97 protein-coding genes (1 of these 97 only partly in view) are annotated in these 115,343 nt (G+C 66.0%); 68 read left to right on the forward strand and 29 right to left on the reverse strand.

The window, feature by feature from the left end; translation table 11 throughout:
* Window positions 1-81: 81 nt before the first annotated feature.
* Window positions 82-780, reverse strand: coding sequence for a TetR/AcrR family transcriptional regulator (locus LTV02_RS03775; RefSeq protein WP_233038478.1), 699 nt, complete (start codon window positions 778-780; stop codon window positions 82-84).
* Window positions 781-941: 161 nt separating this feature from the next.
* On the opposite strand from LTV02_RS03775, the gene LTV02_RS03780 reads away from it, so the two are divergent.
* The 4 genes from LTV02_RS03780 (at window position 942) to LTV02_RS03795 (ending at window position 4,808) form a co-directional block, all read left to right on the forward strand.
* On the forward strand, window positions 942-1,727 hold the full coding sequence (locus tag LTV02_RS03780; RefSeq protein WP_233038479.1) for an alpha/beta fold hydrolase: 786 nt from the start codon (window positions 942-944) through the stop codon (window positions 1,725-1,727).
* A complete protein-coding gene (locus LTV02_RS03785) occupies window positions 1,727-2,629 on the forward strand; it encodes an alpha/beta fold hydrolase (protein WP_233038488.1) in 903 nt (300 codons plus the stop codon). Before LTV02_RS03780 ends, LTV02_RS03785 begins: the two co-directional genes overlap by 1 nt.
* Window positions 2,626-4,182 (forward strand): FAD-dependent oxidoreductase, encoded by a 1,557-nt coding sequence (locus tag LTV02_RS03790; RefSeq protein ID WP_233038490.1) that lies wholly within the window; start codon window positions 2,626-2,628, stop codon window positions 4,180-4,182. Before LTV02_RS03785 ends, LTV02_RS03790 begins: the two co-directional genes overlap by 4 nt.
* Before the next feature lie 128 nt (window positions 4,183-4,310).
* Window positions 4,311-4,808, forward strand: coding sequence for a TetR/AcrR family transcriptional regulator (locus tag LTV02_RS03795; RefSeq protein ID WP_233038493.1), 498 nt, complete (start codon window positions 4,311-4,313; stop codon window positions 4,806-4,808).
* 11 nt (window positions 4,809-4,819) lie between these two features.
* Here the strand turns inward: LTV02_RS03795 and LTV02_RS03800 are convergent, their stop codons facing one another.
* From LTV02_RS03800 to LTV02_RS03810, 3 genes are read right to left on the reverse strand one after another with little or no spacing between them, the layout of a single operon-like run.
* Entirely contained in the window at window positions 4,820-5,725 is a 906-nt protein-coding gene (locus LTV02_RS03800) for a LysR family transcriptional regulator (protein WP_233038495.1), read from the reverse strand.
* A gap of 33 nt (window positions 5,726-5,758) precedes the next feature.
* Entirely contained in the window at window positions 5,759-6,691 is a 933-nt protein-coding gene (locus LTV02_RS03805; protein ID WP_233038497.1) for a dihydrodipicolinate synthase family protein, read from the reverse strand.
* Between the two features lie 36 nt (window positions 6,692-6,727).
* Window positions 6,728-7,513, reverse strand: coding sequence for an SDR family oxidoreductase (locus LTV02_RS03810; protein ID WP_233038507.1), 786 nt, complete (start codon window positions 7,511-7,513; stop codon window positions 6,728-6,730).
* A gap of 395 nt (window positions 7,514-7,908) precedes the next feature.
* Here LTV02_RS03810 and LTV02_RS03815 point away from each other — a divergent pair, with 395 nt between their 5' ends.
* From LTV02_RS03815 to LTV02_RS03830, 4 genes are all read left to right on the forward strand, one after another.
* Window positions 7,909-8,850 carry a zinc-dependent alcohol dehydrogenase gene (locus LTV02_RS03815; RefSeq protein ID WP_233038509.1) on the forward strand — a complete coding sequence of 314 codons (942 nt, stop codon included), beginning with the start codon at window positions 7,909-7,911 and terminating at the stop codon, window positions 8,848-8,850.
* A complete protein-coding gene (locus LTV02_RS03820) occupies window positions 8,837-9,979 on the forward strand; it encodes a DUF3500 domain-containing protein (RefSeq protein ID WP_233038511.1) in 1,143 nt (380 codons plus the stop codon). Before LTV02_RS03815 ends, LTV02_RS03820 begins: the two co-directional genes overlap by 14 nt.
* Window positions 9,980-10,157: 178 nt before the next feature.
* Window positions 10,158-11,258 carry an MCE family protein gene (locus LTV02_RS03825; protein ID WP_233038513.1) on the forward strand — a complete coding sequence of 367 codons (1,101 nt, stop codon included), beginning with the start codon at window positions 10,158-10,160 and terminating at the stop codon, window positions 11,256-11,258.
* A 95-nt stretch (window positions 11,259-11,353) separates the two neighbouring features.
* Complete coding sequence (locus LTV02_RS03830) at window positions 11,354-12,661, forward strand: YhgE/Pip domain-containing protein (protein ID WP_233038515.1); 1,308 nt, start codon at window positions 11,354-11,356, stop codon at window positions 12,659-12,661.
* A gap of 899 nt (window positions 12,662-13,560) precedes the next feature.
* Here LTV02_RS03830 and LTV02_RS03835 read toward each other — a convergent pair.
* Window positions 13,561-14,472: a DUF5995 family protein gene (locus LTV02_RS03835; protein ID WP_233038517.1), complete on the reverse strand. Its 912-nt coding sequence runs from the start codon at window positions 14,470-14,472 to the stop codon at window positions 13,561-13,563.
* 219 nt (window positions 14,473-14,691) lie between these two features.
* On the opposite strand from LTV02_RS03835, the gene LTV02_RS03840 reads away from it, so the two are divergent.
* Genes LTV02_RS03840 through LTV02_RS03915 form a run of 16 tightly spaced genes read left to right on the forward strand, consistent with a single transcriptional unit; the run spans window position 14,692 to window position 38,812 of the window.
* A complete protein-coding gene (locus tag LTV02_RS03840) occupies window positions 14,692-16,434 on the forward strand; it encodes a fatty acyl-AMP ligase (RefSeq protein WP_233038525.1) in 1,743 nt (580 codons plus the stop codon).
* A gap of 10 nt (window positions 16,435-16,444) precedes the next feature.
* Complete coding sequence (locus LTV02_RS03845) at window positions 16,445-16,747, forward strand: acyl carrier protein (RefSeq protein ID WP_233038527.1); 303 nt, start codon at window positions 16,445-16,447, stop codon at window positions 16,745-16,747.
* A 10-nt stretch (window positions 16,748-16,757) separates the two neighbouring features.
* Entirely contained in the window at window positions 16,758-22,235 is a 5,478-nt protein-coding gene (locus tag LTV02_RS03850; RefSeq protein WP_233038528.1) for a type I polyketide synthase, read from the forward strand.
* Window positions 22,235-25,282, forward strand: coding sequence for a type I polyketide synthase (locus LTV02_RS03855; RefSeq protein ID WP_233038530.1), 3,048 nt, complete (start codon window positions 22,235-22,237; stop codon window positions 25,280-25,282). The genes LTV02_RS03850 and LTV02_RS03855 overlap by 1 nt, the downstream gene beginning before the upstream one ends.
* A complete protein-coding gene (locus LTV02_RS03860; protein WP_233038532.1) occupies window positions 25,279-26,070 on the forward strand; it encodes a thioesterase II family protein in 792 nt (263 codons plus the stop codon). Before LTV02_RS03855 ends, LTV02_RS03860 begins: the two co-directional genes overlap by 4 nt.
* Window positions 26,054-27,433, forward strand: coding sequence for an NAD(P)/FAD-dependent oxidoreductase (locus LTV02_RS03865; RefSeq protein ID WP_233041466.1), 1,380 nt, complete (start codon window positions 26,054-26,056; stop codon window positions 27,431-27,433). The genes LTV02_RS03860 and LTV02_RS03865 overlap by 17 nt, the downstream gene beginning before the upstream one ends.
* On the forward strand, window positions 27,430-28,413 hold the full coding sequence (locus LTV02_RS03870; protein ID WP_233038534.1) for an AfsA-related hotdog domain-containing protein: 984 nt from the start codon (window positions 27,430-27,432) through the stop codon (window positions 28,411-28,413). The genes LTV02_RS03865 and LTV02_RS03870 overlap by 4 nt, the downstream gene beginning before the upstream one ends.
* A 10-nt stretch (window positions 28,414-28,423) precedes the next feature.
* Window positions 28,424-29,755 (forward strand): FAD-dependent oxidoreductase, encoded by a 1,332-nt coding sequence (locus LTV02_RS03875; RefSeq protein WP_269821604.1) that lies wholly within the window; start codon window positions 28,424-28,426, stop codon window positions 29,753-29,755.
* Window positions 29,752-30,627, forward strand: a complete 876-nt coding sequence (locus LTV02_RS03880) for an SDR family NAD(P)-dependent oxidoreductase (protein WP_233038536.1) — start codon at window positions 29,752-29,754, stop codon at window positions 30,625-30,627. The genes LTV02_RS03875 and LTV02_RS03880 overlap by 4 nt, the downstream gene beginning before the upstream one ends.
* Complete coding sequence (locus tag LTV02_RS03885; protein WP_233038538.1) at window positions 30,620-31,153, forward strand: SRPBCC family protein; 534 nt, start codon at window positions 30,620-30,622, stop codon at window positions 31,151-31,153. Before LTV02_RS03880 ends, LTV02_RS03885 begins: the two co-directional genes overlap by 8 nt.
* Complete coding sequence (locus LTV02_RS03890; protein ID WP_233038548.1) at window positions 31,150-32,565, forward strand: flavin monoamine oxidase family protein; 1,416 nt, start codon at window positions 31,150-31,152, stop codon at window positions 32,563-32,565. The genes LTV02_RS03885 and LTV02_RS03890 overlap by 4 nt, the downstream gene beginning before the upstream one ends.
* A complete protein-coding gene (locus LTV02_RS03895) occupies window positions 32,562-33,065 on the forward strand; it encodes an SRPBCC family protein (RefSeq protein WP_233038549.1) in 504 nt (167 codons plus the stop codon). The genes LTV02_RS03890 and LTV02_RS03895 overlap by 4 nt, the downstream gene beginning before the upstream one ends.
* Window positions 33,062-35,347, forward strand: coding sequence for an MMPL family transporter (locus tag LTV02_RS03900; RefSeq protein WP_233038551.1), 2,286 nt, complete (start codon window positions 33,062-33,064; stop codon window positions 35,345-35,347). The genes LTV02_RS03895 and LTV02_RS03900 overlap by 4 nt, the downstream gene beginning before the upstream one ends.
* A 43-nt stretch (window positions 35,348-35,390) precedes the next feature.
* Window positions 35,391-36,968 (forward strand): flavin-containing monooxygenase, encoded by a 1,578-nt coding sequence (locus LTV02_RS03905; RefSeq protein ID WP_233038553.1) that lies wholly within the window; start codon window positions 35,391-35,393, stop codon window positions 36,966-36,968.
* Window positions 36,969-38,270, forward strand: a complete 1,302-nt coding sequence (locus tag LTV02_RS03910) for a hypothetical protein (protein WP_233038555.1) — start codon at window positions 36,969-36,971, stop codon at window positions 38,268-38,270. It abuts the gene before it with no gap.
* Window positions 38,271-38,308: 38 nt separating this feature from the next.
* A complete protein-coding gene (locus tag LTV02_RS03915) occupies window positions 38,309-38,812 on the forward strand; it encodes a pyridoxamine 5'-phosphate oxidase family protein (protein ID WP_233038557.1) in 504 nt (167 codons plus the stop codon).
* A gap of 927 nt (window positions 38,813-39,739) precedes the next feature.
* On the opposite strand, the gene LTV02_RS03920 is transcribed toward LTV02_RS03915, so the two are convergent.
* Window positions 39,740-42,742: a hypothetical protein gene (locus LTV02_RS03920; RefSeq protein ID WP_233038558.1), complete on the reverse strand. Its 3,003-nt coding sequence runs from the start codon at window positions 42,740-42,742 to the stop codon at window positions 39,740-39,742.
* Window positions 42,743-42,885: 143 nt separating this feature from the next.
* On the reverse strand, window positions 42,886-43,014 hold the full coding sequence (locus tag LTV02_RS39185) for a hypothetical protein (RefSeq protein ID WP_269821605.1): 129 nt from the start codon (window positions 43,012-43,014) through the stop codon (window positions 42,886-42,888).
* A gap of 232 nt (window positions 43,015-43,246) precedes the next feature.
* Here LTV02_RS39185 and LTV02_RS03925 point away from each other — a divergent pair, with 232 nt between their 5' ends.
* Window positions 43,247-43,729, forward strand: a complete 483-nt coding sequence (locus LTV02_RS03925; protein WP_233038560.1) for a hypothetical protein — start codon at window positions 43,247-43,249, stop codon at window positions 43,727-43,729.
* A 33-nt stretch (window positions 43,730-43,762) separates the two neighbouring features.
* On the opposite strand, the gene LTV02_RS03930 is transcribed toward LTV02_RS03925, so the two are convergent.
* Window positions 43,763-44,341, reverse strand: coding sequence for an isochorismatase family protein (locus tag LTV02_RS03930; RefSeq protein WP_233038562.1), 579 nt, complete (start codon window positions 44,339-44,341; stop codon window positions 43,763-43,765).
* Window positions 44,342-44,524: 183 nt separating this feature from the next.
* Between LTV02_RS03930 and LTV02_RS03935 the strand changes: the two genes are divergently transcribed.
* Window positions 44,525-45,136, forward strand: a complete 612-nt coding sequence (locus LTV02_RS03935) for a TetR/AcrR family transcriptional regulator (RefSeq protein ID WP_233038564.1) — start codon at window positions 44,525-44,527, stop codon at window positions 45,134-45,136.
* A gap of 68 nt (window positions 45,137-45,204) precedes the next feature.
* Here the strand turns inward: LTV02_RS03935 and LTV02_RS03940 are convergent, their stop codons facing one another.
* Entirely contained in the window at window positions 45,205-46,221 is a 1,017-nt protein-coding gene (locus LTV02_RS03940; protein WP_233038566.1) for an alkaline phosphatase family protein, read from the reverse strand.
* Window positions 46,222-46,510: 289 nt separating this feature from the next.
* Between LTV02_RS03940 and LTV02_RS03945 the strand changes: the two genes are divergently transcribed.
* Window positions 46,511-47,458: an extracellular catalytic domain type 1 short-chain-length polyhydroxyalkanoate depolymerase gene (locus tag LTV02_RS03945; protein WP_233038568.1), complete on the forward strand. Its 948-nt coding sequence runs from the start codon at window positions 46,511-46,513 to the stop codon at window positions 47,456-47,458.
* A 9-nt stretch (window positions 47,459-47,467) separates the two neighbouring features.
* Here the strand turns inward: LTV02_RS03945 and LTV02_RS03950 are convergent, their stop codons facing one another.
* Window positions 47,468-48,070: a TetR/AcrR family transcriptional regulator gene (locus LTV02_RS03950; protein WP_233038569.1), complete on the reverse strand. Its 603-nt coding sequence runs from the start codon at window positions 48,068-48,070 to the stop codon at window positions 47,468-47,470.
* Window positions 48,071-48,241: 171 nt separating this feature from the next.
* Between LTV02_RS03950 and LTV02_RS03955 the strand changes: the two genes are divergently transcribed.
* Together LTV02_RS03955 and LTV02_RS03960 are read left to right on the forward strand one after the other, a co-directional pair.
* Entirely contained in the window at window positions 48,242-48,385 is a 144-nt protein-coding gene (locus LTV02_RS03955; protein WP_233038570.1) for a hypothetical protein, read from the forward strand.
* Between the two features lie 97 nt (window positions 48,386-48,482).
* Window positions 48,483-49,121, forward strand: a complete 639-nt coding sequence (locus LTV02_RS03960; protein WP_233038571.1) for a TerD family protein — start codon at window positions 48,483-48,485, stop codon at window positions 49,119-49,121.
* On the opposite strand, the gene LTV02_RS03965 is transcribed toward LTV02_RS03960, so the two are convergent.
* On the reverse strand, window positions 49,109-49,831 hold the full coding sequence (locus LTV02_RS03965; protein ID WP_233038572.1) for a PAS and ANTAR domain-containing protein: 723 nt from the start codon (window positions 49,829-49,831) through the stop codon (window positions 49,109-49,111). The two genes, LTV02_RS03960 and LTV02_RS03965, sit on opposite strands and share 13 nt — an antisense overlap.
* 153 nt (window positions 49,832-49,984) lie before the next feature.
* On the opposite strand from LTV02_RS03965, the gene LTV02_RS03970 reads away from it, so the two are divergent.
* The 3 genes from LTV02_RS03970 (at window position 49,985) to LTV02_RS03980 (ending at window position 52,431) form a co-directional block, all read left to right on the forward strand.
* Window positions 49,985-50,383, forward strand: a complete 399-nt coding sequence (locus LTV02_RS03970; RefSeq protein ID WP_067707864.1) for a MerR family transcriptional regulator — start codon at window positions 49,985-49,987, stop codon at window positions 50,381-50,383.
* A gap of 49 nt (window positions 50,384-50,432) precedes the next feature.
* A complete protein-coding gene (locus tag LTV02_RS03975; RefSeq protein WP_233038573.1) occupies window positions 50,433-50,819 on the forward strand; it encodes a hypothetical protein in 387 nt (128 codons plus the stop codon).
* Between the two features lie 88 nt (window positions 50,820-50,907).
* Entirely contained in the window at window positions 50,908-52,431 is a 1,524-nt protein-coding gene (locus LTV02_RS03980; protein ID WP_067707225.1) for a catalase, read from the forward strand.
* A gap of 62 nt (window positions 52,432-52,493) precedes the next feature.
* Here LTV02_RS03980 and LTV02_RS03985 read toward each other — a convergent pair whose 3' ends face one another.
* Window positions 52,494-52,901, reverse strand: coding sequence for a hypothetical protein (locus LTV02_RS03985; protein ID WP_233038574.1), 408 nt, complete (start codon window positions 52,899-52,901; stop codon window positions 52,494-52,496).
* 27 nt (window positions 52,902-52,928) lie between these two features.
* Window positions 52,929-53,489, reverse strand: a complete 561-nt coding sequence (locus tag LTV02_RS03990) for a type 1 glutamine amidotransferase domain-containing protein (protein ID WP_233038575.1) — start codon at window positions 53,487-53,489, stop codon at window positions 52,929-52,931.
* 173 nt (window positions 53,490-53,662) lie between these two features.
* On the opposite strand from LTV02_RS03990, the gene LTV02_RS03995 reads away from it, so the two are divergent.
* The 7 genes from LTV02_RS03995 to LTV02_RS04030 all read left to right on the forward strand — a co-directional run bounded on the left by LTV02_RS03995 (window position 53,663) and on the right by LTV02_RS04030 (window position 65,511).
* The gene (locus LTV02_RS03995; protein WP_233038576.1) at window positions 53,663-54,076 is read left to right on the forward strand and encodes a hypothetical protein; all 414 of its coding nucleotides are present in this window, start codon (window positions 53,663-53,665) and stop codon (window positions 54,074-54,076) included.
* A gap of 32 nt (window positions 54,077-54,108) precedes the next feature.
* Window positions 54,109-54,456: an STAS domain-containing protein gene (locus tag LTV02_RS04000; protein WP_084534601.1), complete on the forward strand. Its 348-nt coding sequence runs from the start codon at window positions 54,109-54,111 to the stop codon at window positions 54,454-54,456.
* Between the two features lie 252 nt (window positions 54,457-54,708).
* A complete protein-coding gene (locus tag LTV02_RS04005) occupies window positions 54,709-58,959 on the forward strand; it encodes a HAMP domain-containing protein (RefSeq protein WP_233038577.1) in 4,251 nt (1,416 codons plus the stop codon).
* Entirely contained in the window at window positions 58,959-61,547 is a 2,589-nt protein-coding gene (locus tag LTV02_RS04010; protein WP_233038578.1) for a SpoIIE family protein phosphatase, read from the forward strand. Before LTV02_RS04005 ends, LTV02_RS04010 begins: the two co-directional genes overlap by 1 nt.
* Window positions 61,548-61,928: 381 nt before the next feature.
* On the forward strand, window positions 61,929-62,315 hold the full coding sequence (locus LTV02_RS04015) for a cupredoxin domain-containing protein (protein WP_233038579.1): 387 nt from the start codon (window positions 61,929-61,931) through the stop codon (window positions 62,313-62,315).
* A gap of 65 nt (window positions 62,316-62,380) precedes the next feature.
* Window positions 62,381-63,430, forward strand: coding sequence for an ion transporter (locus LTV02_RS04020; RefSeq protein WP_233038580.1), 1,050 nt, complete (start codon window positions 62,381-62,383; stop codon window positions 63,428-63,430).
* Window positions 63,431-63,579: 149 nt separating this feature from the next.
* Window positions 63,580-65,511, forward strand: coding sequence for a YhgE/Pip domain-containing protein (locus tag LTV02_RS04030; RefSeq protein ID WP_269821606.1), 1,932 nt, complete (start codon window positions 63,580-63,582; stop codon window positions 65,509-65,511).
* Here LTV02_RS04030 and LTV02_RS04035 read toward each other — a convergent pair.
* The gene (locus tag LTV02_RS04035; RefSeq protein WP_233038581.1) at window positions 65,494-66,123 is read right to left on the reverse strand and encodes a TetR/AcrR family transcriptional regulator; all 630 of its coding nucleotides are present in this window, start codon (window positions 66,121-66,123) and stop codon (window positions 65,494-65,496) included. The genes LTV02_RS04030 and LTV02_RS04035 overlap by 18 nt on opposite strands.
* Window positions 66,124-66,321: 198 nt before the next feature.
* On the opposite strand from LTV02_RS04035, the gene LTV02_RS04040 reads away from it, so the two are divergent.
* The 4 genes from LTV02_RS04040 to LTV02_RS04055 all read left to right on the forward strand — a co-directional run bounded on the left by LTV02_RS04040 (window position 66,322) and on the right by LTV02_RS04055 (window position 71,403).
* Window positions 66,322-67,899 (forward strand): flavin-containing monooxygenase, encoded by a 1,578-nt coding sequence (locus LTV02_RS04040; RefSeq protein ID WP_233038582.1) that lies wholly within the window; start codon window positions 66,322-66,324, stop codon window positions 67,897-67,899.
* Between the two features lie 32 nt (window positions 67,900-67,931).
* Window positions 67,932-69,479 carry a flavin-containing monooxygenase gene (locus LTV02_RS04045; protein WP_233038583.1) on the forward strand — a complete coding sequence of 516 codons (1,548 nt, stop codon included), beginning with the start codon at window positions 67,932-67,934 and terminating at the stop codon, window positions 69,477-69,479.
* Between the two features lie 63 nt (window positions 69,480-69,542).
* A complete protein-coding gene (locus tag LTV02_RS04050) occupies window positions 69,543-70,469 on the forward strand; it encodes an SDR family NAD(P)-dependent oxidoreductase (protein WP_233038584.1) in 927 nt (308 codons plus the stop codon).
* A 28-nt stretch (window positions 70,470-70,497) separates the two neighbouring features.
* Window positions 70,498-71,403, forward strand: coding sequence for an SDR family NAD(P)-dependent oxidoreductase (locus LTV02_RS04055; protein ID WP_233038585.1), 906 nt, complete (start codon window positions 70,498-70,500; stop codon window positions 71,401-71,403).
* A gap of 89 nt (window positions 71,404-71,492) precedes the next feature.
* Here LTV02_RS04055 and LTV02_RS04060 read toward each other — a convergent pair whose 3' ends face one another.
* The 4 genes from LTV02_RS04060 to LTV02_RS04075 form a co-directional block, all read right to left on the reverse strand.
* On the reverse strand, window positions 71,493-73,226 hold the full coding sequence (locus tag LTV02_RS04060; RefSeq protein ID WP_233038586.1) for a hypothetical protein: 1,734 nt from the start codon (window positions 73,224-73,226) through the stop codon (window positions 71,493-71,495).
* Window positions 73,227-73,404: 178 nt separating this feature from the next.
* A complete protein-coding gene (locus LTV02_RS04065) occupies window positions 73,405-73,914 on the reverse strand; it encodes a hypothetical protein (protein WP_067707277.1) in 510 nt (169 codons plus the stop codon).
* An 11-nt stretch (window positions 73,915-73,925) separates the two neighbouring features.
* Window positions 73,926-74,375 (reverse strand): hypothetical protein, encoded by a 450-nt coding sequence (locus tag LTV02_RS04070; protein ID WP_067707285.1) that lies wholly within the window; start codon window positions 74,373-74,375, stop codon window positions 73,926-73,928.
* Between the two features lie 3 nt (window positions 74,376-74,378).
* Window positions 74,379-75,596 carry an FG-GAP repeat domain-containing protein gene (locus tag LTV02_RS04075; RefSeq protein ID WP_233038587.1) on the reverse strand — a complete coding sequence of 406 codons (1,218 nt, stop codon included), beginning with the start codon at window positions 75,594-75,596 and terminating at the stop codon, window positions 74,379-74,381.
* Between the two features lie 150 nt (window positions 75,597-75,746).
* Between LTV02_RS04075 and LTV02_RS04080 the strand changes: the two genes are divergently transcribed.
* Window positions 75,747-77,093, forward strand: coding sequence for an FG-GAP repeat domain-containing protein (locus tag LTV02_RS04080; RefSeq protein WP_233038588.1), 1,347 nt, complete (start codon window positions 75,747-75,749; stop codon window positions 77,091-77,093).
* A gap of 58 nt (window positions 77,094-77,151) precedes the next feature.
* Here LTV02_RS04080 and LTV02_RS04085 read toward each other — a convergent pair whose 3' ends face one another.
* Together LTV02_RS04085 and LTV02_RS04090 are read right to left on the reverse strand one after the other, a co-directional pair.
* Complete coding sequence (locus tag LTV02_RS04085) at window positions 77,152-78,630, reverse strand: flavin-containing monooxygenase (RefSeq protein WP_233038589.1); 1,479 nt, start codon at window positions 78,628-78,630, stop codon at window positions 77,152-77,154.
* 124 nt (window positions 78,631-78,754) lie between these two features.
* A complete protein-coding gene (locus LTV02_RS04090) occupies window positions 78,755-80,383 on the reverse strand; it encodes an FAD-dependent oxidoreductase (RefSeq protein WP_233041469.1) in 1,629 nt (542 codons plus the stop codon).
* Between the two features lie 153 nt (window positions 80,384-80,536).
* Between LTV02_RS04090 and LTV02_RS04095 the strand changes: the two genes are divergently transcribed.
* Together LTV02_RS04095 and LTV02_RS04100 are read left to right on the forward strand one after the other, a co-directional pair.
* Window positions 80,537-81,004, forward strand: coding sequence for a lipocalin-like domain-containing protein (locus tag LTV02_RS04095; RefSeq protein ID WP_233038590.1), 468 nt, complete (start codon window positions 80,537-80,539; stop codon window positions 81,002-81,004).
* Window positions 81,005-82,387, forward strand: a complete 1,383-nt coding sequence (locus tag LTV02_RS04100) for a D-arabinono-1,4-lactone oxidase (RefSeq protein WP_233038591.1) — start codon at window positions 81,005-81,007, stop codon at window positions 82,385-82,387.
* On the opposite strand, the gene LTV02_RS04105 is transcribed toward LTV02_RS04100, so the two are convergent.
* Entirely contained in the window at window positions 82,362-83,267 is a 906-nt protein-coding gene (locus LTV02_RS04105) for an EamA family transporter (protein WP_233038592.1), read from the reverse strand. The genes LTV02_RS04100 and LTV02_RS04105 overlap by 26 nt on opposite strands.
* 63 nt (window positions 83,268-83,330) lie before the next feature.
* Window positions 83,331-85,913, reverse strand: coding sequence for an ATP-binding protein (locus LTV02_RS39190; RefSeq protein WP_269821643.1), 2,583 nt, complete (start codon window positions 85,911-85,913; stop codon window positions 83,331-83,333).
* A 172-nt stretch (window positions 85,914-86,085) separates the two neighbouring features.
* Between LTV02_RS39190 and LTV02_RS04120 the strand changes: the two genes are divergently transcribed.
* The 5 genes from LTV02_RS04120 to LTV02_RS04140 all read left to right on the forward strand — a co-directional run bounded on the left by LTV02_RS04120 (window position 86,086) and on the right by LTV02_RS04140 (window position 91,831).
* A complete protein-coding gene (locus LTV02_RS04120) occupies window positions 86,086-86,364 on the forward strand; it encodes a DUF4242 domain-containing protein (RefSeq protein ID WP_067707308.1) in 279 nt (92 codons plus the stop codon).
* 114 nt (window positions 86,365-86,478) lie between these two features.
* Window positions 86,479-88,080, forward strand: coding sequence for a DUF4331 domain-containing protein (locus LTV02_RS04125; protein ID WP_233038593.1), 1,602 nt, complete (start codon window positions 86,479-86,481; stop codon window positions 88,078-88,080).
* Between the two features lie 7 nt (window positions 88,081-88,087).
* Window positions 88,088-89,395: a tetratricopeptide repeat protein gene (locus LTV02_RS04130; RefSeq protein WP_233038594.1), complete on the forward strand. Its 1,308-nt coding sequence runs from the start codon at window positions 88,088-88,090 to the stop codon at window positions 89,393-89,395.
* Window positions 89,396-89,539: 144 nt separating this feature from the next.
* Window positions 89,540-90,664 (forward strand): FG-GAP repeat domain-containing protein, encoded by a 1,125-nt coding sequence (locus LTV02_RS04135; protein ID WP_233038595.1) that lies wholly within the window; start codon window positions 89,540-89,542, stop codon window positions 90,662-90,664.
* Window positions 90,665-90,814: 150 nt separating this feature from the next.
* The gene (locus tag LTV02_RS04140) at window positions 90,815-91,831 is read left to right on the forward strand and encodes a nitroreductase family deazaflavin-dependent oxidoreductase (protein WP_233038596.1); all 1,017 of its coding nucleotides are present in this window, start codon (window positions 90,815-90,817) and stop codon (window positions 91,829-91,831) included.
* A gap of 48 nt (window positions 91,832-91,879) precedes the next feature.
* Here the strand turns inward: LTV02_RS04140 and LTV02_RS04145 are convergent, their stop codons facing one another.
* Both LTV02_RS04145 and LTV02_RS04150 read right to left on the reverse strand, forming a co-directional pair.
* Window positions 91,880-93,481, reverse strand: coding sequence for a GMC oxidoreductase (locus LTV02_RS04145; RefSeq protein WP_233038597.1), 1,602 nt, complete (start codon window positions 93,479-93,481; stop codon window positions 91,880-91,882).
* A 174-nt stretch (window positions 93,482-93,655) separates the two neighbouring features.
* On the reverse strand, window positions 93,656-94,657 hold the full coding sequence (locus LTV02_RS04150; RefSeq protein ID WP_233038598.1) for an AraC family transcriptional regulator: 1,002 nt from the start codon (window positions 94,655-94,657) through the stop codon (window positions 93,656-93,658).
* 310 nt (window positions 94,658-94,967) lie between these two features.
* On the opposite strand from LTV02_RS04150, the gene LTV02_RS04155 reads away from it, so the two are divergent.
* From LTV02_RS04155 to LTV02_RS04200, 10 genes are all read left to right on the forward strand, one after another.
* Complete coding sequence (locus tag LTV02_RS04155) at window positions 94,968-96,632, forward strand: alpha/beta fold hydrolase (RefSeq protein ID WP_233038599.1); 1,665 nt, start codon at window positions 94,968-94,970, stop codon at window positions 96,630-96,632.
* A gap of 146 nt (window positions 96,633-96,778) precedes the next feature.
* The gene (locus tag LTV02_RS04160) at window positions 96,779-97,633 is read left to right on the forward strand and encodes an MlaE family ABC transporter permease (protein ID WP_233038600.1); all 855 of its coding nucleotides are present in this window, start codon (window positions 96,779-96,781) and stop codon (window positions 97,631-97,633) included.
* A complete protein-coding gene (locus tag LTV02_RS04165; protein WP_067707331.1) occupies window positions 97,633-98,499 on the forward strand; it encodes an ABC transporter permease in 867 nt (288 codons plus the stop codon). The genes LTV02_RS04160 and LTV02_RS04165 overlap by 1 nt, the downstream gene beginning before the upstream one ends.
* A 4-nt stretch (window positions 98,500-98,503) precedes the next feature.
* Entirely contained in the window at window positions 98,504-99,538 is a 1,035-nt protein-coding gene (locus tag LTV02_RS04170) for an MlaD family protein (RefSeq protein WP_233038601.1), read from the forward strand.
* Window positions 99,535-100,554, forward strand: a complete 1,020-nt coding sequence (locus LTV02_RS04175; protein ID WP_233038602.1) for an MlaD family protein — start codon at window positions 99,535-99,537, stop codon at window positions 100,552-100,554. The genes LTV02_RS04170 and LTV02_RS04175 overlap by 4 nt, the downstream gene beginning before the upstream one ends.
* 41 nt (window positions 100,555-100,595) lie before the next feature.
* Window positions 100,596-101,606, forward strand: a complete 1,011-nt coding sequence (locus LTV02_RS04180) for an MlaD family protein (protein ID WP_233038603.1) — start codon at window positions 100,596-100,598, stop codon at window positions 101,604-101,606.
* Between the two features lies 1 nt (window position 101,607).
* Window positions 101,608-102,708: an MlaD family protein gene (locus LTV02_RS04185; protein WP_233038604.1), complete on the forward strand. Its 1,101-nt coding sequence runs from the start codon at window positions 101,608-101,610 to the stop codon at window positions 102,706-102,708.
* Window positions 102,705-103,769 carry an MlaD family protein gene (locus tag LTV02_RS04190; RefSeq protein WP_233038605.1) on the forward strand — a complete coding sequence of 355 codons (1,065 nt, stop codon included), beginning with the start codon at window positions 102,705-102,707 and terminating at the stop codon, window positions 103,767-103,769. The genes LTV02_RS04185 and LTV02_RS04190 overlap by 4 nt, the downstream gene beginning before the upstream one ends.
* 2 nt (window positions 103,770-103,771) lie before the next feature.
* The gene (locus LTV02_RS04195; protein WP_233038606.1) at window positions 103,772-104,737 is read left to right on the forward strand and encodes an MlaD family protein; all 966 of its coding nucleotides are present in this window, start codon (window positions 103,772-103,774) and stop codon (window positions 104,735-104,737) included.
* 15 nt (window positions 104,738-104,752) lie between these two features.
* Window positions 104,753-105,355, forward strand: coding sequence for a hypothetical protein (locus tag LTV02_RS04200; RefSeq protein WP_233038607.1), 603 nt, complete (start codon window positions 104,753-104,755; stop codon window positions 105,353-105,355).
* Between the two features lie 6 nt (window positions 105,356-105,361).
* Here the strand turns inward: LTV02_RS04200 and LTV02_RS04205 are convergent, their stop codons facing one another.
* A complete protein-coding gene (locus LTV02_RS04205; RefSeq protein ID WP_067707345.1) occupies window positions 105,362-105,568 on the reverse strand; it encodes a hypothetical protein in 207 nt (68 codons plus the stop codon).
* Between the two features lie 189 nt (window positions 105,569-105,757).
* Between LTV02_RS04205 and LTV02_RS04210 the strand changes: the two genes are divergently transcribed.
* The 3 genes from LTV02_RS04210 to LTV02_RS04220 all read left to right on the forward strand — a co-directional run bounded on the left by LTV02_RS04210 (window position 105,758) and on the right by LTV02_RS04220 (window position 109,600).
* Window positions 105,758-108,046, forward strand: coding sequence for a molybdopterin guanine dinucleotide-containing S/N-oxide reductase (locus LTV02_RS04210; RefSeq protein WP_233038608.1), 2,289 nt, complete (start codon window positions 105,758-105,760; stop codon window positions 108,044-108,046).
* 177 nt (window positions 108,047-108,223) lie between these two features.
* Entirely contained in the window at window positions 108,224-109,162 is a 939-nt protein-coding gene (locus LTV02_RS04215) for an amidohydrolase family protein (RefSeq protein WP_233038609.1), read from the forward strand.
* Window positions 109,163-109,198: 36 nt separating this feature from the next.
* The gene (locus LTV02_RS04220) at window positions 109,199-109,600 is read left to right on the forward strand and encodes a tautomerase family protein (protein WP_233038610.1); all 402 of its coding nucleotides are present in this window, start codon (window positions 109,199-109,201) and stop codon (window positions 109,598-109,600) included.
* Window positions 109,601-109,620: 20 nt separating this feature from the next.
* Here the strand turns inward: LTV02_RS04220 and LTV02_RS04225 are convergent, their stop codons facing one another.
* From LTV02_RS04225 to LTV02_RS04235, 3 genes are all read right to left on the reverse strand, one after another.
* Window positions 109,621-110,214: a hypothetical protein gene (locus LTV02_RS04225; RefSeq protein ID WP_233038611.1), complete on the reverse strand. Its 594-nt coding sequence runs from the start codon at window positions 110,212-110,214 to the stop codon at window positions 109,621-109,623.
* A gap of 124 nt (window positions 110,215-110,338) precedes the next feature.
* Entirely contained in the window at window positions 110,339-111,142 is an 804-nt protein-coding gene (locus LTV02_RS04230; protein WP_233038612.1) for an inositol monophosphatase family protein, read from the reverse strand.
* On the reverse strand, window positions 111,139-111,831 hold the full coding sequence (locus LTV02_RS04235) for a DUF5919 domain-containing protein (RefSeq protein ID WP_233038613.1): 693 nt from the start codon (window positions 111,829-111,831) through the stop codon (window positions 111,139-111,141). The genes LTV02_RS04230 and LTV02_RS04235 overlap by 4 nt, the downstream gene beginning before the upstream one ends.
* Window positions 111,832-112,041: 210 nt before the next feature.
* On the opposite strand from LTV02_RS04235, the gene LTV02_RS04240 reads away from it, so the two are divergent.
* Window positions 112,042-112,386 (forward strand): hypothetical protein, encoded by a 345-nt coding sequence (locus tag LTV02_RS04240; protein ID WP_233038614.1) that lies wholly within the window; start codon window positions 112,042-112,044, stop codon window positions 112,384-112,386.
* 7 nt (window positions 112,387-112,393) lie between these two features.
* Here the strand turns inward: LTV02_RS04240 and LTV02_RS04245 are convergent, their stop codons facing one another.
* Window positions 112,394-113,146 carry an HD domain-containing protein gene (locus tag LTV02_RS04245; RefSeq protein ID WP_233038615.1) on the reverse strand — a complete coding sequence of 251 codons (753 nt, stop codon included), beginning with the start codon at window positions 113,144-113,146 and terminating at the stop codon, window positions 112,394-112,396.
* Window positions 113,147-113,294: 148 nt separating this feature from the next.
* Here LTV02_RS04245 and LTV02_RS04250 point away from each other — a divergent pair, with 148 nt between their 5' ends.
* From LTV02_RS04250 to LTV02_RS04260, 3 genes are all read left to right on the forward strand, one after another.
* Window positions 113,295-114,206, forward strand: a complete 912-nt coding sequence (locus tag LTV02_RS04250) for a GlxA family transcriptional regulator (protein ID WP_332909591.1) — start codon at window positions 113,295-113,297, stop codon at window positions 114,204-114,206.
* 155 nt (window positions 114,207-114,361) lie between these two features.
* Window positions 114,362-115,006 (forward strand): 3,4-dihydroxy-2-butanone-4-phosphate synthase, encoded by a 645-nt coding sequence (gene ribB / locus LTV02_RS04255; RefSeq protein ID WP_233038617.1) that lies wholly within the window; start codon window positions 114,362-114,364, stop codon window positions 115,004-115,006.
* Window positions 115,003-115,343: the 5' portion of an HAD family hydrolase gene (locus tag LTV02_RS04260; protein ID WP_233038618.1), read on the forward strand. 334 nt of this gene lie beyond the right edge of the window; 341 of the gene's 675 nt are visible here — the first part of the coding sequence; its start codon is at window positions 115,003-115,005; its stop codon lies off the right edge, out of view. Before ribB ends, LTV02_RS04260 begins: the two co-directional genes overlap by 4 nt.

Genomic DNA, 115,343 nt, shown 5'->3' on the forward strand with positions numbered 1-115,343 from the left:
CGTACCTGGACTTTTGATTTCGGTAACAGTGTAGCCGAAATCATATGGGTTGGAGAGTGTGAAGTTGGGCGGTCTGGTTGGTCAGATGGTCGGGCCCGCTTCGCGCAGCGGTGCCAATCCGGCGACGAGAAGCCGGAGTCCATGGCGGAATTCCTCCGCCAGCGTCTGCGAGGGCAGGGTATCGGCGACGGCGACCGTCGCCGGGAATCGCACCGGGTCGAGGTGGTGATACAACGCCGAAAGCGATGCGGCCTCGGCCTCTTCGGTCGGATCCTCGGTGCGCAACTGCGCCGCGAAGCCGAGGGTGTATCGCGCGAGTATGGCGTATGAGCGCGCGGCGGCGGCCGACGGGAAGCCGTTGCCGAGTAGCACGGACAGGAAATGTTCGCGCAGGTCGAGGGCGTTGGGCCCCACCGGGATCTGCTCGATCAGCAGCGGCGCGATGCCGCGGTGGCGGCTCATCGCGTCGAACATCGCCTCCGCGGCGTCGATGCACGCGCTCTGCCAGTCGTCATCGGAGATGGACTCGTCGAGGATGATCTCTCCAAAGACCCGGTCGACGACATGGGCGACGAGCTCGGCGCGGTCGGCGACGGCTCGGTAGAGCACGGCGGTGCTGGTATCGAGCCGCTGCGCGAGGGACCGCATGGTCAATGCGCTGGGACCCTCTTCATCGGCGATGGCCAGGGCTGTGGCGATGATTCGGTCGAAGGGCACTCGGGGCCGACCGGGTGAGCGACGAGTCGTCGACTTGCCGGTCTCACGTTCCACGGTACTCATGGCATCAGTGTTCAGGATCGGTGGGCTGAGCACCCGATCAGGGTATATCGGTAACAATGTAGCCGAAACTATTGACGCGTCCGAGCTATAACGGCAACAATGTAGCCATTATGGAGAAGCGTGCCGAGCTCGATAACGGAAGCGATCCGGATTCCCGGTTCGTGACTACCGATGGTCTACAGATCCACTACCGGCGGACCGGGACCGGCCCGCCGATACTGCTGCTGCACGGCAGCGGTTCTTCGCTGCAGAGCTGGGACCGCGTCACCTCGGCCCTATCGGGCGCCTACGACGTGATCACGCTGGATCTTCCGGGGTTCGGGCTGACCGGACCCCGTCCGGATCGGGACTACCGCGTGCAGACCTATGCGAAAACCGTTGCGATGCTGCTCGACACCTTGGGCGTCGGCGCCGTCACGGTGGTGGGCAACTCGCTCGGGGGCAACATCGGGTGGAACCTTGCACTCGACCACCCAGACAAGGTCGATCGCCTGGTGCTGATCAACGCCACCGGGTATCCGGGCAAATCGCTACCACTGGCAGTCCGATTGGCTCGTTCGATGGTCGGCCGAGTCATATTGCGGCGCTTGAGTTCCCGTTCAGCCACCGCGCGGAACCTGCGTTCGCTGGTCGGCGCGAACCAAGCCGTTGTCGATGACGCGATGGTCGACCGGGTCTACGCGATGATGAATCGGCCGGGCAACCAGCAAGCCTTCATCGACCTCGCCAATGTCGACCAGCTCGACCGTACCGGCGAATTGCCCGAGATCGCGGTTCCGACGCTCGTACTACGCAGCGCATCGATCGACGGCCAGCATTTCGCCCGGGACATCCCGGGTAGCAGCGAACTGGTGCACTCCGACGGGGGTCATCTACTGCCCGAGGAAGACCCGCAATGGGTGGCGGATGCCGTGCGCCGCTTCATCTTCGAAGGTCAGGAGCAGTAGTGAGATATTTCGTCGCGGCCCGAGAAGACCGCACGCTCGACACCAGCGCCCGCGCCGCACTGCGCGGCGAATTCCTGCACTGCCGAGACGGCGTCACGCACTACGAGTTGACCGGACCTGCGGGCGGTGAACTGGTCGTCTTGGTCGGCGGGCTGACCATTCCGCTGTTCTACTGGGATCGGTTCGCGGCCCAGCTGCACGCGCGTGGCTTCCGCACCCTGTCCTACAGCGGATACGGCCGCGGCTACTCCGACCGGGTCGAAGCGACCTACGATGAAGCCTTGTTCCTGCGCCAGCTCACCGATCTGATCGAGGGGCTCGGACTGCGCGACGAACCACATCACCTGCTGGGCACCTCGATGGGCGCGTTGCTCGCCATGGCGCACGCCGAGCAGCGCCCGCACCACATCATCAGCCTGACCTTGGTCGGCCCGGCGGGTCTGGCGCCGAAGCCCCCGGCGGGCACGGCGCTACTGCGCCGGGAACGCCTGGGGCCCCTGGTCGCCAAGCGTGTCGGTAGCCGGCTGCTCGAGGGCCACCTGTCACACAACGTCCTCGACCCCGAGCAAGGCAGGGAACTGACCACGATGGTCGGTGAGTGCTATCGATACGAGGGATCGCTCTACTCGTTCTTCGCCACGATCGCCGACTTCCCGCTCACCGCACGCCACGACCTGTACCGCCGGACGAGCCATTCGCCTGTCCCCGTGATGCTGGTGTGGGGCGACCAGGACAAGGTCACTCCGATAAAGGATTTCGACGAGGTCTGCACCTTGCTCGCCCCGGCCGAAGCGCACGTCATCACCCACTGCGGACACATGGCCAGCTACGAACAACCCGAGCTCGTCGCTCGACACTTCGCCTCGTTCGTGGAGAAGACCGAACGAAAGGTAATACGGTGAGTGCCGAATCGATCGACGTGCTGATCGTCGGGGCAGGCCCGACCGGCACGGCCCTCGCCATCGATCTGGTGCGCCGCGGACTGGCGGTGCGGATCATCGACAAGGGCGTAACGGGATTCGACGGTTCCCGGGCGAAAGGCGTTCAGCCCCGGACCTTGGAGGTGCTCGAGGACCTCGGGGCGCTATCGGATATCCTGACCGGGGGCGAGACCTACCCTCCGCTGGGGATACACGCGGGACCGCTGACAATCCGGTGGGCGATGAATCCGTTGCGTCGAGCCACCTCCGATGTGCCCTACCCCAATACGTGGCTGATACCCCAGCACCGCACCGACGGTGCATTGCGCGCACGACTGCGCGCACTCGGGGGTGCAGTCGAATTCGACTGCGCACTCACAAGTTTCGAGCAGACCCCGGATGAAGTCACCGCGACGGTATCCACTCCCGATGGCGTGCGCCGGATCGGATGCCGATATCTGGTCGGCGCCGATGGCGGGTCGAGCGCGGTGCGCAAGGCGGCGGAAATCGGATTCGAGGGCAAGACAGACGAATCCGATCGAATGATCATCGTCGACGCGACTGTCCAGGGCTTGTCGCGTGATCGCTGGCATGTCTGGCCGCGCTTGGGCGGCCGGTTCGTCGGAGCCTGCCCGTTGCCGAATTCCGATCAGTTTCAATGGATGATCCGACTGGACCACGACGAGGTACCGTCGCTCGAACTCGACGACCTCAATGCCCGTATTCGCGCGCACACCGGTGACAAACGTATACGCCTGACGCAGATTTCCTGGAAGTCGGTGTTCCGCCCCAATATTCGCCTCGCCGACCGCTATCGCACAGGGCGGGTGTTCCTCGCTGGGGACGCGGCGCACGTCCACACACCCGCCGGGGCGCAAGGACTCAACACCGGTATCCAGGACGCCTACAACCTCGGCTGGAAACTCGCGCAGGTGCTCGCGGGCGCCCCCGACGCGCTGCTGGACACGTACGAAGCCGAACGGCGTCCGATCGCGGCGCGCGTTCTGGGGCTGTCGACGAAGAAGTACGAAGGTTTGTCGCGACTGGATCCCTCCAGCATCAAACGCGGAGACGACGAGCGCCAGCTCGGTGTGAACTATCGCGGCGGTCCACTGGCCGAGAACGCGGCCGGACGGACACGCACACTGCGGGTAGGCGATCGAGTACCGGACGCCATCCTCACCGACCATGCCGGACACCGGCGGCGCCTGTTCGAACATACTGCGGGACCGCACTTCACGGCGATCGCCTACGGCTCCGAAGCCGTCGCCGACCTGGCCGCCCTATCCTGGCCGGACACCGGCGCGCCCCTACTGCGTCTGCTCGTGGATGCTCGAGCCGCCACCGAGCGCGATATCGTTCTCGACGACACCGACGGCGGGTTCGCCAAGACCTTCGGTCTCAGTTCTCCCACACTGCTGTTGATCCGTCCGGACGGATATCTCGCCGCTGTCGCGACCGAGAATCGAGTCGGGGCCATCGAAGCGATTGCCGCAGGCATGATCCCGGCGAGCAAGCCCACCACCCTCGTATGACGAACTCCCGCAACGTTTTCGGACTGGGCAGTACCGGCGGATCGTGTGCTGCCCAGGTCGTCAGGACCGCCCGCGCCCGGCAAACCGATAACACGCGGCGGGCACTGATACGTGCCGGACGACGCGCATTGGCCACGGGGCAGGTCGAGCGGGTCGGCATCGCGAACCTGGTCCGAGACGCCGGTCTGGGCACCGGCACGTTCTACAACTACTTCGACAGCAAGCCGCAATTCTTCGAGGCGGTCGTGCACACGGTCATCGACGAGGTCGCGCAGATCCTCGACACCGCCGCTGCCGCGGAACCCGCCAACGCCTCGGCGGCGCACCTGCGCGCCATTGTCGGCCTCGGGTTTTCCGACCCCGATCTCGCCCGGATCGTGCTCAACGAAGGGTTCGAGCTGTTCGAGAATCCTGCGATTCTCGAACGGCTCACCGCACCGTTCGCCGCCGGAATCGGGGTCGGCGCAGGAGCGGATCGGCACTCCGAGATAGCGGTCGCTCTGCTGTGGGCAGCGGCATTGGCGGCGTTGCAGGTATGGCAACGCGATCCGGCGGCATCCACCGGGTCGCTGGATTCCTTTGCACGCCAATTGCTTACGATCCTCGATCCCGCGCCCGAGTCGTAGTTCGCCGGAGCTCAGCAGCGCAGGGAACCCACGGGCAGCTCGTCGCCGGCGGTCAAGGGCAGCTCGATCGACCCCAGCAGGTCTCTGTACCGAGTGACCAGGTCCATCGGTTCGCGACGGCTGTAGGCGACGATCTCCCGGAAGACACCGGGGCCGATGCGCCTGCTGTGATGAGCCCATCCACCTGGCACGGCATTGGCCGGTGCCACCGCGACCCCCGCGCCTTCGACCGCGAACGACAGCGCCGCCGCGACCTGTCCGGTGCGAGCGACCGCGCGAGGGGTGAAATCCAGTACCGTGGACAGCCAATCGACGATCTCGCTCATCCCTTGTTCCGGCTCGTAGAGCACCCAGTCGGCTGCTTCCAACTCGCGGGGGTCCACGGCGGCGTGCTGACGGTAATCGCCGGGACCCACCAGCACCATTTCCTCGTAGCCGAGCGACATCACGGGACCGTCCCATTCGGACGGTCGAGGACCGATGGACAGATCTCCTTGCCCGCCGCGAGTCGCGGCTTCGAGCTCACGGCGATGGGAAAAGTCGTGCAGCCTCAGCATGATCGTGGGGTACAGGGTGTGCCAGCGGGCAGCGCTGGGCGGCAGCACCCCTGAGGCCACGGACCTGACCGTGAGCACATGAACATCGCCGAGCCGGTTCTCGGAGACTTGCCGGACGGCATCGACGGCGTCGCGCGCCGCCTCGAGCACCCGGCGTGCGTGCGGGAGCAACGCGCGACCGGCGGGGGTGAGGGACAGACCGTGTCGCCCCCGTTCGAGTAGTTCGACGCCGAGTTCTCGCTCCAGGGCACGCATCTGCTGAGACAACGAAGGCTGTGACAGGTACAGCTGTGCCGCTGCCGCGCTGAAGGATCCGGCATCCCAGATCGCAACCAGGTATTCGAGCTGACGCAGCTGCACCGTCGCAGATTCCTCACGGCCGGGGTGGTCGATTCACTTGACGAGTTCGACCCGGGGGTCGTGGCGGGACAGTCGCGCGAGCAGATAATCGATCTCCGCGCGGCTGGTGTCGGTCAGGACCGGACGGGGGCTGCGCTGCGCGTCCGTGGTGAGCAGGCCACGGCGTTTCATGATGTATTTCCGTACCGCCAAGCCGATCACCGGCTGTTGCTCGTAGCGTAGCAGCGGTAGATGCGCGTCGAACAGGTCATGTGCGGAGTCGCGATTCGCGGCCATGGCCTCGACCATGTCGACGAGCAGTTCCGGGAAGCAGTAGCCGGTCATGGCGCCGTCGGCTCCGCGCTCGATCTCGAAATCCAGGAAGAGCCCGCCGTTGCCACACAGGATCGACAACCGCGGCAGCAGGCCGTCGCCTTCGAGCCGGCGCAGGGTGCTGATCTTCTCCAGGCCCGGCCAGTCCTCGTGCTTGAGCATCACGCAGTTCGGCGCCGCGACAGCGATTCTCGCGATGACCGACGGGGGCATCACCACCGAGAAGGACAGCGGGTAGTCCTGGATGACGAACGGGACCGAATCGCCGATCATGTGGACGGCGCCCTCGTAGTACTGCACGATCTGGTCGTCGGTGCGCAGCGTGTTCGGCGGGGCGATCATGACTCCGGCGGCTCCGGCGTCCATGACCTCGGTGGTGAGTGCCGCCATGGCCGCGTAGCCACTGGCCGAGACTCCGACGACGGTCGGCAGCGAGGTGCGTTCCAGCACATGCCGGACGATGCGAGTCGACTCCTCGTGCGCGAGTTTCGGCGCTTCCCCGAGCTGACCCAGCAAGGTCAGTCCGGCGACGCCGACCGATTCGTAGAAGTCCACCAGACGGCTGAGCGAATCGAAGTCGACGGCGCCGTCCTCGTCGAAGGGGGTCGGTGCGATGGCGAATACGCCGGCGGTCTCGCGGGTTATGAGCGTCACGAGTCTGTAACTCCTTCTTGCGCCTGGGTTTTCGATTCACACGCTGGTGATGAGGCCGCCGTCGACCCGCATTGCCGTGCCGGTGATGTACGCGGCGGGCACGCTGGCCAGGAACGCGATCGCGGCGGCGTACTCCGTCGGCTCCCCGTAGCGGCCGAGCGGTATCGCCGCCGTGCTGGCGGCGCGCACCTGGTCGATGTCGATCCCGTCGCGTTCGGCCTTGGCCTGGTCGAGGTATTCGGTTCGCGCGGTGCCGATTCGGCCGGGGATGACCACGTTCGCGGTGATGCCGTCCGCGGCTACCTCCCGTGCCAAGGTCTTGGACCAGCCCAGCAGGCTGCTACGCAGAGTGTTCGACACACCGAGGTTGGGGATCGGTGCGATGACACCCGAGCTGGTGCTGGTGATCACTCGACCCCAGCCGCGGGCGCGCATTCCCGGAATCACGGCGTCGGTGATGGCGATGACCGACAGCACCATCGACATGAACTGCTCGGCCCAGGTACCGGTCGGCTGGTGGGTGACCGGCGAGGGCGCGGGACCGCCGGTGTTGTTGATCAGGATGTCCACCGGTCCGAGGCTGCGCTCGATGGCGGTGACTCTGTCACCGATGAGGTGCAGCTCGGCGATGTTCCATTGGAATGCCTTGGCGCGGCCGCCTCGATCGGCTATCGCCTCGGCCCGCGTCTGCGCGGCTCGCTTGTCGATGTCGGCCACCGCGACCGCCGCTCCCTCCGCCGCAAGGGTTTCCGCGATGGCACCACCCAGCCCGCCGCCGCCACCCAATACCAAGGCGGTACGACCAGAAATACCTAAATCCACTGATTCTCCTGACCGATACTCAGGTTTGTGCGCAGGAATTGCGCACTCTAATTGAGCGCGACGCTAACACGCAGGAAGCTTGACCGGTCATACCAATTTCCGTGGAGGCGTATAGGAATCACTTATACATGCAGGTGAGGTGTGCTGGCGCAAGGGAGGCGCAGCTAATCGGTGCTCGAATCATGTTTGGGTGGAGCCGATTTAATGAATACAGTCGGAAACAATTGCCTCCTTGCGTTCGAAAGGGCTGTGCGCGGATGAATGTTCCGGAAACAATGTTGGCGGCGGTGCTGGGGGAGCCCGGGGTGATCGAGACGGCGAGAAAGCCGGTGCCCGAGATCGGCCCCGACGACGTACTCGTCCGCGTTCATCGAGCCTCGCTGTGCGGAACGGACGTGAAGATCTTGAGTCACAAGTTCTTCGGCGGCGTCGGTCCGGAACCGGGCACGTTCACCCCGGGGCACGAGTACAGCGGCGTCGTCGCCGCCATCGGCTCCAGCGTCGACGAGTTCGCGGTGGGGGACCGTGTCGTGACCGAGGCGCATAGGGGGTGTATGCGGTGCGCGAACTGCCTATCCGGGGGCTATACCAACTGCCTCAACTACGGAGTGCCCGCGAAAGGCCATCGCGTACAAGGGATGACAGTCCAGGGTGGATTCGCGGAGTATGTGTCCAACCACGTCTCCACGCTGACGCTGCTGCCCGAGACCGTCGACTTCGACAGCGCGGTGGTGCTCACGACCGCGGGGACCGTCATGCACGCCTTCCAGCGGCTGGGTGTCCTCGCCGTCGGAACCGATATCGCCGTGATCGGTCCCGGCCCGATCGGATTGCTGGCAGTTCAAGTCGCTCGGGAACTCGGGGCCGCCCATGTTTCGCTGATCGGCACTCGCGAAAACCGGCTGACGCTGGGCAAGCAGTATGGTGCCGACCTGGTCGTGAACTCTCGCGAATGCGATCCGGTCGCGGCGGTGCGCGCGGCCACCGGAGGTCGCGGAGCCGACATCGTTCTGGAGTGCTCCGGAGCCGGGCCGGCGGTCGATGCGGCCCTGCACATGGCCACCCGCGGCGGGAATGTGGTGCTGGTCGGCTTCTTCGATCAGCCGGTCATCGCTGACCTCAATCACGCGGTCATGAACGGCATCACCCTCGCGACGGTGCGCGGGGAGGGCGCGGGTTCGGTCGCGCGTGCGGTGTCGTTGGCCGGCTCGGGACGCCTGAACACCGATTCCCTTGTTACCCACCGTTTCCCGCTGGCCGATATCGCGGCGGCCTTCGATGCCTACACGCGGCGTGTGGACGATGCGATCAAGGTGATGCTCGATGTCACCGACTGACGAGGCCGCCGTCGCGGCGGCGATGGCGAAAGCGGCCGAATCGTGGCTGAACTCGCTGACTGCCCATCAAAGGTCAGCTGCCCAGTACGCCTCGCCCTTGGTCCCCGAATCCGATCGGGAACGGCTGCGCTGGTTCTACACGCCCACCGACCATGGCGGTCTGGCATTGCGCGAGCAAACCCCGAGCCAGCAGAGTCTCGCCATGCAATTGGTGGCGACGGGACTGTCGGAAGGCGGCTACGCCACCGTCGCCACCGTCATGGGCTTGGAACACATCCTCGACAGGGTGGAGGGGTGGCAGGCCACGTGGGGCCGCGAACGCGGGCGCGATCCGGAACTGTACTGGCTCAGAGTATTCGGTCACCCGGGCGAGACCGTCTGGGCCTGGCGGCTCGGCGGGCATCATGTGTCGCTGAACAACCTCGTCGTCGAGGGCAGGCTCGTCGCCACCACGCCCTGCTTCATCGGCGCCGATCCCGCGACGACGACCCTGCTGGGCAGTTCGCTGCGGCCTCTGGCGGGCCTCGAGGAGGTGGCGCGTCGGCTGGTGCGATCTCTGGGCTCCGACCAGCTCGGCCAGGCGTTGCTACACCCTTCGGCGATTTCGGACATCGTGTCGGGCAACCGGCCGCACCTCGCTGACGGCGATGCCATGATGCATATGCAGGACCTCTGGCGCGGGCAGTTCGCCGATCCCGCATTGACCGACCTGGTCGACCAGATCGACCACCGGGCCGAGCAGGGCAGCGGCTACGTCGAAGCCGATCACGCCCGCCTCGCCTACTCCACCATTCCCAAGGGGCTCTGCGCACGGGCCCTCGCCGGTGAGCAGCGTGATTGGTTGCGCGACTTGATCGGCTTGTACACAGGTCGCGCGCCGCAACCGCTCGCCGACCGGGAAACCGGCCACTACGCCGACGACGCGGTCCTCGACCAGGTCCATTTCGCGTGGGCCGGCAGTCTCGAGCACGGCGACCCGCACTACTACCGGCTACAAGGCCCGAGGCTGCTCATCGAATACGACAACACCCAGCGCAATGCCAACCATGCGCACTCGGTGTGGCGAGATCCCCTGGGGGACTTCGGGTTCGATGTCCTCACGGCGCATCTAAGGCACTCTGTGCACTAACCGCGCCGCTGATCGGCGGAGTGGCCGTCGATCAGCGGTGAAGCTGTGGCGGCCCGACCTGGGCGCGATTACCGGCAACAATGTAGCCGATACCTCTTGACGGTAAATGAGGTAAAGGCAACACTGTATCCGATTTAAACATGCGCCCGACCGAGGAGCAGCTTCCAGTCACTGCTCGATGCGCTGCACATCCGGAGACCCCATGCCCCTTGTTTGTCGAGCGAGCCTTGGCGCCTGCCTCGTGACCGCGACAATGCTCACCGCTGGATGCACCTCACCGCCCGACCTGTCGCCGAAGACCCACATCACTGCTGATTTCCGCAGCATCGCGGGTGTGTTCGAGGGTAATTCGGTGACGGTGCTCGGACTCGAGGTGGGGAAGGTGGACAAGGTCATTCCACGCGGCACCTTCGTCGAGGTCCATCTGACCGTCGACCGTAGTGTGCAGGTTCCCAAAGACGTTACCGCGGTGTTGATTTCGCCGTCGGTCATCACAGATCGGCACATCGAGTTGACGCCGCGCTACGTCGGTGGGGAGACGCTGTCCGATCGCGGGCACCTCACCGTGGACTCGACCCGCACCCCGGTCGAGTTGGACACGATGCTCGAGACCATCGACGACTTCGCGGCGGCACTGAAACCCGCGCCGGGCGATTCGGTGGGCCCGCTGTCGGGCCGCGTGCTCTATCCCCTGCTGAACGGGCAGGGCGAGAAGCTTCGTGACACGCTCGCGGCCTTGGCAGGCGCGTTGAACACCGGCACAGCCGACAAAGACGCCGTCGCCTCGATCATCGTCAAGCTCAACGAACTCACCACCATGCTCGCCGACAACGACCAATCGGTGCGCGACTTCAGTGACAGCGTCACCCAGATGAGCACGCTGCTCGTCGAGCAGGCCCCCGGCCTGCAGGCCACCCTGGACCAGCTCAACGGGTTTCTGTCCAACACCAGCAGCGCCCTGGGGACCTACCAGAATCAGTTGGCGGGCAGCCTGTCCGGGCTCACAGCGGTCACCGCGCAGCTACGCGCCAACGCGGCGGGCATCACCGAAGTCGTCGACACGGCCCCGCTGCTGTTCCAGAATCTCGACCGCTCGGTGAACCGATCCGACCAGTTCCTTCGCACTCACGCCGTGCTGGGCGCGTCCTTCTCCGGGGAAGTGGTCAGCCTCTTCTGCGAGCGGATTCAAATGCGTTCGGACGGATGCCGCACCGGGCGAATCGAAGACTTCGGGCCGGACTTCGGCCTGATGGCCGCGGTACTGGGCCTCACCAAATGAGAGAACCGGGGCCCGACATCGCATTCGTGCAACGGCACCGGCCGACACAACCGCAGGCGCCCTCGACCGATCCAGGAAAGGAATACGGTGCTGCCATGACGAAACCTGACGAGGGCTCGAAACCGCATGTCAGGCCATCGGGTCTACGGGTGTGGCTGACACCGGCCGTGGTGGTGTCGCTGCTGATGGCGTTGCTGGCCACCATGTATCTCTCCTACGTGGTCGAGCCGTCCAAGCACCTGCACGGCTTCCCCATCGCGCTGGTCGACCAGGACACCGGGGACGTGCTCGGCGGGCAGCCGACCAACCTCGGCAAACAGATCAGCGACGCACTCGTGCAACAGATCCCGAGCGACAAGGTCGATCTGCGGCAGCTCGGGATCAGCGAGGCACATGAGCAACTGACCTCTGGGAAGGTCTACGGGGCCATCATCATCCCCAGCGATTTCACCAAACGGCTCGGCATCTTCGCCACCGCGAGTGTGGTGCCGGGTGACGTCACCCAGCCCATGATCACCGTCTACACCAATCCACGCGCCGGGTCGTTCTCCGCGCAGGTCGTCGAGTCGATCGCCACCACCGCGCTCACCCAGGCCAACGAGAAGGTCGGCAAGCAACTCTCGCAAGCCGTCCAGGCCCAGCTCCAACCCGCAGCCGGCGCACCCGCGCCCGAGCTCGCCGGGCTGAGCAAACTGATGCTCGCCAAACCCATCGATGTGGTCGTCACACCATTCCGGCCGCTGCCGGAAGGCACCGGCGGCGGACTGACCGCCTTCTTCTACACCCTGATGTTGCTGCTGGCCGGATTCACCGGCGCCATGGTCATCAACGCGATGGTGGACTCCTCACTGGGATTCGCGCCCACCGAATTCGGTCCCTGGTACGTGCACTTCCCGGCCACACCCATCTCCCGCCTGCGCACACTGCTGCTGAAGTGGGGCATCATCACTGGCGTCGCACCCGTCGTGTCGGTGTTGTTCATGGCGATCGGCCACTGGCTCGGCATGCCGATCGACCGCCCCTTCACGTTGTTCCTGTACGGCACCTTCGCCATCATCGCCGTCGGCGTCACCGCCCTGTCGATCGTCTCCGCCCTCGGCGCCGCCGGCCTGCTGGTCAACCTGGTCCTGTTCATCGTCCTGGGCCTGCCCTCCTCCGGCGGTACCATCCCCATCGAGGCAATCCCGAAACCTGTTGCCTGGCTTGCGCAATTCGAACCGATGCACCAGGTCTACCTCGGCGTCCGCGCCATCCTGTACTTCAACGCCGACGGCTCGGCCGGATTGGCTCACGCAGTCTGGATGACTCTGCTCGGCCTGGCCATCGGCCTGTCTCTCGGCGCCCTCGTCACCCGCTACTACGACCGCAAAGAACTCCACCGCGCACCCGCCAATGCCCGATGAAGCACCATGGTTGCGCTGTATTTCACTCGGAAGCCCTGCATCGCGGCCTCGGTGCCCAATGCGGTGAGCAGCTGGCTCTTGCCGGTGTCGGAGTCGCCGATCAGGCAGAGCCGGAGGTCTTTTCGCCTATTCGGCCTCGCGCCCGAAGAAACCCGCGAGGTCTGATGTCCGGAGTGTGGTCTATGGCGGAACGGCCCCCCATGTGCCGCTACGGCCGAATTCACCGATGTCGTGGCTGCGGAAGACATCTCGATCGTCGGTTGTGGCGGACGGTCAGCGACAGCGCGCGACGAAATCGCTGGTCCTGGCGGGAAATTTGGCATCAAATTTGGCATCACGACAGGATGCAACCACCCGATACACGTGGGACCACACGGACGCTGCGGACGGCTGGGATTTCCCTGACCAGCACCAAAAGGACGCGGTGGCACATGATGAAACGTCCAGGGCTGTTTCCCGTTGGCTCATAACCCAGAGGTCGCAGGTTCAAATCCTGTCCCCGCTACTGCGAAAGGCGTTCCTGGCCAATAGGTTTCAGGAACGCCTTTCAACCTTTGTGGAGGTTGGTGACATCGCCGTTGGCATCACGCCGAAACGGTCATCTCGGCCAGCCTTGGAAACACGGCGAAACATATGTCTACCAGGTGCTTTCCGTTGGACAACCTGGGACGAATGGGACTGTGATCGTTGGGTCGTTAGCCCACTGGTCCTAGATAGTTGTACGGGTATGGGTGCGATGGCCCTGCCGCAGAGGTCAGTGCCCAGATCTGGCTGCGTCTATTGTCTCAACAGTCGAAGCGCTCCGCGATCGCTCCGGCCTCAAGTCTGCGGCCCGAGCGATCGTGGAGCACCGCTACCGACGGTTGCCTGGTGCGATGTATCCGGCCACCTGGCTTTGGCTATCTGACCAGCTGGGCAAGCACGCCGAAGGCGGTATCGGCCGTGCTCCAGATGGCGTTGATCGCCGTCTCTGCCGCCGGCGCGGTCTGCGGGTTCTCGAGGGCGAACCCGTTGGCCAGTGATACGGTGTCGTACCCGTCATTCGCTGTGCGCCACAGCAATCCGCTGGCTACGCCAGCACCCGCGAGTTGGTCGAGCCCTTCGCCGACAAAGTAGAACCGCCACAGTGGGCCGAGGTCCGCGTCATATGCCTGCCTGGTTACATCGATAACCGCAGTGTTGCAGCTTGCGTTTGCTCGAAGGATCTTGTAGTAATCCGCCACGTTCTCGGGAGTGGCATGGGTTGCAGCGATCGAATACGCAAGGTCAACAGTTAGATGCGCGTTGTATCCGGCCATAGCGATGCGCGCCGGGGATGCGTCGCACTGTTTGGCCAGGCTGTAATATCGATCCCACTGTGGGTCTTTGGGTGCTCCGACGAACTCCTCGTGAATACTATCCAAGTAGTGGTGGAGCGTGCTCTCAGCGAGCGCTGCGACCCAGGGTTGATTCTGAAACACGCCAGGCTGATCGAGCATCGGTTTGACGGCTTGCGTCTCGATCGTAAGCAGACCAATGCCAAATAGTCCGCGCCAGTCGCCGTGGTCGGTCAGGATCTGGGTGATCTCCATATTTCGCGCCGCTTCGACTGCGAGATTTTGTCTAGCGGTTGCCTCGTTGACCGTTGACAGATCGGACAGGCTTACAAGCTTGTCGACCTCTGCGTCGGTTAATGGCGTCCCGCATGCTGCACGGACCACTGGATCCGCTGCCATAGCGCTGCCCGTACCTGCAACGATTCCAACAGTGGACAGTGCGGTCATAACCACAGCACCCACCCCAACGGACTTCATCCGTTTACTGCGTTTCACGGGCGGCACAGTAACGTGTGTCATAACAGCCTGTCGATGTGATCTAGATCTCTTGCACCGCGAGTGTTCGACTGTCAGACTTCACCCGCTGTTTACATCAGCACCATCATGGTGTGAGTGTCGCAGACTGACTGGGAGCAAGGTCGCGACGATCGCAACATGATTTGAAAGAAGATTGAACTACGAGCATAAGGCTCGTAAAGGAGGGGGTACTGGCAGATGCTGCCAGCAATGGGGACATTCCGGTCGTTACTCGAAATGCGTCGCGTGCACGATGGGGATCGGATAGCATACCGATTTCTCGCCGATGGACTGCATGAAGCTCATACGCTGACCTTCGCGGAATTAGATTTGCACGGTCGGGCCATAGCGGCGGCCTTGCAACAGTGCGCGGCGGCGGGTGAGCGGGCCCTGATTCTTGCCGCAGATGGCTACGACTTCGTACGGGCCTTCATTGCCTGTCAATATGCGAATGTAATCGCTGTCCCGGCGTATCCACCTTTCCCGGCCCGTTCAGGCCATCGGGTCAACACGCTCAGGTCGATCGTGCAGAACTGCCGTCCGTCAGTCGTACTCGCCGCGGGCGCCCCAGCCGACAAGGTTGTGGTCCAGGAGTCCGTACCGGAACTTCAAGGCGCGCAGTGGATCTTCGTTGATCAGGTGTCGACGTCCGGCGCATCCGACTACACCGAGGTACCGGTACGGCCCGAAGATATTTCGTTCCTGCAGTACACGTCCGGCTCCACCTCGGCGCCGAAGGGTGTCGTGATCACTCATGAGGCGCTTCTGCACAATGAGCGGCTTATCGCGTCGCCCTTAACTGGCCTGGAATCTCAGGGGATCGGTGTCTCCTGGCTACCGCTGTATCACGACATGGGCTTGATCGGTAACTTGCTCGGCGTTGTATACACGGCTGTACCAGGTGTTTTCATGTCACCGCTGTCGTTCCTGCATCGTCCGGCCCGATGGCTTCAGACTATCTCGAAATATGGTGCAACCATCTCGGGTGGACCCAATTTTGCCTACGACCTGTGTCTGCGCCGTATCACTCCGCAGGAGTGTGAGGGGCTGGACCTGTCCAGCTGGCAGTTCGCGTTCAATGGCGCCGAGCCGGCCCGGGCATCAACCCTAGATGCTTTCGCAGAGCGTTTCGGGCCCTATGGATTCGACAAGCGCGCCTGGTACGTGTGTTACGGCCTCGCCGAAGCCACGGTCATGGTCAGTGGTGCGGCTGGACCGCTGCAAGGGGCGATTCGTCACAAGGCCAGCGCGAACGCGCTCGCTGAGGGGCGATTCGAGCCTGCCGCAACAGATTCCGACGCGATCGAGTTGGTCGGCTGTGGTACGGCCAGGCTGCATCGTCGGATCGAGATTGTCGCTCCAGACACTGGTGTTCGGTGTCCGGACGGAACAGTGGGTGAGATCTGGGCGTCGGGGCCGGACATGGGGTCCGGTTACTGGCAAAACCCAGAGCAATCCGCGCACACGTTCGCGGCGCGGCTCGCGGAGACTAACGAGGGCCCTTTCATGCGCACTGGCGACCTCGGTTTGATGCTCGATGGCGAGCTTTTCGTAACCGGTCGTATCAAAGACCTGATCATCATCGGCGGCCGCAACCACTATCCGACGGATCTCGAGGAAACCGTGGAATCGGTGGATCCGACAATCAGGGCGGGCTGCAGCATCGCTTTCACGGTCGGAGCCGGTGGTGCGGACCGCCTGATAATCGTTGCCGAGACAACAAAGCGGAATCCAGACGACCACTTGCTCCTCGAGCGGCTGATTCGTGGAGCGATCAGCAAGAACCACGGCGTGCAGGTCAATGAGATCGTGTTGGTCAAGCCGAATTCAGTACCCCGAACATCGAGCGGGAAGCCACGCCGCAATGCCTGCAGGGTAGCATTCGAGAGTGGGGAATTGAAACGCTTGAATGGGCAGGAATTCGTTTCGATTTCGAAGTAGGGGGTGCGAAATGTCGCTGGAATCGAGCGAGCGCGGGAGGGCAATGAGTGACGCGCCCGCAATACATGTGAGTTCCGATGAGATTATCGATTGGATGGTCGATCGTATAGCGGAATTTCTCGAGGTTCCCGCAAGCTCGATCGATATTGAGTTGCCTTTTATTGAATTGGGGCTGTCTTCGGTTCAAGCAATCGAGATTTCTGGGAATTTGGAGCAGTGGCTCGGCCTCGAATTACCCCCCACACTGGCGTACGACTACCCGACTATCGAGGACGCGGCCGGGTATATTGCCGACCAATTGAACCGAGGATAGTGATAATTCTATGAGCGATCCGGTTGCGATCGTCGGTATCGGCTGCCGCTTTCCGGGGGCCACCAGTTCGGAACACTACTGGGATCTCCTGATTAATTCTCGAGATGCGATCAGTGAAGTTCCGAAAAATCGATGGAATCTCGACGATTTCTATGACGAAAGCCCGGGAACTCCGGGAAAGATGAACACCCGCTGGGGTGGTTTTCTCGACAGTATCGACAGGTTCGACGCAGACTTCTTCGGAATCTCGCACCGCGAAGCCGAGCGAATGGATCCGCAACAGCGGCTCGCGATTGAGGTCGCCCACGAGGCGCTGGACGACGCCGGAATTACCGCGGCGAGCCTCTCCGGCACGACAGCCGGTGTGTACATGGGTGTTTCGGCATTCGATCACGGTGCCGCGCTCCACACGACAGGTCACACACCCGGTGTGTACGACGGCACCGGGGCGGCGTTGAGCATTGTTGCCAATCGCATCTCATACTGCTTGAACCTGCGTGGACCCAGCATGACCGTGGATACCGCCTGTTCGTCCTCCCTGGTCGCGGTACATCTGGCCTGCGAGTCGGTACGGCGAGGTGAGTCCGAGGTGGCGCTCGCCGGCGGTGTCAATGTGATCAGCAGCCCGGGCGTCGCGATCATCTTCAGCCAGGCCGGGCTGATGGCGCCGGATGGCCGCTGCAAAACCTTTGACCATCGCGCGAACGGGTATGTGCGCAGCGAAGGTGTCGGCGTCGTGGTCCTCAAGTCCCTAGCAAAGGCTCAAGCAGACGGTGACCGCATCTACGGCGTCGTGCTTGGTGGCGCAATCAACCACGATGGCAAGACGAACGGCCTGACCGCACCCAGTCGGATCGCGCAAATCGCTCTACTCAAGAGTGCCTACCGCGCCGTCGATATCGATCCCACCACAGTCGATTTCGTGGAGGCACATGGCACCGGCACTGCGGTGGGCGACCCCATCGAAGTCGCTGCGTTAGCCGAGGTGCTCGGCGGAGACCGGCTTGCGGGGCACGAATTGAGGATTGGTTCCGCCAAGACCAATGTCGGACACCTCGAGGCCGCTGCTGGCATCGCAGGACTCATCAAAGTGGCGCTCTCGCTGCACAATCGGATGCTGCCGCCTACCGCGCATTTCGAAGCGCCGAATCCGCTGCTCGGGCTCGACCACATTCCTCTGGTCGTCCAGCGCGCGCTCGATCCCTGGCCGCAGAGCGGTGGTCGTCCGCTGGCCGGCGTGAGTTCGTTCGGTTTTGGCGGAACGAACGCACACCTGATCGTGGCGGGTGCGCCGGTCGGTGCCAGTACAGAACCTTTGTCGGCGAATATCGCCCCGGCGCTGATACCGATTTCCGCGCCGTCGGCAGCGCAGTTGCGCCACCAGACGAAAGCGTGGGCGGCACTTGCTCAGCGGCATACGACGGAGCCGGGCTGGCTTGCGTCCGTCGCTGCAGCAGCGGCTGTACGGTCGACCCACCACCGCCATCGGCTCGCAATCATCGCTGATAGTGCGGCCGAATTGGCCTCTTACGCAGAGGCGTTCGGCAACGGCGAGAACTGCAAGTGGGTAGCCGGCCCGGCCGAGAAGGCACGCCGTACGCCTCGTATCGCCTTCATGTTCCCCGGCCAGGGTTCGCAGTGGCTGGGAATGGGGCGTGCACTTGCCCAGACGGTGCCAGCATTCCGTGAGGCGATCCGCCGCTGTGATGCCGCGATCTCGGCGGTGATCGGCCGCTCGCTGTGGTCAGACGAGGAGGGCCTGCTCGCCACCGAGACCGCGGACATCCAACCGGCCCTGTTCGCGATTCAGGTGGCGCTGGCCCAGACCTGGATGGCCTGGGGTATCCGGCCCGCGGCAGTCATCGGGCACAGCATGGGCGAGGTCGCCGCGGCGTACGTGTCCGGAGCCTTGTCGCTGCAGGACGCGGCCCGGATCGTCTGCATGCGTAGTGCCCTAGCAGATGAGATTGCTGGGAGTGGCGGGCTCGCACTACTCGAACTCGAGTCGGATCGGGCACAGGCCCTGTTGCAAGGCCGAGAGAACGCGCTGTCCATCGCAGCGATCAATGGCCCTCGGTCCACGGTTGTTTCGGGCACGGTCGATGCCATCGAAGATCTTCTGGCGGAAGCGCAACGCCGTCAGATCTTCGCTCGCCGCATCGCTGTCGAGTTTGCGGCACATAGTCCCCAAATTGAGCCACTGTTACCGCGGCTGCGCGGGATGCTTGACGACATCATGCCGCGGGATGCCGCCATCCCCTTCTACTCGACGGTCTCGGGCGAGCCGGTCCTCGGCACCGATCTCGGGCCAGATTACTGGGCGCGCAATTTCCGAGAGACGGTGCTGTTCGGCCCAACCTCACAGCGGCTGTTCGCGGACGGGCACACGGTATTCGTTGAGCTTTCGCCGCACCCAGTTCTCACGCATTCGTTGTCAGAGGTCTTCCACGGCAGTGGGCGGTCCGCGACAGTGCTCTCCTCATTGAGCCGCGATGAGAACGAGGTCACCGCTCTGCTGCGCAGCCTGGGCACGCTCTACACCCTGGGCGCTCCGATCGACTGGTCAGTATTGCATCCGGGCGAGGTCCGGCATCGATCGCTGCCCAAGCACGAATGGAACCACCAGGAATTCCCCGCGATCCGCATTGCGCACCACGCGCAGTCCGGACCGCCCGATGCTGCGCCGCGGCAGCGCGGCAGCCTACTGGGGCATCGCATTCCGATCGGCATCGACCAGACCCTGAAGGTGTGGCCGTTGCCGTTCGACGTCACTACCAGACCGGAATTAGCCGGACACCAAGTGGACGAGTTGGCCGTGGTACCCGCAGCCTACTGGCTTGCTGCGGCGGTCGAAGCCGCGACCGAGTCCGCGATTCGGTCGGTCACTCTGCACGATATCGACCTGTCCGTACCTTTTTGTCCCGGCAACCGTTCTGACGGTCAGCTGCAACTGTCGGTGACGGGCGGTCCGGCCAGTGAGCGCCGGTTCGCGGTGGTGTCCGCCGCCGCATCGCCTTCGCCAATCATGCACGCGACGGGCACGATGACGCTGGACCAACCAGGCACAGGCGGGGCCGACTCGCTGGCCAACGTGCGACAGCGCTGCAGCCAGGACTTGGCGGTGGAGCAGCTCTACTCGGGGCTCGAATCTGTCGGGTTGCACTACGGCTCTGCCTTCCGCGGGCTGACGGACCTCCGGATCGGCGACAACGAGGCGCTGGCGCGCTTCGAGCGGCCCCGGGAACTGACCGATACCGGTGCACTGCTGCACCCGGCTCTACTTGACGCCTGCCTGCATACGGTGGGCGCCACTATGGCCAGGTCCGAGGCTCAAGGCAGGTCGCTTCCGCTGCCGATCGCGATCGATCAGCTGTGGGCTGCGATCGACCGGCCGCACGTCACGGAGGGCTGGTGTCATGCCCGGCTGCATCGAATCGGGAGCCGGGAACTAACTGCCGATGTGACTGTTTGGGACGAGACCGGTGCCGTGGTGTGCCGGATCAACGGACTGACCGTGCGGCTGACCGTGCCGCAACGCACGGTGACCGACGGCAGCCTCTACCAACTTGACTGGGAACCGCTGACGCTAGCCGACGAACCGGCGGACACGGGTACATGGGTCGTCATCGGTACCGATAACGCTGTGCGGTTGGTTCGTCGAGGGCTCGCCGCGCGGGGTGACCGCTGCATCGAGGTGGTGGTCGACCGCGAGAATGTCTGTCGCGCTGCACGACTCGACCTGTCGATGCCGAGAGCGGTGGACACGGTGCTCGCGTCCGCCCTGCAGGAGACAGATGAGCTGCGCGGTGTCATCGACCTGCGAGCGCTGATCCCGGCACCGGTGGCACCGACCGGGGGAACGCTGCAGGCGATTCCGTTGCATGCTTTGCGAGTTGCCCAATCGATGGTGCGGATGGGGCTCGCCAGCTCATCCAGGCTTTGGCTGGTCACTTCTGGGACACAGTCGTGCACAGCTATACCCCAGGACACACTGCCCGCCGGAGCAACCCTATGGGGCCTCGGCCGCGTCGTCGCGACGGAGTTACCTGCCCTCGGTTGCTCTCTCGTCGACGCCGGTTCGGTCAGCCTAGGTCCAGATTGGCGGCTCGACGAGCCCGACCTCGATCGGTTGATCGAGCTGTTCCGTGCGCCGAATGGGCCAAGCCAGGCGGTTATTCGGGACGGTGCGGTGTTGGAACCCCGACTGACCCGTAGCCTCGGTGTGGGAGCGTCCGCTCCGCTGGTCATGCGGCCCGACGCGACGTATCTCGTTACCGGGGGGCTCGGCGCGCTCGGCTTACTCGTCGCTGACTGGCTGATCAACTGTGGTGCAAGGCACCTGGTGCTGGCAGGCCGCGGCGGTGCGACGCCCGAGGCGACGGCGGCGGTTGCCACGCTGCAACGGGCTGGAGTACAGGTTCGGATCGCTCGGCTCGACGTGGGCGATGCGGACCAGGTCGACGCCCTGATCGCGGCGATCGAGGCTACCCCGCAGCCGCTCGCCGGAGTGTTCCACGCTGCCGGAGTCTTGGCGGATGCTGTTGTAACGGCCGTCGGCGAATCCGAGCTCGATGTCACCCTCAGCGGAAAGGCCTGGGGGGCATGGCATCTGCACCGCGCAACCCTGACGTTGCCGCTCGACATGTTCGTGCTGTTTTCGTCGCTGGCCGGGCTGGTGGGTTCGCCTGGACAGGCCGCTTATGCTGCGGCGAACACCTTCCTCGACGCGCTCGCCGAGCAACGAATGACCCTCGGGTTGCCGGCGACGAGCGTGGCGTGGGGAACCTGGGCCGGAGACAATCTGGCCGGCGCCGGTATCGAGCGACTCGCAGCACGGGGATTTCCGCCCCTGCGACCGCACATCGGCGTCGAGTTGCTTGAGCAGGCGGTGGCGAGCCGCCGCTCCGCTGTGGTCGCGGCGGCTTTCGAACCAGAGACGTTGCGCCAGACCATGTCCGGGTTGCCCGACACGACTCGGCGGATGCTCGAGGTTGTGGTCGGCGGGGCGGGCCAGGGCGATCGGTGGGTGCGCGGCAGCGCCCGCGAAGCGGTGCTCGCGCACGCGTCCGTCGACCTACGACGCGAAGAAGCCCGGCGTCAAATCATCAATCAGGTAGCTGAGGTTCTCGGCACCACTCCGAATCGAATCGACCCGCAGATCCCGTTCCAGGAGAGCGGTCTCGACTCATTGACGGCGATCGAGTTACGGAACCGGCTCGAAACCGTCTTCGACGCACAGCTGTCGGCTGCGCTGTTCTTTGCCTGCCCCACGGTCGAAACATTCGCAGACGAGTTGTGCGACCGCATTACGGCTGACTCGACCACGTCACCGGGTCAAGTCCGTTCTGCCCTAACCGATCACGTCCCAGCCGTGCCTCCGAAGGTCTCGGAATCGGAAGTGCCGGAGGATCTTTCGGGACTTACCGAGGACGAACTGGCCGAAATGGTCGCCCGCGAACTGCAGTTGATTCGTGAGATGGAGGCGTGATGACCGCATCACTACAACAGCCGTCGACCGGCCAGCGTGAACTGCTTGAGCAAGCCCTTCGTGAACTGCGGGAGGCTCGACGGCGACTCGATATCGCCGAACAGGCCCGACACCGGCCGGTGGCGGTGCTTGGCATGGGTGTCCGGATGCCCGGCGACGCCAATTCACCCGACCAGCTATGGGATCTGTTCTCGTCGGGAACCGACACTGTCTCGACGCTGCGGATCTCTGAAGACGGCCGCCGTGGCCGCACCGCGACGGCCGTCGACGGCAAATGGGCCAGCTTGCTGTCGGAGATCGACAAGTTCGATGCCGGCTTCTTCGGAATCTCATCCGACGAGGCCGACCACATGGATCCACAGCAGCGACTTTTCCTAGAAGTGGCATGGGAGGCGATCGAGGACGCTGGAATCACGCTGCGGGAACTACAGAGTCGGCGAGTCGGTGTCTTTCTGGGGCTGTACGGCACCGACTATGTCGGCCTGCAGTTTCAGGATCCCTCGCGGCTGACCGCGTATACCGCACCAGGCGGAGCGCACAGCATGGCGGCCAACAGGGTTTCGTATCTGCTCGATCTGCGTGGACCGAGTATTGCGGTCGATACGGCGTGCTCCTCGTCTTTGGTAGCGGTGCACTTGGCCACCAAGGCCGTACGGAATGGAGACTGCGATCTAGCAATTGTCGGCGGCGTCAACGTCATCCTCTCCCCGTTGTCCACATTGGTGACAGAAAAGGTGCTGCCTCTTGCTCCGAGCGGACGGTGTCGAACGTTCGACGCCGCTGCAGACGGCATCGTTCGCGCTGAGGGATGCGGCGTCGTCCTACTGGGCACGGCGGATGAGGCCGGAGCGCCTGGTCGCCGGGCGCGTGCCCTGATCCGCGGCACTGCGACCGGTCACAATGGCCGCGCGAACGGGCTGACCGCCCCCAATCCAAAGGCCCAGGCAGACCTGCTTCGCGCCGCGCTGGCGGACGGCAAGGTGGATGCGGCACAGGTCCGTTACATCGAGGCACACGGAACCGGCACCATTCTCGGCGACCCGATCGAGGTCGAGGCCCTTCGTGAGGTCTACGGCAGGGAGGGTGCGCGATGCGCGATGGGATCGGCGAAGACGAACTTCGGACATCAGGAAGCGGCCGCTGGCATCACGGGACTGATCAAATCGATCCTCGTGCTCGAACACCGAGAAGTCCCACCCCACTTGCATTTCAGATCGCTTAACCCGGAGATCGAGCTCGAAGGAACCCGGCTGTTCATCCCGACGGAGTCGGCGGCCATCGAGACTGAAGGGGAGCCACTCTGCGCCGCAGTCAGCTCGTTCGGCTTCGGTGGCGCCAATGCGCATGTGGTACTGCAGGAACCACCTGTCGCGACACAGGAGTTGCAGGGCAAGCCTGCCGCTACACGGCCGCTAGTCCTGCCGCTGTCGGCGCGCAGTATTGGCGCCCTGCGCGTCCTGGCATCCCGATACGCCGATTTGATTGAGCGTGGTCCCGAACATGCCGCGGATATCTGTGCGGCAGCGGCATTGTCGCGGGACCACCATCGCATCCGCCGCTGTGTCGATGCGGAGTCCGCCGCCGAGCTGGTGCGTGCCCTCCGCAGACCGTTCCTGGCCGCCGAATCGCTCGGACCAGGAACTCCGCGAGTCGCATTCGTCTTCAGCGGGCAGGGCAATCAGTGGGCGGAGATGGGCCGTGAGCTGATGGCTGCCGAACCTGTTGTGAAGCAGGTCATTGAGAATTGCGATGAAATCGTGGGTAGGCGGGCAGGTTGGTCGATCATCGAGCAGCTGCATGCCCCGCAAGCCTCCACCGGGCTCGACCGGACCGAAACTGCGCAGATCTGCGTTGCGGCAGTTCAGCTCGGCCTCGACGCGCTGTGGCGTTCCTGGGGTGTGCGTCCCACGGCGGTTGTCGGGCACAGCATGGGAGAGATCATCGCGCTCTGTGCTGCTGGAGCGCTCGACCTGGAGCAGGCATTCGAACTGCTGCTTCGCCGTGCGGCGGTCTGTGAGGCTGCGGCGCGCGGTGGTGCGATGGCGTCCGTGGAGCTGCCTGAGTCCGAGGTGTTGGAGCTGGTCAAGCCAATGTCGGACCGGGTTGGGATCGCCGCTGTGAACGGCCCCCATGCCACGGTGATTGCCGGTGAATCCGAGGCGGTGGCGGCTATCCTCGCCGCCGCGGCGGCGCGCGGTATTCGCGGCAAGCGCCTACCTGGCAACTACGGCTTCCACAGCCCGCTGTTGAACGATTCTGCTGCCCTCTTGGGCATGAACCTACCGGTTCCGCGAGGGGCATCGGGGTCCATCTCGATCTATTCGACGGTGACCGGCCAGCGGTTGGATCCGACGCAGCTGGACCCCGCCCACTGGCATGAGAATCTGCGCAACCCGGTGCGATTCGCTCAGGCGATCACCGCTGCCGCTCGAGACGGTGCCACAGTATTCGTCGAGATCGGACCTCATCCAGTGTTGTTGCGGCACATCGGCGAAACGCTCGAGGATCTTGGTTTCGAGCACCGTGAGGTGGGCAGCCTGCACCGCAATCGAACCGGGTTCCGGTACGAATCCCTGGCACGGATGTACGAGGTCGGCCTCACCGTCGATTGGCGAGCCTTCGCCGATCATCCGGCTGTGCCGATCACCCTGCCAACCTACCCGTGGCAGTACAGTCGGCACTGGCTGCAGTGGCTCGACACCGACGATTCTGCGAGGGCGGACGAGGCTGTGCCCGACCCGACGCCGACCATCGTGCTGCCCCCAACCACTGGCGAACGCGTCGATGTGGTGGTCGGATACATCAGGGAGCGGCTCGCCCAGGTGCTTGAGGTGGACGACGTGGACGTCGTCCCTATGGACGTGCGAGTGGAGGACCTCGATCTCGATTCGCTGGTCATCGTCGAGTTGAAGAACCGGGCCGAACAGGACCTCGGTGTTCGGGTACCGCTGGCGCCATTGCTCGAGGGCGGTACCCCTATCGAACTGGCCACAGCGATCGTCGCGTCGCTCGAGGCGGCGACAGGCGAAATCGATGGTGCAGCATGAATTTCCGGCCGCGATATGACACACGTCGATTGTCAGCCGGGCTCACCTGTGTGCGACCGCGACCTGACGCCGTGCTACGCCTCGTATGTTTCGCCCATGCGGGCGGCGGGCCGCAGGTGTTCCGGCATTGGGCCGATTTCCTCGGTCTCGAGATGGAGGTCTGGACCGTTGCTCTGCCGGGGCGCGGCCGTTGGCTACGTGATCAACCGATAACAGCGTGGAAACCGTTGGTAGAGGGGACCTCTCAGGTAATTGCCAGGGAAATACCCGGTTCGATAGCTCTTTTCGGTCACAGCTTCGGGGCGCTGCTCGCCTTCGAGGTGGCCCGTAGCATGACCACGGCGGGAATCGAGCCTGCACAGTTGGTGGTATCCGGCAGGCCCGCCCCTTCGGCACCGTTCGCGGTCGCTCTGCTGGCCGACGATCTGACGCTGATGAGCCTGATGGACGCACGATACGGCGGTGTGCCCGAGCAGATTCGGGGTGTCCCTGAACTCGTCGAGCATTTTGGGCCGCTCCTTCGGTCCGATCTCGAACTCGTTGTCAACTACGACTATCGCCGAGACCCAGTGCTGTCGTGCTCCATCGCCGCCTTTGCAGGGACCGAGGATCCGGATACAACGGCGGACAATCTGGCCGACTGGGGGCGCGAAACCATCGGTGACTTTGTGTCACGGCGCTTTCCAGGGGGACATTTCTATCTCACCGAGCACACGCCGGAAGTCCTCGAAACGCTTCGCGAGCTGCTGATGGCGAAGGTGGGTGACTGCGATGCGCGAGCACTGTGACGTGGTCATTGTGGGCGGTCGGTGCGCTGGATCGGCGCTCGCTGTCCTGCTGGCCAGGCAGGGGCTGCAGGTGATCGTGTTGGAGCAGGTCCATCACCCGAAAGCCACGCTCTCTTCCCACGCATTGCAAACCGATGCTGTGTCGTTCCTCGAACGGCTGAAGGTCATCGACAAAGTTGTGCAGACCGGCGCACCGTTCATGACTCGAGTCGACACTCGGATGGAGGATTTCCGTACGATCACCGACTACCCGCTCCAACCTGGCGATGTGGGTGGTGCCCTGTCGATTCGTCGTGAGGTACTCGACCCGATCCTTGCCGAAGCCGCGGTCGATGCCGGCGCCGATTTTCGGATGGGCGCCAGAGTCGTCAATCTGCTGACCGACGAGCATGGCCGCGTCGAAGGGGTGCGAGCCGTTCGGGCCGGCAAGAAAATGGAGATCTACGGAAAGCTGGTGATCGGTGCGGACGGCCGTGATTCGACGGTCGCCCGGCTGGTGGGAGCGCGCAAGTACAACGTCACCCACAACGAACGGTGGTACTACTGGACGTACTTCACCGGTGCACAGTGGTCGGAGCCGACTTTCATCTTTCACCGATGGGGCGACCGACACGTTTTCGCGGGGCCTTGCGATGATGGTCTCTACATCGTCGGTGTCTCGCCGGAAGTCCACGAGAGGGAGGCGTTCCGCCGCAATCTGCGTGAGTCGGTGATGCAGCACGCGCGCAGTTGCGAACCTGTCGCCGCCGCCATCGACCAGGCGCAGCAGACTGGGAAGATCTTCGGAATCACCAAGTTCAGCGGCTACTTCCGCGAACCGTCAGGACCGGGTTGGGTACTGGTCGGTGATTCCGGACATTTCAAGGATCCTGCGGTGGGGCGCGGAATCGCTGACGCGTTCAGACAGGCCGATACTTTGGCCGCGGTCTTGAGGCAGCGGATCCACGGCAACGCAAAGGATCTCGACCGCGCGATAGCGCGGTGGGGGCGCCAGCGGGATCGCAAGTACGCCGACTACTACTGGATGGCCACGGATGTCGGCTGTGCCGGACCGGTTCCGGGGCTTTTCGCCAAGGTGCTCGAGGAGTTGGCCCGGAACGGCGAAATCAACCGCTATCTAGAGCTTTTCAGCCATCGGCGATCGCCAACACAGTTGATGAGTCCGCGATACCTCGGCCCGGCGATGGGACGGATGCTCTGGCGAGCTGACAGCTCACGGATCGATGTTGTTCGGAATTTCGCAATATTGCTCAGACAGGAAGCTGGTCGCCGCTGGGCCAGCTGGCAGCCGAAATGGGCGCCGTCGGCCGCCGCGTCCGTGAACGCGAAGGGATCGCCACAGGTGAAGGTAGGAGCTCGATGACAGTGCAGGCTGACACCACCACCCTCAGTTTCGAACAAACAGTGCCGCGTCAGCTCGCACATCGGAGGAATCTGGGCGAGGTACTGATCGCGGATTCGGTCCGTAGCGGTGACGGCGAATTTCTGGTGGCCTTTCAGGTGCCCCGGGCACATCTGGTGTGGGCGGATCGACCGGCCGAGCGTCACGATACGTTCGCGGTGGCGGAGGCTGCCCGCCAAGCTGCCTTCGTCGTGCTCCACCGCCACCTTGAGATTCCGATCGGTTTGCCGTTCACCATGCACGGGTTCGACTTCGAGGTCGACCGGCCCGAGTTGTTCGCCGACGACCACCGAAACGCCCTGGAGGGCGTTCTGCATTATCGGATCATCAACTGGGACAAGCGGAGCGCGAGTCAGGGCGGCTTGAAGTTCGCGGGCGTGGCGGCCATCGGAGGACAAGCCGCACTGACCTTCTCCGGTGACGTGGTGTTCTTACCGGCCGACGATTACCAGGCACTGCGCGACTTTCAGCGTCGCCGTCGACCGGCCGCCTCGGCGGTGGTCCCGATTCCACTGTCGCCGACTCTGGTTGGCCGTTCGGATCGGCGCAATGTGGTGCTCGGGGAACCCCACGACCTGACTGCCACCGGTGGCAGGTTCCCGATCGTGATCGATCGGTCGCATCCCTCGTTCTTCGACCACGAGTACGACCACGTGCCAGGCCCTCTCTGCATAGAGGCCTTCCGCCAAGCGGTGATCGCCACCGGCCATCGGCTCGGGCTGCTGTCCGAGCAGTCGGTCACTACGGTCGTCGCGGCCACCGCCAAATTCGAGGACTTCGGCGAACTCGACGCATCGTTGGAATGCGAGGTCGAATTCGAAGCGAGCTCGGCCGACCGGATCCGAGCCGTCGTTGGCCTACATCAGTTCGGAAAATCCATCGCGGCCGGCGGACTCGTCCTCCTGCACAGCGATGAAAAGGCTCACAACATTCGGCTTTGAGGGGACGATCATGATCAACGAGCGAAACACACTGCGGGTCGCGGTAGTCGGGAGCGGAATCTCGGGAATCACTAGTGCACTTCGACTTCATGAGGCCGGATTTGACGTGGAGGTGCTCGAGTCGGAGGAACGGATCGGCGGCCGATTCGGGATCGATGTGCTCGGCGAACGGCCGGTAATGACCGGTGGCAAGAACATCGGACATAAGTATTCCGAATTCCGGAGTGTGGTGGGCGCACTCGGCGGTAAGTCGTGGGAGCCGTTCGGCATCAACTCATCCCGGGTCATCGATGGCGAGATCCGTACGTTGGACACCTCCCATCTGTTTCGGAGCCTGCGCCACACTTTCGAGGTCGGGTCCCCCGCAGACCTCGCCCGGCTGGCCGTTCACGCAGTACGGATTCGGGCTAATCGTTCCAACGCCTTCCTCGATTCACCATATTTCACGGGTCTCGGACGTAGCGGTGACCGCCTACCGCTGAGTGCACACTTTGGTCCACGGATCGTGCAGAACATCCTGCGGCCCATGACGATCCGTATGAACGGAGCCGAACCGGACGAGGTCTACCTGGGCACCTTCGGCACCAATCTATCCCTGATGCTGGACACCTACGAGCAGCTCACCGAAGGTATCCAGCCGGTGCTCGACGAGTTCCGTCGGCGTCTACCCGTCACCACAGGTGCGACGGTGCGGAGGCTGATCTCCGAGGACGGGCGCATTTCAGGACTCTGCGTCGACCTCGACGGCACGGTGAGCGAACGGTACTACGACGGCATCGTGCTCGCGGTTCCCGCCCACGCCGCGGCTGCGATTGTGACAGCGACTCATCCGGAATTGGGAGAAACCTTGCGGCGGGTGCGGTATTTCCCGTCGACGGTCGCGCTTGTCGAGTACGACCGGCCGTTCTTCGAACCCGGTGTACGCGCGCTTGCAATGGACGGCGGGCCGTGCAGCAACGCGGGGGCCTATGGGATCGAGGACCGACACATCGTGCGGTACACCTTCAGCGGCCGTGACGCTCGGAATGAGCCCAGCCCCGACACCCTCGGCCGCTGGCTCGACGATGCCGAGCGGAAAGTATCAGGGCTGCTTGGGATTACTCCGGGTACTCGACTCACTACCCTTACCCACCACTGGCCAGCGGCATACTGCGCTTACGGTCCCTTCTACGGTGAGTTGCTCGCCGATCTTCACGGTCAGCTCGCCAGTATCGACGGATTGGAACTGAGTGGCGACTACCTGCTCGGCGTGAACCTGGAAGCCTGCAGCCAATCTGGTGCCGCCGCCGCAGCGCAGTTGACGGCTCGGCTCGATGCCAACGCCGCGGCGGCCTTGGCATGACCCTCACAGCTGACGCGGGCTCCTGGTCAGTGGTCACCGGAGCGTCGTCGGGTATCGGTTCCGCCCTGGCGGAGCAGCTCGCCGACCGCGGACATGACCTGGTGTTGGTGGCCCGCCGGACCGACCGGCTCCGGGAGATCGCCGACCGACTCACTGGGAAGTACGGGGTCACCGTCGAGGTCGTCGGTTGCGATCTCTCCGATCGTGCGGCGCGAGCCGAGTTCGTCGAAAACCTTCGCACCCGAACGATTTCCGTGCTCTGTAACAACGCGGGGTTTCCTGTGTGTGGCACCGTGGCTGACGCCGATTCGGCTGCGCAGATACGTGAGGTCGAGGTGAACGTCGTCGCGATGCACGAACTCACCCAAGCGGTACTGCCCGGCATGCTGGCTCGGCGCCGAGGCGCGATTCTGATCACCGGTTCCAATGCTGGCGAACAGCCGGTACCCACCGCCGCGGTGTATGCCGCGAGCAAGGCCTTCACCAATAGTTTCGCGGAGGCGCTGCACCAAGAACTCCGTGGAACAGGGGTCACCTGTACCGTGCTGGCGCCTGGTCCGGTCCTGACCGAGTTCAGCCGGGTCGGCGGTGTCGCCGCCATCGAACGGCATCGAATCTTCGTGTGGCTCAGTGCGGAAAGGGTGGCCCGCGAGGCATTGGAAGGGCTTTCACGGGGGCACCGGATGGTGATCCCCGGTCTCATGGCGAAGACCCAGGCCTACACCGGTCGGTACATCCCGCGTTCGCTGCTCTTCCCGATACTCAGGATCTTCATCCTGCCCCGACTGCGATCCGCGTTGCGGCAGCAGTTACCGGAATCGGAGTGTGCGCGGACGGCGAGTGCAAGCGCAGCCGGGGGACAGCGTGACTAGATACGAGATCGATACCGAGTGTCGTGTCGCGGTCTCACCGGACGAGGCGCTGCAAGCTCTGATGGATATCGAGCGCATGCCAGAGTGGTCGGCCCTGCATCAGAGCGTGGTCGTGGAGTCAGCGGACGGTCGAGGGCGTCCCCTGAGGGCGCGCGCCGAAGTCGCGATGTTCGGCTACCGCGAATATCAGGAGTACAGCTATGTCTGGCACGACACCGGATTTTCTTGGGAAACCACGAATTCACGGAATCTAAGGCACCAAGGCGGTTCCTACGTCGTGCAGCCGGTCGACGGCACAAGCCGCATCGCGGTCCATTTCGTACTGGAGCCCAAGATTCCGGTGCCCGGGTTCGTGGTCCGCAAAGCACAGCTATATGCAGCCGAGACCATGGTCGCGAGTCTGGCCGGATTCGTGGCGCGGTATTCGGCTGCGGCACAGGCCGATCCGGCCACCGATCGTCAACCACCCGCGCCCACGACTTTGCAACGTTGCTTCCCCGATGAGCCCGAGGTACATCCGAAATGAGCCATACAGACAACCTGGATCCTGTCCTGCAGCCCGCGAGATCACCCGACGGGCGTCGGCCCGACGTCGTTGTGGTCGGTGCTGGCCTGGCAGGGCTATATGCTGCGCGCACCTTGTTGCGCGCCGGTCTTGAGCCAATGGTGCTCGAAGCGAGCGACCGGGTAGGCGGTCGCGTCCTGAACGCGACAATTGGTGACGGCAAGGTGGTGGAAATGGGTGGCCAGTGGGTCGCCACCCAGGACCGCCTGTTGATCAGTCTGGTGGCCGAATTCGGCTCTGATCTCTTCCCGACCTTTGATCGCGGTACCCACGTGCTCGAGGTCGGCTCGAAACTGCGCCGACACCGTGGCAAGATACCGCCGCTTCGGCCGCATGCCTTGCTCGAATTGGGGCTGGTCCGAACACTTCTGAACGTACTTGCGCGCACTGTGCCGCGAGACCGGCCCTGGGATGCGCCACTGGCATCCCGATGGGACAACGAGACCCTTGGTCTCTGGTTCGACCGCTTGGTGCACACCGAGGAATGTCGATCGCTGTTGTCCGCAGCGGTATCGACGATATGGGGTGAGACGCCGGATCGCATGAACCTGCTGCAGGCTCTCCAATATGTTGCTATCGCAGGCAGTTTCGACGCACTCGGCGATACCGAGGGCGGCATTCTGCAGGACCGGATCGTCGGTGGGTCGGGAGTGATTGTTGACGGTCTAGCTGCCGAACTCGGCGACCGCATCGTCACCGGCGCACCGGTCACTGCTATCCGGACCGTGGACGGTGGCGTCGAGGTGACCGTCGGTGGCGCTACCGTGGCTGCAGACCGGGTGATCGTTGCGGTGCCACCAGAATTGGCCTCGGAGATCCACTTCGAACCGGCGCTTCCCGTGGAACGTGCGGCGGCCCTGCGGAGCCTTCCGATGGCGGATGTGATCAAGTGCACCGCAGTGTATGACCGGCCCTTCTGGCGGGAGCGGGGACTGAGCGGCCGCACGCTTAGCCTGGTCGGCCCGGTCACATCGACATTCGACAATTCACCGCCCGACGGCTCGCCCGGCGTGTTGGTCGGCTTTGTCCCAGGAGCCGCGAGCCGCGAAATATCCGCGATGACGGAACGAGAGCGTCGACAGGCGGTGCTGGAAGCCTTCGCGCGCGTGGTCGGCTCGGAAGCCGCGCACCCGGTCGAGTATTTGGAGAGGGACTGGTCGTCGGATCCTTGGATCCGTGGCTGCTACTTCGGTCTCGCGACTCCGGGATCCCTGACTGGTCCGCTCCGAGTACTCGGCAAACCGGTCGGAAGGGTCCATTGGGCGGGCTCGGAGACCTGCTTCGAAAACTTCGGCGGCATGGAGGGCGCACTCCTCTCCGGCGAACGTGCGGCGAGTGAAATTGTCTTGGCGGCTAAGGAAGTCGTTCGGTGAGTGGGCTCGGCGACCTGGAGGAGAGCCTGTTCATCGCCTCGCCGCCGCGGGACGTCTGGCGTGCTGTATCCAGGTTGAACACGATGCCGCAGTGGAGCCCGCAATGTCGCCGGACGATCGTGTTCGGAAAAGTCCGCCCGGGGACCTGGATTGCCAATGTCAACAACGACGGAAGAATCTGGTGGTTGACCACGGCCAGGGTGGTCGCATGCGATGAGAATCGTATGGTCGCTTGGCGTATCAACGAGAACCGAATGCGGTGGTCCTACACAGTAACTCCGGTCGTACACGGTACGCAGCTCACCGTGCGTCGCAGTGCAGTCGAGGGGCAATCGCAGCTGTCCCGCTTCCTGGGCGACCACGTCTTCGGTGGCAACACGAAATTTGATCAGCGAGTGCTTCACGGCATGCGAAAAACGTTGTCCAACATTAAGAAATCGCTAGAACGGTCCCCATTGCCGGAGCTCGCGGACCACTCCAACCCGAGGAATATGCAGTGATTTTTGCAAGACTCATCAGACTCGTCCTCCGCCGTCCGCGTTCAGTCCTTGCAGGTGCGTTCCTCTTCCTGGTCGTTGGTGGCATCATCGGTGCCCCCGTAATGATTTCGCTGCCCGCCGGCGGTTATCAGGATCCGGCCTCGGAATCGTCTCGCGCGCAGCGGATCATCGAGGAACAGTTCCACGAGGGCGGAATGTCTCTAATCCTTGAGATCAGCAGTCCCGCGGGTGTGGACGACCCCGCGACCCGCGCGCGAGCCGACCAGGTCACGGCCACGCTGAAGGCTTCGCCCTACGCTGGCAAGATCATCTCGTACTGGGCCGCGCCAAACGGCTTCAGCAACGCACTCGCCACCACGGACCATAAGACCGGCTTGGTGGCGACACAGGTTGCCGGGTCCGACAGCGTCGCCCCGAACCGCGCACGCGACATCGTGAAGAGCATCGTGGGCGAGAAGGACGGCGTCACCGTCACGGCCGGTGGACAATCGATTCTCTACAACGATCTGACCGACGAATCGCGGAACGACCTCATACGCGTGGAGATCATCGCCGTTCCGTTGACCTTCCTGGTCATGGTCTGGATCTTCGGCAGTGCAATCGCCTCCGCGTTGCCGATGGCCGTGTCCGTCGTCTCGATCGCGGTGACTCTGGCGGTGCTGCGGATCCTGTCGAGCTTCACCGATGTGTCGGTGTTCGCGCTGAACCTGACTACCGCGGTCTCGCTTGCGTTGGCGATCGACTACACGCTCCTGATCGTCAACCGCTTCCGCGAAAACGTCTCGCAAGGCATTCCACGTGACCAGGCGCTGGTCCGAACAATGACTACTACCGGTCGCGCAGTCACATACTCGGCGTTGACCGTAGCGGCCATCGCGGCCACCATGATGGTGTTCCCGACCTACCTGATGCGGTCGTTCGCCTATGCGGGCGTCACGTCGGCGGCGGTATCACTCGCAGGTGCCTTGATCATCGCTCCAGCGATGATAGTGCTGTTGGGTGATCGTCTCGATGCCTTCGATATCCGAAAGCCTCTGCGTCGCTGGCTCGGTCGGCCCACTGTCACCGAGGCCCAGGCGCCCGAACAGAGCTTCTTCTACCGAAACGCTGTGTTCGCCATGCGATTCGCTGTGCCGGTGGTTCTCGCTATCACGCTGATGTTCGTGGCGCTGGGCCTGCCTTTCCTGAATATCAAGATCGGTTTGCCCGACGACCGAATGCTGCCGCTCTCTGCTCCGTCAGCGCACGTGGGCGACTCCATGCGCAGCGATTACTCACAGAACTTCGCCGGCACCGATCGCGTACTCCTTGTTGATGGTCAGTACACCGACCAGGCGCTGACCCAATACGCACAGCAGCTTTCGAAGGTTTCCCATGTGACGAGCGTGTCGGCGCCCAATGGCACCTTTGTCAATGGTGCGCAAATGCTCGCGGCTCCGGTCGGTCCGGCCGCACGCTCCGGCGATGCCGCGTATCTGACGATCTCGACGACCCTGGATCCTTACTCGCACGCCGGCAAGGACCAGCTGCAGGCGCTCAAGGATGTACCCGCGCCGGCCACGACTCTCTTCGACGGCCTCGCGCAGGTCAACAACGACTACGTGGACAGCACGCTGAAATCCTTCCCGTGGGTGCTCGTCCTCATCGGGTTGATCACATTCGTACTGATGTTCCTGCTGACCGGCAGTGTCGTATTGCCGATCAAGGGGCTCGTCATGAATGTCATGTCATTGGGCGCCGCCTTCGGTGCCGTGGTTTGGCTCTTCCAAGAAGGCCATCTCGGCGGTCTGGGCACGACCACGACCGGTTTGATCGCGGGCCCATTCGTGCCGCTGATCCTGTGCTTGGCTTACGCATTGTCGATGGACTACGAAGTCTTCGTCATGTCCCGGATCCGGGAAGAATGGCTGAAGTCGGACCGAACTGCCAAGGGGAACGAACGCGCGATCGCAATCGGACTGGGCCGTGCCGGCAAGGTGGTGACGGCGGCAGCCCTCGTCATGGCGATCGTCTTCGCCGCAATGATTGCATCGCACGTCGCGACCATGCGCATGCTGGGCGTCGCCCTGACGGTGGCGATCGTGTTCGATGCCTTCCTCATCCGCATCCTGCTCATCCCGGCGTTCATGAAACTGATGGGTCGGGCGAACTGGTGGGGTCCGAAGGCTCTCTCTCGCTTGCACGAGAAGTGGGCTGTCAACGAGGACAATGACCTTCCCGAACCAGACCCTTCGGGCGATCACCTCAATGCCGAGGAAGCGGACCCGTCCGTTGTCGGCTGACCCTGTCCACAGCGTCCTGACTAGGCAACAGAAGGAGTTCGGGATGGACGATCCGGTATCGGATCGGCGCGTCACCCATGCTCGGTTCGTGATCGTCGGCACCGGCTTCTCCGGGCTCGGCATGGCAATAGCGCTGCGTAAGGCGGGCTATGACGACTTCGTCATCCTCGAAAAGGCAGACGATATCGGCGGTACATGGCGCGAGAACACCTACCCTGGGTGCGCTTGCGATGTCCCTACACACCTGTACTCGTACTCGTCCGAGCCGAGTAGCGAATGGACACGCGTATGGTCCGGGCAGCCGGAGATCCTCGGCTATATGAAGGATCTGGTGGAGCGGTACGACCTGCGCAAGCAGATTCATTTCGGCACCAGGGCCGACGGCGGCCACTGGGATGCGGAGGCGAACAGGTGGTTCATTACCACCGGTACCGGTGTTGAATACGTATGCCAGTACTACATCATCGGGATTGGTCAGTTGCACATTCCCCGATTCCCTGCGCTCCCTGGCATCGAATCCTTCACGCAGATCAGTTTCCATTCAGCGGAGTGGAACCACGAGGTGGATCTCACCGGTAAGCGAGTGGCGGTGGTCGGGACCGGAGCCAGTGCCGTACAACTAATCCCGGAGATCGTCGACCGCGTTCGGGAACTACACGTATACCAGCGTTCTGCGCCCTGGGTGCTGCCGCGCCCAGAGTTCGGGATCAGTCCGAGCGCCCGTTGGCTCCTGCGTTGGGTACCAGGGCTGCGCAGGAGCTTCCGGACGCTGATCTACTGGATTTTCGAGTCGACTGTCCTCGGCATGAACGGTCATCCGTGGATGCTCGGATTCCTCGAACGGGCAGGCAAGTGGAACATCTCCCGTAGTATTGACGATCCCGAGTTGAGAGCGGCCCTGACGCCTGATTACCGCATCGGTTGCAAACGGATTCTGAGTTCGGCTGGCTACTATCCAGCGCTGAACAGGCCGCATGTAGAGGTGACGACAGGGCCAATCTCGGGAATCGGCAGGAATGGAGTGATCGATGCGGACGGTATCGAGCGCGAAGTCGACGCCATTATCTACGCTACGGGTTTCCAGATTCTGCCAGGCTTCCAGGGCAACCCGATCTTCGACCTCATTGGAGTGGAAGGCGCACGGCTGTCCGACGATTGGCGAGAGAATGGCATTGATCCGTATCTCGGGATGATGAGTGCCGATTTCCCGAACCTCTTCATAATGTTCGGACCCAATACGGCCAGCCTTAATAATTCAACGATCTATATGATCGAGCAGCAAGTCCGCTTCATCATCCGCGCACTGCAACGTGTGGAATCTTCGGAGGCGGTAGCGATCGCAGTAACGCGGTCGGCTCAGGATAGCTACACCGACGACATTCAGCGCCGGTTGGCCAAGGCTGTCTGGACGACAGGCGGTTGCACCAACCAGGTTCACGATTCCCAGGGGAAGAACCGTGTGGTCTGGCCCGGATTCACTTGGCAATACCGGCTTCGAACCCGCAAACTCGACCCGGCCGCGTTCGAGCTCATACAGTCTGGCACTCCAGCATGTGGCAGTGATACCAGTGGCGAGAGTGTTGATCTCGAGCCAACGGTCCGAGCAGCGGAGCGAGGATAGATGCGACAGGTCGACCTGAACACCTTCGACGAGTTCTATCTGCACCTCGACAATGCGTTCCAGCCGTGGGGAATTCACATCGAAGCCGCGGTGTCCGGCCGTCTGGACTCGGTGCGACTGCAGGCGGCGGCCTGGGCGGCGGTGAGAGCCCACCCCATGCTGCGCGCCGAGCTGGCCCCATGGCGGGCCACTGACATCAGGTATCGATGGCGGATCGCCGACACACTGGATTCGCTGCCGCTGACTACCGTCGAGTGCCGCGATGAGAACGAACTAGCCGAGGCCCGGATTCGTTTGCTCGATCATTCGCCACGGCTGGACCAACCGGGCCCGTTCGAACTCTTGCTCGTGCATGCGCCTGGCGGAGACCGGCTGCTGCTGAACCTCAACCACGCTGCGGCGGACGCGATGTCTGGTGTGCGGGTCGTGTACTCGATTCTTCGCGCCTATGGCGGTGAACCGGACGTAGTGCCATCCTTCGACCCGTTGCTTGCGCGCGACGTCCGGAGGCTTCTCAAAGACGGATCGATGACGGGCCTGGTCGGCCGTGCGCGCGCATTCGTAGATATCGCACGGGTAGGAACCCGCGAACCTTGCCGAATTGTGCAGCGCGGTGGAATTGATCGATCCGGCTACGGTTTCGAGCTTCGCCGGATCGATGTCGACACGATGAAAGAGGCGATGCGGCGACGTCCGGCAGGAGCCACCGTGAACGATCTGCTGATCGGGTCACTAGCGGTAACCATGCGACGATGGAATGATAAATACGGAGGCCCGACAGGTCGACTTTCGATGGTTATGCCGGTTAATTCGCGTCCACTGGAATGGCGGAACGAGGTAGTTGGAAATTTTGCTATATTCACCTCAGTGAACATTCCCGAGTCGATGCAGAGCGATGTCTTGACCGCGACGACCGAAGCGGCCAGACGAACATCCGGTATCAAGATGAACCGCACGCACGGCCTGATGCGCGATCTTCTCGGCCTACTGAACCTGCTTCCTGCCGCACTGAAACGCTGGGTTGTGCGCGAGAAGCCGCTACTCGGTGGCCGAGTCGCCGATAGCGCGGTGATGACAAACCTCGGGCGCGTGATGCCGCCGCCGGTGCTCGGCGGCAACGCGGGGGAGGTCACCGGAATTTGGTTCTCGTCCCCGAGTCATTCGCCGAACGACACCGCGCTCGCTGCGGTATCGTTCGGCGGCGAAATGTTTCTCAGCTTGAGCTATACCCACACTCAATTCGATGCCATCGCGGGAGTCGAGTTCATGGATTTGTTCGAGCAGGTCCTAGTTGCTGGTTGAATTGATCTAAATATATTTTGAAGTTGGGCAGGAATGCTATGAAACTTGATGAAAACTGGGATCAGATCCGGGACGTGGTGTCGAGAGGTAAGCGGTCGACAGGGCATTTTGCGATCGCATCGGTGGACTCGAGAGGGCGACCCCACGTCACGCCAGTGGGTACCTTCTTTCTCCGGGACGACCTGACCGGCTTCTACTTCGAGCAGTACACCAGCACCCTGGCACAACACCTCAACGCCAACCCACAGGTGTGCGTCATGGCGGTCGACCGGAGTTCATGGTTTTGGCTCCGGTCGCTACTTGAGGGCAGGTTTTCGGCGCCGCCCGGTGTTCGGCTGTACGGTACGGCGGGTGCCCGGCGTTTGGCGACGGCCGCGGAACTGGAGTTGGTGGCTAAGACCGTTAAGCCAGCTCGCTGGCTGAAGGGCGGGAGGCTGCTTTGGTCCGACTTCAGCCACGTTCGCGACATAAGCTTTACTGAGTTCCGGCCGGTGCGCTACCCGGTGATGATGTCACATCTATGGCAGCCCACTCCTGAGTAATGATCACCGACAGTGATTTGGCAGCCAGTTCGCTTCCGCCATGCGTCCCTGAATGGGTTCGTCGGCAAGCGATCCGCCTGACGGGGCAACTCAGAAGGAGAGAAATCGCTGGTCACTGCCCGGGATTTGGCATCAATTTTGGCATCACGACAGTTCGGGACCGATAGGTCACGGCGGGACCAGGCGGACGCCGTGAACGATTGGCATTCCGCTGACCAGCACGGATAGGACGCAACGGAACGGGATAGCACTGGTGGAACCGCTTCCCGTTGGCTCATAACCCAGCGATCGCAGGTCATGTCCTGTCTTGGCTGCCGGTCGAAGCCACGGCGTACCTGCGGACGGTCGACGGGGGCGGAACCGATGGGAACTGGTGGGAATTCGAGTGCCATTTTGAGTGCCATTTTGCGGCCGAAACGGTAGGAATCCATGGGATTCGATCGGAACGAACGGGACGCGTTGAGGTAGCGAAATGCCAGGTCAGAATAGGTAGAACCCCCAAGATCGCCAGGTCAGCGCATGATCTTGGGGGTTCTACGAGATGATGAAGAAGGATTGACCGTTTCCGCTGGTCAACGGGTTGTGAACTGTTGAACTAGGCCCCAAGTGCCATATTGAACGGTCCGCGGGCCTTGAAGGATAGGCAGATACGGCGAGGCGGGGAGATGCGAGCCCTCTCGGCGTATAACCCGTCCGTCAGCCAACCAGGAAGCATCACCCTGTATTCGTTTGCGCTCTTGCGGTGAGGGTGACGCCGCCGAAGTCTGCGTCGATCCGCTCCAGCACACCCGTCTGGTTCCTCGCTGCTGAGCGGTCGAGGTTTCGCGTCGCCAACGCTCGGCCTCTGCTGAGGCTTCCCATCTCAGCCGCTCGGCAACGTCATCGGTGGTCGTCCAACAGACAGAGTTTCTGAGCTGTGGAGGAGCGCTATCTCATCTCGTCCCATGTCCATGCAGCAGAAGGTGTTCCGTCTGGTTCTCGCCCGTACCAGAATCGCTCGCGGTTACCGGGCACTGCCAAGAACTGTTCGAACTTCCCCGCCGCCGGCAATCGCTGGACGAGGAGGGCGGCCTGGTCGGCGGTGCATGGCTCCCCAGATTGCTGCCCGGATCCTGCGATAGGGGCGCTCGGGTCGGTTGGGGTGCTGCGGTCGATGGTGAGGGCCATTGGGCTGCCGGACTCCATCGCTGACAACACGAGGTTCGCCACGAAGCTGTTGTCGGTCGGCCCGTTTACGCCAATGCTGTTGGAAAGCATGGTGTTCGGGCTCTCGGCGATCATCCGGTACAACGTCCGATTGAGATCGCCCAGATTCGGTGGGCTATCGAGACCGATGTGGCTTGCTGCTCGTAGGGCGAGGTCGGCTGCTGTGTCGAGAGCGCCCACGGGGATAAGAGCTCGCAGTACAGACGCTACTTGGTAGGGGTTGTCCAAGTCGACGTGGCCGACAGGATCTCTTGCTACCAGCGCTTCCACGAGCTCCTGCGCGGTTCCGCTCGGTGCCAGATCTTGCAGGTACTGGGTCACCATGTCGGGATCGTCCAGGTCGACGGCCTGGGCCGCTCGGGAGCACAGTTCAGCTGCTTGACCGTCAGCGTTGACTACTCGTAGCCACATCATCAGCGTAGCGACTGCAACGCTGTCGTCGATCCTGGCGTTGGAACCGAGGTCACGACCCAGTAGTACGTCAATTTGATCGGTGGCTTGAACCGCTTGCAACTTGGATATGAGGAACGCCAGAGTTGTCGGGTTGTCAAGGCTGACCTCGGCGGCGGGGTTGTGTGCCAGCAACACCGGGATGAGATCTGGTGCCTCGCGTTGCAATAGCCCGATCAGTTCCCCGACTCCCTTCGCGCTGGTGAAGCTGAGGTTCGCGAGTGAATCGTGGGTCAGGAGCGTGTTCACTTGCGTGGTGGCTCGGTTGGTGCGCAGGTACAGAAGCAGGCTGACCCACCCTTCCAAATCCCCTAGCCGACTGTGTCGTTCAGCAGCGCGACCAGCCAGGGTTACGAGTTGTTCGGGGTCTTCGAGTGTTTGAAAGAGTGTGAGCAGATTAGCGACGCCTCCGATGTCGTCGAGTCGGACCTCGGCCGCTGGATTGCGGGCGAGCAACATGGAGGTCTGCTCGTTATCTCCTGCGTTGCGCAGCGCGTTCAGTAGCATCCAAACATCCGACGGGTCATCGATTTTGACGGCGGCGCCGGGATTGCGTGCCATGAGCTCAGCGACGGTGGCCTCGTCTTCTGATTGAATGAGGCGGCTGACGACGCGCGGGCTGTCGAGATCGATCAGGGCCGCGGCTCGCGACGCCAGCTTCCGGCGGCGCTCCTTGTTCTTTCCACACATAGCCAACACAGGTGACACGCCGTCAGGGTTGGTGCTGGTCACGTGTTCCATTGCCCAATCGAGCACTCCGGCTTGCCCAACTCTGGTATGCGGATTACCAAGGAGGCCGCGGATAGCGCGCAGGTTACCGGCGGATTGGACTGCCCGAGTCCTCAGCTGTGCAGCGGTGCGAAGCAAGCCGCGGTCGGCTGCGGTGTCCGCGAGTCCGGCAAGGTCGGAGGGGCTGGCGTGCTCTAGGACGGCGCGCCAGAATCCCAGCGGCGGAATCTGGTCGGCGCGGGCGGTGCGCCCGTGTTGATCGAGATAGTCGGCCAGTTGGTACACCCCGGGTTCTGCCTTCGCACTGTGCTCGCCTGCTCCGTGATGTTGGTCCATCCGGGGAGGCCCTGACGACGAGGCTGGGCGCGAAATCCGGATCGGTCCCGGGGCACCTTTGCATGGCTGGGTGAGTTCGGATAGGACGAGTTCGAACCAGTCAGGTGCCAGATGGTTTCGTTCGTCACGGCTCAGGCAGGCAGCTGTGGCGGCGCGCAAGAAGTCGGGAGTGAACGCGTTTGGATGTCCTAGACGGAGCGCATCCATAGCGACTTCGATGGTGACCCGCGCGGCCTCGGTGACTTGATGTTCGTAACGATCGATCAGTTCCGGCCCTCCGGCGAGGTATTGGGCGATGCGGCCGTCGGTAGCCCGCAGGCAGGCCCGCGCTATACGAGTGTCGGCCGCTACCGCGCGTCGCAGTGCGGCCAGGTCGACGCCGGCGAAACTCGATGCGACGCGAATGACATTGGGAGTGAGCAGCTTGCGGATCGGCGAACCAGAGTCGCGGCACAGCGCGTCGTAGTGCTCGTGCCACATGGTGCCCAGGATCAGCACCGGCGCCCGGCGGTGGTCGCCAAGCAATTCCAACAGAAGGTTGGCGATGCGTTCCCCATCCAGGGCACTGTGGTTTTGAAAGTAGTGTTGGGTTTCGTTGAGCCACAAGACCGTTCGAGGACCGATCCGCGCGATGCCGTCTTGTAGGCCTTCGTTTCGAGAGGGAGACAGGGGGTACCACGCTCGCCATCCGCCTTTGTCGCGTAGCGGCGTGAGGGCTTCCCAGAGAGCTCGTGTCTTGCCGGTTGATGACCCGCCGAGCAGCACAGCGATGGCGCTGTCCCCGGTGGCGGCCCGGTTTACGACCGTTGCGAGCCGCGCGTCGTGTGCGCGGCGCAGGTAGGGCGGCAATGCTGGCAATGTGAGCGCCCCTGCGGCGGAGATGGGTTCATGGACCCCCATGGTGAACGGGTCGGTCAGGGCTGACAACGAGGTACCCAACTGCTCAGGATCGTCGCCTTCCGCCCGGGTGTGCGCCGCCCGCCATCGCGCTATTTCGGTCGGAGACGTGATGCCCCATACCTGTAGTACTTGCTTCAGATTCGACCAGCGAGGGAAGGTTTTGCCCGAAGTCCAGTTGTGGATGGTCGCCGAACTCTTCATTTCCGTCGAGGCGTAGAGCTTGGTATAGCTGACCCCCTGCTCGCTGTACAGGTTGCGGAGAGCCTCCCGAAGCTCGGCACGGGTGTTGATACTCTCCGGAACGCCCATCCGCTCAGTCCATTTCGTTCATTTCCATTCAGAGATTACGCAGCGAGGTCCGCCCTATAAGGAGTTTTACAGCCTCGATCGACTGGATGCGACTGAACGGCCCCCTGCCTGAACCTCGAGGCATGTCGCTTCTCAGTATCGCCCTAGCCGCTATCGGTGCCATCGTGCTCATCCTGCAGGCTGCCCGCGCCGTCCCGCTGGCCGTAGCCGCGCTGTTGAACGCGTGCGAACCAGTGATCGTGGCCTACCGTAGCCTGCGGAATCTTCTGCATCACAACGATTCTGAGTGATACAACCATCCAGCTGAATCGCGGGCGAGTTCGCCTGAGAAGGGCTTCCAGCCTCTACGAAGTGGCGCCGCGAAGGGGACTGGCGCGCCGGCTTCTCGCAGTGCACGCTGACGTCCGTGCGAGGTCCTCATCCAACTGTGGTGTGACGCTCCACACGCTGCTACCTCGCACTTTCTAGCTAACGTTTCGCTACTAACGGGGTTACGCTCCTGCCATGCGAATCCAGTGGAAGCTCGGCACAGCCGCGTTGGGTGCGTTTGTCACGCTGCCCTTCCTGATCGGTGCACCTGCATCGGCTCAGGAGAACGTCTCCTGCGACGCAAGTCAGTTCACCGACTCCGGCGGGACCTCCTCGGGTTCCCTGTCCAACTGCACGGGGTCGCTCGCGGGTCAGCCGCCCGTACAGCTATCTTTGGGCGTTGGCAACAATTTCGGAACCGGATCCGCAGGGACCGGATCATTCGGACCTCCGAGTCCGGTCACGGGGTGGGCGACTTGGCCCGACGGGCAGGTCAGCCGCCTCGAAGGCGTAGCGCTGGGCCGCCCGATGTCGAACTCCGCGCTCAATCTCGATATCAAGGACGGCCCGAATGCCGGCGGAAATATCGCGATCGACGGCAGCTATTCATCCGGCAGCGCCGGTGCGACCTACGGCTACTTCACCCCGACGGCGAAGGCTACCGTCACTCTGCCCTGAACCGATGTCCGAGCTGACGCTCGGCGTTGCCGATCAGGTGGGGTCGGGGGACGGTTCGGGCCGGTGGGACAGGTGTGTGATGAGGTCGTCGAGTTCGATGATGTCGGCGTACAGCGGTAATACGGTTTCGAGCAGGCTTCGGTTGGCCAGCGGATCCAGGTCGGCGACACAGTCTTTCAGGATCAGTACCCGGTAGTCGCGGTCGGCGGCGGCGATGGTGGTGGCCAGGACGGTGCCGGTGGTGGTGACTCCGGTCAGGATCAAGGTGGTGATGTCGGCGGCCCGCAGGATCCGGCCGAGGTCGGTGGCGTCGAATGCGCCCAGTCGGCTCTTGGTGACGACGAACTCGCCGCGCTCCGGGCCGAGCGCGGGGTGGATACGGGTGCCGGAGTGACCCTCCACCATGAGACCTTCGCCCAGAATGTGTCCGAATCCGTGGTTCCAGTGCGCCAACTCGGGATATCCCGGCCGGAACGCCAGCCGGACGTGCCCTACGCGCAATCCGGCCTCGCGAGCGCATCGCACCGCTTCGACGGTCCGTTCGGCGCTGGTGAGGGCGGCGGTGGGTAGCCGCGCCAGCAGGGCTTGCTGAAAGTCCAGGGTCAACAACATTGTTCGTGAAATGTCGAACGAGATCGGCACCATCACCTGCTCCTGACTACCACCCAACGGTCCGGCGGCGCGTATCGGAACGCCCCGGGCGTGGATTCGGGACGGAAGGCGAATTCGATTTCCGGGACTCTAACACGCGTGTGGTACTCAGTACCAATTGTGAGATTTAGTACAGTAGTGAATGTGGCCGTCCCTCCGAATCTCGACCCAGCCGCCCCGTCCGGCCTCGCCGCGCGCAAGCGTCAGATGGTGCAGGCGCACGTCAGCGCGGTGGCCATGCGCCTGTTCCAGGAATCGGGCTTCGCCGAAACGACCGCCGATCAGATCGCCGCGGCCGCCGGAATGTCGCGCACGAGTTTCTTCCGGTATTTCGCGACCAAGGAAGACACGGTCCTGTTCCATACCGACGCGCTCGGCGCGCACATTCGCGCCGTGCTCGAGTCGCGGCCCGATGGCGAAAACGCCTGGGATGCTTTACGAAACGCGATGACGGCACTGCCCGCGCTGTTCGCGGATCGGCCCGACGGCGGGCTCGCCGAAGCCACCCTGGTCATCCGGACCCCGGCGATCCGGGCCCGCAACCACGACAAGCTCCAGGCCTGGATCACCCTGCTCGCCCCCGAGACCGCCCGCCGCCTCGGAGCCGATCCCGACGACCCTGCCGACCCCCGACCGCGGGCAATGGTGGCGGCCACCCTCGCCTGCTTCGATATCGTGACCGAGATCTGGGTCGACTCGGGCGGAACCGCGGATCTGTCGGAACTGCTCGAACGGGCCATGTCCGCGACGCGTTGACGCGCCGAATCTCGCGTTACGTGATCGGGCGCCGATGCCCGATCACGCAACGCGATACGGGAAGCGGATCAGCCCTCGCGCCTGGGGATTTCGAGTTCCTCCGCGCTGATGGACCCGGTGCCGGTGCCGGTGTTCGGCAGTCCGATGCCGAACGAGCCGGTGTTCGGGGAGGTCGAGCCGCTGCCGTCGATCAGGGATTTACCGTCGAAGGCGGTGGTGCTTTCGACCCCGAGCAGCGCGAGCACGGTCGGGGTGACATCCACCAGCGAGCCGGAGGTGTTGCTGACGCCGGCCTTGAACGCGGGGCCGCGGGCGATGAGGAAATTGGCCGTCTCCTCGGCGGATTGACCGCCGTGGCCGCCGCCGGGTTTGTGCCCGTGGTCGGCGGTCACGATGATGTTCCACTTCTCGTTGGGTTTGAGCTTGGCGCGGGCGTCGACCGCGGCCACGATCTTGCCGACCTCGGCGTCCACGCGCCGGACGGCCTCGAGGTATTCGGCAGAGGAGCTGCCGTGGCTGTGCCCGGCCTCGTCGACCTGATCGAGGTGAGTGAACAGGAAGTCCGCTCCGTCGTCGGTCACGGCCGCGACGCCGGCGTCGGCGGTGGCGGCGTCGAGCTTCTGCTCGGTGGGATCGTCTGCGGGAGCGGGGGTTCCGATATTCACGTCGGCGTGCGGATCACCGGATCCGGCGATGGTGGCGATGGTGTGCCAGGAGGCGATGGACTCGGTCTTCAGGGCGGGCTTGGCCTTCTCCAACTGGGTGAAGGCGGTGGGGTACTTGGCGAATGGAGCGGCGGTGACATTGTTGTCGTAGATGCCGTGCTTGGTATCCCACACCCCGGTGAGCACGGTGGCCCAGGACGGTCCGGAGATGGTGGTGTGCGGCGCGATCGAGGTCTGCCCGAGCGTGCCCTCGGCGGCCAGCTTCAGCAGATTGGGCGCTTTCGCTTCCTGCACCTTCTTGTACATGGTGCCGTCGAGCCCGATCACCACCACCTTGTTGACGGTCGCGTCGGCGGACGCGGGCGCGGCGCCGAACAGGCACGCGACTGCCGGTAGCGCGGCAAACAGCGTGATGGACAAGGGATTCAGGAAATTTCCATTTGGTAGTTTCACGGTCTAGACCGTGCCAAAGCTGCCGGGAATTGGTCCAGACCTTTGGGTGACTGTTCATCGATCCTCCGCGTTCGAGGTCCGAGTATTCACCGTCGCGGTGCTTGCGCAGCATCTAACACAATGATAGTAATTCGTGATTGCTAGATATTGCCTGATGTGCCCGCCTGGTTCGATGAGGGTCGTCCTTAATGGAAGACGAACACCGATGAACAGCGAAAATGCTGATGCTGCGCCGAGAAACTGGATAGCTCGCCGAGTGGCCCCCGCACTCATCACCGCTGTGGTGACGCTCGCCGTGCATGTTGCTGTGGGGCCGCCGGTGCGTGCGGAACCCGCCGAATCGAGCTGGCATACCTATGGCCGCGGCGCTGATGCCCGGCAGTATCTGACCTATCGCCCGGCCGATCTCGCACCGGGCAGTCCGGTGGTCGTGTGGTTGCACGGCTGCTGGTTCCGAGGCGGCGATCCCACCGCGGCCGAACGCGTCGAATCCGCCGCGGCGACCGGATTTCCCGCGCTGGCCGACCGCGAGGGGTTCGCGGTGATCTTCCCGCAGCAGCCGCGCTCCGCGAACTCCGACGAGTGCTGGAACTGGTTCGATCCACTGCAGCATTGGTCCGGTCACGGCGAGGCTGCGCTGCTGGCCGGCCTGGTCGCCCGGGCGGTCGAGGACCTGCACGCCGACCCGAATCGGGTGTATCTGGCCGGTCATTCAGCCGGCGGCGCCATGACAGCGGTGCTCGGCGCGGCCTACCCCGAGCGGTTCGCGGCACTGGGCGTCAGTGCTGGGTTCCCGGCGGTGGACGGCCTCGACTCGCTGGGCGCTTTCGCCGGCGCGCGCATGCTCGAGCGCGGTGTGCGCGGCCTGCCGGTCGCCGTGATCACCGGCGACGCGGATCCGTTGTCGCAGCCGTGGATTCAGCGGCTCGTGACGGATGAGTGGCGCAGTGCCGACCGCATGGCAGACGGCGGCCGGCTCGATGTCCTCGGGGGATTGCGCGACGCCGTGCTGCCGCCCGCTCCCGACGCCGTCGAGGAGCAGCCCGGTGTGGACGGCGAGTATTCCAGGACGATCTCGCGTTATCGGATCGGCCCTCGAATCTCCGTGGACCACTGGGTATTCCACGGCATGGCGCACGAATACCCGGCCGCGTTGACGACACCGGCCCTGTGGCGATTCTTCACCGCCGCGGGCGGTCCGTGAGCGGCGTGCTCACTCCTCGCCGGAGGTGATGCGGTCGAGCAGGTAGTCGAAGGCGGTGCTCACCCGCTGGTCCAGTTCGGCCACTGGAAGTCCGACATCGCGCGCGACCACCTCGCGGAAGATCACGTATCCGGCGACGGTGGCCGCGGTCAGCACATGCAGCGCCGCGGCGTCGACATCGGGCGGCAGTGCCCCGTACGCCTTGTCGCGCTGCAATGCCGCGTCCATCTCGGCGGGCTGGTCGAAGATCGAGAGCTGCTCGTCGCCGTCGAGGGCGAGCATGGCCATGAACGCCATCCATTTGCCGGACAGCGCGGCCTGTAGCAGCCGGCGGCGGCGTTCGGCGAACGGCACGTCCCAGTGGCCGGGGAACTGGGCGGCCAGGCCCGAGAGCCGCTGTGCGAGTGCGGCGCGCAGCAACTCCTGCCGGCTGCCGAAGAGCTGATAGATCTGCCCGCGATTGACATTCGCCTCGGCCGCAACCTCGTTGAGGTTCAGCCCGGCCAGCACGCCGTCGCGCTCGAGCAACCGTTCGACCGCGTCGAACAGGTCGGATTCGGTGCGCGCGCGATCACGCTTCTTTCGTGGACGCGGCCGGTTCGACTCCTCCATACGGGAAATCTTGCCGCATACCGGAATCTGCCCGACATCCGGTCGCCGCCGTATCGACCGCGATGCGCGCCGCGTTACTGGAAGTTAGCTGTGACGATCGCCATACTAGCGAAGTGCTAGTAATTTTGAAAACCCGCACCTAGCATGGCAATCGCACGACCGTTCCATTCAATGCAAGCGAAATCGAAAGGCAGTCAATTGATTCCAGTCATCTTCGACACCGGTAGTGCCGCGCTGGGCGGTCTCTTCAATACCTTCGGCGCCGCGATCGGCGGCATCGTGAACACCCTGTGGACGGGCTCCTTCGGCCGCTAGCCGGAACCCGTGGACCGTGCGGATGGCCGGGCATCCTCGTCAGGGCCGGCCATCCGCATCGGGTGATCTCGAATGTGGCCGCGCTGCGGTGCTTCCAGTGGGCGTGAGCCGGTTTCAGCGCGGCGGGGACGGGCATGCCAACCGGGAGATGAGAATTCGATCAGAGGAAACCGTGTCAGTTTCACCGCGCAATACCGATGACGCACCGTTCGCCTGCATCACCCTGGCTCTGGGATGGGACCCGTCGCCGGAGTCGGTCGCGCCGGCGGTGGATCCGGTAGAGGCGGTGGAGAACCGGATCGACGTCAATCTCGCCGCCTTGTTGTTCAGCGGTGGGCAGCTGGTCGATGTCGTTTTCTACGACAATCTGGTGTCCCAGGACGGCGCGGTGCGCCATACCGGTGACAATCTTACGGGGGAGGGGCGCGGGGACAACGAGATGATCGTGGCCGACCTGACGCTGATCGATCCGGCGGTGACGGCGGTGTTCGTTGTCGTAACCTCTTACACCGCAACGCCGTTCACCGAAATCGCCAATGCTTACTGCCGGGTGACGGACGCGGAGTCGATGGCCGAGCTGGGCCGGTTCACCCTCACCGGTGGACCGCATACCGCGGTGGTGCTGGGCAGGCTCGACCGAACGCCGGAAGGCTGGAACTTCGTCGGTATCGGGGCCGGTATCGCGGCCACCCATGTCACCGAGTCCATTCCGTATCTGACGCCTTATCTGCCTTGAGGCGATCGGTTCTCCTGCGGTACCCGTTCGTGCATGGTGAGCAGCAGGTGGTCGAAGGCCGCGACGGTGCTGGGGGGCGCGGGAGGCAGGGACGGTAGTTCGGCGATCAATTGCTCGGCGAGGGCGCGCAATTTCACGTTGGTCTCCTGTGACCGCCAGGTGAGGACCTTGAACGCCTGGTCGGCATTGATGCGGTACATGCGCATCAGCACGCCCTTCGCCTGTTCGATGACCGCCCGCGCCCGCACCAGTTCGGGCAGGCGCTGGTCGACGGTGGTGCGTTCGGCGTCGGTGAGCGTGCCCGACAGGTCGATGTAGAAGCCCGCGGTGCCGACGGCGCCGCCGGCGGGGTCCAGGATCCGGTCGGCGACCACCATCACCTGATGCGCGCTGCCGCCGGTGTCGATGAACCGGTGGCGGCTGGAGAACGGCTCGCCGTGATCGATCGAGCGGGCGATGGCCTCGGCCACGTGTTCGCGATCGTCCGGATGCTTGTGCGAGAGCAGCAGTTCCGTGGTCGGTTCGACCTCGCCGGGCACGTACCCGTGCATGCGGTACACCTCCGGCGACCATTCCCAGCGCCTGGTCGCGAACCAGAAACGGAAGCTTCCGGTCGCGGGGCCGCTCGACGCGGCGACCGCGCCATCGAGTTCCGGTGTGGGCGCGGTGCGGTCGTCGGCGGTCGGGAGTTCACGTGAGGAAGCGTTCATGTCCGTGTTCGATGTCGTCGGCGGTTTCAGGGAATATGGGCTCGGATACTAGCAAAATCTATGCTCTCAGGCATAGATAACTTCTAGCAGTCGTCGGAAAAGAACACAACACGGATGGCAAGGTAATCTATGAGCCTGGAAGTGAGGAGAATGATGGTTTCTGACCGCCACGACCATCTACCCGGGCCGGCGCACGCCGTGTACGCCATCTCGGTGGCCGCGGAGCTGGCCGGTATCGGAGTGCAGACCCTGCGTCTGTACGAACAGCACGGACTCATCACCCCGGTGCGGAGTTCCGGCGGTACCCGCCGCTACAGCGGCCACGATCTGGCCCGCCTGCGGCGGATCAGCGAACTGGCCGAACAGGGCGTCAACCTGGCGGCCATCGGCCGCATCCTCGAGCTCGAGGACGACAATGCCGCACTGCGCGAGAGCAATAGCGAATTGCACGATGCGAACACCGCGCTCGAAGGCACGAATTCGGCACTGCTGGAAGCCAATACCGCGCTGACGGCCGAGCGGGACGAACTGCGCGGCGGACCGCGATCCTGACGGGTTTTCGCGCTCGTCGCCGCGCCGAAAGCGGGAGTAGGGTGCCGGTATGACCGCGCCCAGAGAGATACCGGATCCGTGGGCGAGCCACCGCGTCGCCCCGCACTGGATTCCGGCGCGCGGATTGAGCAACGGGTTGCGCGCGCACGCCTGGGCCGTGCTCGCCGATCTGCACGAATCCCAGGTGTACCGGGTGCTTTTCGCGCTCACCGACGCCGGGATCGCGGGCCAGGTGCTGCCGGAACGGGCCACGATCATCGAGGCCGGTGATCCGGAGATCGTCTGGCGGCTGCGGGTCGATCTCTCGCGCTACCGCGCGGCCGAGGACCGCCTGATGGAGTTGCTGCGCTACAGCCGCCCACGCCGTGCACCACAGCCGCCTCGGGGGGCCCGCCGCCGGCGGCGGGTACCGTTGGTTCGGAGATCTCACGATTGACACGGGCACGGGCCTGTTTCGAGGACGTTGAAACGGGCATGTGTCGTAGTGATCGAAAAGACCGCACACCAGCGTGTGGAGGAGAGACATGTCCGATCGAAAGGGCTATACGACAGACGACGCCGGGATTCCGGTGCCCAGTGACGAACATTCGCTGACCGTCGGTCCCGATGGGCCGATTCTGTTGCACGACGCGTATCTGATCGAGAAGATGGCGCAGTTCAACCGGGAACGGGTCCCGGAGCGGCAACCGCACGCCAAGGGCGGCGGGGCGTTCGGGATTTTCGAGGTGACCCGGGATGTGAGCGCCTACACCCGCGCCGATGTGTTCCAGCCCGGAAAGCGGACCGAGGTGCTGGCCAGGTTCTCGACGGTGGCGGGGGAGCGCGGCAGCCCGGACACCTGGCGCGATCCGCGCGGGTTCGCCCTGAAGTTCTATACCGAGCAGGGCAATTTCGATATGGTCGGCAACAACACGCCGGTGTTCTTCGTGCGGGATCCGATGAAGTTCCAGGACTTCATCCGATCGCAGAAACGGCGCGCGGACAACAACTTACGCGACCACGATATGCAGTGGGACTTCTGGACGCTGTCACCGGAATCGGCGCATCAGGTGACCTGGCTGATGGGGGACCGCGGCATTCCGCGCACCTGGCGGCATATGAACGGGTACTCCAGCCACACCTACCTCTGGTACAACGCCGCGGGCGAGCGTTTCTGGGTGAAATACCACTTCAAGACCGATCAGGGCATCGAGTTCTTCACCCAGGACGAGGGTGACCAGATGGCCGCCATGGACACCGACTATCACACGCGAGATCTGTTCGAGCACATCGCCGCCGGTGAATTCCCGAGCTGGACCCTGCACATGCAGATCATGCCGTTCGACGAGGCCAAGACCTACCGCTTCAACCCGTTCGATCTGACCAAGGTGTGGCCGCACGGCGACTATCCGCTCATCGAGGTGGGACGCCTGACCCTCAACCGCAATCCCACCGACTACCACACCGAGATCGAGCAGGCGGCCTTCGAACCCAGCAATGCGGTGCCGGGCACCGGTCCCAGCCCCGACAAGATGCTGCTGGGCCGGTGGTTCTCCTATCCGGACGCGCACCGCCATCGCATCGGCGCGAATTACAAGCTCCTACCGGTCAATTCGCCCCATGCCGCGCCCGTGCATTCGTATTCCAAAGACGGCCAGATGCGCTATACGAACATCTCCGACCCCGTCTACGTGCCGAATTCCAAGGGCGGCCCGCACGCCGACCCCGAGGTCTCCGGCCCGGTGATCGGCTGGCACACCGATGGCGAAATGGTGCGCACCGCATACACGATGCGCCCCGATGACGACGATTGGGGCCAGGCCCGCACCATGGTTCGCGATGTCCTCGACGATGCCGCCCGCGCCCGCCTGGTGGACAATATCGTCGGCCATCTGCTCAATGGCGTCAGTCCGCCCGTGCTGGCCCGCGCCTTCGAATACTGGCGCAATGTCGACAAGGAACTCGGCGACCGGATCGAATCCGGTGTGCAGGCCAAGCAGAGCGCCCTGGATCCCAAGGCCGCTCAGCAATCCAATCCCGCGCGCTCGTCGGCACAGCACAAGGCGTAACCCGTTCACCCGCAACCGGAATGGAGCGCTCGCAAATGCGAGCGCTCCATTTCTACGGGAACTCAGAAGCCGACCAGCCCGGACGCCAGATCCGGAACCTGCAGCACATCGAGCAGCGCCGCGCGCACCTCGGGACACATGGCCGTGGTGATCTGATCGACCACCGACCGATTCCGCGCGACCGCGAGATTGACGCCGTTGTTGCGCAGCGCCCAATTCTCGACCGTGGCGTTCAGAGCGACCTTGCCCGCCGTCGGCCCCTGCATCCGCCAGTCGCCGACGTCCGGCGCGAGCATGTCGCACAGATGCTGTGCGGATTCCGCGGTCACCGTCGGCCCCTCCGGGCTCTCGATCGGCGGCGGATCACCGGGCGCGGAGGTCCCGGTGCTGTCGGCGCAGCCCGCGACGACGGCGGCCGCGGCGGCGAGGACGAGGAAATACGTGGCGGATCGAATTCGCGGGCTGGACATCGTTGTCTCCCTTGCATTACGGGGCCGCTAACGTTCGGACAGCTCCTCGGTGATGGCATCGACGAAGTCGGGCAGATCGCCCGGATTACGGGAAGTGATCAGCGACCACCCGTCCGAGCTGTCCCGCACGACCGATTCGTCGGCCCAGACGGCGCCGGCATTGACGATGTCGGTGCGCAGGGACGGGTAGGAGGTGAGCGTTCTGCCAGCGACGACCGCGGTCTCGACCAGCAGCCAGGGCCCGTGACAGATGGCGGCGATCGGATTCCCGGCGCTGGTCACGGCGTGCACCAGGGCGCGTGCGTAGGAGTCGGTGCGCAATTTGTCGGCATTGACGGTGCCGCCGGGGATGACCAGCAGATCGATCTCCGTGGGATCGATATCGGCCAGCGCGCCGTCGGGTTCGACGACATCCGCGGGTTCCAGATCGTGCCGATAGGTGTGCACCGGTTCGCCTTTCACGGCGGCGTGCCGCACCTGGGCCCCGCGTTCGCGCAGCCGGTCCCGGGGCACGATCAGTTCGTCGCGCTCCACGCCGGTGTTCGAGGTGACGATCACCACCCGCTTGCCGGCCAGTAGTCCGGGCATGGCTCCTCCTCCTGATCATGGATCACTCGTGCTGTGCGGATGCCCGGTGTGCGGCGCGCGAAACCGCACGTGGCGGCGCTACCGGTGCTGACCGGGCGATTGTTAGCCGCGCCGATCGGTGGCTACTCGGTCAGCAGAAATGGTTTTTGTGCGGGCGGCAGGAGGGCAGTGGGATGCGGACGACGGTGCGAGGCGGCGCGGTGGAGATGGTGGTCGCGGCGGACGCGGAGATGTTGCCGGTATTGCGGTCGATGGTCGAGATGGCCTTGCTGACCGCGGATTTCGCGCTGCCGGAGGTGATCGACGTGCGGGTCGCGGTGGACGAGGTGGCCACCGCCCTGCTGGTGTCGGCGGCCGCGGACGCGGAGGTGACGTGTGCGCTCCGATATGACGAATTCCGGGTCGAAGTGCGCATGTCGGCGCTGACCCGGACCCGGGGCGTGCTGTGGGGCGACGGTTTGAGCCGGGTGCTGCTGGAATCGCTGACCGATGAGCTGGAATTCGGGGAGGATGGGCGCGTCGGGGACCGGCGTGGCCACGGTACGGTCGTACGCTTTGGCCGCAACCGAATCCGTCACGGGGGATGATGGTGACTCGGGTTCGATCGAGGGAGTGAGTGTTGACCGAGAGTGGATTTTCGCGGCTGCTGACGGTATCGCGCGATAACGCGGGCGATACCGTCGTGGTGTCGGCGGCCGGCGAGATCGACATCACCTCGGTGGGTGAGTTGCGCGCCGCGCTCGCGGATGTGGTCGCGGCGGCCGAGATTCCGGTGATCGATCTGTCCGCGGTGCATTTCATGGGATCGGTGGGGCTGAGCGTGCTGCTGGAGCTGGTGGAGAAGGTGAGCCCGGCGCGGCTGCGGGTGGTGGTGTCGCCGGAGGTGCGCCGGCCCATCGAGATCACCGAATTGGACAAGGTGGTGCTGCTGTTCGACGCGCTCGAACCGGCGCTGCGGCACCGGTGAGCCGCCCCGGGTGCGAAAGCCGGCGAAACCCATCCGGAAACAGGCTGCTGGACTAGGCTTTTCGCAACCCGCTCACCAGCGCGGGGAGTGATTCGCGCCCGCGGGGGCGCGGCCCGTAGAGTCGTTTACGGTCAGGTGTTGACCAACCAGCACCTCACCGCCCGCCACAGGCTCGGTCGACCGCGCCGGCGGGTTGGGTCCAGCTCGGCCCGGACCGGGGTCCGGCGTGCCGAGGGGTCGGAGTGAGGTGCCATGTCTGATGCGGCGACGCCGAGTCGTCCCGTAACGCAGCACGCCGGATCGCCTGCGGACCAGGTCGAGCTGCGAAAACTGCTGGCCGGTCTGACCGCCGTGCGCGACGGCGATTTCGGCACCCGGCTGCCGGCCGACGCGGACGGTTTGCTCGGCGAGATCGCCACCGTCTTCAACGGCATGGTCGACCAGCTGTCGCTGTTCACCTCCGAGGTCACCCGGGTGGCCCGCGAGGTCGGTTCCGAGGGCCAGCTCGGCGGCCAGGCCGAGGTGCCGGGCGTCGGCGGCGTCTGGCGCGATCTCACCGATTCGGTGAACTTCATGGCCGGCAATCTGACCGCGCAGGTCCGCAATATCGCCCAGGTGACCACGGCGGTCGCGCGCGGCGATCTGAGCCAGAAGATCACCGTCACCGCCCGCGGCGAGATCCAGGAGCTCAAGAACACCATCAATACGATGGTCGATCAGCTGTCGTCCTTCGCCGACGAAGTGACCCGCGTTTCCCGCGAGGTCGGCACCGAGGGCATCCTCGGCGGGCAGGCCGACGTGAAGGGCGTCTCGGGCACCTGGCGGGATCTCACCGACTCGGTGAACTTCATGGCGGGCAACCTCACCGCCCAGGTGCGATCGATCGCGCAGGTCGCGACCGCAGTCGCGCGCGGCGATCTGACCCAGAAGATCAATGTCAATGCCCGCGGCGAGATCCTCGAGCTCAAGAACACCATCAATACGATGGTCGATCAACTGTCCTCCTTCGCCGACGAAGTGACCCGCGTTTCCCGCGAGGTCGGCACCGAGGGCCGGCTCGGCGGGCAGGCCGATGTCAAGGGCGTCTCGGGCACCTGGAAGGACCTCACCGAATCGGTGAACGTCATGGCCGACAATCTCACCGCGCAGGTGCGATCGATCGCCCAGGTCACCACCGCGGTCGCCGACGGCGATCTGACCCAGAAGATCCGGGTCGACGCCCGCGGCGAGATTCTCGAGCTGAAGGAGACCATCAATACGATGGTCGATCAGCTGTCCTCCTTCGCCGACGAGGTCACCCGCGTGGCCCGTGAGGTCGGCACCGAAGGCAATCTGGGCGGGCAGGCGACCGTGCGCGGGGCGTCGGGCACCTGGAAGGACTTGACCGACAACGTCAATGTGATGGCGTTCAACCTGACCAACCAGGTTCGCTCGATCGCGCAGGTCGCCACCGCGGTGGCGCGCGGCGATCTCGGCCAGAAGATCACCGTGGAGGCCAAGGGCGAGGTCGCGGCGCTGGCCGGGGTGATCAATACGATGGTCGACACCCTCTCCGCCTTCGCCGACGAGGTCACCCGCGTGGCCCGCGAGGTCGGCACCGAAGGCATGCTCGGCGGTCAGGCGCGGGTGCCGAACGTGGCCGGCACCTGGAAGGACCTGACCGACAACGTCAATTCGATGGCCAACAACCTGACCAATCAGGTGCGCAATATCGCGCAGGTGACCACGGCGGTGGCGCAGGGCGATCTGACCAGCAAGATCGACGTGGATGCGCGCGGGGAGATCCTCGAGCTCAAGACCACCATCAACACCATGGTCGATCAGCTGTCGGCGTTCGCCGCGGAGGTCACCCGCGTGGCCCGCGAGGTCGGCTCCGAGGGTCGGCTGGGCGGTCAGGCCGAGGTCGAAGGCGTGTCGGGCACGTGGAAACGCTTGACCGAGAACGTGAACGAGCTGGCGGGCAACCTGACCCGGCAGGTGCGCGCCATCGCCGAGGTGACCAGCGCCGTCGCCGAGGGCGATCTGACGCGGTCGATCACCGTGGAGGCCTCCGGTGAGGTGGCCGACCTGAAGGACAACATCAATTCGATGGTGGAGTCGCTGCGCGAGACCACCAAGGCGAATCAGGATCAGGACTGGCTCAAGACGAATCTGGCGCGGGTGTCGGGGCTCATGCAGGGGCCGCGCGATCTGCGGGTGGTCGCGGAACTGATCATGGATGAGCTGGTGCCGCTGGTATCGGCCCAGTTCGGTGCGTTCTATCTGGCCGACGACACCGTCGATCCGCCGGAGCTGCGGCTGCTCGGATCCTACGGCAGTCCCGAAAAGCCGGGCAGCACACCGAGTTTCACCTTCGGGCAGTCGCTGGTGGGGCAGGCCGCGCGCAGTCGCCGCACCATCGCCGTGGACGATGTGCCCGGCGACTACGTCACCATCTCCTCGGGGCTGGGCCGGACCGCGCCGGTGAATCTGCTGGTGCTGCCTATCGTGGTCGAGGATCAGGTGCTCGGCGTCATCGAACTGGCGTCGCTGCATCGGTTCACGCGTATTCACCGCGACTTCCTGGATCAGTTGATGGAGACCGTCGGCGTCAACGTCAACACCATCGTCGCGAATGCGCGCACCGACGAACTACTGGTGGAATCGCAGCGTCTCACCTCCGAATTGCAGGCCCGCTCACAGGAATTGCAGGTGCGGCAGGAGGAGTTGCAGAGCTCCAATGCCGAAATGGAGGAGAAGGCCGCGCTGCTGGCCCGCCAGAACCGCGATATCGAGGCCAAGAACCTCGAAATCGAGCAGGCGCGACAGGAATTGGAGACGCGCGCGCAGGAGCTGTCGCTGGCCTCCAAGTACAAGTCGGAGTTCCTGGCGAATATGAGCCACGAACTGCGCACGCCGCTCAACAGCCTGCTGATCCTGGCGCAGCTGCTGGCGCAGAACCCGAGCCGGAATCTGACCGCCAAGCAGGTCGAGTACGCGGGGATCATCCATTCGGCGGGTTCGGATCTGCTGCAACTGATCAACGACATTCTGGATCTGTCGAAGGTCGAAGCGGGCAAGATGGATATCGCCCCGGAACGGGTGCCGCTGCGCCGTCTGCTGGACTATGTCGAGGCCACCTTCCGGCCGCTGACCACCCAGAAGAATCTCGGCTTCCGCATCGTGACCACCGAGGGTTTGCCGCCCGATCTGCTCACCGACGATTCGCGGCTGCGGCAGGTGCTGCGCAATCTGCTCTCGAACGCGGTCAAATTCACCGAATCCGGTTCGGTGGAACTGCGTATCGGCCCGGCCGACAGTCAGGAACTGCCGCCCGCCGCGCGCCGGCACGGTCCCGCCGTGGCGTTCCGGGTGGTCGACACCGGCATCGGTATCGCCGAGCATCAGCTCGATTCGATCTTCGGCGCCTTCCAGCAGGCGGACGGGACGACCAGCCGCAAATACGGCGGCACCGGGCTCGGGCTGTCGATCAGCCGGGAGATCGCCTATCTGCTCGGCGGCGCGATCACCGCGGAGAGCGCGATCGATCAGGGCAGTACCTTCACGTTGTATCTGCCCGTCGCGCGTCCGGATTTCGTGGAGATCCCGCACGCCGAACGCGAGACCGCGCCGGCGGCGGACGCCGCGCCGGACGGCGATTCCGCTGCGCCGCAACAGCAACGGCGACTGCTGGTGGTGGAGGACCGCCCGCAGGGGCTGCTGTCGCTGGTCGCGCAGAGCGCGGTCGCGGACCTGGCCGATCGCGACGATCCCCGGGGTCCCGTGCAACTCGTCAGCGCGGTCGGGGTGCAGGAAGCCGCGGCGGCCCTGGACGCCGAGGCGTTCCACTGCGTGGTGCTGGCGCTCGACATGCCCGGCGATCATGCGCTGCGCTTTCTCGACATCCTGGACGCCGATCCGGCGTGCGGCGGTATCCCGGTGCTGGCGCACATCCGGCGCCTCGGCGGCGAACACGAGCGGCTGCTGCAGGAGCGCACCGTGCGCCGGCCGCTGGAATTGCTGTCGAGCCTGGATGAACTGCGTGAGCGAATCGCCTTGCACGTCACCGCCGAAGCGCCCGGCGACGTCCTGCCCCTGGTGCGCGCCGAGCAGGCCGAAGCGCCCGCGCCGCAGCAGCCCGCCGGTGAATTGGCCGGGCGCACCGTGCTGATCGTCGATGACGACGCACGGAATCTGTTCGCGCTCAGCAGCATTCTGGAATTGCACGGCATCGGCGTGGTGCATGCGGAGAACGGCCGCGAGGGTATCGACAAACTGGTCGCTCACCCCGAAGTGGATCTGGTGCTGATGGACGTCATGATGCCCGAAATGGACGGCTACACCGCGACCGCCACCATCCGCGACATCCCCCGCTACGCCCATCTGCCGATCATCGCCGTCACCGCCAAGGCCATGCCCGGCGACCGCGACAAGAGCCTGGCCGCCGGCGCCAACGACTACGTCACCAAACCGGTCGACGCCGACGTCCTCCTCGGCTGCATACAACACTGGCTGAGCGTGTGATGGCCGATACCCCGCAGGACAGCGCCCACGATCCAGCGGACACCCGCCCCCCGCCTCCCGACCTCGCCCGGCTCGCCGCCACCGTCGACCGCCTCCGCACCGAAATCGCCCGCCTGCACGCCACCGCCGACACCCGAGCCCTCCTCGAACTGGCCAAAGGCGTCCTCATAGAACGCCTGCACTGCGGCCCCGCCGAAGCCACCCGCCAACTCGCCCTCCTCTCCGAACGAGCCGGCATAACCCCCCTGGAACTCGCAGCTGACCTCATCGGCCACACCGCCCGAGACCGCCTGTCCGACACCGACATCGACGCCGCCGCAGCAGCAGCGGGTGACACCGCACCGATCGACGTGGCCGCCGCTGACGCAGTCGAAGTGGCTGCGACCGACGTCGCTGCCGTCACCGAAATCGACGGCGCCGCAGCACCTGAAGTCGATGGTGCCGCAATCGAAGGCATGGTGTTGGGTAAGGGCGCGGCTGCCGGCGAAAGTGATACGGCTGCGGTTGATGCCGAAGGCGAGGGTGGGGTTGTCGTTGCTGACGGACCGGGGGCGGATTCATCGCGTCGGGTTGCGAGCGCAGTTCGGTTGCGTACCGCCGAGAGTGGGGTACTGGCGGCTGGGAATGGTCGGCGGGTTGCCGAATCGGTTCTCTCGCATGCGGCGGGACCGTTGGGTGCGACGGCTGTGGTGATCTGGTCTGCCGGGTTCGACGGATCGTTGTCGTTGTGCGGGTATGCGGGTATCGGCAAGGCGGAAGCTGTGCGGTGGCGCTATCTGCCACCGGGGGTGGCGGCGTCCGCTGGAAAGGTGCTTTCGCAACGGGATTCGGTGTTCGTTGCCGATGTCGGTGGGTCGGGGCTGCTGCCGATCGCGGGTCGGTCCGGCAGCCGGTTCGTGGCGCCGATCCGGGTGGGCGGCAAGCTGCTCGGTGTACTCGAGGTGTGCTGGGGGCGGGTGATCGAGCGGCCGGAGTTGCGGGTGCGGCGGCAGTTGGAGGCGCTGGCGGAGCTTTGCGCGCATACGTTGGACGCGGAGCTGACCGCGCCGCAGCGGGATGAGGTGGCGCTGGGCGGGCTGGTGCGGCTGGCGGAGGATCTTTTCGATCCGGTGCTGGTGCTGCTGCCGATCCTCGACGGGGACGGCGGGGTCGTGGATTTCCGGATTCACCACGCCAACAAGTCTTTTGCCGATCCCGCGGGGCGTTCGCGGCAGCTGATCGTGGGTTCGTCCCTGCTCGAGATGTATCCGATGTCGGCCGGGCCGGGGCGGCTGTTCGAGCGGATGGAAGCGGTCTTCGCCACCGGTGCCAGCTATCGGGCCGATGCGGCGGGGCTGACCGAGTTGATCGGCCGGTCGCAATTGCCGGTGCCCGCCGCCTTGAGCATGAGCCGGCACGGGGATGCCGTGCTGCTGGTGTGCCGGGTGCAGGACGAATCGACGCGATCGGCCGAATTGCTGCGGCAGGCACAGCATCTGGGCGGGGTCGGCGGGTTCGAGGAGAACGCCGCCACCGGCGAGATCACTTGGAGCAACCAGCTTTTCGGGGTCTTCGGGCTTGCGGCGAACGCCGACCCGATACCGCTCGCTTTGCTGCCGATGCACGTCCACGAGTCGGATGCGCAAGCGGCGCAACGGTTTCTGCGAACCATCCTGCGCTATCGGCGTCCTGCCACCGCCGCGCTCCGGCTGCTGCGGCCCGACGGCGCGATCCGGCACGTCCGCGTGGTGGCCGAACCGGTGCTCGATCCGGCGGGTAATCTCCTCGCCATTCGCGGCGCCTACCAGGACGCCTCGGCACAGCACTGGACCGAGATGGCATTGTCCGCGACCCGGGATCGCCTCTCGCACACCGAGGAACACGCCGCCGAGCAGAGCCGGCTCGCCCGCCGATTGCAGGAGGCGATCATGCCGCCCGCGCAGCCCGCCATCGAGGCGCGGGAATTGCGGGTGGCGGCGCGCTATCGCCCGGCCGAGCAGGACCACCTGGTCGGCGGCGACTGGTTCGACGTACTCGTGCTGCCCTCACGCCAGGTCTTCGTCTCGGTCGGCGACATCGCGGGCCACGGCATCTCCGCCGCCACCGGAATGGTGCTGTTGCGCAACGCGTTACGCGGCCTGGCCGTTACCGGCGCCGGCCCGGGCCGCATGCTCGCCTGGCTGAATCTGGTGGCCCGCCACCCGGCCGACACCATCTTCGCGACCGCCGTGTGCGGCCTCTACGACCCGGAAACCCGGATCCTGCGCTGGGCGCGCGCCGGACACCTGCCGCCGGTCCTCGTCCGCTCCGGCGCGGCCTCGGCCCTCCCCGCCCTCGGCGGCATGATCCTGGGCGCGATGACCGAAACCCCCTACGTCGAAGGCGATATCCAGCTCGAGCCCGGCGACGTCCTCCTGCTGTACACCGATGGCCTGATCGAGCGCCGCGACCGCCGTCTCGACGACTGCGTCCGGCGACTGCTGACCGAGTCGGCCGAGTTCACCGGCACCCTGGACGACCGCCTCGATTCCCTGCTGGACAGCGGCGGCGCCGATACCGATGACGACATGTGCGTAGTGGGCATCCAGGTAGGCGGGGAGACGGAGTAACCGTCCGCCCGCTCCGGCCGCCGCAACGGCCGGAGCTGCGGATGCCGGGGCGCCCGACCAGCCGGGTCGCCGGGCCCAACAATTCAGCTCACCTTCGTGTGGCTACCACTCGCCATTGAGCAGGGCGTCGCCGTTGACGCTGCCACTGGAAGGGCTTGTGTCCTGGCAGTACCCCGCGGAGATCGGACAAACCGGAGTAAATCCGCTCGGCCCGGAACGCTGGGCCGCTTCGGCGAAACCCGGCCTGCTCCGCCTGCCGGGCCTCCATTCCGGGGTTAATGGACGATTCCCGGCCATCTGCGCAATGATGAGGAAAGGACTGGCTTTCTCCGCTGGTCAGCGTTTACGCAACGCTGAGTTCAGGAACGGGAAGGATCGACCATGAGGCGCACACACCGGGGCATTCTCGCCCTCGCCCCCGCGGCCCTGCTCGCGGCGACCGCCCTCGCCGCGCCACCGGCCCACGCGGACGTGCCGACGCTGCAACTCGGCTTCCACAACGGTTACTGCTCGACCACCGAACTCAGCGTCCCCGCCGACACCCCCTTCAACGTCGACATCGACACCAGCTTCCAATTCACCGACCAATCCGAATTCCGGATCCCCTCCCTCAAAATCCGGATCATCCTCCCCAGCGCCTACTTCAACCCTCACGCCCGCGCCGAAGTAGCCCCCCAGCCCCGCGGCTCGATTCCCTTCGAACTCATGACCCCCACCGTGTCCGGCAGCGCCGGCAAGGGCTGCTGGGGAACCATCACCGTCTGGTGAGCGCCGCGGCCGGGGTCGTAGAATCCGGCCGGAACACAGATACTTTCGCTCCGCTCGCTCTGCCGGTGATCGACTACTGCATGGTGCTGAATCAGGAGGGTTCTGTTTTGCTGCGTGAACGGGTCCGGGAACTGGTGGACGCGAATCGGTTTCAGAAGTTCATCATCGTGGTGATTCTGGTCAATGCGGTTTCGCTCGGCGCAGAGACGTCGGATTCGCTGATGTCGGTTGCGGGCGGGGTGATTTCGTTCGTGGACGCGGCGGCGCTGGTGATCTTCGTGGTGGAGATGGTGCTGAAGCTGTACGCGTATCGGCTGGACTACTTCCGTGATCCGTGGAACTGCTTCGATTTCGCGGTGATCGGGGTGGCGCTGTTGCCGGCGTCGGGTGGGTTGTCGGTGCTGCGGGCGTTCCGGATTCTGCGGGTGCTGCGGTTGGTGTCGGCTACGCCGAGTATGCGGCGGGTGGTGACGAACCTGCTCGCGGCGCTGCCCGGCATGGGTTCCATCCTCGGCCTGCTCGCCCTGGTGGTGTACGTCGCGGCGGTGATGGCGACCAAGCTGTTCGGCGATGTCACCCCCGAATACTTCGGCAGCCTCAGCACTTCCATGTGGACGCTCTTCCAGGTCATGACCGGCGAAGCCTGGCCGGATATCGCCCGCACGGTCATGGACGCCGAACCGTACGCCTGGATCTTCTTCCTCGGCTACATCCTGGTCTCCACCTTCGTCGTCCTGAACCTGTTCCTCGCCGTCATGGTCGGCGCCGCGGAAGACGTCCGCGAGGACGAGCATCGCGAACAGCACGAGCGCGGAGCCGCCACCGAAACCGCCTCCAACGCAGCGATTCTCGCCGAACTGGCGGCCCTGCGCGCCGAAGTCCACGCGCTGCGCCCGGCCCGGGAACTGGTCACGGCCGGCAGCCCTCGCGCCGCGCTGCGCCGCACCACATCCACCCGCCCCTACCTCGGCCGCCAACTCGACGACGCCGAAATAGCCGAAGCCGTCCTCCTCTACCGCGGCGGCCAGCCCATCGCCGATATCGCCGACCGCCTCGGCGCCACCCCGACCGCCGTCCGCTCCGGCCTGCAACGCCACGGCATCCGCCGCCACTGAGCCCAGCCGCATTGAAATGAAACGAGTTTCCTTCGAATTAGCACTAACTGGACGAACGACCAGGTAGCTTGGTGCCGAAATCAGCACTACGCAGGTCGGGGTTCACCGTGGCAGACAGTTCGGCATCGCTTCGTGGTCGTATCGGCGGATTGCTTCGGAAGGCCCCGGCGTCCAGGGCCGCGCGGGTGTTCGTGGTGCTGGTGCTGGTGGTGCCGACGCTGGTTTCGGCCGTGTACATGTGGATCATGTGGGATCCGGAGTTGTACTTGAAGCGGATTCCGGTGGCGGTGGCCAGTGATGACCTCGGGGCGATCTCCGAGGGCAAGGCGCAGAACATGGGGGCCGAGATTCTGGACAGTCTGGTGTCCGGTGGGGATCTGCAGTTCCATCGGGTCAGCAGCGCGGAGGCGGTGCGGGGGCTGCGGGAGAGCCGGTACGCGTTTTCGGTGGTGATTCCGGCGGACTTCACCCGGAATGTGCTCAGCGTGACCGATCCGGTGCCGCAGCGGGCTCGGATCGCGGTGTGGTACAACGACTTCAACGGGACATTGGGGCCGGCGGTGGCCAACAGCGTGGTGACCGAGGCGCAGGGGAAGATCGCCGCCACTATCGGCAAGGGGTTCGCGGGACAGATCCTGGTGGGGGTGAACAGCCTGGGGTCGGGGCTGGGGGAGGCGTCGCAGGGCGCGAATCAGCTGGCGGAGGGGACCACGCAGCTGGCCGATGGGGCCCGGCAGTTGTCCGCCGGGCTCGACGAGGCCGCTACGGGCGGGGTCCAGCTCGCGGCGGGCGCGGGGGAATTGCGCACCGGTGCAGCACAACTCGCCGACGGCGGGCGCGAGCTGGTAACCGGCACCGATCAACTCGGTTCGGGGGCGACGCAGATCCGGGACGGTGTCGATCAGATCCTGACGCCGCTGCTGGAAGCCCTGGAACCCGCGGGAAAGCTCGCGGGACAGCTCGATCCGCTGCTGGAACAGCTCGCCAGGAACTCCGATCCGGCCGTCGCCGAGGCCGTCACCCAGTTGCGGAGCCTCGTCGATCAGATGGGCACCGCCGACCCGAACTCACTGGTCGGCCAGCTCACCCAATTGCGCGACGGCACCAAGGAACTGGCGCGTCAGCTCACCGACCCCCAGGCCGACTACCGCGTGGGCATCCTGGCGCTGGCCGACGGCGCGAACCAATTGCGCGACGGCACAGTCGAACTCGGTACCGGCGCGACCGAACTGTCCGCCGGCCTGACTCAGCTCGCCGCCGGCGGTCACGAACTGCGCGACGGCGTCACCCAGCTCGACGACGGCGCGGCCCAGCTCGGCACCGGGTTGCGTGACGGTTCCGCCGCCGCACCGCACATCGCCGACACCGAGGCCTCCGCCGACGTCATCGCCCAGCCCATCACCATGGACATCCGCAATCAGCAACCGAGCCAGGTGGTCCGCGACGGCGACCGCGGCCACAAGGAGATCTCCCGCGGCGCGGGACCCCTGCTCGTCGTGATGGGCACCTTCCTGGCCGCCATCGTGCTCTGGATGTTGTTGCGCCCCATACGCGGTACCACCACCGGCCGCGCGCCCTGGCAGCGCGCCGCCACCCCGATCCTGCGCGCCACGGCGATCGGAACCGGTGCGGTGGCCGTCGTGGCCGCCTGCGCCGCCGCCTACGGCAGCTACCTGGGCTGGTCCCCGCGGCAATGGCCGGCCATGGCCCTGGTCATCGCCCTGATCGCGGTGGTGGCGGCCGTGACCGCCCAGCTGTTCGTGGTCCTGTTCGGCCGGGTGGCCGGCTCCATCGCCGCCTTCGCCTTCTACATGTTCCAGGTCTTCGCCTTCGGCGGCGTCTTCCCCGCCGGCACCACCCCGATGTTGTTCCGCCCCTTCGAGAACATCGCCCCGATGACCTATGCCCGCCGCGCCGTCATCCGCGCCGATCTGGCCCTCTACGACACCATGTTCTGGACCTCGATCGCCGTGCTGGTGATCATGCTCGCGGCCGCCCTCGCACTCATGGCCGGCGTCCGCTACCTGCGCGATGCCGACCTGCCCCGCGACTCCGCCCGCGTCTCACTCGGCGTCGGGTAAACCCGCCCGCGCGGCCCAGAACCGCGCGGTATCGGACAGGATCGCGGCCGAGGCATCGGCGTCCACCAGCGTCGAGGCCTGGCCGATCGCCAGCCCGATACCGGTGCTCAGAATGGCGGTGACCGCCTGCTCGACCCGCCGCGTGGCGTCGGCGTCCCGCACCTCGAGCTGTTCCAGCAGCAGCGTGCTGGCCGCGGAATTGATGAAAGTCAGTGTCCCGAGCACGGTCCCGAACTGCTCCGGATGCCGGTGCGCGACCAGCATGAACTCCGCCACCAGCAACGTCAGTTCGGTGTTCGAGCCCAGCGCGCGCCACCACGCGTCCAGCACATCCAGATTCGCGCTCAGCGCCTTGTCCGAGGCCAGTACGCTCGCCGTGAGTTCGGCGAACGCCCGCCCGTAGAAGCGTTCCAGCACCGCCTGGCACAGCGCTTCCTTGCTGGGGAAGTTCGCGTAGATCGAACCGACCGTGCGCCCCGCCGCGGCCGCGATCTCGGCCACCTTGGTGGCGTGTAACCCCTTGGCCAGGAACAATTCCTCGGCCGTATCCAGAATCAGCGCGCGCGTGCGCGCCTGCGACTCCCCGCGGGTCGGTGTCTTGCGCGGGGGCATGCACCACCCCTTCCTCACCGACCCGATACCGACCGACCTCATCCTACGATGCGCGAGATCACCGCTCGGCAGCACGATTACGTATCTGTCTCAGACAGCTATTGTATTCGGCCCGCACACCGGATAGCGTCATTATCCGAACGGCCCGCTGCCGCGAATTCACTGGCGGGCAGCGGTTCTCGATGAGGAGGACGCCCCATGGCGGACGATCTGACAGCGGCGGAACCCGATCACGAGGTGGTGGTGATCGGCGCCGGACCGGGCGGTATCGCCGCCGGCATGAAATTGAAACGGGCGGGGATCGACGACTTCGTGATCCTGGACCGCTCCGATGCCCCGGGCGGCACCTGGCAGCACTACGTGTATCCCGGCATCAGCGTGGATACGCCGGTGTTGTTCTACCAGTTCACTTTCGCGCCGAATCCGGACTGGACAAGGCTGTTCCCCTCCGGGGCGGAACTACAGGCGTATCACCTGGGGATCGCCGCCGAGAATGGCCTAGGACCGCATTTCCGGGTGAACACCGAGGTGCTGCGGGAAGTCTGGGACGATGCCGCGCACTACTGGCGGCTGCACCTGGCCGACGGCCGGGAGTTGACCGCGCGCTTCGTGATCAGCGGGGTCGGCCCGTTCATCACCCCGAAGGACGCACCCTTCCCGGGCCTGGATTCCTATCGCGGAATCGTGCAGCGTCCCGGACGCTGGAATCCGCGGCTCGAACATCGTGGCCTGCGGGTCGGAATCGTCGGAACCGGAGCCAGCGCGGTGCAGATCATCGCCGCCATCGCACCGGAGGTGCGCTCGCTGACGGTTTTCCAGCGCACCCCGCCCTGGTGCCTGCCGCGCCCCAATCCGCGCCTGGCCCCGATCCGCCCGCTGCTGCGCATTCCCGGACTGGTGCCCGCGCTGCGCCGCACGGTGTTGTCGGTGGTGGACGCCGCTTCCGAACTGGCGGTGCGCGCGGAGGTTTCGGAAGCCGGGTACGAGCGGGCGACCGGCGCTTTCGATGCCGCCTGCCGGCAGCTGTACCGCGGCTATCTGTTCACCCGGGTGCGCGACAAGCGGAACCGGGACGCGCTCATGCCCGCCTACGGTCCGCTGGTCAAGCGCCCCACCGCCAACAGCCGTTTCCTGCCCACGTTCAATCGCGACAATGTCGAGCTGGTGACCGAATCGGTGAATCACTTCACCGAGACCGGCATCGTCACCGGCTCGGGCGTCGCGCACGAATTCGACATGGTGGTCATGGCGACCGGGCACGACATGTATTCGGAGCCTTTGGATTACCAGCTCGGGCAGATCGTCGGCCGCGACGGTTTCGATCTCGCCGCCTTCTGGCGCGAGCACGGCATGCAGGCGTTCGATTCCGTTTCGGTGCCACGGGTGCCGAATCGGTTCATGCTGTCCGGACCGTATTCCTGGTACGCGGTGGACTGGCACGAGATCGTCGAGCGGGGCGCCGACCACGCCGTGCACGCCATCAGCCTGTGCCGGGAGCGGGGGATGACCGCCATGGAGGTACGGCAGGACGTGCACGACGCCTTCCACGCCGAGCAGTACCGGGCGGTGCGGCGCCTGTTCTCGCCGTACTTCGCGCGATCGGCGGCGAACGCGAAAACCAATACCTACTACCGCAATTCGCAGGGCGAGTTCCCGTTCCCGATGGTCGGCGGCGTGTTCGCGGCCGAGCGGCGCGCCCGCGACTTCCCACCCGGCGTGTACCGGTATCGCAAGATCGCCGCGCCCGTGCCCGCGCTCGTCGAAGCCGCGAGCTGACCGGAAAACCACAGGAACACAGAGGAATTCGCATGACTACAGCATTCCGGCCGGATTTCGAGGTCGCGGTGATCGGTGCGGGACCGGGCGGCATCGCCGCCGGGGTGAAACTGCGCAAGGCCGGTATCGAGGATTTCGTCATCATCGAGCGCGCCCAGGACGTGGGCGGGTCCTGGCAGGAGAACCACTATCCGGGCATCGCGGTGGATGTACCGGCCCTGGCCTATCAGTTCTCCTTCGCCCGGAATCCCAAGTGGAGCAGGTTCTTTCCGTACGGCGCGGAGGTCCGCGAGTATCACGCCGCGGTGGCGCGGCGCTTTCGGCTGTACCCGCATCTGCGCTTCGGCACCACCGTGGTGCGGGAGGAATGGGACGAGGGCAACCATTGCTGGAACCTCGAGACCGACAGCGGGGAGATCATTACCGCGCGCTTCCTGATCAGCGCGATCGGCGCGTTCGTGCGACCCAAGAAGTTCGCGGGCATTCCGGGCGCGAGCAAGTTCAAGGGCAAGGTGCAGCAGTCCACCGATTGGGACGGCGACTACGACCTCACCGGCAAGCGGGTGGCGGTCATCGGCACCGGGGCCAGTTCGGTGCAGATCGTGCCCGCCATCGCACCGCAGGTGGCCGAGCTCGCGGTGTTCCAGCGCACACCCGTCTGGTCCGTGCCCAAACCCGATGTCGCGGTTCCGCCCGCGCTGCAACGGATCTTCGCGATTCCGGGCGTGGTCGCGGCGGGGCACGGTGCGGTGCTGGTCGTGGTCGACGCGCTGCTGCGGGCGGGCACGTCCCTGCCCATGGGCGTGGTCGAGCCGACCCTGCGCGCCTTCGACCGGGCCGCCATCGCGGGCTATCGGCGTTATCTGCACCTGGTGGTGAAGGACAAGGACACCGCCGATCGATTGAGCCCGGACTACGGGCCGATCGCCAAGCGCCCCACCATGTCCAACTACGTGTTCGCCTTCAACCGCGACAATGTCCGCCTGGTCACCGAACCCATCGCCACCGTCACCGCGCGCGGCCTCGAGACCACCGACGGGGTGGAGCACAAATTCGACATGATCGTCTTCGCCACCGGTTTCGAGGTGTTCTCCGATCCGGAGACCTACCGCCCCGGCACCGTGGTGGGCCGCGACGGGTTCGATCTCGGCAAGTTCTACGCCGAGCACGGACTCCAGTCGTATCAGAGCGTCTCGCTGCCCGGGCTGCCGAACCGGTGGACCCTGGTCGGACCGTATTCGTGGACCGGCAGCGGCTGGCACGCGTTCGTGGAGATGACGGCCGACCATGCGGTGCGGGCCATTTCCGAAGCGCGGCGGCGCGGCGCGACCTCGGTGGAAGTGCGCAAGGAGGTGGCCGACGCCTATCACCGCCGGATCCACCGCAAGGCCGAGGCCCTGCGCTTCTACCTGGCCGACCTCAACGCACACGTCCCGACCTACTACCGCAACTCCCAGGGCGACACCACCTACATCCGCCCTTCGGGCTTCTTCGAAGCCCGGCGCGGCAACCGGCGTTTCCCACTCGACGACTACCGGTACGCGGCCCTGCCCGGCCGGGTCCGCGGGACCGCCGGCTAGGTGGAAACAGCCGTGACCGCATCACCGCCGCGTAGGCGAATCACGAAAGGGGCAGTGCCGCCCATGAAACCGTTCAATCCGCAACTCGCCGTGGTGACCGGAGGTGGCAGCGGTATCGGCCGCGGCACCGCCAAAGCCCTCGCCGCGCACGGGGCCACCCTGATCATCGCCGATATCGATCTCGATGCCGCGAACGACGCTGTCGCCGAAATCCGTTCCCTGGGCGGCAAAGCCGAGGCGTTCCGGCTCGATGTCGCCGACACTCCCGCCCTGGAGGCCTTCGCCGAGCAGGTGCGCGAACAGTTCGGGGTGCCGGATGTGGTGGTCAACAATGCGGGCATCCTCGTCGGTGGCCCGTTCCTCGACGTTCCGCTGGAGGACCTGGAACGCATTATCGACATCAATCTGATGGCGATGATCCACGGCTGCCGCGTCTTCGGGCAGCAGATGGTGGACCGTGGCCGGGGCGGTCATCTGGTGAACATCGCCTCCATGGCGGCATTCGGACCGGCCCCGTATACCGCGCCGTACAGCATCGGCAAATACGCGGTGAAGCATTTCAGCGAGTGCATTCGCGCCGAATTCGCTTCGCACGGTATCGGTGTCACCGCCATCTGCCCCGGCTTGATCTCCACCAACCTCGCCGAATCCACTCGCGCGGCCGCCTTCGGGGACGAGCAGATCGACCTCGGTAAGCAGATCGTCGCCAAGGGCATGTCCTTCCTGGGCATGCACCCGGACAAGGCGGGCCGCCAGATCGTGCACGCCATCCGCAAGAACATCGCGGTGGAGCCGATCCGCTTGGAAGCCCGCCTGTCCTGGCCCATCGCCCGCTATTTCCCGGGCCTGGTGCGCGCTGTCATGACGGTGGCCGCCACCCCCGACCCCAGCCGCTTGATCCGCCTCACCGAACAGCCCGCCCTGCTCGAGGCCGGTCGCAAAGTCGCCGAACGCATGCCCAAGCGCAGCAATCACGGCGTGAACGTCTGACCCGCCGCCGCTTTTCCCAGGAGCAACCATGTCCAAATTCACCGGCAAACTCGTCGTGGTCACCGGGGCGGGCAGCGGTATCGGCCGCGCCAGCGCCCGCGAATTCGCTCAGGCGGGCGCGCGCGTCATCGTCAGCGATATCAATGCCGACAGCGCCAAAGCCACCTGCACCCTCATCGAGCGCGAGGGCGGTATCGCCTTCCCCTATGCGGTCGATGTCTCCGACAAAACCGCCATGGCCGATTTCGCGGCCGACGTCCATGCCACCCACGGCATTTCGACGGTCCTGGTCAACAATGCCGGGTTCACCACGGCGGGCCCGTTCCTCGGTCACTCCGCGGCCGACTGGGATCGCATCATGGGCGTCAATTTCTGGGGCGTGGTGCACGGCAGCCGCCTGTTCGGCCGCCAGATGGTGGACGGCGGCCAGGGCGGGCGCATTCTCAATGTCACTTCCCCGGCCGCGGTCATCCCCATCACGCTGAGCACCCCCTACTGCACCAGCAAGGCGGCCGCGCAGATGCTCACCGAATGCCTGCGCCTGGAATTCGCGCGTACCAAAGTCGGTGTCACGGCGGTCCTTCCGGCTTTCATCAACACCGGCTTCTACCCGTCGGCGCAAATGGTCGGCATCGAGACCGAAATGAGCTCCCGCATGAAAGGGGTCTCGGTCCTGGCCGCCAAACTGGTGGCTCGCAGCCCGGAACGCTTGGGCCGCAACATAGTTCAGATCGCGGCCCGAAACCCGGCGATCGCCCCCACGCCCTTCGAATCCCGGCTGGCCTGCACGGCGGCCCGGCTCTCCCCGGCCGGCGCGCGGCTGGCGGCGCGCTTCATGGACACCGAGAACATCGCCACCATGGTCGACCGCCTGGTCCCCACTCCGCTGCTGCGCCGGGTGGACGAACTGGTCGACCGCTTCGCCCCGCAATAGCGGCGCGCTCGCTCGCCTGATTCGGCACTGTGCCGGACAGCGCAAGGGCCGGTGGACCTTTCGGTCTACCGGCCCCCTGTGTGTTCGGGTCAGTTCTGCGGGGTGCAGGTGTAGCGGTTGTGGCCGTTGAGGGCGTCCACCAGCCATTCCGGCCGGAAAGCCAGGGCGATGGACGGGCGGTCGGGGACGCGCAGGCACCAGTTCGGGCCGGCCGCGCCCTCGGGCGCGTACTCGCTGGCGAAGGCGCGCGAGAAGGCGTCATCGCTCTGCAACAGGCTGTCGCAGGCATCCTGGCGGGCGTCGGCGCGGCCGTAGCAGTTGAACCAGGCGGCCGAATAGCGGACCGACATGGCGGGGGACTTCACATTGCGGGGCACGCCCAGCCAGTTGATGGAATCGCCGTGGCTGCCGCTCTGGATGTTGATCCACTGCAGGGCGGCGGTCGAACCGGAATTCAGCATATTGCGGTACTTGTCGGCGGTGCCGAACGGACCGTCGGTGGGGTTGAACAGCGGCTGATAGAAGTTGGTGATGCCATAGGTGGACAGGCCGGGGATGTCGAAGTCGGCGGTCTGCATCTGGACCGGAACGTCGGAACCCATCTGCTGGAAGCCGGACATCAAGGAGGCGGAGGACACGCGGGGGAGCGGCCGCCCGTCCCAGCCGTGCCCCTTGCGCTGCCAGTCGAGATAGCTGGAAACGCCCACCGCGCCGATGGATTGGCCGTACACATTGATGTGCTCGGTGTCCATCAGATCGATCCACGGATTGCGCTGGTTCGCGCCCACGGGGGCGTACGCCGGATCCTTGCGGACCAGACGGGGCACCATCAGCACATTGTTGAGCTCGTTGTGCAGGTCGACGATCGGCGTGATGTCGTCACCGGCCACCCAGCGGATGCCGTCCTGCGCGGCCCAGCAGGTGGAGGGAGAGAAGCAGTCCGGGACCGTGAGTTGGGGCAGGAACATGTCCAGCGCGGTGCCGGGGCTGTCGGGCTGGCCGACCTGGGAGACCGTGACGCCGATGAACCCGTTGCGCACATAGGTTTCGGTGTACATGGCGATGTGGTTCATGGTCTCGCCCGCGCCCGGCATGCCGTACGCGACCGGATACTTCTGACCGGACTCGGCCGCGCCCTCGGGCAGCCACACCATGGCCGACATGGGAATGCCGCGATTGCCGACGATCTGGATCTTGTGGACCTCACCGAGTTTGAAGTCCGCGCCCGCGGTATCGCCGGCCACGCACGAGCCGGAGCGGGTTTCGTAGAACACGCTGCCGTCGGAATTCAGGCACGGGTAGCGGAACTTGGCCGACATGAAAGCCGGATTGTCGTACACGTCGTCGAGCGCGACATCCGATACCGGCGAGGAGGCATTGTCGGCGAGCCCGAAGCGGCCGTCATTGTTCCAGTCGGGCAGATAGTCCGGGTGCGGCGGGAAATTCACGCCGAGCCCTTCCAGATGCGCGAGCAGATCCCACGCCTTCTGCGCGGCGGCGGCGATCTTCTGCTGCGAATCGGGTCCGGTGTAGGTGGCCGGATTTGCCAGATCGGCGAACCCGCCCTGCCAGTTCCCGGTGATATCGGTGATGCCCGCCCGCACCAGGTACTCCAGCATGCCCGGCGTGGTCAGGTCGCGCAGCGTGCCCCCGAGAATGCCGGTGAACAGGTCACTGACCTGCTGCAACATATAGGAATTGTCCGGATTCGGATCCGGCGGCGGGGCCGGTTCGGCCCCGGCCAGCGCCCCGCCGGCGACCGACAGCGATACCGCCGTGGCCATGGCTAAGGCGGCTTTGGTCAAACGACGGGGTTGACGCACCCGATCCTCCTGCGGTCGAACATCATTGATCGTCGGTGGCCGGGAATGGCGGGAACGGAAGTCCCGCCCGCGATTCCCGAGCCTCACGCCGAGATTAAGGCGCGAAAATCCCTTGTCCGAGGACATTTGTGGCCACCGCATTGACACCTCACGCCCACCGTGGCGGGCACTCGCCGGTTCAGTTGATGAACCGGAAGCAGGCCCGTGAACCGCGGTCGCCCACGGTGGCCGAGGACAGGCAGATCGACTTGTAGTCCTTGGCCGGGCGCTGACTCAGGAAGCCGAAGATGTAGCCGTTGGAGCATTGGGTGGCCAGCGGATGCACTTCCTGCTCACCGGTTTTCGTCTCGAATACGATCGACCCCTCGGCGCAGTTCACGTCGATGAACGGGGCCATATCGGCGAGCCAGCCGAGCAGGAAGACATTCCAGTCCGGATTCAAGGCCCACACCGCGCCGTCGAAGGTCACCCCGGCCGGGAACTGATTGGTGTGCTTGAAATCGAAGCCGAGAATATTGGCATTGAAGTTGAACGGCGGAAGCAGCGGCGGCGCATTGGTTTTCGGCGCTTCCACGACCGCGGCGGACGGATTCGGATCGGCCGGTTCCGCGGTGGCGGCGGGCGCGACGGTCACGGCCAGGGCCGCGCCGAACAACCCGGTGAGCAGCCGGGTGGAGGTCTTGTTCATCGGGGCGGCTCTCAATCGTTGGGGAAGCGGAAGCAGGTCTCGGTGCGCTGTTCGGCCACGCTCACCACACCGCACATCTCGGCGTACTCACCGGCCGGGCGGCGCGCCACCACCAGGTACGGGAAGCCGCCGCCGCACGCCGTTCCGACCGGAATCGTCTCCGGCGCACCGTTTTTCGGATAGAAGACCAGCTGTGCGGTGGCGCATTTGTCGTCGAACGGGGTGGCGTCGGCCAGCAGTCCCAGCACGCCCGGCGCGATGGCCGGTTGCAGCGTGCCGATATCGCCGTCGAACACCGCGCCATTGGGCACGGTCGTGAAATGGTTGATGCTGGTGCCGCCGAAACTGGTGCCCCACGACAGCGTCGGTTCCAGCGCGTCGGCCTCGGGCGCGCCCAGGGTGGCGGCGACGGCGATGATGCCGCCGCACGCGGTCAGCACGGACGGAATGGATTTCCGCATGGTTCAGCCTCTCTGCGCGGAACGGTTCATGAGCACGGCGACGTCCTCGGACAGGCTGCTCATGGTGATCAGGTCGACGTGGCCGTCATTGTCGAGATCGACGGCTTCGGCGGCCTGCGGTCCCAGGCCGATGGTGTGCTGTTCGGCATAGGTGAAGCCGCGCCGCCCGTCACCCTTGAAAATCATTGCGGTGGAGGGGAAATACTGGCCGGCGGCGATATCGTTGATGCCGTCGCCGTCGAAATCGCCGATGGCCACCGCGCACGGCGCGATCGCCGGTCCGACCAGGTTCGGCCCGCTGAAATTCCCGTGCCCGTCGCCGTAGTGCACGGCCGCGCTGAACCCCGCGATATTGGCGGTCACGAAATCCAGATTGCCGTCACCATCGACGTCGGCGAGTTTCAGGTCCTCGCTCGGCAGCGTCGCCAGATTCCAACGGGGAGCGCCGAATCCGCCATTGCGATCGTTCAGCATGATCCACACACCGGAGGTCGCCAGATCGTGGAACGCCAGATCCGGATACCCGTCATTGTCCACATCGCCCGTCAGCACGCTCGCCTTGGAGATGCCGACCCCGAACCATTGCGGCGCCCCGAAATGCCCCTGGCCGTCGCCGTGCATGATGCCCACCCCGCCGGGCACCGGCAGCAGGCTGTTGAACGCCAGATCGACCGAGCCGTCCCGATCGAAATCGGCCAGTGCGACGCCGAACGGAATACCGCCGGTGCGGTAGGTGACATTCGGATTGAAATCGGTGGAATAGGTGCGGTCGACGTGGAATACGCCGTGCCCGTCATTGATCAGCACGGCCAGGCTCAGGAAGTCGCCGACCACCAGATCCGGGCGCCCGTCACCGTTCAGGTCGGCCGTCGCCACCGCGTTCGCACCGACTTCGGTGTTCACGAACTGGTTGCGCCGCAAGCGCCCGGTGCCGTCGCCGAACAGAATGCCGACGCCGTCGACCAGACCGGTGGCCGCCACATCCGGAAAACCGTCGCCGTTGAAATCGCCGGTCGCCATGGTCTGCGAACCCACGCCGGGGCCGAGACCGCCCACGTTGTATTGCACGGATTCGTGGAAAATGGGGTTGGGTCCGCTGGAACCCGACGCTGATCCGGAGGACAGCGGCTCGGCCCCGGCGGTGGCCGCGCCACCCAATGCCAGGGTCAGCGCGGTGCCCGCGGCGCACAGGCGGCGCAGCCCGGTCTTGTTCGTGTACAAATCGCTTCCTCTGTTTCGGCCGATGACGAATCGACCGTATGAGGCGAATCTGACGGCGGTCATGGCGCAGATCGCCAAAGGGTTGATTTTCGACGCCATTGGCCGAGCGGGACAATTGCCGGAGTTCCTCCGCGCCATAGTGTCCGTGCCATGAGGTCTCATGTCTTGGTCTGTGCCGCGATGGTCGCGGGTGCGACACTCGCCGGCGGGCAGGCGGCCGGCGCTCCGGCGTCCGGCTCGGGTGGCGGCGCCGGTACCCAGTTCTCCGGGCCGTACTACTTCGATACCGGGACCGCGCCGTGGGTGACGCGCGGCGCGGACGTCAATCAGGACGGCAAGCCCGATATCGTGACCGCGAACGCCGGATCCACCACCGTCAACGGCAGTACCGCGCTCGGCTTGAAGGGGGTTTCGGTGCTGTTGAACACCACCGAAACAGGTTCGCCCACACCGTCGTTCACCGATCCGAAGCAGTTCGTGGCGGGCGTCGGCACGCTGTCGGTGGAAACGGCGGATCTGGACGGCGACGGTGCGCCGGAGATCATCACCTCCAATTTCTTCGATACCGGAGCCAACGGGGTGTCGATTCTGCGGAATCTGACGCCCGCCGGTTCGGCCACCGCCGACTTCGCGGCCCCGGTCGATTTCGCCACCGGGGCGTTCCCGTCGCTGGTGCACACCGCCGATATCAATGGCGACGGCAAACTCGACCTGGTGACCGGTGACGGCGGAATTCCGTTCGGGCTCGGCATCTCGGTGCTGCTCAACACCACCGCGCCGGGCGGGCCGATCAGTTTCACCGCGCCGACGCAATTCCTGGGCGGCAGTGTGGCGGAGGGTCTGGCGGTCGGCGATATCAACAATGACGGCCTGGTCGACGCGATCGTCGCCAATACCACCACCAGCAATGTGGCGGTGCTGATCAACACCACCGCGCCCGGATCGCTGACCCCGACCTTCAATATCACCGAGGAATGGGTGGTCACCAGCACCGATGCCCAGCTCGCCGATCTCGACGGCGACGGGCGACTGGACATGATCGTCTCGCGGACCGCGGGCGGATTCACGGTGCGGCTCAACCGGACCGCGCCCGGTGCGCCGGTCGCGGAGTTCGGTGAGGACATCGTGGGTGATCTGATCGGTGAGGTGACGCGGGCGCACGGCACCATGGGCGTGGTGACCGAAGGCATCGCCATCGCGGATTACGACGGGGACGGGACCCTGGATATCGCGGTCAACAATGATTTCCCGGTTCCGGGTTACGGGGTGAGCGTGTTCACCAATCACACCGGGCCGGGCGCCGCCGTCGCGAATCTGGCCGGGCCCGATGGCTACAACGGGTCGAGCTGGATCATCGGCACCAACTCCATCACCGCCGCCGATTTCAACGGGGACGGGAAACCGGACCTGGCCACGGGCAATGTGCCGAGCCTCGCCGTCGACGACACCGTGCTGGTGCACGGCGGTATCTCGGTGCTGATGAACACCCGGCGCTGAATTCACCCGGAACGAGAAACGGCCCGCGCTCGGATGCGCAGGCCGTTCTCGTGTGTGGTCAGGCGTAGCTGTAATCCTCGATCGGGAAGCGGCCCTTCTTCAGCACCGCGGCGTTCGCGCCGAACCGCACCAGCGACGGATCCCCGTTCGGGTCCAGGTAATAGGTGTTCGACGTCTGGCAGGTCGGGTTGATCAGGATGCTCTCGCCGGTCAGTTCCGTCATACGCTTCAGATACCGGTCGTTGGCCTGCTCGGTGACCTCGAAAACCTGTGCGCCGCGTTTGGCCAGCTGTTCGAACAGGCGCTTCAGATGACCCATCTGTTCTTCGATGGTGTAGAAGTACGACAGGATATTGAAGGAATACGGATTGGCCAGCCCGATGAAATTCGGGAAATGCGGCACCGTGACGCCCTCGTACGCTTGAAAACGGTTCTCCCGCCACCACTTTCCGAGATTGCGGCCGTCCCGCCCGATGATCTCGAAGGCCGGGAAGTTGGTCTCCCACAGGCTGAACCCGGTGGCCAGCACCAAGGTATCGATGATGATCTTGTTGCCGTCGGTGGTGACGATGCCGTCGGGTTCGATGCGGGCGATCGAGGTGGTCTCCAGGCGCACGTTCGGGCGGTCGAACATGGCGTAGTACTGATTGGAGAAGGTGGGGCGCTTGCAACCGAATTCGTAATGCGGCGTGAGCTTTTCGCGGGTCGCCGGATCCGAGACCTGCATGCGCAGGTGAGCGCGGCCGATGGCGGCGGCGGTCTTGTTCAGGAACTTGAATCGGCGGTAGTGCAGCTGCGCGGCGATCAGCGTTTGCAGCAGACCGGTGTTCGCGGTGCGCATGAGGCGCTGGGTGGCGGGCGCTTTCGCGAACACCGCGCGCAGAGCCGGCGGAATCGGCGCGTCGATCTTGGGCACCACCCAGATCGGGGTGCGCTGGTAGACGGTCAATTCGGCGGCCGTACGGGCCAGCTCCGGGGCCAGCTGTACCGAGGTCGCGCCGGTGCCGATCACCGCGATGCGGCGGCCCGCCGGGTTGTAGGAGCCGTCCCAGTTCGCGGTGTGAATCACCGTGCCCGCGAAGGTATCCAGGCCCTCGATCTCCGGATCGCGCGGCTGCGACAGATACCCGGTCGCGGTGACCAGATAGCGCGCGGTGAGCTGCTCGCCCGCCGCGGTGGTGATCACCCAATGCCGCTGTTCGGCGTCCCAGCGCGCGCCCTCGACCGACACCCCGAACCGCATGAGGCGGCGCAGATCGTATTTGTCGGCCACATGATCGGCGTAGCTCTTCAGCTCCGAACCGGGCGCGAAAATGCGCGACCAATTCGGATTCGGTTCGAACGAAAAGGAATACGTCACCGACGCGATATCCACCGCGATGCCCGGATACCGGTTCACATGCCAGGTGCCGCCCAGATCCTGCTCCCGGTCCAGGATCACGATGTCGTCGATGCCCTGCCGCCGCAACTGGATCGCGGCTCCCATCCCGCCGAACCCCGCGCCGACGATCACCACCTCGTGTTGCGGCCTACCCATATGGATTCCCTTCATCGTCATCGATGCAAAACGGCACTCGCCCCGCATCTTCGAAGGTAGGATTTCCGGGCTGCTCGCGGCATGGCAGATCGCGCCATCGGATATGCCGAATCCGCCGCGCCGTTCAGGACGGCGCCGGGCCGAAGCGGATGGGCGGTGCGGCAGCGGCATTCGGGGCGGGATCGACGAAACTCATGGCGCGCTCTGCCAGGGCGGCGATGGTCAGGCTCGGATTCACGCCGACATTGGCGGGCAGGGCCGCACCGTCGGCGACCAGGAGGTTCCGGTAGCCGAAGACCCGGTGGCGGGCATCGATCACGCCGGTCTGGGGATCGGCGCCGATGGGGGCGCCGCCGAGAATATGCACGGTGCTCGGTATCGAGAAGATCGCTTCGGGCACAGCGGCTTTCACCACCCCGCCGGTGTGTTCGGCGATCCAGTTCGCGGCCCGGTATCCGGCTTCGACATAGGTGGGGATCGGGTTGGCGGGGTCCTGTTCGGTGGTCAGGACCGGGCGGCCGCCGGGCAGCCGGAAGCGCACACGCAGCGCCATCGCGTTCTCGTGGGCCTGCATGGTGGTCAGCACGATCGACTTCGCGGCCGAACCGCGGATGCGGTTGGCGCGGGCGAAACGCACCGGGTCGCGCAGGGTGTCGAGCAGGAAGTGCAGCGGGCGGGTGGCGCGGCCGCCACGGGTGACGGCGGGCGTTGTCATGAGGGACATGACATCGCTGTTGCGACCGTAGGTGGCGGGCTGGATGTGGGTGTCGGCGTCCGGGGCATAGTCCGACATGACCGCGACGCCGTGTGTGAAATCGCGGGTCTCGTCCGGAGTGCGGACCACCAGCACCGTCTCGCTGTTGGTGCGTACCAGCTCGCCCACTCGATCCGAGAGCCGGGGGAGTGCGCCGTTTCCCTTGCAGCGCAACAGGAGCCGCACGGTACCGAGTGCGCCCGCCGCCAGGACTACGCCGCGCGCGGTGACGGTCTGCGTTTCGCGCCGGAACCAGCGGCCGGTGCGGACCGTCGTCACCGCGTAACCCGCACCGCCGGTGGGGTCGTCGCCGAGCGGGCGGATATCGGTGACCGTGCACTCGGGCCGCACCACCGCGCCGCGCTGTTCGGCGAACCACAGATAGTTCTTGTCGAGGGTGTTCTTGGCGTCGTAGCGGCAGCCGATCAGGCAGGAACCGCAGCGGGTGCAGCCGGTGCGGTCCGGGCCGTCGCCGGCGAAATAGGGGTCCGGGACCGTTTTGCCGGGCTCGCCCAGGAACACCGCGACATTACTGCGAGTGTGCTTGTCCGCCAGGCCGTTCGCGTGCGCGTACGCGCGCAGCAGGTCACCGGCCGGGGTGTCGGCGTCGTACGGGGTCACGCCCAGCATCTGCTCGGCGGTGCGGTAGTGCGGGTCGAGTTCGCGCTCCCAGTCGGCCAGGTGCGCCCACTGCGGGTGCCGCAGGAAACCGGGCTGGGCGCGATAGAGCGCATTGCCGTAGACCAGGGAGCCGCCGCCGACGCCCGCGCCGGTCGCGATCAGCACATCCTTGAACAGCGTGGTCCGGACGATGCCGCGCAGGCCCAGGCGGGGCGCGAAATAGTAGCGGCGCAGCTCGGCGGCGCTCGCGGCGTAATCCTGCGCGTTGAAGCGGTAACCGGCTTCCAGCACGGCCACCCGATGGCCCTTCTCGGCCAGGCGCAGCGCGCTCACACTGCCGCCGAACCCGGAACCCACCACGATCCAGTCGTAATCCACGTGCGTCAAAACCCCGTTCCCTCTCTCCGGTCCCCAGCGTCGCAGCGCGATCGGGTTCCCGGATTGGCCGATGGCGTCAGGGTGTTGATCCGGTCGGCCAGACTCGGCGGCGGCACTGGCGGCCGCTCCCGGTGCGCCGTTTCACTGGCGGCCGTGAACGCTCATCGCCCGCCGGATTTCGTCGGCACCTGGAAACTGCTGTCGCTGCGTCAGGAACGTGCCGACGGGTCGGTCGCCGAGCCGTTGGGCAGTCAGCCGATCGGGTTCATCACCTACACCGAATCCGGGTTCGTGCACTGCATGATCGGGCCGGAAGGGCGGCCGAAACTGGGGGCGCAGCCGGACGAGTTCGCGACGCGTGATGGGCTGGCGCGGGTGCTGTTCACGCTGCCGAAGCTGCCCGGGCTGCTGCGGCTCGGGGTGTCGGCGTTGCGGACGGTGGTGTACGCGGGGACCTGGGAAGTGTTGGGCGACACCGTGATCCATCACGCCGAGCTGGCCGGGCTGCCGGACTGGGACGGGACCGATATCGAGCGGCAGTACGAGATCGACGACAAGAACCTGCGGTTGATCGCGAGCTTTCCCGGCAATCGCGTCGTGGTGGACTGGCGGCGCGCCTAGATGACCGGCCTGCGCACCTGGGGTCCGCGCACGAGTCTCGCGCGGCCCGGCGTCACCGTCCTGCGGCCCGCCACCCAGGCGGAGTTGATCGATGCCGTCCGCTCCGGGCGGTATCGCCGGTTGCGGGCCGCGGGCTCCGGGCACAGTTTCAACGACATCGCCGTCCCCGCCGATGAGGCTGGACTGGTGCTGCTCGATCGGCTCGATCGTGTTCTCGCGGTGCGGAATTACGATGTCGAACGTCCGCATCCGGCCATGCCCGCGGCGGTCGGCACCGTCACCGTCGAAGCCGGTATCACCATCGACGCGCTGCTGCACGCGCTCGAGGCCCGGGGCCGCACGCTGGTGAACGTCGGCGCGATTCGCGCTCAGACCATCGCGGGCGCCATCAGCACCGGCACGCACGGCGCCAGCATCCACGTCGGCTCGCTCAGCTCGCTCGTGGTGTCGCTGAAGCTGTTGAACGCCGACGGCACCGTCACCACCGTCACCCGCGACGACCCGGATCAATCCGACCTGTTCCGTTGCGCCTGTATCGGTTTGGGCGCCCTCGGCATCCTCCTGGAAGTGGAACTGGAGGTAGTCCGCGCCTTCACTCTGCGCCCCGTCCGCCGCATCCTCTCGGTCGAGCAGTTCCTCACCGAAGGCGAAACCATCGCCCGCACCCACCCCTACGCCCGCTTCTACTACTTCCCTTACACCGATATCGTCGAATGTGTCACCGACATCCCCACCGACGATCCGCCTGCGCCCCAGGACTTCTCGTACCGCGCGAGCCGCTGGGTCCACGGGACGTTGATCGACCGCCACCTGGGCGAAGCCCTCTTCGCCACCACCGCCCACCTATTGCCCAGACGCACCACCCCCGCCGCCCTGAGCTTCGTAGCCCGCGGCCGCAAGCCGGGAACCGGCCCCGCCGACACCTCCTGGCGCTGCCTGAGTCTCCCCGACCTACCCCCACGCCACCTCGAAATGGAATGGTCCGTCCCCGTCCGAGCCTGGCAATCGGCGATCACCGCCCTGCACACCGCCATCGGTTCCCGCCCCGCCTCCTTCCTGGCCGGCTTCGTGATCTCCCTCCGCTTCGTGGGCAGCGACGGAAATCTCCCCCTCAGCAACAACTTCCGCCGCGAAAGCCTCACCATCGACGTAATGCAACACCACGCCCTCGACCCCCACCCCTACTTCACCGCCGCCACCGAGGCAATCCGCTCCGCCGCCGCGACGGTCCGCCCGCACTGGGGCAAGGTCTTCACCCTGACCCACACCGAGCTGGCCCCGCTGTACCCGGATTTCCAAGTCTTCGAACGTATCCGAGCCGCCCAAGACCCCGAAGGCGTCTTCCTCAACCCCTGGCTCACCCACGTCCTCGGCCTGAACTGACCTCCTGCCCGGCCGCCGGAACATCCTGCGGCACAGCGATCTGCACCGCGGCAGCCCCCGCAATCATGATCACCGCCCCCACCATCTGCACCACCCCGAGCCCCTGCCCGAGCAGCAACCACGCCAGCCCCGCCGCCACCAACGGCTCCACCACCGACAACACCCCCGCCACCGCCACCGGCAACTCCCGCATCGCGTACAGCCCGGCCAAATAGGGCACCACCGTCCCACCCACGGCCAGCACCAGCAACACCACCCACACCGCCACCTGCCGATCCCCGAATACCGCGGGCGCGGTGAGCAACCGGCCACTCACCGCCCAAGGCGCGGCGACCGCGACCGACACCACCGCCCCGACCGATAACCCGGCAGCCGTCAACCCCATCGCATCGAACCTCCGCGCTCCATGCTCCCCCAGCAGAAAGTACCCGGCTGAACACACCGCCGCCCCCACCCCGGCCGCCATGCCGCCCAAATCCAACCCGACGCCCCGCCAAACTTCCGCCACCATTCCCAATCCCACCACCCCCGCCCCGACCCCCGCCCACACCACCCCTGCCATGCGAACCCCACGCACCACCCGCACCCACAACGCCACCAGCACCGGCGCCAACCCCACCAGCACCATCGCCACCCCCACCGGAACCCGCTGCACCGCAACAAAAAACAATCCCTGCACCCCCGCCACCCCCAACACCCCGTACCCGCCCACCACCCACAGATCCCCCCGCCGAAACCGCAAAGCCCCCGGCCGCACCACCCCGACCACAGCCACCAACAGCACCGCCGCCACCCCGATCCGCACGGCCGCCACCGCCCCCGCGGACCACCCCGCGTCCATCACCCCTTTGGCCAACGGCCCGGAACTCGCGAACAACACCCAGGAACCCAAACTCCACCCGGTCGCCCGCATTCGAATCATCGGTTTCAGAAGTGAAGGGGGTCAGCGGGGTTCGGGGAGGATGCCGGCTTCTTTGGCGCGGCGGACTGCGTCTCGGCGTTTGGACACTTGGAGTTTGGTGAGGATGGCGGAGACGTGGTGGTCGACTGTTTTTATCGAGAGGTAGAGGTGGGCGGCCAGTTCGGCGTTGGTCAGGCCTTGTTCGAGCAGGCGGAGGACTTCCAGTTGGCGGGTGGTCAGGCCGAGGGGGTTGGAGCGGGTGGTGGGGCGGCGGGGGGAGGGAATGTCCCGGGCGCCGGTGGCTCGGAGGGTGCGGCGGAGTTTGGCGGCCACGGCGGTGGCGCCCAGGCGGTCGAGGGTGTCGAGGGCTTTGCGGAGGGACGGGGTTTCGGCGGAGTCGGCCAGGGCCAGGGCGGCGTCGTAGGGGGTGGAGAGGGAATCGAAGGCGGTGGCGGCGGCTTGGTGGTGGCCGGTGGCCAGCAGGTGGTAGGGGGTGGCGACGGTGGTGGTGTCGGGGTGGTCGCCGATGCGGGTGAGCCAGCTGGCCAATTCGCCGCGCGCCCATTCCAGGCCGAGGGCGGGAACGGAGTCGTAGAGGGTGCGGCAGTGGTCTAGGCGGGTATCGGGGGTGCCGGTGAGCCAGCACTTTTCGACTATGGCGGCGGCTACGGGGAGGGTGCGGATGGGTTCGTCGTAGCGGCGGGCCAGGGTCCAGGCTTCGTCTATCGCGCCGTGGTCGTCGCCGTCCCGGCGCAGGGCGATGAGGGCGCGGATGAGGAGGGGCCAGCCGCGGGCCAAAGGGGCGCTGGGGCCGTCGAGGACGGCATCGGCGTCGGCGAGGGCGCCCTGCCAGTCGCCGGTGAGGAGTTTCAAACGGCTGCGGGAGCCGAGTTGCACTACGCGGCAGACGGGCAGGTCGTTGTCGACCATGAGGGGGAGGCAGGTGTCGAGGAGTTCGGTGGCGGCGGTGAGGCGGCGTTGTTCCACGTCGAAGAAGGTGAGATGGGTGTAGCCGCTGGAATAGATTTCGTCGATATGGCGGGGGCCGGCGGCGAGCAGAGTCAGCAGGTCGGTGCGGGCGGTGGGTTTACCGGCCAGCACCGCGCACCATCCGGTGATGATGTCGATGCGCACGTGGAGCAGGGGATCGCCTGCGGCATCGGCTATTTCGCGGGCACGGGCGAGGAGATCGGCGGCGTCGTCGAGCCGGGTGGATTGGGCGGCCAGGAAAGCCTGCATGGCGATGGCATGGCCGGCCTGTGCGGGAGTGGTTGGCGCGCTGTCGTTTTCGAGGACAGCGATAGCGGCGGCGACATGGTCGTCGGCGGTGGCGCGATTGGAGTTGTACCACTCGTAGACCGCGAGGGAGTGGTGGTCGGCACTGACCGCCGGTGCGGTGTTCATTGCTTCGCGCAGTCGAATGGCATTGCGGCAGGACGTGATCGCATCGTCCAGGCGATCGGTGAGGTAGTACTCGGCGGCCAGCAGTTCGAGGAGGTCGGCTTCGGTGGCCGCAGGGAGATTGTGCTGTTCGAGTGCGAGGCGGAAGAACTCGGTGGCCTGGGTGTGCGCCCCGGAACGGGCGGAGACCCGCCCGGCTTCGGCGGCAGCGCTGGTGATCAGCTCACGGTCACCGGCACCGAGCGCGTGGTGGGTGATGACGGCCGGGTCCGGATGGCCGGAGGCGTAGTGGGCGGCGATGAAGCGCCGATGCAGGCTCGGTTCCGCGCCGGGCGGAATGACGCTGGTGACGGCGAGCCGGCACAGGTCGTGCCGGAACGCCACGCCGCGGTCATTGCGTTTGATGAGTTTGGCCTCGTCGAGGGTGCGCAGCGCGGGCAGCGTGACGCCCAGATCGGTGAGCAGATGATCGGCGATGGCGCCCGGTGCGCAGGTGAGCAGATGCAGCAGATCCCAAGCGGAGGTGGATAATCCGGCGGTGCGCGCCAGGATGGCATCGCGCACGGTGGTGGGCAGGTCGCCGCCTCGATGGTCGAGCATCTCGGTCACGAAGAACGCGTTGCCGCCCGACACCCGGTGCAGCCACGCGGGGTCGACGGCCCGGTCCCCGGCCAGCGTGGTCACCGCGGCCAAGCTCAATGGCGGCACGGTGAGCGTGTGCGCCTGTGCGGAGCGCGCGATATCGCCGAGCAGCCCGCGCAGCGGATGACTCACCCCCACTTCGTCATCGCGAGCGATCCCGACCAGCAGCAGCGAGGTCTGCCGAATCCGCCGCAGCAGAAACCGGAACAGGTCGATGGTGCCCTGGTCGGCCCATTGCAGATCATCCACGACCAGCACCGTCGGCGTCGCCCGCAGCGCTTCGAACACCGCCGCGAAAATGTCGTACGACTGATCCCCACCGCTCAGCAATTCCCGCGTGCCGGTGTCGAAATGCCCGGCCAGATCGTGCAGCGGACCCAGCGGCCGCGGCGTGGACAGCGGATCGCACGCACCCCACAGCACCCGCTCGCCGCCACCCCATTGCTCGAGAAACGTCTCCACGAAAGCGGTCTTCCCCGCCCCCGATTCCCCGCACACCAGGACCGCCCCGCCCCGTCCCGCGCGCGCCTGGTCCGCCCGGGTGGTGAGCTCTCCGAGCTCGTTCTCGCGCTCGGTGAGCATCACATCCGGGATTTTACCGGCGTACCGGGCACCCCGGCAGCGCCTTTTGCCGGGGTCGGTGCGGGCCCGCCGTCGGCAAGATAGGGAATCGCCCCCCATGAGATCCGTTCCCCGATGCCCGAACGTAGAAGTCACCGGCCATCCGGCCGGCCCACCGACAGGAGAACGAATCATGAAGCGCTTCCTCATCGAGCGGGAGATCCCCGGCGCCTCCGACCTCACCCCCGCCGACCTCGCCGCCATCGCCGAGAAGTCCAATGCCGCAATGACTTCCCTGGGCGTCCCCTACCGCTGGATCACCAGCTACGTGGCCGGCGACAAGATCTACTGCCTGCACGAGGCCGACGACCCGGAAGCCATCCGCGAGCACGCCCGCCGCGGCGGCTTCCCCGCCGACCTGGTCACCGTGGTCGCCGACGAATTCGGCCCGCATTCCGCCCCCGCGCACTGACCCCGCGAAACGGAGACGACGGGATAGGTCGATCGACCGATGTGGCGCCGGGGGTGTGGGATCGAGCATGGGTTAGCGGCTCGAAGCCGCTGTAACCCAATGGAAGCAGATCTCATGTCTCGAAAATCTCGCCGGAGCGCCCGGCGTCGTGCGGCGGGCGCACTGGCGGCGTCCGGCGTCATCGTCCTCAGCGGGTCGGTGGGCGGGCTGGTGCTGCCCACGGCCGCCGCGTCCAGCCATCGGGAAGCGCCGCTGATCGCCGCGGATCCGGCGGTGGACAACACCGATGTGTACGCGTTCGTGAGCCCGGACAAGCCGGATACAGTGACCATCGTCGCGAACTGGTTCGGTCTACAGGAGCCCAATGGCGGGCCCAACTTCTATCCGTGGGCCACGGAGGCCAACTACGACATCAATATCGACAATGACGGGAACGGGAAACCCGATGTGAGCTATCGGGTCACGTTCAGCAATGACGACCGGCGCGGCGGCTCCACGTTCCTGTACAACAATGGTCCCGTCACCAGCCTGAACGACGAGAATCTGCTGTTCCGGCAGAATTACAAGCTGTCGGTCAGCCACGGTGTCGACGACTGGCGGCCGGTGGTGGAAGGGACCGCCGCGCCCTCCTACACCGGTCCCGCGTCGATCCCGGATTACGCTCCGCTGCGCAGCCAGGCGACCCAGAGCCTGCCGGGCGGCGGATCGGTGTACGTGGGGGCCGCGGAGGATCCGTTCTTCCTGGACCTGCGGGTGTTCGACCTGCTGTACGGCGGCAATCTGTCCGAGGTCGGAACGGACACTCTCGCCGGGTACAACGTGAATACCGTTGTGCTGCAAGTGCCTATGAAGGACCTGGCCTTGAAGGGCAACGCCACCCGCAATCCGGTGATCGGGGTGTGGAGCGATACCGAACGGCGCACGTTGCAGCTGAGCCCGGGCGCGGCCGAATCGGTCGGCGAAGCGGTGCAGGTCTCGCGGCTGGGCAATCCGCTGGTGAACGAGGTCATCGTCCCGTCCGCGCTGAAGGACGCGTTCAACAGCCTGTCGCCGAGCAAGGACGCCACCATTCCGGAAGTCGTCGCGCGCGTGACGGATCCGGAACTGGCCAAGCTGATCGAGTCGATCTACCAGGTGCCCGCGCCGAAGGGCCCGCGCAACGACCTGGTCGAGATCTTCCTGACCGGTATCGCCAAGCAAGCCCCGACCTTGGACGGCAGCGCGCCGCCCATCCAGGCGGATCTGAACTCGCAGGTCCTCAACGCCGATGCCGATGCCAAGTCCTTCCAGCCGTCGGAGATGTTGCGGCTCAACATGTCCGTGCCGGTGGCGAAGCAACCCGAACGGCTCGGTGTGCTCGCCGGTGACCTGCAAGGCTTCCCGAACGGGCGGCGGCTGACCGACGACGTGGTCGATATCGCGGTGCAGGCGGTGGAGGGCGCGGCGCAGTCCGGCAAGCTGGTCGAGGCCTTGGCCGCGGGGGACAAGGTGAACGCCAATGACGTGAAGTTCTCCGACACCTTCCCGTACGTGGCGTTGCCGTCGAAGGGGCTGGCGGGCGCGTCCTCGGTGGCGGGCGGAATCGTCCCGGCCGCAGCGCAATCCGCGAGTCCTGCGGATGGCGGTTCGCTGATTCCGGTGGCGGCGGGCGGCACCGCGGTCGCGGCCGTGCTCGCCACCGGCGGCTGGCTGTTGCTGCGCCGGCGTCGTCAGTGAGCTCGTCATGACCATCGCACTCCGCAAATCGCTTGTGGCGCTGTGCGTTCTGGCCGGTCTGGTCGCCGCGGTCGTCGGTACGACGTTCGCGGTGACCAGCCGGTCCCCGCACCCCGTGGCCGTCGCTTCGCTGCCGAGCGAGCAACTGGCGGCGCAGATCGACCGATCGCGCCGCGACCTGGACCGCGTCCCAGCCAACCCGGCGGGCTGGGCGAAGCTCGGCTCGTCGTATGTCGAACTGGCCCGGATCACCGGTGACCCCGCCAATTACGGTGCGGCACAACGCGCCCTGGACCGCTCCCTCGAATTGCTTCCGGACGGCAACGCCGATGCCCTGATCGGTCTCGGCGTGCTCGCCAACGCGCTGCACAATTTCGGTGCGGCCCGCGACTACGGTCAGCAAGCCCTCGCACTGCGCCCGGACAGCACCGATGTCTACGGCGTCCTGGTCGACGCCTACACCCAGCTCGGGGACACCGACGCCGCGACCGCCGCGGTGCAGCGCATGCTGGATCTGCGTCCCGGGGTGGCGTCCTTCACCCGCGCCGCCTACGACCTCGAACTCCACGGCCGCGTCGACGACGCCCGCACGGCCCTGGAAATGGCGCTCGCGGCGGCCCACAGCGGCGATCAGATCGCCTACTGCCGATACCACCTCGGTGAGCTCGCCTTCAACAGCGGACGTCTCGACGAGGCCGAAACCCAGTACCGCGCGGGGCTATTGGCGGATCCCAGCAGCGCGGCGCTGCATCAGGGCCAAGCCAAGGTCTTCGCCGCTCGCGGCCGGCTCGACCGCGCCATCGACGAATACGCGCAGCTCACCTCCACCAGCCCGCTACCGGAATACCTGATCGAATACGGCGAACTCCTCGAGGCCGCCGGTCGCCCCGACGCCGCCGCGCTCCGATTCGCCGACGTAGCAAGGAGATTCGCGGCCCTGGCCGCCGAAGGAGCCACCGACAATATCGATTCCGCCCTGCTCGCCGCCGACCACGGCGACCCCGCCGAAGCCGTCCGCCTGGCCCAGCTGGAATACGCCCGCCGCCAGAACCTCATCTCCACCGATGCCCTGGCCTGGGCCCTGCACCGCGCAGGCCGCGACACCGAGGCGCTGACCTACGCCGACCGCACCACCACCCTCGGCTACCGCAGCGCCGCCTTCACCTACCACCGCGGCATGATCCTGGCCGCGCTCGGCCGCACCGAAGAAGCCGCCGCCGTCCTGTCCGAAGCTCTCCGCATCAACCCCTACTTCTCGCCCTTGCACGCCGACAGCGCCCGAAAGACCCTCGCGGCGCTCACCGGTCCGAGTTGATCGAGGCTCGACGCGAGAGCCGCGCGCTCGGCTCTCGCGGCGGCGCTGACCGGTTCGGTCAGCCAAGTGGCCGCCATCGTCAAGGCGGGCCCCGCGCCGTCCCGATACCGTCGCAGCACGCCACCGCAGCCTTGGGAGGACCGAATGTTCGTGGGCCGAAGGAGCGGCGCGGTGGCGCTCGGCGCGGTTGCCGCGGTCGTGCAGGTGGCGATCGCGGCAACGGCCCCCGCGCAGGGATGGCCGCCGGTGTTCGGGGCCGAGCACAGTACCGCGGTGACGGTGTGCGGGAATTCGCCGACGGCGGAAGCGATCGCGACCGGCGACTTCACCGGCGACGGACGGGCGGACGTCGCCATGACGGATCTGTGCGGTTTCGGGGTCCGGGTGCTGGCCGGGCGCGGAGACGGGTCCTTCGAACCGGGCCGGTACCTCGCGACGGGTGTGCTGCCGGACGGAATCACGGCTGGGGATCTGGATTCCGACGGCCGGACCGACCTGATCGTCGCGAACGCCATCGGTGACGTGGTGGTGCTGTACGGGGACGGCAACGGCGGATTCGACCACCAGGCAAGGTATTTCGCGCTCGGTATCGCACCGGGCGCGATCAGGATCGCGGATTTCGACCGCGACGGCCGCCCGGACTTCGCGGTGGCCGCGACGCCCTCCACCCTGTCCCGGAACAACGGCGACCGAACCTTCACTCCGACGTCACTGCTGACCGGTTTCGCCAGCGTCGGCCTCGAGACCGCGGATTTCGACGCCGACGGCAATCCCGACATCGTGGTGGCCGGCGGCTTCCCGGTGGTCCTGAACGTGTTGTACGGCAACGGGAACGGCACCTTCGGCCGTGGTCGCACACTGCTCGCACCGGAGCTGATACAGGAGGCCATCCGGGTTGCCGACCTCGACGGCGACGGCCGCGCGGACATAGTCGGGGTAACCAGCCTGGGCGGCATCAACGTATGGATGGGCGGCGAAGACGGCCCACGACAATCGAATTGGACGATCGGCACCCCCGGCAATGCCGGACTGGCGCTGGCCGACTTCGACGGCGACGGACGCACCGACCTGGTAACCGCCGACTCGATCACCCTGCACATCACCCTGTGGCGCGGTGACGGCGCGGGCGGATTCGCCCGCGCCGAATGGCATTCCGCACCCGCCACCGTCGAATCGGTGGAACCGGTCGATCTCGACGGCGACGGCGCACTCGACCTGGTCGCCGCCCCCATGGTCGGACCGTGGCTGTCGGCCTACCTGCACAACTGACGACGAGACCGCGACCATGACCGCATCGGGCCGGCTGGCATCGATCGTCAATCAGGTGGCGATTCGCGTACTGGCCGGGCGTTACTGCGGCTTCTTAGGCTCGCCAGGCCCGGGCGCGCCGCCCGATGATTTCGAGGGAAGGACACAGTCGTGCAGTGGAAGACAGATGTCGCCGCGCCGAGTGATGCCGCACCGCATTGGCGGGCGGCGGCGACCGAGCGCATGCCCGAGCTCGGCAGGTTCGGGCAGACGGACACCTTTCCCTGGCTGATCGGCCGCCTGGGCGGGCGGATCGGCGGTGGCGGACGGATCAAGGTTCTGGAGGCGATGGGCCGCAGCGGGGGTCTGGCGCTGGCCTACGCGCCGTTGGGTATCCGGCTCGTGTTCCGCAGCAAGCTGACTCGGGTGGACTGTGAACTGGCCACTTTGCGCACCGCTTGGAATACGGCGGCCCGCTACGAATGGCACCACCACGTGTACGCGGCCCGGTTCAGTGGATTGTCCACGGCCACCGTGGAACGTGTCGGTGCCGGCCCCGACGCCCCGGAATGGACCGAGCGGCAACGGCTGCTGCTGCGCGCGGTGGACGAACTGCATGCCGAGCGGATGATCTCCGAGACCACCTTCGACGAGCTGGCCCGGCATCTGTCGGCCGCACAGATCGCCGACCTGTGCATGCTGGTCGGGCATTACGAGATGCTCGCCATGCTGCTCAAGACGCACGGCATCGAACCCGAACCCGGGATGTGGCAGCGCGGTCCGCTGAAATGGGTGCGCGACCAGGGCACCGGCGACGGTATCGCGCCCGGCTGGCTGCCCGCCTTCAATCGCTATGTGGTCAACCCGTTCACGCGGCTCTACGCCGGAAAGATCGCGCCGTACAGCCTGATTCACCACGCGGGCCGCAAATCCGGTAAGCCGTACGTCAATCCGGTGGTCGCCAACTATGCCGACGGCCTGCTGATCGTCCCGCTCCCGTACGGCAGCAAGGCCGACTGGCTGCGCAATATCCGGGCGGCGGGCGGCGGTGCGGCCACCTACCGGCGCACCACGCGCAAGTTCGTCAACCCGCGCATCGTCGACGCCGCCGGTGCGACCGAACTGCCCGCCGCGGTCCGGCGCTACACCCGGCTGGTGCAGGTACTGGTCGCGGACCTGGTGGACTGAATCCGGCCGGCGGGCCGGCGGCGATCGCGCGTCCGGCCCGCCGCGCTGTCACTGCGCCGCAACGGTATTCGGTACATGCGCCATCGCGGCCTCGGCCATCGCGCAGATGGTCAGGCTCGGATTCACCCCGACATTCGCCGGCACCGCCGACCCGTCGCACACCAGCAGATTGGTGTACCCGAACACCCGATGCCGATGGTCGATCACGCCGTGCTCGCGATCCTTGCCGATCACCGCGCCACCCAGGAAGTGCGCGGTCATCGGCGCGGAACCCAGCGTCTCGCCCACCGAAGCGAGGGGCCGCCCGTTCATGCGCCGCGCCGCCAGCGCCGCCACCCGCCGGGCGAGCTGCACGGCCGTCTCTCCGCTCGGGGCCGCGCCGGCCGCCTCGGTCTGCAATCGCCCGGGCCCGAAGCCGCGCCGCAGCCGCAGCGCCACATCGGTGCCGCGCATGACCGTGAAGATCACCGTGCGCCGCGACCAGTTCCGTCGGCGCGCCAATTCCCAGAGATAGCACGGATATCCGGCCAGGAACTGCGCCCAGCGCCCGAGCGCCGACTCCGCGGTGGTGGCCGGGCCGTACACCAGCGACAGCAGCGCGCCGCCGTCCCCGTAGGTGTTGTTGGTGAAATGCGTGTGCTCGTCCAGGAAGATGCTGGAGGTGATGGCCGCGTCGCTGCGATAGTCGGCATCGGCGGCCACCGTGGAGGCGGCCGGAATCGATTCGTCATTGGTGCGCACCACCTCGCCGAGCCGATCGGAGAGCGCGGGCAGGGAACCGCTCCGCTTGCACGCGGCCAGCAGCTCATTGGTGCCGAGCGCACCCGTCGCGACCACCACCCCGCGCGCCGTGAATTCCCTTCGGCCCCGCCGGAATACGCCGGGCCCACGCACCGTCAGGCGATAGCCGTCCGCGCCGGTCCCGTCGCCCAGCGGCGCGATATCGACGACCTTGGAATCGGGCACCACGACGGCCCCGGCCCGCTCCGCCAGCCACAGATAGTTCTTGGGCAGACTGTTCTTCGCCCCGTACCGGCAGCCCAGCATGCACTGCCCGCAGCGCACACAGCCGGTGCGCGCCGGTCCCGCGCCGTCGAAATACGGGTCGGAAACGGTCTTTCCGGCTTCCCCGAAGTACACCGCGATAGGAGTGCGCCGATACCCTTGCGGCACACCGAGTTCCACCGACAGTTCCCGCATAAGATCGTCCACCGGCCGCGCGCCCTGATACGGCGCCACCCCGAACATCTGCTTCGCGGTCGCGAAATGCGGCGCCAATTCCGCACGCCAGTCCGCTAATTCACCCCATTGCGGATGCTGGTAGAAGTCGTCGCCGTCGGGTTGATACATGGTGTTGGCGTACACCAGGCTGCCGCCGCCGACGCCCACCCCGGCCAGCACCATGGCGTGCCGGTAGGGCGCGATCCGCAGAATCCCGCGCAAACCGAGCGCGGGCAGCCACACGTAGCGGCGCAATTGGGTGGCGCGTTCGGCGAAGTCACCGTCCTCGAACCGGCGCCCCTGTTCGAGCACGCCGACCCGATATCCTTTCTCGGACAGGCGCAGCGCCGCCACGCTGGCTCCGAAGCCGCTGCCGACCACGATCCAGTCGAAGTCGAAATCCTCGTGCCCGAACTGGGAACCATCCACGTCGTGACCTCCACGCTACCGATATCCCGGGGGACGGTAGCGGGGGCGCGAAGCGATCGGCCAGAGCACAGGCGGACGCGCGATTGACACTTCGAGCCGAAGCACGCGCCGGTCCCACCTTGGCGCACCGGGTCAACCCGCTGTCCGAAACAGTCGATAACGCAGCGGTTTCCGCTACACCGGTTCGGGCACCCGCCCCAGCGCCGGTCGCGCCCCGCGGGCCCGGTACTCCTGCGGCGGGCAGCCCTTCCACCGCCGGAAGGCCCGGATGAACGAGGCCGCCTCGGCGTACCCGAGCCGGGCCGCCACCTGATCGGTGGTCATATCGGTGCGGTCGAGGAGTTCCTCCGACAGCATCTGCCGGATCTCGTCCAGCAGCGCCCGGAACGAGGTGCCCTCCTCGTTGAGGCGGCGCGAGAGCGTGCGCGGGCTCATGTACAGCTCGGCCGCCACCGCCGCCTGATCCGGGATCTCGCCCGGATCCCGCACGAGCAGGTCCCGCACCGACCCCGCGATCCCGGTGCGGGCCTGCCGGCGCGTCAACAGGTCCCGGCACAACTGCTCGAAGGTGCCGCGCGCCCACTCGTTGGCTTGCGGCAGTGGCAGATCCAGGAACATGGCATCGAAAACCGCTTCGTTGCATTCCGCGCCGAACTCGGGTTCCACCCCGAACGCGGCCACGTGCCGGCTGGTGTCGGCGGGCGCGTCGTGCCGGAAGGCCACCCGGTCGAACGGGATTCCCACCGAATACAATTCGCGGCCCAGGGTGTGGATGCCGGTCAGTACCCGCTCGGTGAGGAAGGGCCGCACATCGGCGGGCACCTCGTGATCGTCGAAGCGCAGATGCGCCCGCCCGTCGCGCTCCTCGAATTCCACCTGCCCGAAGGCGAAGGCGAGCTCCACGTACTTCAGCGCCACGTCCACCGCGTCGCGCAGGGTGCGGCTGCTCAGCAGCGCCAGACCCCACGGGCCGTACATGGAGATGTGATAGCGCCCGCCCGCCTCGATGCCCAGGCCCGGCACATTCCCGCAGTGGGTGAGCAGATTGCGGACGACGGTGAGTTCCTGGCGGGCGGTGATCTCGGAGTTCGGGTCGAGCACGGCGGCCGGCTCCATCCCGGTTCCGGCCAGGCAGACCGCGGCCGGTATGCCGCGCTCCTCCGCGAGACGCGTCAAGATATGAACGCTGGAGGTGTTCCTCAGCAAATCCCAGTCGAACATGTGCGCGGTGTCCTCATCGACGTCCTACCAACAACTACTCCGGCACGTGATGTGGCGAAATGTACAACTCCACACGGTGCGGTGTGGTCCAACTTACAGAACTATGTGTATCAGACGGTAGCGTTCAGTCGATAGAACTTGACTTCAGTCGCCACACCATGTGCCGAAGTCGCCTCATTCCCGCCGGTAGCGGCCGTTTTCCGGGCAATTCTCCTACGCTGTCCCGACTGTGGACCGGTACCGCGATCAAGGGAGATATGGGGCGATGCGCACCGAAGAGCGGCTTTCGAGCACCGATGGAATCCAGCTGAGCATGGTGACCCAGACGCTCCCGCTACCGGATGGCTTCCCGAGTCATCCGGACGAATGCGACGAACTGCGGCACCTGCGGATCAAGTGGGCCGACGCCCCGGACGATCCCGCGCGCGCCGACGCGGTGATCGTGCTGCTGCCCGGGGCCATCGCGGGGGCGCGGTCACTGCAACCGCTGGGGCGCAATACGATTCGCATGCTGGGCGAGGCCGGCTTGATCGCCGAAGTGTGGGTGATCGACCGCCGCGCCAATGGCGTGGAGGATCATTCCGCCATCGAGGTGGCCGTGGCCGAGGGGGATTACCACCTCGCGCTCGACTACTACTACGGCGGCCGCACGGTCGGCGGCCGGCAGTTCGCGGGCTTCCGGCCCGACCGTGAGCTGGGATTCCTTGCCGAATTCGGGATGGCCCGCACGGTCGAGGACGTGCACGCGGTGCTGTGCCGCGAGATTCCCGACCCGGACGTGCGCGCGGAGAAGGTCTTCCTGGGCGGGCATTCGCTGGGCGGCATCCAGGCCGGAACCTACGCGGCCTGGGATTTCGACGGCCGCCCCGGGCACGAGCAGATCGCCGGATTGATCGCCTTGGACACCGTGACGCACCTGGACCCGTTGCGGCTGGCCGCCCGGCCGTGGCTGGCCCGGTCACTGCGGCCGCTCGCGCGCGGTGTCGAACGGATCCCGGCGGCCATGCGGCGCGGGCTGATGCCGCGCAGCACCGCCGTATTGCGCGGCGGCTGGGGCAATCCCGAAGCCTTCGCCCTGATCGCGGCGGTGGCGGTGGCGGCCGTGCAGGCGCCGGAGGAGGAGACCGACATTCTGCGACTGCTGCCCGCCACCGGCACCCCGAGCCTGGTGCTGCGCGGCTCCACCGCCCGGACCTGGCGTGAATTCGTGACGGGCACACCGGATTACCGCAAGCTGCGGCTGACCAATCAGGCCTTGCTGGGGCTGGTGGGCGGCGCGCACACCTCGATCAATATGGGGGTGCTGTCCATGAGTTGCGGCGTCCTCGACAGCGCGGCCGTCGCCCCGCGCAGCTTCCCGGTCTCCTATGAAATGGGCCAGCGGCCCGGCATTCGCCCGCTGTACCGGGCGCTCTGCGGCACCGGCCCCCGCTACAGCCCGACCTCTTTCGACGAGCTGTACCGCTGGCGCGACTACGACCGCTGCGGCGGCCCGGACGCGCCGCGGCAAGCCACCCGCACGGGCATTCCCGTCGCCACCCCGGCCAGCGAAGTGGTGAGCCTGGCGGAACTGGCCCCCATGCTCGCGGGCGGGCGGCTCAATGTGTTCGAGGACTACTTCCCGAACCGTCAAAGCCTCGATGCCGCCGCTGTTTTCGGCGGCTGCCGGACCGGTTCGCTGGCGCCCGTCCGGCACGAGGCGGGCGCGGCGCGACTGCCGTACGTGAACCTGATGGGGGAGTCCAGCTTCACCTGGGCGCTGACCGAGTTGGGCGTGTACCCGGAGAACACGCACTGGTTCCCCGGCTACCTGCACTGCGATGTGGCCGCGGGCGCCGATCCGCGCGCCGACGGTTCGCCGGAACCCATCGCCGCCGCCCTGGCGGAGTTCGTGCGCGCCCATCGGCCGGTGCTGCCGCTCGCCTCCTGAGTGACGCGCCGCACAGTCGGAAAGTGTCAACCCCGTGGCTGCCAGTGCCATGGGCAGCATCGTGACCACTGCATACCGTGCACGAAAGACCCTTCGGCCGGGCGATTTCCGGCTCGGCCCCGGGGGCATCAGGGAGGAAACATCACATGCAGACCGAGTCGCCGGCCCGGATGCGGGGCGATACGACCACGGCCCTGCAGATCGTCCGCAAGAACTTCTCCGACGTCGCCATCGCGAGCCTGCGCACCTTCGGCCGGACCGTCGACCTCGGCGTCGAAGCGCTGCGCGGCACGGTGTCCGATGTGCTCGCGCGGAAGTTCCAGTGGCGCGAAATGCTGTATCAGGCTTGGTATCTGATCACGGTCACCGCGCTGCCCGCGGTGCTGATGGCGGTGCCGTTCGGGGTCGTGGTGTCGGTGCAGGTCGGCAATCTGATCCATCAACTGGGGGCGGATTCGCTGATCGGCGCGGCCGGCGGGCTCGGGGTGATCCAGCAGGGCGCGCCGATCGCGACCGGGCTGCTGCTGGGCGGGGCGGGGGCCTCGGCCATCGCCTCGGATCTGGGGGCGCGCACCGTGCGCGAGGAGATCGACGCGCTGCGCACCATGGGCATCAATCCGGTGCACCGGCTGGTGATTCCGCGGGTGGCGGCAATGGTGCTGGTGGCCCCGCTGCTCAATATCCTGATCATCTTCGTCGGCATCGTGGCCGGCTACTTCGTGGCCATCGGCGCGCAGAACGTGACGCCGGGCAGCTACTGGGCCACCTTCGGCGCGTTCACCGTGCTGACGGATGTGTGGATATCGCTGGCGAAGGCGGTGCTGTTCGGGTTCCTGGTGGTGATCGTGGCCTGCCAGCGCGGGCTGGAGGCCCGGGGCGGGCCGCGCGGGGTGGCCGACGGGGTGAACGCGGCGGTGGTGCTGTCGGTGGCGTCGGTGATCGTGGTGAACCTGGTGATCACGCAGGTGGTCGCCATGTTCCTGCCGGTGCGGGTGGCGTGATGACGGCCGCACCATACGCACCGCGCGGGCTGAATTGGGTTGTGCGCCTGTATCAGCGGCGCGATCGGGCTTTCACGCCGCTGGAGAACGCCGGGTTCATGCTCGGGTTCGTCGTGCAGGCGCTGGCGGGGATTCCGTTGACGCTGCGCCGGTATCGCGCCGAGACGCTGCGGGCCATCACCGATATGACTTGGGGCCGTGGCTCTTTGATCGTCGGCGGCGGTACGGTGCCGATGCTGGTGGTGCTGGGGCTGGCCATCGGCGCGGGAGTGGGGATCCAAACCTTCACCACCCTGGACATGCTCGGGCTCGGCCCGGTCACCGGCGTGGTGTCGGCGTTCGCCAATACCCGCGAGCTCGCGCCCATCGCCGCCGCCGTCGGATTCGCGGCGCAGGCCGGGTGCCGGATGACCGCCGAGATCGGATCCATGCGCATCTCCGAGGAGATCGATGCCCTGGAATCTCTCGGCCTGCGGTCGATTCCGTTCGTGGTGACCACCCGCGTCATCGCCGGCGCGGTGGCCGTGGTGCCGACCTTCCTGATCGCGCTCATGCTGTCCTACCTGGCCTGCTCCACCGTGGTGGTGCTGCTGCACGGGCAGGCGGGCGGCGTGTACGACCACTACTTCTTCCAGTTCACCAGCGGCTACGACGTGCTCGCCGCGGTGGTGAAGATCCTGGTGTTCGGGGTCGCGGTCATCCTGATCCATTGCTACTACGGGTTTTTCGCCTCCGGCGGACCGGAAGGCGTCGGTATCGCCTCCGGGCGCGCGGTGCGGGCCAGCTTCGTCGCCATCGTCGGTCTGGACATGGTGCTGACGCTGCTGCTGTGGGGCGTGAACTCCTCGATCGAATTCCCGGGGTAGGGGCATGCCGAATTACGGAATCCCAGGGGTGAGCATCGGCCGCGGCCGGGCGCGCGGACTCGGGGTGGTCGCCGTCGTGCTCGCCGTCACCGCCGGAGTGGGCTGGAACGCCTACAACGGCCGCGACACCGGTGAGCATCTGCGGATTCAATTGCGTACCGAGCAGATCGGCGAGGGCATCGTCAGTGGGGCGTCGGTGCGCTACGACGGGGTCGCGGTCGGGGCCATCACCGGCATCGAGCCGATCGGGCAGGGGCGGCAGCTGGTCACCCTCGAACTCGACAAGGCGCAGGCCGCGGGGCTCACCGACGCGCTCACAGTGGACTACGCGCCGGAGAACCTGTTCGGCATCAGCGCGCTCACGCTGCGCCATGTGCCAGGCGGGACGCCGCTGCGGGACGGGCAGCAGATCGATCTGGCGGGCAAGGTCTCCGACGTGACCATGGGCGCGCTGCTGCGCTCGCTCACCCAGACCGGCACCGAGGTGCTGACCCCGAAACTCACCGAACTCGTCACCCAGCTCAACGGCGATCTGCGGGCCTTCACCCCGATGGTCGAGGCGGTCATCACGCTGAGCCGGCTGGTCGCCGACACCCAGCAGTATCCGTCGTCGTATCTGCTCGACAAGTACGCGGGCTTCTTCAACGGTTTCGGCGCGTACACCTCGGCCACCTTCAAGCTGGCCAAGGCGATCATGGATATCGAGATCTTCGTGACCGATCGGCCGCGCTTCGACGCCTCGGTGGCCATGCTGCGCAAGAACGTGCTCGAACAGTTCGCCGACACTCTGAAATCGGTGTACGCGAATTTCGGCGCGTTCACCGATCCGCTGGTGCCGGTGGTGGAGGCCATCGCGGGCACCCTGCCGAATCCCGCTGTCTCCCAGGCGGAGATGACCGAACTGGTGGACCGGCTGCACCGCATCTTCGCCGACACCCCGGACGGGCCGACGGTGAACGTGCAGGTGGCGTTGAGCGGTGTTCCCGCGGTGGCCGCTCCGCTGCTGGGCCAGCTGGGGCTGACGGGAGGAGCGCGGTGAAACAACGCGGGATTCGCGCCGTGCTGTGGCGCATCGGGGTGTTCACGGTGGCCATGGTCGCGCTGCTGCTGGTGGTGATCAGCGCCATCGTGCGGCCGGTGAGCGGCGACACCGCTTCCTACCGTGGCGAATTCACCGATGTGAGCGGGCTCAAGACCGGCGACGACGTGCGCATGTTCGGTGTGCAGGTGGGGAAGGTCAGTGAGATCGAGCTGTCCGGCAGCCGCGGGATCGTCACCTTCACCGTGCAGCGGGATCGGCCCATGTACACCGGCAGCGGGCTGGCCATCCGGTATCAGACGCTCACCGGGCAGCGGTATGTCGATGTGCGGCAACCGGATTCGCCGGGCGAGCGGCTGGCGGGCGGGGCCACCATCGGGGCGGACAAGACGGTGCCGTCGTTCGACATCACCCAATTGTTCAACGGCCTGCAACCGGTGCTGGCGGAGTTCTCGCCGGGCGCGCTCAATCAGTTCACCGAGAACGTGCTGGCCGTGATCGAGGGCAACGGGGCGGGTATCGGTCCTGCCCTGGACGCGTTCGAGCAGCTCAGCCGGTATGTCTCCGATCGGCAGGCGGTGCTGTCGCTGCTGCTGTCGAATCTGCAGGCCATCTCGAGCCAGATCGGCGGCAAGTCACCGCATCTGGTGACACTGCTGCGAGGCATCGCCGACGTGTTCGTGGCTTTCCGCAAGGAGCTCGACGGCCTGCTGGACTTCGCGGCCGTCGCGCCGTCGGCGCTGGGCCCGCTCAACAGCCTGCTGAACACCCTCGGGTTCACCGAGAACTCGAATCCGAACCTGGAAAAGGACCTCCAGCTGTTGTTCCCCGATCCGAATCAGGCGCTCGACACGCTCGGGCGCTTGCCCGGACTGTTGCAGTCGTTGGCCAACCTGCTGCCGCCCGCCGGCACCTCCGGGCAGCTCGACCTGACCTGTTCCAAGGGGACCGCGCAGGTGCCCGCGCCGTTCTCGGTGCTGATCAGCGGGCAGCGGGTGTCGATATGCAAGAGCTGAACACGCCGAAACCGGCTGCCCGCAAAGGATTCCGGGCCCGGTTGTCCGCATTGAGCGGGCAGCACGACCCGTACGAGGCGGCCACCGCCGGGCGTGAACTCGGGTACGGGCTGCTGGGCGCGATCGTGCTCGCGGTGGTGCTGGTCGCCACCGGCGTCATCTACGTACTACCGCTCGGCAAGGCCACCTATACCGCCGAGCTGTCCGAGGCGCGGTCGGTGCGGGCCGGGGACGAGATCCGGATCGCGGGCATCCACGTCGGATCGGTGAAATCGCTGCAGCTGCTGCCGGATCGGGTGCGGATGACGTTCACCGTCAACGACAATGTCTTCCTCGGTGACGGCACCTCGCTCGAGGTGCGCATGCTCACCGTGGTCGGCGGGCACTACATCGCCGCCTTCCCGGCCGGGGACAAGGCGCTCGGCTCCAAGGTGATCCCCGCGGACCGGGTGCGCCTGCCCTACAGCCTGATTCGCACCATCCAGGATGCGGCCGTGCCCACCGCGCAAGTCGACGGCGACACCCTGCGCAAGAACTTCGCCTCGTTGCAGGACGCGCTGTCGGAAAGCCCGGATGCGCTGCGGCGCATGGGATCCGCCGTGGAGTCGCTGGTCGGGCTGATCAACCGGCAGAACACCGACGTGTCGCGGGCGCTCACCGTGATGGACGAATACCTGACCACCGTCGACGCCAACAAATCGCTGCTGGGCACCTTCGTGCGCAAGATCGGCGCGCTGGAGACCGACGGGCTGGCCAAGAAGGCCGAGATCGCCGAATCGTTGCGGATCACCGGCGAGCTGCTGTCCCGGATCGCCGCCATCGAACCGTCCTGGCGCAGTCAGCTCGAACCGTTCGCCGACAAGCTCGAGGAAGCCGTTCCGGCGCTGGAGGATCTGGGGCGGCGCTTCGACCAGGCGCTGACCAACCTCGGCGATATCAAGGCGCGGCTGGCCGCCACCGTCACCCCGGGGGAGGGGGTCGTGATCGACCAGTCGGCCATCACCCTCGCGGCCCCGGAATTCTGTGTGCCGCTGCCGGGGAGGACCTGCTGAGATGAAACGCTTTCTCGGATCACAGGGTTTCGTCACGGCGGTCGGCGTGGCCGGCGTGCTGCTGGTCGTGGTCGCCGGGTACCTGCTCGCGTTCGATCCGCTGCGCAAGACCCTCGCCTACTGCGCGATCATGCCGGACTCCATCGGGCTCTACGAAGGCAACAGCGTCACCATGCTCGGCATACCGGTCGGCAGCGTCACCGGGGTGCGGCCCGAGAACGGTTCGGTGCGCGTCACTTTCGACATCGACGCCGAACATCCGCTGTACGGGGAGGTCAGCGCCACCACCGTCTCGGACACCATCGTGGCCGATCGGAGCCTGGAAGTGGTGAGCGACAGCAAATCCCGCACCCGATGGGACGAGAAGAGCTGCGTCACCAAGACATTCACGCCCAAGAGCCTCACCCAGACCCTGGAGGCGTTCTCCAACCTGGCCGAAGAGCTCACCGGGCACGGCGATCCCGCCGAACAGGCGCGCTTGCGCGACAGCGTGCGGTCCTTCGACCGGGCCACCTCCGGGACCGGTCAGAAGCTCAATCAGCTGATCAAGGATCTGAGCACCATGCTGAACCGGCCCGACGCGGCCATCGGGCATCTGGGCGGGCTGCTGGACGCGTTCGCCTCCACCGTGGAGAGCGTCGCGCTCAACTGGGGCGATATCAAAGTCGCACTGACACAGGGCAATGAGGGGCTCACCTTCATCAATGCCGTGTGGGGGCGCACCGTGCAGGCCGTGGACTCGCTGCTGGTGATCCTGCCGTGGTTCAACACCATCGCGCACAAGTACGGGCAGTCCATTCTGAACGGGCTGGACGCAGCGGTGCCGAAACTGCAATTGCTGGCGGCGCAGGTCGGCAGCCTGCGGCAGCTCATCGAGATGATCCCGGCGGTGGTGAGCGCCTTCCAGCAGTTCCTCGACCCGCAGACCGGGCAGGCGCGCATCACCTATGCCGCGCCGCGGGTGTCGCTGGCGAAGGAGAACGCCGAGCAGGTGTGCGCGGCCGTCAACACGCTCGAACCCGGGAAATGCCGGGGCGCGGACGACGGGCTGGCGAGGGTGGACCTGGTGCCGCTCGTGCTCGGATTGGCGGGGGTTCGATGAAACAGGGTGCGTCACAGCGTTTCCTGGCGATGTCCGCGCTGGGGATGGCGGCGGTGCTGCCGAGCGCCTGCGCCTTCGATCTGTCGGCGGTGCCGGTGCCGGGCGCGGCGGTATCGGGGCCGACCTACGAGGTGCACATCGAGCTCGCCAATGCGCTGAACCTGCCCGCACAGGCCAAGGTGATGGCCAATGGCGCGAAGATCGGCAGCCTGCGTTCGGTGCGGGTGATCGATCCCTCGGCCGCGCAGCCGGGGCGCATCGACGCGGTGGTGGAGATCTCGAGTGCGGTGCGGCTGCCCGCGAGCACCACGGTGCAGCTGCGGCAGAACACCATCCTGGGTGACATCTTCATCGGATTGACGACGCCCGCAGGGGATTCCGGGCCGATGATCGCGCCCGGCGGGACCATTCCGCTGGAGCGCACCAAACCCGCCCTGCAGGTGGAGGATCTGCTGGTGGGGCTGTCCACCTTCGTGGGCGGCGGTGCGCCGCACCAGATTCAGGAGATCATCAACCAGACCAATGCGGTGTTGCCGGCCGACAAAGCCGATACCGCGCGGATCGCCGACCGGCTCGGCACCGATATCGAGGATCTGGCGGCGCACCAGGACATCCTGGACCGGTCGCTGGCGGCGTTCGAGCGGGATCTGCAAGCGGTGCTGGACAATCCGCGCGAGCTGGACGCGCTGCTCAGCGAACGCGGGGCGGTGGAGATTCCGGCCGATGCGCAATCGCTGGTCGATACCCTCGGCATCGTCGGCTCGCTCGGGGTCATCGGGCACGCGGTGGAGCCGCTCGCCCCGTTGCTGAGCGCGGCCGACGCGGCGGCCAAGGCGTTCGTTCCCTTGCTGCTGGCGAACAATCCCCTGGACCTGACCGCGCCGTCCAATCTGAACCGGCTGTATGCCCTGCTGCGCGACAAGATCATTCCGTTCGTCGAGCGCGGGCCCAAGGTGAACATCACCGGCGTGACCGTGGCGGGGTCGGCGACCCCGGTGGCCGCCGACGAGCAGATCGAATCGATCGTGCGCACCCTGCGAATGCTCGGAGTCGTCCGATGAGAATGAGTTCCGTTCTGTCCCTGCTCAGCATCCTGACCATCCTGGCGGTGGGCAGCGTGTACCTCGCGGTCGGCGTGGTGCGGGTGAGCTGGCTGGAGGACCGGATCACCGCCACCATGACCATTCCGCAATCCGGTGGGCTGCTGCCGCGTTCGAAGGTGCTGCTGTCCGGGGTCGAGGTCGGCAAGATCACCGAGGTGGCGCATGTGCCGGACGGGGTGCGGGTGCGGTTCGAGGTCGGCACCGACTATCCGATTCCGGTGGCAAGTGCGGCGCGCATCGAGAGCCTGTCCGGGCTGGGGGAGGCGTATCTGGAATTCCAGCCGTCCTCGGGGGCCGGGCCGTACCTGGTCGACGGGCAGACGCTGCGCGGGGACAAAGTCGGTGCGCCCGTGTCGATTCCGGATATCGCGCGCACCACCACCGAACTGTTGCGGCAGCTCGATCCGACGGCGCTGGCCTCGATCGTGGACACCTTCGGGCAGGCGATGGCCGGGACCGAAGCGCTGGTGCCGGAACTGTCGCGCTCCACCGGCCTGCTCGCCGAGACGCTGCTCAGCCGCACCGATCTGATCCGCCGGATGCTCATCGCCATGCAGGCCAATGCCGGGGATATGGATTGGGCGGAACCGGCGCTGCTGGACGCGGCCGGGCCGTGGGCCGACTTCGGGCCCCGGGTCGGCGAGGTCGCCGATTCCATCGCCCGGGTCATTCGCACCGGCAATGCGCCGGACTCGTTCCTGGAGGACAAGGAAGGTGCGCTCGGGCTCTCGCCGTTCTTGGAGAAGCTCACCGCGAAACTCGACGAGATGGGGCCCTCGCTCGCCCCGTACGCGCCGCTGCTCGCGCCCCTGTACGCGCTGGCCGTCCCGATCATCAGCCGCCTGGACCTGGGCGCGCTGATCAGCCAGGCGCTGCACGCCACCAGCCCCGACGGCACGCTGCGCCTGCAGCTCGCCGTCAAGTGATCCCGGGAGAAACCGATGACCATCGAACTCGACAAGCCCGCCGACGCGGCCACCGAAACCGTTGCGGCGGAAGCGAAAACGACTACACCCGCCCGGCGCACCGTCGCGGTGCCGTTCTCGACGCTGCTGCTGTCGGCGGGCCTGGCGGTGGCCACCCTGGCCGCGCTGGTGCTGGGCGGATTCCTGCTCTCGGCGCGCGGCGAGCTGTCCGACCGCGATACCGCGGCGGCCGGCGCGACGCGCGCCGAACAGGTCGCCAAGGATTACACGGTCGGCGCGGCCACCGTGAACTTCGCGGACTTCACCGCCTGGGTGAACCGGTTGAAGGCCAATACGGCGCCCGCGCTGTCCAACAAGTTCGACGCCACCGCGCCGAAGCTGCAGGAACTGCTGACGCCGTTGAAGTGGACCTCCACCGCGCAGCCCATCGCCGCACGGGTGGCCTCGGAGACCAACGGGGTCTACAAGGTCAACGTCTTCCTCAACGTGTCCTCCACCAACGCCCAGAACCCGAACGGGGCGCAGACCACGGTCACCTACAACGTGACCGTGGACAGCGGCGCGGACTGGAAGATCACCGACGTCGGCGGGATGGACGGGGCGCTGCCGCTGAAATAGCGGGAACTACTCCTGCGCGGCCGCCTGGCTCGCGGCATCCAGGCCGAGCATTTCGAGCAGGTACTTGCAATCGGCCGCGTCGAGGGCGTGACCGGCGACCGTATGGGTCGCCAGCGCGTTCTGCTTCGCGCAGGCCGCCTTCTCGGCGGCGCGGGCGGCGGTGAATTCGCTCTGCTCGTGAACGAGGGTGGTCTGACGTGCGGAGGAGGTCATTGAGGCCACTTTCCGGGCTGCGCCGGGGTTGCTCGTATCCGAATGACGCGGGCCAACTCCGTCTCCCTGCACCCTACGGGGTGCACCCGCGCACCGGAGCGAAGTGGTCCATCCGGGATCGGTAATCACCACTCGACCGGGGGAAATCATGCGGGCGTGCCCGTCGGCGGGCAGGCGTATGTTGAGTTGATGGCTACGCATCTGACGCATTGGGGAGCATTCGAGGCGAGCAGCGACGGCGCCCGGCTGACCGAGGTGCGGCCGTGGCGGGGCGATCCGGAGCCCACCCCGCTGATATCCAATGTGGCTTCGGCGCAGCATCATCCGACGCGGGTGGATCAGCCGTATGTGCGGCGGGGGTGGCTCGAGCACGGACCGGGGCCCGGCGCGCGGGGTGCGGACGAGTTCGTGCCGGTGACGTGGGAGACGGCGCTGGACCTGCTGGCCGGGGAACTGGCGCGGGTGTATCGCGAATACGGGGGCGAGGCGGTGTACGGCGGGTCCTACGGGTGGGCCAGCGCGGGACGGTTCCATCACGCGCAGAGTCAGGTGCATCGGTTCCTGAACTGCCTGGGCGGATACGTCTCGCACCGCAACAGCTACAGCCTGGGGGCGTCGACGGTGCTGTTGCCGCACATCCTCGCCGATATGGGGACCATCATGGCGCGGGCCACCACCAAGTCGGTGCTGGCCGGGCATTCGAAGCTGGTGGTGGCGTTCGGGGGATTGTCGCCGAAGAATTCGGCCGTCTCACCCGGTGGGGTGTCGCGGCACGATACGCGGGGGTGGATCGAGACCGCGCGGGCCAATGGGTGCCGGTTCGTCACCGTCAGCCCCTTGCGCGATGACATTCCGGGCGAGGCGCAGGCCGAATGGATCGCGCCGCGACCGGGCAGCGATGCCGCGTTCATGCTCGCGCTGGCGCAGGTGCTGGACTCGGAAGGGCTGGCGGACAACGAGTTTCTCGATACCTACACCGTCGGGTACGCGCGGTTCGCCGAGTATCTGCGCGGGGGCGTGGACGGGCAGGTGAAGGATCCGGAATGGGCCGAATCCATCACCGGCGTTCCGGCCGAACGGATTCGGCGGCTGGCCCGGGAAATGGCGAGCACCCGGACATTCATCACGGTCAGCTGGTCGTTGCAGCGCGCGCAGTACGGTGAACAGCCGCTCTGGCTCGGTGTGGTCCTGGCCGCCATGCTGGGCCAGATCGGTTTGCCCGGTGGGGGTTTCGGCCATGGTTACGGCTCGGCCGCCAATGTCGGGCTGGCCGTGCGGCTCACCTCACCGCCGCGGCTGCCGCAGGGCGCGAATCCTGTCGACGATTACATTCCGGTCGCCCGGATCGCCGATATGCTCCTGAACCCCGGCGGCGCATACGAATACAACGGCGAACACCGCACGTACCCGGACATCAAACTGGTGTATTGGGCGGGCGGTAATCCGTTCCATCACCATCAGAACCTGGCTCGTCTGCGCACCGCCTTCGCCCGGCCCGACACCGTGGTGGTGCACGACCCGTTCTGGTCGGCCACCGCCCGCCACGCCGATATCGTGTTGCCCGCGACGATGACTATCGAACGCGACGACTACGGGGCCGGTGAAGGTGACCGTTTCTTCTTCCCGATGCCGGCGCTGACCACCCCGCACGGGCAGGCTCGCGACGACTATTGGATGTTCGCCGAACTGGCCGAAAGGCTCGGTGTCGGAAAGGAATTCACGGGCGGGCGCACCACCGGCGAATGGTTGCGTTACCTCTACGAGGAATGGCGTACCCGCCTGCTCGCCAAAGGGCACACGCTTCCCGACTTCGACGCCTTCTGGTCCGGCGAGGCCATCGAACTGCCGTTGGAAGCCGAAGAACACATCGCCTTCGCCGATTTCCGCGCCGACCCCGTGTCTCATCCCTTGCACACCCCGAGCGGGCGCATCGAGATCTTCTCCGAAACCATCGCGAGTTTCGGTTACGACGACTGCCCCGGTCATCCCGTCTGGCGCGAACCCGACGAGTGGCTGGGCAGCCCACTCGCCGCCCGCTTTCCCCTCCAACTGGTAGCCAACCAGCCCCGCACCAAACTCCACAGCCAGCTCGACATCGGCGATCACAGCCAATCCACCAAAATCCGCGGCCGCGAACCGGTTCGGCTGCACCCCGAGGACGCCGCCGCCCGCGGTCTCGCCACCGGCGACATCGTCCGCATCTACAACGACCGCGGGAGCTGCCTGGCCGGCCTCGCCATCGACGATGCGGTCCGCCCCGGCATCGCCCAATTGTCCACGGGCGCTTGGTATGACCCCGACCCCGCCGACCCGACTCACTGCCGCCACGGCAACCCCAACGCCGTCACCAACGACCGCGGCGCTTCCCGCCTGAGCCAAGGCTGCACCGGCCAGCTGTCCCTGGTCGAAATCGAACGCCACACCGGCCCGCTCCCCGACCTGACCGTCACCGCCCCACCCCGAACCACCGAGCTGTGAACGGCATTCGATAGTTCCATCCGGTCGCACTGTCTCGTCGGGTCCGCACCGTGGCGTGTTCTGTCCCCATGCCGAAGCTCTCTCCGGTCATAGCGTGGTGAAGCGCGAGCAAGTTCGCGTCTGCCCACCGGGTTCACGGGCAGGACTGTTCCGACCCACACGCGAGGGAGCGTTCTCGTGCGCATCGATATTCATGCCCACCTGTGGAGCGAGACCTATCTCGACCTGCTCGACGCCTACGGACGCACCGACACCGCCACACAGCGCGGCATGGGCGCCGGTGATACCGCCGCCGAGCTGGAATCGCGGTTCGCACTCAATGATTCGGCCGGCATCGAGCACCAGGTGCTCTCGGTCACCCCGCAGAGCCCGCACTTCGACAACCCGGACCATGCCGGGCACGCCGCCCGGGTCGCGAACGATTTCTACGCCGACATCGTCCAGCGCCATCCCGCCCGATTCTCGGCGTTCGCCGCGCTGCCGCTGCCGCATCTCGACGCCGCCCTGACCGAAATGGCGCGCGGCCTGGACGATCTCGGTATGGCGGGGGTCGCGGTGACCACCGACATCCTCGGGCGCTCCCTGGCCGATCCGCTGTTCACGCCGCTGTTCGAGGAACTCGATCGCCGTGCCGCCGTGCTCTACGTCCACCCCTCCGGCCATGACGCGTGCACCCCGCTCATCGCCGAGCATCACATGCGGTGGATGGTCGGCGCGCCCATGGAGGACACCATCGCCGCCATGCAGCTGATCCTGGCCGGAATACCCTTGCGCTATCCGCGCATTCGCATCGTGCTGTCCCATCTGGGCGGTGCGCTGCCGATGCTGCTGCAACGCGCCGACAACCAGTACGCCTGGGAATCACCCGGCACCCCGGAGCAGCCGAGTGTCGCCGCGCGGCGGATGTGGTTCGACACCGTCAGCCACGGTCACCTGCCCGCGGTGCGCGCGGCCGCCGAATCCTTCGGAGCGGACCGCCTCGTCCTCGGCACCGACTTCCCCTATCAGAGCGGTGATCTGCTGCGCCGCGCGGTGACCTCCATCCAGGACGCGCTGCCGCCGGCGGACGCCGCCCGGGTCCTCGACCACAACGCCGCGCTCGTGCTCGGCCGCTGACCACCCCCACCGAACAACGAATTGGAGTTGGCGACAATGCCTTTCGCTCGCTTGACCATCGCGAATACCGAGATCCCCACCGACGTCCGGGCCGGTCTGGCCGCGGGTATCACCGCTCTCCTGGAAAAGGATCTGCACAAGGAACCCGAAGTGACGGTGGTCCACGTGAACCTGGTCCCGGGTGATACCTGGTTCGTCGCCGCCGAGCCCGAACAGGCGACCGGGGCGCACTTGGAAGTCAGTATTACCGCGGGCACCAATACCGCCGCGGAGAAAGCGGCCTTCATCGAGCACGCCTACGCGCTGCTGTCGGACCGGCTCGGTCCACTGCCCGCCGCCGCGTACGTCGCACTCTATGAACTCGACGGCGAGAGCTACGGATACAACGGCGTCACGCAGCTTGCCCGCCGCCGGCTCGACCCGTCCGAAAAGGACTGAATACCGATTCGAGGAACAGCTCAGAGGATATAAGGAAACGCGGCAAGGTCATTGGTCGCGATTCCGGCGCCCGTAGCCGCACCGGCCACCCCGCCGGTGCCGGCGCCCGCCGTCCCGCCGAGCCCCGCCCCGATCACGCCACCGATCACCGCGCCGATAGCGGCCCCCGGCACCGACCCGATCAGCCCACCCGCAATAGCGCCGATAGCTATCCCAGCCAGCCCGCCGCCGACCCCACCCAGAACCGCGCCCGTCGCCGTCCCGATCCCGCCGCCGATCACCGCACCATTGTCCTGCGGCGTATAGAGCGCCACCGGCCGCGCCGCAGCATCGGCGACCACAGCCGCCGGAGCCGAGCTCTCAGCCATCGGCACAACACTTTCCGGCAGGAAGTAAGCGATCGACTGCACCGCCGGCGCAGGCTGCGCACTCGAACCAACCGCCTGCACCCCCGGCTGCACCCCCTCGGCCCGAACACTCACCACCGCCGCCGGATCCGCGCTCGCGGTCCCCGCCGCACTCACCACCGCAACAGCCGACGGCACACTCACCACCACGGTCCGAAGCGCAACCGACCGCTGCGATACCCGCCGATGCCGTCCCGCGGTGCTCATCAGAAATACCCCTTCGTCGAAAACGCAGTTCCCGGAACCCTAATAAACCCACCGCCCATCACCCCCCTCGAGTGCGCACCATCACCACGAGAGACATTCGCTATATAGCCCGGAAGCTGCCGCTTTACAACCCGGAAACTCTGATCAGCTCGAGCAGCTCCCCCTGAATCCCCGGCGCCGCCGCGACAGTGTCGGCCGATCCGAAATCATGGGCTCGCCCAGCGGAATCCGTCACCAACGCGCCACTCTCCCGCGCGATCAAAACCCCCGCAGCGGTATCCCACGGCTTGTTGGAATGAATAACGCACCCCTCCGTCCGCCCCTCCGCCACCCACGCCAAATCCAACGCGGCCGACCCGAACATCCGCACCCGCTCGGCAGCAGCGGCCAGCGCCGCCGCCAACGCAATCCGCCGCCGGTTCTTCCGATCGGCATCGACACCGACGGCATAATCCCCCAGCGAGACAATGGATTCACCGAGCGCACCGCGACCGCTGCACACCATCCGCCGATCCCCCGAATACGCACCGCACCCCCGCACCGCCCGGTATTCGAGCCCGAGGAACGGCGCGGCGATCACCCCGACCGCAGGCACTCCCCGCTCGACCAGCGCGAGCGATACAGCCGAAAGCGGCAGCCCATGAATGAAATTCGAGGTCCCATCGATGGGGTCCAGCACCCACACCGCGCCACTGCCCACGGACTCGACGAGCGACCCCTGCCCTTCCTCGCCGAGAAACCCGATCCCAGGTGTCCTCTCCTCGAGAAACTGCCGAATCACCCCCTGAATTCGCACATCGAGGTCGGTAACGAAGTCCCGATCACTCTTCCGTCGAATATCGCCGGGCTCGGCATTCATGAGACGGTCGGCCCCGAAGCCCACAGCCTGCCGAGCAATCTCCAGCATGCCCGCCATGTCGCATGTCATCGCGCGGCAATCTCCTTCCCGCCGGCCCAAACAGCTTCGAAGACTTGGCTGAACGTATCGAACATCCCGGCCCGGTCGCTGCGCCGCGTCACGAACGTTGGAGATTCCACCCCTCTCGCATTCGGCAGATACGGCTGCACAACACAGATTCGCCGATCGACGATCGTGATGTTGAATCTCACCGGCGCATCATAGGTCCGCATCAGAATGGCCCCGCCACCCTCGTCCGGAATTCTGTTCCGCAGCCGCGCGAGCGACCGAATGTTGAGCTCCGTCAGACTGGTCAGAACCCCGGGATTGTGTCCCTCTTCCTCCTCCCGGGCGAGAATGTGCCTGCCGCCGGGCTCGAGAAACAGGCATCGAACGATCGTGCCAGAGGTGACCAGATGGAGGAGATCGCCGTCGGAATACTGCTGGCACAGCAGATTCAGTGAAAGCCCGGCGATATCGATGTGCGCGGCGCCGTCGAACAGCATCCGTGGCGGCATCGCCTGCGTGAACTCGGCGCGGGTCGTGAATATCGCTTCCACGTCCGCGTACTGCCGACGCGGCGAAACTTCCGGCCACAGGGCATCTTCCGGCTCGCGGAGTAACGCGGCGAGCGCGTAGCGGTGCTTCGGGTAGGGCACCCGGGCTTTGGTGATCCATCGCTCGACCGTCTTCGCATCGACTTGCAGCGATGAGGCCACTGCCTGGGGCGTCAGTCCGTTGTGAAGTAGCGCAGTCCGGAGTCGCTCGTTAGCCATGGTCTGCCCATCGCCGAGGGGACGTTTCGGGACGAGTGTAAACGTGTTCAGACGTCCGGTGAAGTCCTATCCGGTGGTCGCGAAGTCCCCGGTTGCCCAGCGAATCTGGCTGTGCACGACCCAATTCGAAACGACACGCGAAGGAAGGACGACATGCGATTCCGGCCTACCGCACTCGGATATCTGCGATCCGATGTGTCGGGGATTCAGCAGGCATGGGATGAAGCCGCGATTCGCCGCCTGGCCGAACGCCTGGGCTACGACCTCGCGGAGATCATCATCCTTCGATCATCGGCGAGCAGCCCATTGCAACGGTTGAAGCGGCGTGCGACGGCTCTCGCCGCCGAAGCGGTCATCGTGCCGGGTGTGGGGCACTTCGACGGCGAGCAGGTCCCGGCTGACCTCGTGCAGCGGATGGACGTGATCACCATCAGTCCGGAGGGCACCTATGCCCGCTGGGCGACCGGGTTCGTCGATATTGCCGAGCCTCGACGATGAGGTTGGGCTATTCGGGGAAGGGGGACAGGCGGATGAGGGGGTCGAAGCCGGAGTTGAGGAGCCATTTGGTGCGGCCGTGGGGGACGGCTGCGGCTTCGGCTCGGAAGGCGGTGGTGATGTGGTGTTTGAAGTTGTGGCGGGGGTGGTGGTGGAGGAGTTCGGTTATCCAGGTGGGGGACAGGTCGGATATGCGGGCTCCGATTACGTCGGCGGAGGCGCCGGCGGAGACGAAACCGCCTGGGTCGGAGAGGTTTGCGGCTACGCCGGGGGTGAGGTGGGCGGCGATGGCGGCGCCGATTGCCCGGGCGCGGTCGGGGGTGGCGCCGTGGCGGGTGGCGAAATTTACGGCGTGTTCGCCGCCTCGGACTGCGAAACATCTGCCGGGGGTGGGGGATTCGAGGCTGATGTCGTGCAGGAGGCTGGAGACGTAGACGAGTTCGTCGTCGTAGGGGGCGCCGTCGAGGGTGGCCAGGACGCGGCCGAAATAGTAGGTGCGGAACGAGTGTTCGAGGATGGCGTCGGAAAGGGTTTCGCGGGCTTCGGTTTCGGCGGCTTTGGCCAGGGCGGAATCGGGCAGGCGCAGGCCGGCGAAGTCCAGCCGGCCACGGCCGCGGCGGCCCAGGGCGATCTTCAACCGGCCGGGGAGCACCGTGGGGGCGGCCTTGACGAAAGCGGCGGTGAGGTGGCGGCGCTGGGCGGGGGTGAGGGCGCCGCCGGTGCTGGTGGCCCAGTCCCAGTCGAGTGCGGTCGATGCGGCCACGGTGAACTCCTTGGATCTGCGGGCGATGTCGCTGTCCAGTCAATCGGCCGGTCGCGCGCCGGACGAGTGGCACGAATGCCAGGGATGCTCGGATTCGTGCCAAACTGGGGCGGTGAGGCAGGTGACCGCGCTGGCATTGGACGGCGTCATGACGTTCGATCTGGCCTGTGCCGTGCAGGCTTTCCGGCACGGGCCGGGAAAGTTCGGGGAGCCGAGCGGGTTCGAGATGCGGACCTGCGGGGTGCGGCCGGGGCCGGTGTGGACGCCCAACGGGTTCGATCTGCGCGTCGAGGAGGGGCTGGAAGCCCTGGACGGCGCGGACATCGTCGTGGTGCCGGGCACCGGGTTGCCGACATTTCCCGTTCCGGACGCCGCCCTGGACGCCCTGCGCGCCGCCGCCGAACGCGGCGCCACCATCGTGAGTATCTGCGTCGGCGCGTTCGTCCTCGGCCAGGCCGGCCTGCTCGACCATCGCCCCGCCACCACCCACTGGGCCTACTGCGACGACTTCGCCGCCATGTTCCCGGCAGTGAAACTCGACCCCCACGCCCTCTACATCGACGACGGCGACATCCTCACCTCCGCCGGCCTCTCCGCCGGCCTGGACCTCTGCCTGCACATAGTCCGCCGCGAACTCGGCGCGAGCGCCGCCGCCGACCTGGCCCGCTGGAACGTCGCCGCCCCACACCGCGAAGGCGGTCAGGCCCAATACATCCCGGACGCCCTCCCCACCTCCACCACCGGCGGCCTCGCCGCCACCCTCGCCTGGGCCGCCGCCAACCCCACCGAGGTCACCTCCATCTCCGCCCTCGCCCGCCACGCCCTGATGAGCGACCGCACCTTCATCCGCCGTTTCAAACAAGAAGTAGGCACCACCCCCCGCCGCTGGCTCGAAGCCCAGCGCACCGCCCGCGCCCGCGAACTCCTCGAAACCACCGACCTCCCAATAGAAGTCGTAGCCACCCAATCCGGCTTCGGCAGCGTCACCGCCCTCCGCACCCACCTCCGCGCCGCCACCGCCACCACCCCCGCCGGCTACCGCCGCTCCCTCCGCCGCTGACCGCCAAGGGTTCATCAACGCGCACGTTCACGTCGCGAACTGAACGCCGCCGGGCGTGGCGCGCGCCGCAGACCCGGCAATTGATCTTGTTTCGTCTAGTCTCGGCTCCGTTGTGTGCGTGATTCCCTCCACGATCGGGACGGAGACCACTGACGATGGCCGTTGCTACCAGCACCCGGAACCAAGCGAATCTCTTCGACGATCTCGACGACGCCGTGCGGGAGATCGCCGCGGGCCGTGCGGTGATCGTGGTCGATGACGAGCAGCGCGAGAACGAAGGCGACCTGATCATGGCTGCCGAGCTGGCCACCCCGGAACTGCTGGGGTTCTTCATCCGCTACACCGGCGGCGTGGTGTGCGCGCCGATGGCCGCCGAGCGCGCGGACCGGCTGGGACTGCCGTTGATGACCGAAGGGAACGAGGACGAGAAGCAGACCGCGTTCACCGTGACCGTCGACGCGGTGGCCGGCGTGGTGTCGGGCATCAGCGCCGCCGATCGGGCCGCGACCTTCCGGGCGCTGGCGCATCCGGGCACCGTGGCGGGAGATCTGCAAAGGCCGGGGCATGTGTTCCCGTTGCGTGCGCACCCACGGGGGCTGGCGGCCCGGCAGGGTCACACCGAGGCGAGCGTGGAGTTGCTGCGGCTGGCGGGGCTGGCGCAGGTGGCGGTGATCAGCGAGGTGTGTCACGACGACGGTTCGGTGATGCGGCTGCCGGAATTGCGCGTGTTCGCCGATACCCATGGCCTGAAACTGATTTCGATCGATCAGCTCATCGCGCGGTGCTCCGGAACGGCATGACCGGGGCCGTCGCAGCCGTCCTGTTCGACCTGGACGGCACGCTCGCCGCGACCATGGATCCGTGGGATCGCTGCTGGTCGGAATACGCGGCCCGCCACGGCCACACCTGGACCGACGCCGACCGGCACCGCACTCACGGACACGGTGACTGGGCCGACCATCTCGCGGCGGTCTGCGGCGTCGAGGCAGACCGCGTGGTCGCCGAGTGCGTGGATGCGATGGTCGCGCGGATCCACGCCGGGCAGATCGCGCTGCTGCCCGGCGTGGAAGCGCTGCTGGCCACGGCGATGAACAGCACTGTGACAGGGGTGGTTTCGGCGTCCCCGCGCCGGTTCGT

It is taken from the genome of Nocardia yamanashiensis, assembly GCF_021183565.1.
Taxonomy (GTDB): domain Bacteria; phylum Actinomycetota; class Actinomycetes; order Mycobacteriales; family Mycobacteriaceae; genus Nocardia; species Nocardia yamanashiensis.

What these genes read in the sequence shown, in the direction of transcription:
- LTV02_RS03920 (WP_233038558.1), bottom strand. Translation starts at nt 42,742, where the DNA reads ATGGGCGTTCCGGAGAGTATCAACACCCGTGCCGAGCTTCGGGAGGCT.
- LTV02_RS03870 (WP_233038534.1), top strand. Translation starts at nt 27,430, where the DNA reads ATGACAGTGCAGGCTGACACCACCACCCTCAGTTTCGAACAAACAGTG.
- LTV02_RS03915 (WP_233038557.1), top strand. Translation starts at nt 38,309, where the DNA reads ATGAAACTTGATGAAAACTGGGATCAGATCCGGGACGTGGTGTCGAGA.
- LTV02_RS04055 (WP_233038585.1), top strand. Translation starts at nt 70,498, where the DNA reads ATGTCCAAATTCACCGGCAAACTCGTCGTGGTCACCGGGGCGGGCAGC.
- LTV02_RS04165 (WP_067707331.1), top strand. Translation starts at nt 97,633, where the DNA reads ATGACGGCCGCACCATACGCACCGCGCGGGCTGAATTGGGTTGTGCGC.
- LTV02_RS03970 (WP_067707864.1), top strand. Translation starts at nt 49,985, where the DNA reads ATGGTTTCTGACCGCCACGACCATCTACCCGGGCCGGCGCACGCCGTG.
- LTV02_RS03860 (WP_233038532.1), top strand. Translation starts at nt 25,279, where the DNA reads ATGAATTTCCGGCCGCGATATGACACACGTCGATTGTCAGCCGGGCTC.
- LTV02_RS04040 (WP_233038582.1), top strand. Translation starts at nt 66,322, where the DNA reads ATGGCGGACGATCTGACAGCGGCGGAACCCGATCACGAGGTGGTGGTG.
- LTV02_RS39190 (WP_269821643.1), bottom strand. Translation starts at nt 85,913, where the DNA reads ATGCTCACCGAGCGCGAGAACGAGCTCGGAGAGCTCACCACCCGGGCG.
- LTV02_RS03985 (WP_233038574.1), bottom strand. Translation starts at nt 52,901, where the DNA reads ATGTCCAGCCCGCGAATTCGATCCGCCACGTATTTCCTCGTCCTCGCC.
- LTV02_RS04005 (WP_233038577.1), top strand. Translation starts at nt 54,709, where the DNA reads ATGTCTGATGCGGCGACGCCGAGTCGTCCCGTAACGCAGCACGCCGGA.
- ribB (WP_233038617.1), top strand. Translation starts at nt 114,362, where the DNA reads ATGGCCGTTGCTACCAGCACCCGGAACCAAGCGAATCTCTTCGACGAT.
- LTV02_RS03930 (WP_233038562.1), bottom strand. Translation starts at nt 44,341, where the DNA reads ATGTTGTTGACCCTGGACTTTCAGCAAGCCCTGCTGGCGCGGCTACCC.
- LTV02_RS03880 (WP_233038536.1), top strand. Translation starts at nt 29,752, where the DNA reads ATGACCCTCACAGCTGACGCGGGCTCCTGGTCAGTGGTCACCGGAGCG.
- LTV02_RS03910 (WP_233038555.1), top strand. Translation starts at nt 36,969, where the DNA reads ATGCGACAGGTCGACCTGAACACCTTCGACGAGTTCTATCTGCACCTC.
- LTV02_RS04225 (WP_233038611.1), bottom strand. Translation starts at nt 110,214, where the DNA reads ATGAGCACCGCGGGACGGCATCGGCGGGTATCGCAGCGGTCGGTTGCG.
- LTV02_RS03995 (WP_233038576.1), top strand. Translation starts at nt 53,663, where the DNA reads ATGCGGACGACGGTGCGAGGCGGCGCGGTGGAGATGGTGGTCGCGGCG.
- LTV02_RS03840 (WP_233038525.1), top strand. Translation starts at nt 14,692, where the DNA reads ATGCTGCCAGCAATGGGGACATTCCGGTCGTTACTCGAAATGCGTCGC.
- LTV02_RS03865 (WP_233041466.1), top strand. Translation starts at nt 26,054, where the DNA reads ATGCGCGAGCACTGTGACGTGGTCATTGTGGGCGGTCGGTGCGCTGGA.
- LTV02_RS04100 (WP_233038591.1), top strand. Translation starts at nt 81,005, where the DNA reads ATGACCGGCCTGCGCACCTGGGGTCCGCGCACGAGTCTCGCGCGGCCC.
- LTV02_RS04250 (WP_332909591.1), top strand. Translation starts at nt 113,295, where the DNA reads ATGACGTTCGATCTGGCCTGTGCCGTGCAGGCTTTCCGGCACGGGCCG.
- LTV02_RS04185 (WP_233038604.1), top strand. Translation starts at nt 101,608, where the DNA reads ATGAAACGCTTTCTCGGATCACAGGGTTTCGTCACGGCGGTCGGCGTG.
- LTV02_RS04130 (WP_233038594.1), top strand. Translation starts at nt 88,088, where the DNA reads ATGACCATCGCACTCCGCAAATCGCTTGTGGCGCTGTGCGTTCTGGCC.
- LTV02_RS04135 (WP_233038595.1), top strand. Translation starts at nt 89,540, where the DNA reads ATGTTCGTGGGCCGAAGGAGCGGCGCGGTGGCGCTCGGCGCGGTTGCC.
- LTV02_RS04200 (WP_233038607.1), top strand. Translation starts at nt 104,753, where the DNA reads ATGACCATCGAACTCGACAAGCCCGCCGACGCGGCCACCGAAACCGTT.
- LTV02_RS03890 (WP_233038548.1), top strand. Translation starts at nt 31,150, where the DNA reads ATGAGCCATACAGACAACCTGGATCCTGTCCTGCAGCCCGCGAGATCA.
- LTV02_RS04230 (WP_233038612.1), bottom strand. Translation starts at nt 111,142, where the DNA reads ATGACATGCGACATGGCGGGCATGCTGGAGATTGCTCGGCAGGCTGTG.
- LTV02_RS04085 (WP_233038589.1), bottom strand. Translation starts at nt 78,630, where the DNA reads ATGGGTAGGCCGCAACACGAGGTGGTGATCGTCGGCGCGGGGTTCGGC.
- LTV02_RS03955 (WP_233038570.1), top strand. Translation starts at nt 48,242, where the DNA reads ATGCAAGCGAAATCGAAAGGCAGTCAATTGATTCCAGTCATCTTCGAC.
- LTV02_RS03825 (WP_233038513.1), top strand. Translation starts at nt 10,158, where the DNA reads ATGCGCTGCACATCCGGAGACCCCATGCCCCTTGTTTGTCGAGCGAGC.
- LTV02_RS03965 (WP_233038572.1), bottom strand. Translation starts at nt 49,831, where the DNA reads ATGAACGCTTCCTCACGTGAACTCCCGACCGCCGACGACCGCACCGCG.
- LTV02_RS04045 (WP_233038583.1), top strand. Translation starts at nt 67,932, where the DNA reads ATGACTACAGCATTCCGGCCGGATTTCGAGGTCGCGGTGATCGGTGCG.
- LTV02_RS03950 (WP_233038569.1), bottom strand. Translation starts at nt 48,070, where the DNA reads ATGGAGGAGTCGAACCGGCCGCGTCCACGAAAGAAGCGTGATCGCGCG.
- LTV02_RS04220 (WP_233038610.1), top strand. Translation starts at nt 109,199, where the DNA reads ATGCCTTTCGCTCGCTTGACCATCGCGAATACCGAGATCCCCACCGAC.
- LTV02_RS04170 (WP_233038601.1), top strand. Translation starts at nt 98,504, where the DNA reads ATGCCGAATTACGGAATCCCAGGGGTGAGCATCGGCCGCGGCCGGGCG.
- LTV02_RS03775 (WP_233038478.1), bottom strand. Translation starts at nt 780, where the DNA reads ATGAGTACCGTGGAACGTGAGACCGGCAAGTCGACGACTCGTCGCTCA.
- LTV02_RS04210 (WP_233038608.1), top strand. Translation starts at nt 105,758, where the DNA reads ATGGCTACGCATCTGACGCATTGGGGAGCATTCGAGGCGAGCAGCGAC.
- LTV02_RS03850 (WP_233038528.1), top strand. Translation starts at nt 16,758, where the DNA reads ATGAGCGATCCGGTTGCGATCGTCGGTATCGGCTGCCGCTTTCCGGGG.
- LTV02_RS04205 (WP_067707345.1), bottom strand. Translation starts at nt 105,568, where the DNA reads ATGACCTCCTCCGCACGTCAGACCACCCTCGTTCACGAGCAGAGCGAA.
- LTV02_RS04240 (WP_233038614.1), top strand. Translation starts at nt 112,042, where the DNA reads ATGCGATTCCGGCCTACCGCACTCGGATATCTGCGATCCGATGTGTCG.
- LTV02_RS03845 (WP_233038527.1), top strand. Translation starts at nt 16,445, where the DNA reads ATGTCGCTGGAATCGAGCGAGCGCGGGAGGGCAATGAGTGACGCGCCC.
- LTV02_RS04065 (WP_067707277.1), bottom strand. Translation starts at nt 73,914, where the DNA reads ATGAACAAGACCTCCACCCGGCTGCTCACCGGGTTGTTCGGCGCGGCC.
- LTV02_RS04070 (WP_067707285.1), bottom strand. Translation starts at nt 74,375, where the DNA reads ATGCGGAAATCCATTCCGTCCGTGCTGACCGCGTGCGGCGGCATCATC.
- LTV02_RS03905 (WP_233038553.1), top strand. Translation starts at nt 35,391, where the DNA reads ATGGACGATCCGGTATCGGATCGGCGCGTCACCCATGCTCGGTTCGTG.
- LTV02_RS03830 (WP_233038515.1), top strand. Translation starts at nt 11,354, where the DNA reads ATGACGAAACCTGACGAGGGCTCGAAACCGCATGTCAGGCCATCGGGT.
- LTV02_RS03980 (WP_067707225.1), top strand. Translation starts at nt 50,908, where the DNA reads ATGTCCGATCGAAAGGGCTATACGACAGACGACGCCGGGATTCCGGTG.
- LTV02_RS04015 (WP_233038579.1), top strand. Translation starts at nt 61,929, where the DNA reads ATGAGGCGCACACACCGGGGCATTCTCGCCCTCGCCCCCGCGGCCCTG.
- LTV02_RS04120 (WP_067707308.1), top strand. Translation starts at nt 86,086, where the DNA reads ATGAAGCGCTTCCTCATCGAGCGGGAGATCCCCGGCGCCTCCGACCTC.
- LTV02_RS39185 (WP_269821605.1), bottom strand. Translation starts at nt 43,014, where the DNA reads ATGCAGAAGATTCCGCAGGCTACGGTAGGCCACGATCACTGGTTCGCA.
- LTV02_RS04195 (WP_233038606.1), top strand. Translation starts at nt 103,772, where the DNA reads ATGAGTTCCGTTCTGTCCCTGCTCAGCATCCTGACCATCCTGGCGGTG.
- LTV02_RS04080 (WP_233038588.1), top strand. Translation starts at nt 75,747, where the DNA reads ATGAGGTCTCATGTCTTGGTCTGTGCCGCGATGGTCGCGGGTGCGACA.
- LTV02_RS04125 (WP_233038593.1), top strand. Translation starts at nt 86,479, where the DNA reads ATGTCTCGAAAATCTCGCCGGAGCGCCCGGCGTCGTGCGGCGGGCGCA.
- LTV02_RS04050 (WP_233038584.1), top strand. Translation starts at nt 69,543, where the DNA reads ATGAAACCGTTCAATCCGCAACTCGCCGTGGTGACCGGAGGTGGCAGC.
- LTV02_RS04035 (WP_233038581.1), bottom strand. Translation starts at nt 66,123, where the DNA reads ATGCCCCCGCGCAAGACACCGACCCGCGGGGAGTCGCAGGCGCGCACG.
- LTV02_RS04010 (WP_233038578.1), top strand. Translation starts at nt 58,959, where the DNA reads ATGGCCGATACCCCGCAGGACAGCGCCCACGATCCAGCGGACACCCGC.
- LTV02_RS03820 (WP_233038511.1), top strand. Translation starts at nt 8,837, where the DNA reads ATGTCACCGACTGACGAGGCCGCCGTCGCGGCGGCGATGGCGAAAGCG.
- LTV02_RS03855 (WP_233038530.1), top strand. Translation starts at nt 22,235, where the DNA reads ATGACCGCATCACTACAACAGCCGTCGACCGGCCAGCGTGAACTGCTT.
- LTV02_RS04155 (WP_233038599.1), top strand. Translation starts at nt 94,968, where the DNA reads ATGCGCACCGAAGAGCGGCTTTCGAGCACCGATGGAATCCAGCTGAGC.
- LTV02_RS03990 (WP_233038575.1), bottom strand. Translation starts at nt 53,489, where the DNA reads ATGCCCGGACTACTGGCCGGCAAGCGGGTGGTGATCGTCACCTCGAAC.
- LTV02_RS03975 (WP_233038573.1), top strand. Translation starts at nt 50,433, where the DNA reads ATGACCGCGCCCAGAGAGATACCGGATCCGTGGGCGAGCCACCGCGTC.
- LTV02_RS03925 (WP_233038560.1), top strand. Translation starts at nt 43,247, where the DNA reads ATGCGAATCCAGTGGAAGCTCGGCACAGCCGCGTTGGGTGCGTTTGTC.
- LTV02_RS03875 (WP_269821604.1), top strand. Translation starts at nt 28,424, where the DNA reads ATGATCAACGAGCGAAACACACTGCGGGTCGCGGTAGTCGGGAGCGGA.
- LTV02_RS04190 (WP_233038605.1), top strand. Translation starts at nt 102,705, where the DNA reads ATGAAACAGGGTGCGTCACAGCGTTTCCTGGCGATGTCCGCGCTGGGG.
- LTV02_RS04160 (WP_233038600.1), top strand. Translation starts at nt 96,779, where the DNA reads ATGCAGACCGAGTCGCCGGCCCGGATGCGGGGCGATACGACCACGGCC.